This is a genomic window from Thiobaca trueperi, assembly GCF_004342175.1.
Taxonomy (GTDB): Bacteria; Pseudomonadota; Gammaproteobacteria; order Chromatiales; family Chromatiaceae; genus Thiobaca; species Thiobaca trueperi.
On the sequence record NZ_SMAO01000007.1, the window covers coordinates 1 to 114,211 of the forward strand.

Genomic DNA, 114,211 nt, shown 5'->3' on the forward strand with positions numbered 1-114,211 from the left:
TGAGGGCGATCGCGACCACCTGGCGCACGCTCGCCGAGTCGTCCACGATCATGACCGTCTTGCTCATCTCAACCTCCGGGTCAGAAGAATGTGATGTCGGAACTCGCAACTCAGCCTTGTTACTCCGGACCCGGTTTAAGCCAATAGGCGCGGTCCTTGATCAGATTGAGCAGTTGCGAGTAATCGAGTGATTTGTCGAAAAACCAATCGGCTTCGAGCGCCAGCCCCTTGCCTTTCAGGTCCGTGCTGTTCGTGAAAAGCGCCACCCTTGTTTCCGGTCTGGCTATGTGCGGGTGACGCAGCAGATCCAGGCCGTTGCCGTCGGGCAGGGCAGTGTCCAGGATGACAAGATCGGGTACGCAGCCCGCCAGACAGTACCGGGCCTCCGCCAGGGTGCGCGCGTAGAACAGGAGTGAGATGAAAGACATGTCGTGCAGCATGTCGAACACCCGTCTCCAGACGAGCGGACTGTCATCGATGATCAGGATTCGCATACCAAACCCGCAGCATGGATTTCATGTGCGACAGGTTATGCGCTGCGTATTGGCGGGAATATCGGGGGAGTCTGAAGGTTCCTGTCAGGACAGGCTGAATTTGCTGTCAGATTTACCTGACAGTGCGCGCGGGATTATCAGGAGAGCAGTCCGTGCTCCATGGCATGGCGCACCAGTTCGGCGGCGGATCTGACTTCCAGCTTCTGCATGATCCGCATCTTATGCGTGCTCACGGTTTTGGGCGAGAGATGCAGGATTTCCGCAATCTCGTTGAGACGTTCACCCCTGACCAGATGGAGAAAGATCTCGTACTCGCGATCCGAGAGTCGCTGACAGGGCGGCGCGTTGGTCGCGTCCCTGCCCTCGAACACCAGTTTTTCCGCCAGCATCGGGGAGATGGCGTGTCCGCCGCCCGCGACCCTGCGCACGGCATCCAGCAGGACGGCGGGCTCGCAATCTTTGGTGACATAGCCGTTCGCGCCGGCCTTGAGCACCCGTGCCGCCGTCTCCGTCTCGCTGTGCATGCTCAGCACCAGCACCGGCAGATCGGGCCAGAGATCCTTCACCCGTTTGACGAGGTTGACTCCGCTGAGACCCGGCATGCTCATGTCGGTCAGCAGGAGATCGAAGCGTTCGGTGCGCAAACGCTCGATGACATCCGCGCCGTCGGTGGCCTCGCCCGCGACAATGAGATCCGCACCGAGGGCGAGTATCTGGCGAATCCCCTGACGCACCACGGCATGATCGTCAGCAATCAGGATGCGGGTCATGGCGCTGGCTCCGGTGATTCAGTGGCAGGGCGATCCGCAGGCGTGTGCCGCTTCCGGGATGGCTGTCGATATGCGCACTGCCGCCATAGATGAAGACGCGCTCGCGGATGCCCATGAGTCCAAAGGTCTTTTTGCTGCGCACCTGCACGGGGTCGAATCCCTGACCATCATCGCAGACCTCCATCCGCAGTTGATCGTCCAGCCGGGCAATTCGAATATCGACCCGCGTGGCGCGTGCGTGACGCGAGACATTCGTGAGGGACTCCTGGAGGATGCGGAACAGGGTGGTCGCCAGCTCCCCGTCCATTTCCAGCTCATCCTCGGACGGCGCATCCAGAAGGCAGGGCGTCCCGGTTCGCGACTGAAAGTCCTCGGCAAGCCATGTCGCCGCCGAGATCAGACCCAGATCCAAAACGCCGGGGCGCAGGCGCGCGACCATCCGGCGCGTGTCTCCGATAACATGATCGATCAGCTCGCGCATGGTACGCAGACGCTGTGACACCTCGGCGTCCGGCTCCGGAACGTGCATTGCCAGCAGACTTGCCTCCATGCGCAGCGCCGTCAGATACTGGCCCATCTCGTCATGCAGCTCGCGTGCGATGTGGGTCCGCTCGTCTTCGCGCACTCTTTCCTGATGCGCCGCCAGGGTGCGCAGCATGCCGCGCGAGCGACACAGCTCCTGCTTCTGCTCCTCCAGGTCGTTTCTGGCGTCTTCCAGCTCGCGAATTTGCCGGTAGGAGCGGATGGCGACAGACAGACAGGTGAAGAGCCCCGACCGCGTCAGTTCCGATTTGGTCTTGTAGTCGTTGATGTCGTAGACGCGGGTGGTCTCGATCTGAGGCACCATTCCAGCCTGTCCCGTCCGCAGAATGATGCGAATGACCCTGTCCAGAAGCTCTTCACGGATTCGTTTGACCAGACACAGCCCGGCGTCCCCGGACTCCATGACGACATCCAGCAGAACGACAGCGACGTCTCGCTCGACCGCCAGGATGTCGTAGGCCTCGTGGGCCGAGTAGGCGTGCAGACAGTGCAGCGGGCGGCCTTCGATCAGCAGACCGCGCAGGGCCAGCACGGTCGCGTCGTGCACATCGTTTTCATCGTCGACGATGAGCAGGCGCCAGGTCTCCGGATCGCCCTGGCGCACCTGACTGTCTCCGGGATGCAATCCCGGTATCCGGCATGCGGCGTCCTGTCTGCTGGAATACTTGATCATCTGTTCTGCCCGGCCAGCCAGGTCTCCAATTGGCCTGCGGGCATTGGACGAGCGAAGAGAAAGCCCTGGCCTTCCTGGCAGCCAAGCTGGATGAGGTGTCGTCGCTGTTCCTCGCTTTCCACGCCCTCGGCAAGGGTGATCAGATTGAGCTGACGTCCCAGGGCAATGACCAGACCCGCGATACCGCTGTGGTCGCCGTGTTCATCGATCTCTTTGATGAAGCCGCGGTCGATCTTGAGCCGGTCGATCTCCAGTTGCTTGAGGATGCTCAGAGAGGAATAGCCGGTGCCGAAGTCATCCAGGGCCACGGAGATGCCCATGCGGCGAATCTCTGCGATCTTGGCGCGGGTCGCATCAAGGTGGCCGATCGCAACCGATTCGGTCAGTTCCAGCTCGATCAACTGCACATTCACCTGGCAGTGCTCAAGCGTGCGTTCAAGCATGGGAACGAACCCCGGCTCACGAAACTGGGTGTGTGAGACATTGATCGCCATTCGGAAACCGGGATGGCCCAGATCGATCAGACGCTTGAGCTGGCGGCATGCCGTGCGCAGGACCCATTCGCCGATGGGGATCATCAGACCGGACTGTTCGGCCAGGGGAATAAACTGATCCGGTGGGATCGAGCGCCCGTCTTCCGTCTCCCAGCGCAGCAGGGCTTCCGCCCCCAGCGCCCGGCCGCTGATCAGATCGACCTGTGGCTGGTAGGCGAGGTAAAGATGTTCGGCGGAAAAGGCAGCGCGCAGGTCCGTCAGCATGTGGATCCGTTCGCGCGCCGCCGCGCTCAGGCTGGCGGAGAAACAGGTCGCGCGACCCCGATTGAGAACCTTGGCCTGCTTCAGGGCGATGCTCGCATCCTTCAGCACCTCCGCTCCCGCCTGCGAGCCATCGCTGAGATCGATCAGGCTGGCGGTTGCCGAGAGGCGGATCATTTCATTCTGCACCGCGAAGGGCATGGAGAATGCCTGCTCAATGCTGTCCTCGGTCAGCGTCACCGACGGACCAAGCACGGCGAAGGTATCGCTGCCGAGACGCGCCAGGAAGGCAGGTGGCCCAAAGGTGTCCTCCAGCCGGTCAGCCACGGCGCGCAGCACCAGATCGCCGAAATGATAGTCGAGCACGCTGTTGATCTCGGCAAAATCGTCCAGATCGATCAGGGCGAGCCGGCTGCCCCGTCCGTTGACGCGCTCGGCGATGATCTGAAGGAAGCCATTGCGATTCGGCAGGCCCAGCAGGGAATCGCGATAGGCGAAAGCATACAGGCGCTGCTGTAGCAGAATGTTCTCGAAGCCGACCGCGACATTGGCGCAGAAGGCCCGGAGCAGATGGTGATCGACCCGGCCCGGGGGCCTGGAAATGTTGACGAAGGCGGCGATGCCGTCGGTCTCCCCGACACCGAAGTGGAAGCAGGCGCCGCTCGCAAACACATGCTCATGACGGTCGAGGCACTGCTGCATGAGCGCGCGCAAACCGGCATCGGGCAGATCGTCCAGCGGACGCCGGATCAGCTCGCGATAGCGCCCGATGGCGCCGATGATGCGGGTCGGTTCGCTGCTGCGGTTCGCGGCGGCGCAGACCAGGCCATCGGGTGCGATTCCCAGGATCGCCGACAGTTGCGAGATGACCCACTCCGCATAGCGTTGCAAGGCGCACATATTGCTGCAATCGCCGCTGGCGGAAACAACCAGATCGAGCCCCTGACGGGTCATTTTCAAATGATGAATCTGCCGGTAGGAGCGGATCGCCACGGCGAGGGTGGTAAAGAGACGTGTCCGGGTCAGCGCGGATTTGGTCTTGTAATCGTTGATGTCGTAGGCGCGGATGGTCTCGATCTCTGGCGCGTAGCCGGGCTGGCCGGTGTGCAGGACGATGCGGACCTCGTCATTGCCAAGCTCATCGCGAATGCGCCTGACCAGTCGCAGACCGGCGTCGTCCGACTCCATCACCACGTCGAGCAGGACGACGGCGACGTCGGGCTGGCTGGCGAGAATCGCGTAGGCCTCCTGCGCCGAGTGTGCGTGAGAGAGCCGCAGCTGCTTCCCCTCGACGGACAGGTGGCGCAGCGCCATCTCGGTGGCCTCGTGGACGTCCGCCTCATCATCGACGATCAGGATATGCCACGGCTCGGCAGCCATTGGTCGATCCTCAACATCATCCTCGGCAAAGGTGATGAGGTCGTCATCCGCGAAAACTGGCTGATGCATAGGATTTCCCGTTTTCTTATTTGTGCGTCCGCTTTGTCTCCCAAAACGCGCCAGCTCATACGATCGCCGATGCTGCCAGGGCCGATTCAAACCAAACACATTGCATACCGCACCGGGTGCGGTTTAGCGGCATTGATGATGTTGGGAGTAGACGAATTGTCAACGTAAAACCGGCGGGTGGCAAGCGGTCAGGATGGCGTACCTGGCTTGTTTCCGGTGAGCAGGGTGGCTGTCGTGGCGGACGCCGCATTGAGGTTCCCGCACATCTCGCGTGAACCCAGTCCATTGATGAGAGACCAGGCATCCAGGATCTCGGATGCGACCTCGCGCACCTTGCGGCGCTCTCGGCGTGAGCGCTCCCGGATTGCCGCGAACGCCTCCTGGTGGTCGATGCGGTGTCGCTCCATGAGAATGCCGATCGCGACGTTGACCACGCGACCGGTGCCGACCGCCTGGGTCAGGCGATCCTTCTGCTCCGACAGATCCTGAATGTCCCGCGCCCGTTCCAGTGCGGTCCTGATGGTGGGAAGCGCACGGGTGACGTCGATGGGCTTGATCAGATACCCGAGCGCACCCTGACGCACGGCTTCAGCCACGGATTCCTGGTCGTCGTAGGCGGACAGAAAAATGACCGGGATGCCGACCTCGCGTATCAGCGCCGCCGTCTCGATGCCCGACAGGCCGGGCATCCGCAGGTCCAGAATCGCCAGATCGGGCGGAGTCGTCCGCGCTGTGGTCAGCGCCTCGGCCCCGGAGCCGGCCAGTTGCACCGTGAAGCCGGCATCCCGCAGTCCCCGTCCGAAGGTCGCCAGGACGACCTCGTCATCGTCCACCAGCAGGAGCGTTGCTGTCTTCATCGTCTTGTTCTCCGCATCGGTTGATGGCGGTTGCTCGCGTTCTGACCACCAGCAGCGGCGGCTGCACGGTCAGGTTAGCGGTCACGTGGCCGTCGGTTTGCGCGATGCCGAGGGTCGCGCCCTGGCGCGGGAGCATGTCGCGCACCAGCCCCAATCCGGTGCCAAGCCCGTATCCCGTCGCGAAATCGAATCCACGCGGGAGCACACCGGGATTGGTCATCGTCACCTGGATCGAGTCCGTCTCTTCCCGGTATGTGACCTGCACGGATTCGCCGCTCGCTCCAAGCGTGCGCCATTTAAGCGCATTTTGCAGCAGCTCGTTGATGACAAGCGCAAGTGTGACGGCCTTTTCGCGTGCGATGAAGAGGTCCGTGTCGGCACGATCCTGGATGGACAGCCGCACCGGAACCGAGCCCAATGCCCTGGCATTGCACACGATGGCTTCGAGTATCTCCAGCAGACACACGTCGGAGCCCGCTTCACGGCTTTGCAGTCCATAGACGGCGGCGATGGATTTCACCTGGTTCATGGCCTTGTCGATGAGGTCGCCGCCGTTTCCCGCCTGCCCCCGGTTCTGCGACAGCAGACCCAGGAGTCCCTGCAGGTGGTTCTTGATCCGGTGGTGAACCTCCCGGATCAGCACATCTTTCTGCTCCTGAAGGCGAGTCAGGCGGGCCTGCTCGGCCCAGTGCCGGTCACTGATGTCGTGAATCACATGGATGCTGCCGCGCGGATCGCCCCGGTCGTCATACAACCTCGACGAGGTGATGCGAAAGAAGCCGCTCAAAGGCCCGCCATCGATTTCGGTCACATAGACCCGGTCATCCTGGGGACACTCCGAGCGGTCATGCCGGGGCCAGATGTCGTCGTATGCCTTGAGGTGCAGTCGATACAGAAGATCGTCGCTCCATACGCCAAGGCTCTCGGTGTAAGCGCGATTGGTTTTGATGATCCGGCCTTCGTTATCCATGATCACGATGGCGTCCGGTACGGTGTCGAAGGTCTTCGACCATTCTTCATTGGCCCGCCGCAGATTGTCCTCCATCTGACGCCGTTCGGTCAGATCGATGGCGGTGCCAAAGACCTTGACCGGTCTGCCCTGGCGATCACGCATCAGGCTTCCCCGGAAGGCCAGGCTTCTGTCGCCCCCGTACAGAGACATCACACGCAGGACTTCATCGAATTCGGCAAGGTCGTCCGCCTCTACCCTGCGTCTGATCGCCTGCGCGATCACGCGGTCATCGGGATGCATGCGGTCAATCCATTGATCGATGTTCATCGTGGTTTCTGCGGTGTCGTAACCCAGACTCCTGTGCAGGACCGAGTGGGTGAAGAGCTGTACCTGGCCCGTTCGCAGATCCCATTCCCAGACGCCCACCTTTCCGGCGTCGGTGGCGAGGGTATAGCGTCGCTCGCGCTCCATGAGCTGGCGCTGGACTTCCGCCTTCTCCGCCGCCGCGCCGATGACGCCGGCCGCCGAGCGCAGCGCGGCGATCTCGGCGAGCGACCAGTCGCGCTCCTCTGCGCAGTCGTCGAGTCCAAGGAAGCCGAGAAACTCGCCATTGGCAAACAGGGGAACGATGAGAGCGGAACGAATACCCAGGGACTCAAGCAATCTTCGCTCGGCTGCCGAACAGGTCGTTTGTCTGGCGACGACGGGCTCGCCGCGACTCAGGGCGCCATACCAATGGAGCAGTCCGTGGGCTTGCCAATCGAAGCCCTGCTCGCGGACATTCGCGATCTGCGGCTCCGCTTCCTTGGCACACCACTCGAACCTCAGGCTGCATTGAGGCCGGCCATCGTCATCGATATGGCTCTCGAACAGATAGGCACGGCTGACCCGTGCCGCCGCGCCAAGCTGTCCAAGCGCCTCATCCATCGCCTCGGTCCATTGGCTGCATTTGAGAAAGAGCAGCGACAGATTCGCCACAGCCGTCAGGATTGCATCGCGGCGGGCAAGCTCTCGCTCGATGGTCTTCTGCTGGGTGATGTCGTTCCAGACGGCGAGGATATGCTCTCGCCCCTGAAGATTGAGCAGACGCAGGGTCACCAGGCTATCGATCAGGCTGCCATCCCGCCGTCGGGGTCTGAGTTCCAGGGTGAGGGTGCCGCATTTCCTCAGTTCGACCAGTTTCTGCTGGAAGCGTGGCTCGAAGACCGCAGCGGGTAGCGCATGAATATCCGGCAGCCGCAGATGCGAGAACTCGTCCGCGCTGTAGCCAAGCAGGGTGTGTGAGGTCCGGTTGAACTGGACGAAACGCAGCGTTTCCACGTCGATCAGATCGATGCCGACGCCGGCCTGATCGAAGATGGCCGCCAGCAGTGCCTCACGCTCTTCAAGCGTGCGTTGTTGGGCCTTGCGTTCGCTGATGTCGCGGTCGATACAGACAATGATGGGACGCCCGTCGATGCGTGCGCCCCGGATGCTCACCTCGACATCGTACATGGATCCGTCTTTGCGCCGGTTGCGCGTCTCCAGGGTTGTGTTGGTCGTCACGGGATCGGGAAAGACGGCGCGGATGTCGGCCTCGTTCATCTCCGCATTGATGTCCCAGGGCTGCATGCCGAGCATTTCTTGCGGTGTGTAACCCAGCATCTCCGCGAAACGCGCATTCACTTCGATGATGCCGACTTCCGGGTCGAAGATCGCGACCCCATCCCTGACGAGATTGAAGATGGCGCGATAGAGTTCTTTTCGCTCCTGCAACACATCATCGACGATGGTGCCGGGCAGTCCTTCCAGATGCTGGGGCTGTTCGCTGGCCTCGATCCGGGGCAGACCGCGCTCCAGCGCCTGGGCGATCTGGCGTGTCAGCGTGTCCGGCATGGGGTTGGATTCGCTCATCGGTCTGGCGGGTATCTGCCTGCTGAACCTGAGCGGCTCATCGATCGGCGCGAACCCGGTATCGATGCTTTAAAAACGCCTTTTTCCTGCCATGAAGCCAAGCAATCCCAATGCCGAGCCGAATAACCAAACGGCTGCCGGTATGGGGACGATGGCTGGCAGGTTTCCGGCGAATGCGGCATTGTGGAACTCAATGTTGCCGCTAAACGATTGAGCAATCAACTGACCATTGAATTGACCGTAACCGCCTGTCACATCGGCGAAGGGGGCTAAGACGGTGCCAAATGGATCTTTGGATCCAGCCAGATTCAATGCGGTAGCGTCGCTGAAATTATAAATAACATGCGTCGCATCGACGCCTGTCAAAGACACCTGGCCATTTTGGAAGATCTGTCCGGAACCGGTGACGTTGATCAAAACGGTCGAGCCCGCAGTGGCGTTGATATTGACGGTGTTGGTGCCGGTCAGATCATCGCCGTTGATGGAGAAAACATTCAAATCGGTATTGGTGCCATTCAGGTTGAGACTGCCGGAATAGACACTGGTTGAACCGTTGGCGGCCAATGCCCCCAAACTGGTTGACAGATTTTGATATTGGCTTTGCGCAGCGGAGAAATCCACCAGCGTCTGCGGCAAAACACCGCCTCTTGCTGTAAAGCTGGTTAAGTTCGCGCTGCCGCCAGTGTAAATCGTGCCGTTTTGACCATCGCCGACCCCGCCATTCGTGGCGGTCACATTGCCGCCAGCCACCAGTCGGGCGGAAGAGCCGGAAATTGTTGATGCAACGGAATAGCTTTGCAGGCTCACATCACCGCCCGCCGCCAGATTGCCTTCGGTATCGCTGTTTGAGCTGGTGAAGTTGCCGAAAACAAAGACATTATAATCGGCGGCTGGCCCGATCAATGCTGCGTGCGCGCAGGTGACGGTTGATCCAAGTAATAAGGATGTCAGAAGAGTTGTCGTTAAACGCATGTTGCCACCTTTAGTGGTTGTTGAGTCAGGACCGGAATATAACATCGCCCGACCAGGTCTGTATGACGCCCGTTCAAACCGGATTCCCATCGAAGAGATCGGGCGTCTTTTCGGTCTGAAGCGTCTTCGGCGCCGCCAGTCCGAAATGCAGATAGGCCGATTGAGTCGCCATGCGTCCGCGCGGGGTGCGCATCAGATAGCCCTGCTGGATCAGATAGGGCTCCAGCACGTCCTCAATGGTGCCGCGCTCCTCGCCGATGGCGGCGGCCAGACTCTCCACCCCCACCGGCCCGCCGTCGAATTTCTCGATGACCGCCTCCAGCAGACGCCGGTCCATGTGATCGAAGCCCTGCGCGTCCACTTTCAGCATGGTCAGCGCCCGGTCGGCGACCTCGGCGCTGATGCGTCCGTCGGCACGCACCTGGGCATAATCGCGCACCCGTCGCAGCAGGCGGTTGGCAATGCGTGGCGTGCCGCGCGCGCGCCGGGCGATTTCGGCGGCGCCCTCGGGATCGGTCTCGATGCCGAGGATCTGGGCCGAGCGTTTGACGATGCTGGTCAGGTCTTCAGCCGAGTAATATTCGAGCCGCTGCACGATGCCGAAACGGTCGCGCAAGGGCGAGGTCAGCAGACCGGCGCGCGTGGTCGCCCCGACCAGGGTGAAGGGCGGCAGATCGAGCTTGATGGAGCGCGCCGCCGGTCCTTCGCCGATCATGATGTCGAGCTGATAGTCCTCCATCGCCGGATAGAGCACCTCTTCGACGACCGCGCTCAGACGATGAATCTCATCGACGAAAAGCACGTCGCCCGCGTCCAGATTGGTCAGCAGCGCCGCCAGATCGCCCGGTTTCTCCAGCACGGGGCCGGAGGTCTGGCGCAGATTGACCTGCATCTCATGGGCGATGATATGCGAGAGCGTGGTCTTGCCGAGTCCGGGCGGGCCAAAGATCAGCACATGATCCAGCGCCTCCTTGCGTGCCCGCGCCGCGCCGATGAAGATCTCCATCTGTTCGCGCACCGCCGGCTGACCCACATAGTCGGCGAGCTTGCGCGGACGGATGGCGCGATCCAGCGCCTGGTCGTCGGTCGCGGCCTCGGGGTTGATGAGACGATCAGGGCTGTTCATGTCGAGCCTGCTTGCGAACGGGGGAATGGACAGGATTAACAGGATTTTTCAAGATTAAAAAGATTAAAAACAAAGATTTGAAAAATCCTGTCCATCTTTGGAAATCCTGTTAATCCTGTCTATTTTCAGGATTTCGAGCCTGCTGTCGGCAACTGCCGATACTCCGAGCAGCGTCGGGGCGTCGGGATGCCCTTGCCCGGATTGAGCAAACCGAGCGGATCGAAGGCCGCCTTCACTGCATGAAACTGCCGGAGTTCATCGGGCGTGAACTGGACGCACATCTGGTTGATCTTCTCGATGCCCACGCCGTGCTCGCCGGTGATGGTGCCGCCGACCGCGACGCAGAGTTCAAGGATGCGTCCGCCCAGTTCCTCGGTGCGCTCCAGCTCGTCGGGCTGGTTGGAATCGAAGAGGATCAGCGGATGCAGGTTGCCGTCGCCAGCATGGAAGACATTGGCGACCCGGAGGCCATATTCTTCCGACAGCTCGGCGGTGCGGCGCAGGACTTCAGGCAGGGCGCGGCGCGGGATGGTGCCGTCCATGCAGTAATAATCGGGCGAGATGCGCCCGACCGCCGGGAAGGCCGATTTACGACCCTGCCAGAAACGCAGCCGCTCGGCGTCGTTCTGCGAGGTGCGGACCTCGGTTGCGCCGCTCGCCAGCAAGAGGTTGCGTACCTGCATCACCTGTTCCGAGACCTCCTGATTGGTGCCGTCCAGCTCACAGATGAGCAGCGCGGCGGCGTCGGTCGGATAGCCGGCATGCACGAAATCCTCCGCTGCCTGGATCGCCGGGCCGTCCATCATCTCCAGTCCGGCCGGGATGATGCCCGCCGCGATGATCGCGCCGACCGCCCGTCCCGCCTGCTCGACATCCGCATAGGCCGCCAGCAGCGCCTGGGCGCGTTCGGGGATCGGCAGCAGTTTGACCGTCACTTCCACCACCACGCCGAGCATGCCCTCGGAGCCGATGAAGAGCGCCAGCAGGTCATAACCCGCTGAATCCAGCGCCGCCGAGCCGAGTTCGATCAGCTCGCCTTCGGGGCTCACGAAGGTCAGTGCCAGCACGTTATGGACCGTCAGCCCGTACTTGAGACAGTGCACCCCGCCCGAGTTTTCGGCCACATTGCCGCCGATGGTGCAGGCGATCTGGCTCGACGGATCGGGCGCGTAATAGAGTCCGTGGGGGAGGGCGGCTTCGGTGATCGCCAGATTGCGCACCCCCGGCTGGACGCGGGCGATCCGGGCCAGCGGATCCAGTTCCAGAATGCGGTTGAAGCGCGCCAGACTCAGCAGGATGCCTTCGTTCAGGGGCAGCGCGCCGCCTGATAGGCCGGTCCCCGCACCACGCGCCACCACAGGCACCCGGCGTTCATGACAGAGACGCAGAATGCGCTGTACCTCGTTCACCGTGCGCGGCAGCACCACCAGCAGCGGCAGACGCCGATAGGCCGAGAGCCCGTCGCATTCATAGGGCTGGACCTCCTCGGTGCGCTCCAGCACCGCGTCTTCGGGCAGAAAGCCACGCAGTGCGGTGACCAGATCGGCCCGGATCGCGGTCAGTTGCGGGTCGTCGAACGGGATCTGGTTGGGCTGGATGAGGCTCATTAAACGGCGTCCAGAGTGATTGGCGGAATAGACAGGATTAACAGGATTTTCCAGGATGGACAGGATTTCTAAATGACTGTTTTTAAATCCTGAGTCATCCTGCTAATCCTGTCCATTGACGACATCTTGGGCGGACTCAAGCCAGTCCAGATCGGTCAATTCAGCCGCGCGCGCTTCATCATAGCCCAGTGCCCGGTAATCCAGGATGCCGTCCGGTGCATGACAGTCGCGGCACGCGCGCCCGGCGCGCTGGATGCCGTGGTTGAGCATGAGTGTGCCCATCTGGCGCATCCAGCGCGGTTCGACCTGGCGCAACCGACCATCGACCAGCGGGTATTCGGCCCGCCAGCCGCCGCTGACGCCGAAATAGGACATGAACTCGTCCATCATGTAACGCTTGAAGGGTGGCTGATACATGCGTACCAGGATGGGATCCTTGAGCGCCTGGATCACCGAGGCATGGCTGTCGCCGGTCTCGTAATAACGGGTGTAATCGAAGGGCAGGATCATGGCACCGAATGGACCCTGATTGCCCATGTCCTCGTACATCATGGCGTTGAAGAGCTTGAAGGGATAGATCCGGCTCTCGCCTGCGTCCATGGCGGCACGCAGGTTGTCGCGGATCATGGCGCGGCGGCGTTCGAGCAGTTCAGGCGCAAGCTGCGACAGCGGATCGGTCGCGGCCCGGACATAGTCGTCCACATCGATCTCGGGATAGGTGCGCTGGAGTTCGACCGCCCTGGCACGGACGGCGGCGACGATCTCCGGGTCCTCGATCCGCACCAGTTGGCGCATCAGCGGATCGTAGTCGCTCCTGCCATTGGGATTGCTGCCGAGCGCGTTGGCGAGAAAGGTGCCGTTGCCGTTGAACCAGAGGAAGGTGAAGCCCTTGCCGGGCTCGCCCGAGCGGTAGATGTCGGTGGGCTCGAAGACGCCTTCCTCCGGATTCCAGGTCGGATGCACCCAGTCACGCAGCACGACGTTATTCGGCTGCAATTCACGGATATGGCAGGTCTCGCAGGCGATGCGGGCGATGTGTCCGTTGAGCAGCGCCTTGTGCTCGGATTGGTTGTGCGGCGCTTTGGAGTGGCAGGTCTCGCAGGCGACATCCTTGCCCGGCAGGTCGTTGGCGACCAGATCGACACCGAAGCGTCCGCGCGGGATCTTGTGACCCTCGGGCACATGGCAGTCGGTGCACTGGATATTGGCCGCAGCGTGAACATCGTCGGCCGGGCTGAAGGGGGTGCCGCGTTTGGCGCCCGCGTGCAGCAGACGCGGGTTGTGCTCGCCGGGCGACTGCGCGGCGACATTGTGCAGATAGACATCCCCGCCCAGATTGTGCTGATGACAGTTCAGACAGTTCCGGTTCGTGACCCGCCCGACACTGAGCGCGGCGCGCAGACTGCGGTCCTGATTCCAGCGCAGACCCACGGCATCGCGGAGCACATACCGCTGATTCATGTCGTATTCGGCGGCGTGACAGATCAGACAGTCGATGCCGGCTTTGGCGGCGTCCGGCACGTCGCCGACCGGCATCATCTTTTCGGTCGCCGGATAATAGTTGCCGCCGATGTGGCACTGACCGCAGCCCTCGCTACGGGTCACGGGTTCGCCGTGGGCCGCTTCGGGCCGGCTCTCGATCAGCGCCGCCCAGCCGGTCCAGGTGAAGCTGCCGGGGATGCCGCAGGCGCGGTTGATCTTGCCAAGCGGGATGCGCCGCTGACCGCTCGCGTTGACCTGTCGTCCATCGTAGCCAAAGGTCGAAAAGCCGGCGTCATCGCTCTGGAACTTGAAATGAACCGAGTTGACGAGGTCGTCGAGCGTATCGACCCGCGACACGCGCCCGTCGCCATGGGTGACGCGGATGGTCGCATGACACTGAAGACAGGTTTGGGGGCCGTCGTAACGGCGGATGCCAGCGTCGCGAAAATATTTGATATGCGTGGGTTCATGCCCGCGCACGAAAGAGGGCGTCTCCATCAGCATCGCGATCTTGATCTGACGCGCAAAGTCATCCTGATCGGTGCGCACGGTCGCGGCAGCGGCGCGCTGACGGGCCGCTTCGCTCAGATCGCGCGCCAGTGACTCGAATTCGGCCTGAGTCAGCGTCTGACTGTTGGGGTAGGTCAGGGTGGCGCTGACCTCGCCGACATAGCGCTTGAACAGGAAGGGATAGACGACCTGGGCGATCAGGACCAGGGTCAGCAGCAAGCCGAGACCGATGATGACTGGTCGCCGCGTCCTGATGAATGAAACGCTCGGGGTCGGTGTCGTCATGCGTCGTCACCCCGCTCCCGGTGCCAGCCGGTGAGCATGGCGCGCAGATTGGTCAGCAGCGTCTCGCCGGTGGTGATGATGTAGAGATGGACCAGCAGGAAGAGCGCCAGCAGATAGCTGGTCAGCACATGGAGCAGGGCGACGATCCACACCGCGCCGACCCCGAACAGCGTCTCGGGCAATTCGACCGAAAAGAGAAAGGACCAGCCGCTGAGGATGAGCAGCGGCATCAGCAGATACATGGCGCCCAGATAGCTGAGTTGCTGAAGCGGATTGAACTTCGCGTCCGCCGTGACCCGGAAGGGGTGGGGCGCATCGCGGAAGATGCCGCTGAGATAATAGTGTGCCTGCGCCAGCGTCCGTCCGGTCAGACCCGACCAGCGCACCCGATAGTGACGGCCATTGGCGGTGCGGAGATTGCCGATGACGAAGCCGATCCAGCCGAGCGTCAGCAGGATGCCGGCTGCGTTGTGCAGCGGCACCGCCGTCTCGAAGTCGAGCAGCCAGACGGTTCCGGCATAGTGCATGCTCACGCCCGAGACGATGAGTGCGAGGAAGAGCGCCGCATTGAGCCAGTGCCAGAGGCGCAGCCAGCGTGGATAGAGATAGAGTGCGGTCATGGTTTTGGGTGTTTTCCGGGAAGGTTTCTACCAGAGTCAAGGCTCCAAATGGACAGGATGAACAGGATTTCCCAGGATTTACAGGAGACAAGACATTGTGTTCTTGGTAGTCCCCTGTTGGGCATGTTTTTCGACAGGATTGACAGGATGTCCAAAGTGACTGTTTTACATCCTGTCAATCTTGAAAAATCCTGTGAATCCTGTCCATTGACGACCTCTCCGTGGGTAGATTGTTTTCTGGAAATCACCTGGCCCTCCGGCGATAGGTGAGATAGCGGCCCATGCCATGTGCGATGAGCGCCAGCAGGGTGAGCACCAGGATGCCGAGACTCAGTGCATCGAGCGCCGGATTGCGGCTCATGCCGACCACATAGGACTCATTGAACAGCGCTCGCGCCAGCAGTCCGCGCGGCGCCTGATCCGCCTCGGGCCGATACTGCTGGAGCCGCGTCAGCAGATCCGAATCTCTGGCATGGCAGGTGATGCAGTGACGGGCGCTGTCTGCGGCGCTCAGGATGCGGTGCGACAGCCGGCCATCTGGCGTTTCCGGTGCTGGCGTATGGCAGTCGAGACAGCGCACTGCCGCCCAGTGCATCTCGCGTTTCGGCAGCCAGACATGACTGTCGCGCAACGCATCCACGACCTTGCCGTGACAGGTCAGACAGATGGCATTGCCATCCTGAACGACCTCGACCATCGGCTTGCCCGGACGCGAGACCGCGAAGGCATGCGGGTCATGACAGGTATGACAACTGAAACGCCCGGCGCCCTTTGCGCCAGGGGCGACATGCACGCTCTGATCGTATTCGGCCTCAATCGCCTGGAAGTGATAGGTCGCGGCGTCAGGGTCGTCATCCTCATGACAGCCGACACAGCTCAAGGATTCGGGTCGCTCGCCGGCTGGATGCGGATAGCGGCGATAAGCGCGCCGATGGCACTCGGTGCAGGCCATCTCACCATGAACCGAAGTGGCGAACTGTCCCGGATTGACCGCGAGATCGACGATGTCTCCGGTCTGTCGGTCCCGATAGGCGAGCGTCGCCATCGCATGGCAGCGCAGACAGGCGCGGTTGTCGGGTGCGGCGGCGACGGCTGCGCCCGCCGCAGGAGTAAGCGCAATGGCCGTGATCGCAAACAGCAGCATGGCGGTCAGGAAACAGACATCGATCAGGCGGGTGGCACGGAACATGGGCAGGTGTAGAGACATGAGGTACTGGGGGTGTGGCCCGATTCACAGGATCAGTGTAGACGCAGTTTAAAATTTCATATTATTGAATATCTTAAACCGCGCCAGCTCCAGCCTTCATCAATTCCGCCAAGGCTGACCCAATCCCCAAACATCACATACCGCAGTGGGCGCGGTTTAACTCGATTCTGCCTTTGAATGGAGCGGATGAACAGGGTTTTCAGTCGGGGTGCAAATGGACGGCCAGCCAGAGACAGGGAGGCTGACGCGATGTCTGCATCACCCGATGCGGCGTGTGCGCAGGGATCAGGCGGTAATCGCCCGCCCTGAGCAGAATCTCTTCACCCCCGATCCACAGCCGCGCCTCGCCCTGGAGCAGACAGATCCACTCGTCCTGGGGCTGGTCATAGAGCGTCGGATCGGGCCGGTCGCTGCTGAGGATGCGCTCGATCTGGAGATTGCGCCAGCGCAGCAGATCCTCGAAGCATTCGCCCGTTTCAAGCGCAGGCAGGTTTGCAAAGAGGTTGCCGACGGTGTTGTGAGTTGGTTCAGTCATGTTAAATCGCGCCCAGAGCGATAGACGATGTTTGTGGATTCTCTGGTCACGAAGCGCCAGCTTCGTGACCTCAGCGATGAAGCTCTGCTTCACGAGACCGCTGCTTCGAGCCCTCGCCGGGATCGATCTGAGCGCGCATCCTCGGATTCGCGAAGCGGAGCTTCGCGCAAAGAGGTTGCCGACGGTGTGGTCGGTCTATCAACCTTTGCCGGATGACCGAGATCATGCCAGCATAACCGCCCATTGCCAGCCATGCCGAGCGCCCTTGATCAAACCATGACCCCCGAATCGCCCATCACCACCATTGCCCATGTCATTCAACTCTCGGTCGCGCCAGTGTTTCTACTGACTGGCATCGGCGCCATGCTGGGGGTCATGACCAGCCGTCTGGCCCGCATCGTTGACCGCGCCAGGGTATTGGAAGGTCCGAAGACCAACGATTCCACCAGCCAGGAAAAAGCTGCGGAAGAGCTCGTCAGGCTGTCGCGTCGGGCCAGGCTGATCAGTGCTTCGATCGGTCTCTGCACCCTGACCGCGCTGCTGGTGTCAGCGGTGATCGCCATCCTCTTTCTGGGCGCTTTCCTGACCTTCGATGCCGCCGTGCTGGTCGCCATGCTGTTCGTGGCGGCGATGCTGGCCTTCATCGTCGCGCTCCTGTTTTTCCTGCGCGAGGTGTTTATTGCCATCTCCGGCCTGCGCTTCGGCTACCGTTAAACGGCGCCCAGTGCCGCATGCAAGGCTGGTGCACGGTTTTTGCCCTCTCCGCTACCAATAGACGCTGTAGCTGGCGCAGTTTAAATCTTGAATTTAAAAGAAATCTAAACCGCGTCCCGCCAGTGTGCGCGATGGCCACATGATCGATACAAACCACAGAGCAATGAGTTTCACACTGGACGCAGTTTAGATGCTGAGTTATCTCCACGGCTTTCATGCCGGCAATCATGCCGATGTCTTCAAGCACGCGGTCCTGACCCTGCTGCTGGATGAACTTCTCATCAAGCCCAAGCCGCTGGCGTATCTGGACACCCACGCCGGTGCAGGCATCTACGATCTGCGCGCGGATCAGGCCAGCCAAACCGGCGAGGCAGCAGAGGGGATCGAACGTCTGTGGGCGCAGCGGGAGACATTTCCCGAACTGGCGACCTATTTCGACGCCATTACCGCGCTGAATCCCGCAGGCGGATGTGCGTGCTATCCGGGCTCACCCGAGCTTGCACGGCACGCACTGCGCGCGGATGACCGCCTGATCCTGATGGAGCTGCATCAGACTGAGGCGCAACGTCTGCGTCAGGCGCTGGGCGGCGATGCGCGAACGCACATCCATCGGCGCGACGGCTTCGAGGGTCTGCCCGCGCTCCTGCCACCTAAACCGCCGCGCGGACTGGTCCTGATCGACCCGCCCTATGAGATCAAGACCGATTACAGCCGGGTCGCCGAGATGCTCGCCACCGCCCTGGCGCGCTGGCCGAACGGGGTCTATGCCATCTGGTATCCGCGTCTGGGCGTGCGCGACCGCGCCGGGCGTCTGCTGCAACGGCTGCTCAAGACGGTCCCGGAACTGCTGCTGGCTGAACTGACGGTGCGTCCGCAGTCGGACGATTTCGGCATGCACGGTTCCGGCATGGCGCTGATCAATCCGCCCTGGCAGTTTGAGGATCGATTGACTCAGCTATTGCCGCGACTGGCTGCGACGCTGGCGAGCGGGACGCTGCCGGATCAGTCGTCCGGCTGGCGTCTCGAATGGCTGGGGCGGGCGGCTTAACCGACCTTGACGAGACTTCAAAAGAAGCGCACGGCGTGCGTTACGCTATCTGTTCGCCAGTGCGTCGAATATGCTGATGCAGTTTGCGGTCGAATGTGAAGACCTCTTGCCCTTCGATTACGTGATAGGCCCACAGCAAGGTATCTACAAAGTCGAGGGTGCTGGTGCTGTAGCATTCAAGCGCCTTGAGAAAGATTGCGGGTTTGTCCAGGCTCACAAGTTTCTCATCCAGCAAACGACTGAGCTGTTGCTGAATGTCTTGCCGCTCGACTGCATACACTTTTTGCAGAACATAGATCACTTCGCACGCCGCTTCCATCGGCAATGTCACCGTCTGTCGTTCAAGGATCTCGGCGGCCTTGGGCGAGAGTTCCGCGTGGTCGTCCAGAACATAGCGCAACACGATATTGGCATCAACGAGGCTCATGTTTTTCGCTCGCTGTCACCGGCCAGGCGTCTGGTTCCTGGGCGATCAAATCAGGCTGGGCATACTGTTTCAGGCAACCACGCAAGCTGTGACTGCTCTTGACCGGTTGAATGCTTTGCGGCGCGGGCAGGACGATAATTTCGACCTCTCGTCCCCAAAAAAGCTCGGGCAATTGGATGTGAACGGTGCCATTTTCGACGGTTTGAATCTGACGGATCGCTTCCATTGTTGATACCTAGTGTGTTGTTTTGATTGACCATTTTGCATTGCAGGTGTGTTTTATGAGTAAGGTTTTTTCCAGGTCGTGATGAATTCTTCCGGAGTCATATCACATCAGTCTGGTCGGTCAGGTTAGCTCAAAGGGCGTAACCCGACATGAACGGCACGTTAAAACCGCTGCGTTTCAGGAAGAAAACGGGGCGCGGCAACGCTAACGAAGATCCCCCATGGATGACCCTGCCAGCTCCATGTTCCCTGTGGTGCGGCGGCCGTCTCCTGCCCCCGACACAGACAGATCCCGCCAACGGCGAGCAGCGATTCGTCCGCGAAGATCAAGGGCACATAGGGCCTCAGCCAGACGGGGATGCCGGCCTCCTGAAACAGCTTTTTCAGCGGACGCGCATGACCGGCGGCGCTGGTGCGGCAGCTCAACCCGGTCTGGCCGAAACGCACCACGAGCCTTTTCGGTTCGCTCTTCCCATCGACTGCCGGATGCCAGACCAGACGGCCCAGCCCGTGTGGCAATTCAAGCGTCGCGATCGCGTCGCCGACCGACCACTGGATCTCGGTCGCGGGCGACGGTGGACAGGGTAACGGTGCGAGGACGAACAGCGCGTCGCGATAACGCCGCACCTCGCAGCCTGCCCAGGCAACCAGCGGGTTGGCGTCCGCGCGTGCGGGCAGGACTTCATCCAGAATGCGGTCGAGGTGCCGGGCATCCGGCGCGGCGAATCCGGCCTGTCTGATCCAGAGCCGCAGCGCCGCTTTCTGGAGTGCGCGATCAAGGCGCGACAGGGCGGGGATGTCGAGCGTTCCGGGACGTTCGCCGCGCAGACCGGCCAGCGTCTCGGCGGCCAGACGTTCGCTCAGTTCCGCTGCTTCGGCGCAATGGCTGGCGCTGCGCGCGAGGACGGTCGAGACCGCCGGCCAGCGTTCGCGCAGCAGCGGCAGGATACGATGACGCAGATAGTTGCGATCCAGTGCCGTTTCGCCGTTGCTGGGGTCTTCGCTCCAGTCGAGTCCCTGAGCGCGGGCATAGACCGCCAGCGCATCGCGCGTGACATCGAGCAGGGGACGCAGCAGATGACCCGCTCCCAGCGGTGCGGCGAAGGGCATCGCCGCCAGACCCTGCACGCCGCTCCCGCGCAGCAGCGCCAGCAGCAGGGTTTCGGCCTGATCGTCCCGGTTGTGGGCGGTCAGCAGCAGATCGCCCGGCCCCAGCAGATCGACGAAGGCCCGATAGCGCGCCGCACGGGCGACGGCCTCGATGCTTGCACCGGGCGGCGGTTGCAGGTTTAGACGACGGATGAGGAGCGGGATCGCGAGCGCCTCGCAACGCGACGCACAGCGCGCGGCCCAGAGGCCGGAATCCGGGTGCAGACCGTGATCGATATGGACGGCATGCAGCGCACCGGGGAGCTGCGTGCGGATGGCTGCCGCAGCGGACAGGAGCACGCTCGAATCGAGACCGCCGCTGAAGGCGATCCAGCAGCGTGGGGCAGAAGCAAAGGCGGCAAGCCTTGCCGCAAGCTGACCCGGATCGAAGCCGGACATATCGCGCTCCTTCCGGGTCCGAACGATCAAATTGAGACAGGATTAACAGGATGATTCAAGATGAACAGGATTCCAAACAGGTCATAAAAACATCCTGTCAATCCTGAAAAATCCTGTTAATCCTGTCCATTCAGGCCCGGATCATTGACACCGCACGATTTCGGAAATCGCCTTATTCCTTGAACCGCCCGTAACTCAGGATGCGCTTGTAGCGTGTGGCGACCAGATCATCCAGATCGACATCGGCGAGCGCATCGAGCCGTTCCAGCAGCACGCTCTTGAGCGTCTTGGCCATGGCGTCGGGATGGCGATGGGCACCGCCCGGCGGCTCCTTGATGACCTGATCGACCAGACCCTGTTCGAGCAGCTTCTCGGAGGTGATGGCCATCGCCTCGGCGGCAAGCTGGGCCTTGTCGGCGCTCTTCCAGAGGATGGAGGCGCAGCCCTCGGGCGAGATCACCGAGTAGGTGCTGAACTGCAACATCCCCAGCCAGTCGCCGACCCCGATCGCCAGCGCGCCGCCAGAGCCGCCTTCGCCGACCACGGTGCAGAGGATGGGGGTGCGCAGACGCGACATCTCGCGCAGATTGCGGGCGATGGCCTCGCTCTGGCCGCGTTCTTCCGCGCCCACGCCGGGATAGGCGCCGGGGGTGTCGATGAAGGTCAGGATCGGTAGCCCGAAGCGCTCGGCCATTTCCATCAGACGCAGCGCCTTGCGATAGCCCTCGGGGCGCGGCATGCCGAAGTTGCGCAGGATCTTTTCCTTGGTGTCGCGGCCTTTCTGATGGCCGATGACCATCACCGGACGGCCATCAATGCGCGCGACCCCGCCGACGATGGCACGGTCGTCGGCAAAGGCGCGGTCGCCGTGGAGTTCGTGGAATTCGTCGAAGATGCGGCGCACATAGTCGAGCAGATAGGGCCGCAGCGGATGGCGCGACAACTGCGAGATCTGCCAGGGATTGAGCGAGGAAAAGATCGACTCGGTCATCGCCATGCATTTGGTATGGAGCCGCTCGATCTCTTCCTGGATGTTGAGTTCGTTATCGTGACCGACCAGACGCAGCTCTTCGATCTTCGCCTCAAGCTCCGCGATGGGTTGTTCAAAATCGAGAAAGTTCAGGTCCATAGCACCCAGAGTCGTGATTGTCTGTTAAGAAAGATGGCGGGCGGTCAGCGCGTCCCGTCCCGCTCCAGCAACGCCTTGAGGCGTGCGATCTCGGCCTCCGCGCGCTCGGCGCGCTGCTGCGCGTCTGCCGCCGCCTGCCAGGCCGCTTCGGCATAGGTCGGCAGCAGGGTTCCGTCCGGCAGCGCCCAGCGCAGCCAGGTGCCGTCGAGACTCTGATACTCGCCCTGCCAGAGCACCAGCGTCAAACCCAGCAGTGGACTGTGCAGACGGCCCTGACCATCGGGCTCAATGGGCTGATAGAGGCCATCGGTCAGACGAAAACCCGCCCGGTCGTCCTGATTGAAGGGGTCGAACCAGAAATATTCGGGTACCCGCATCAGATCCTGATAGATCGTCTTTTTCTCGCCCTTGTCCGCCGCCGCCGTGGTGGGCGAGAGCAGTTCGATCACCACGTCCGGCGCCTTGCCCTGCTCCCACACCACCCAGCTTTTGCGCTCGCCGCGCGGCACGCCCAGCACCACAAAGACATCCGGCCCACGGAAATGCCGGCCCCGCGTCTGCTCCAGGCTGAAATAGACGAACATGTTGCCGTTCGTATAACCCTCGCCCCGCTCCTGCAACCAGCGGTCCAGGGCATCGATCAGGATGTCCATCTGCCATTTGTGGCGTTGCGTCTCCATCGGCTCTCCGTCATCGCAGGGGAGTTCATCCTGGGTCGGCGGTGTCGGCGGCATCCATTCCGGCGGATAACCCTGCGGCCAGGGATCATCAGGCAGCAGTGATTGGGCCAGGGGCATGAGATCTCTCCTCGCAATCTGACCAGCCTTGGCGGGTGGCTCAATCTAACGCAGCCGATGCCCCGAGTACAGTTTGACCCGAGCGGAGCAGGCGTTCCAGCCAGCTTTCGACCTGTGTCCAGGCGCCGTTGAGTGCTTCGCGGAACTGATCGAAGGTGCCGTGCAGATCGACCAGGGATTCCGTCTGGATCCGCTCCAGCCACATATCCGCTGGCGGCGCCAGCCACCAGAGCGCCAGGACGGCCATGAACATGACGAAGCTGCTCCAGGGACTGGCGAGACTGAATAGCTTGAGCGCCGTGCCGAATGAGCGTTTGATTTTGCGATTGAAGAGATCGACGCTGTAAAACTCATCCAGACACAGATGGGTGAGATAGCCGATGCCCACCATCAGACCCGCGAGCCAGGATAGTTCCGGCGACTGCCGCCACAGCCAGTAGGCGATATTGGTCACCGCCAGCGCCACCGCCGCGATTGCCAGCCAGGAATGCCAGATCCCGCGATGCACGGTCAGACGCGAAAAGATCTCGAAAAAGCCATAGCGCACGCTGAGAAAGACGCCGCCCCAGATCAGCGCGAGTTCCAGCGGCAGGAAGCGGCCGGTCAGCGGCAGCGTCATGATGAAGGCCAGCACCGCGCCGAGCGCGCTGAAGAGCGCATTGCTCGGTCGGGAGGTCTTGAGGTCGATATCCGGCAGCAGACTGCCGACGACACCGAGCGTGAAATAAGGCAGCGCCTGCCCCGCCTGGACCAGCCCCGCCGTATGCAGGCCAAGCGTGGTGACGGCGCTTACCAGGATGCCGACATTGAGATGCGTCTGAAAATTGGCCATGCCGGGTTGATCGATCCGAAGCGGTTCGCGCGCCGCCGTCGGCGCGGAAAGGTCGCAAGGTTACAGGATTGGCGCGACGAAGCGCAGATCGCATGAACAATGCCAGCGGAATTCTCTGGTCTCTGGTCACGAAGCTCCCGCTTCGTGACCTCAGCGATGAAGCTCTGCTTCACGAGTCCGCCTGCGCCTGGATCGATCTGGGTGCTCTCCACGGATTCGCGAAGCGGAGCTTCGTCTCGCGGGTGACGAAGCCGGAGCTTCGTCACCAGGTTCGCATCGTCACCCGGTCGAACTGGCAACTTCTTCTGACACGAAATGCACGGATAATAGCCACCCTCAATCGTCACCCACAGGTCTTCGCGTCATGTCCCGGACATCCTTGAACATTGCACTCATCCAGCAGTCCGACCAGGGCAGCGCCGCCGCCAATCTCGATGACTGCGAGGCCGCCATCCGCGCCGCCTCGATTCGCGGGTGCAATCTGGTGCTGCTGCAAGAGCTGCACAACGGTCCCTATTTCTGCCAGACCGAAGACCCCGCGCTCTTCGATCTGGCCGAGCCGATCCCCGGCCCCACCACTGAGCGTCTGAGCGGGCTGGCGCGCGAACTGGAACTGGTCATCGTCGGCTCGCTGTTCGAGCGCCGCGCGCCGGGGCTCTATCACAACACCGCCGTGGTGCTGGACAGCGACGGCTCGCTCGCCGGGATCTATCGCAAGATGCACATCCCCGACGATCCCGGCTATTACGAGAAGTTCTATTTCACCCCCGGTGATCTGGGTTTCAACCCGGTCGATACCGCCGTCGGGCGTCTTGGCGTGCTGGTGTGCTGGGATCAATGGTTCCCGGAAGCCGCCCGCCTGATGGCGCTGGCCGGCGCGCAACTGCTGCTCTATCCCACCGCCATCGGCTGGGATCCCAAGGACACCCCGGACGAACAGGCCCGTCAGCTCGACGCCTGGATCACCATCCAGCGCAGCCACGCCATCGCCAACGGACTGACCATCGCCGCCTGCAACCGTGTCGGCTTCGAGCCGGACCCGAGCGGCATCACCTCCGGCGCGCGCTTCTGGGGTAACTCGTTCATCTGCGGCCCGCAGGGTGAGATCCTGGCCCGCGCCGATGATCAATCGCCCAAGCTGCTGGTGGCCGAGGTCGATCTCGCCCGCACCGAACAGGTCCGCCGCGTCTGGCCCTTTCTGCGCGACCGGCGGATCGATGCCTATGGCGATCTGGGGCGGCGCTATCGGGATTGAGCACGCCGCGCTGCAAATATCCCGGGAAACAGGTCACAATAGTCTCTTTTGCGCCGTGCCCGAGGCTTGCAGCCATGAGTGAAACCATGAACAACGTCCCCCGCCGTCCGGTGGTCCTGATCATCCTGGACGGCGTCGGGGTGAATCCGGCCAAGGCCAACAACGCCGTCGCACTGGCCCGCACGCCGAATCTGGATCGCTATTTTTCGCATCAGCCGCATACATCCATCCAGGCGTCCGGGCTGGCGGTCGGTCTGCCGGACGGACAGATGGGCAACTCGGAGGTTGGGCACATGTCGCTCGGCTCGGGCTGCGTGGTGCGTCAGGATCTGGTGCTGATCGATCAGGCGATCAGTGATCGCGGCTTTTTTACAAATTCCGTGCTGGTGGACGCCGCCAAAGCTGCCGCCGCGCAGGGCAGACCGATTCATCTCATGGGTCTGGTGTCGGATGGCGGCGTGCACAGTCATGTCGAGCATCTCGCCGCGCTCATCCGGCTCTGTCAGGAGCAGGGCGCGCGGCCCATGGTTCATTTCTTTGCCGATGGGCGCGACACGCCGCCGCGTTCGGCGCTGAGTTATCTCAAGTGTTTCGATCAGGCGCTGGACGCCGCAGGCGGTCAGGTTGCGACGGTCTCCGGGCGCTATTACGCGATGGACCGCGACAACCGCTGGGAGCGCACCGAACTGGCGTGGCGGGCGATGGTGGATGGCGAGGGTCGCCGCGCCGCCAGCGCACGCGAGGCCATCGAAGCGGCCTATGCGGTGGGCGAGGATGACGAGTTCATCCGTCCGACCATCATCGATGGGGCCGATCTGATCCGTGACGGCGACCAGGTCATCCATATCAATTTCCGCAAGGATCGCCCGCGCCAACTGGTCTCGGCCTTCTTCCAGCCGGATTTCGACCATTTCGACCGGCGCGGCGTCAACGGGGTCAAAGTGACCTGCATGATGGAATACGATCAGTGGTACGGTCTGCCGTTCGCCTTCGATCACGACATGCCCAAGACCTCGCTCGGACAGATCCTGAGCGACGGCGGTCTGACCCAGTTCCATTGCGCCGAGACCGAGAAATACGCCCATGTCACCTTTTTCTTCAATGGGGGACGTGACGAGCCCTTCCCCGGCGAGGAACGGGCGCTGATTCCATCCCCCAAGGTCGCGACCTACGACCTGCAACCCGAGATGAGCGCGCCAGCGGTGGCCGATGCGGTGATCGAGGCCATCCAGCGCCGTACCTTTCCCTTCATCGTGGTCAATTTCGCCAATGGCGACATGGTCGGGCACACCGCCGTGCGCGAGGCGGTGATCGCCGCCGTCGAGGCGCTGGACCGCGAGGCCGGGCGGGTGATCGAGGCGGCGGTTGCGGCGGGCTATTCGGTGATCCTGACCGCCGATCATGGCAACTGCGACGAGCTGGTCGATCCGGTCACTGGCGAGCCCCACACCCAGCACAGCCTTTATCCGGTGCCCTGCCTGGTCATCGACGAAACACCCTGGAGGCTCTCCATCGGCGGCGGGATCGCGGACATTGCACCCACCGTGCTGCATCTGATGGGTCTGCCGATTCCGGATGTCATGGATGGCCGTTCGCTGCTGCTCGGCCCGGCGACGGTCTGAGCGACATGCAGGTTTATCTTGATCTGCTGCGCGATGTGATCGACACCGGCATCGACAAGGGCGACCGCACCGGCGTTGGCACGCGCTCGGTCTTCGGGCGGCAGGTCCGTTTCGATCTGCGCGCCGGCTTCCCGCTGCTGACGACCAAGCGGGTGCACATCAAAAGCGTGGTGGCGGAACTGCTGTGGTTCCTGTCCGGTTCGACCGACAACCGGGTGCTGCAAGGGCAGGGCGTCGGCATCTGGGACGAATGGGCCGCCGAAGACGGCGCGCTCGGTCCCATCTATGGCGCCCAATGGCGAAGCTGGACCTGTCCCGATGGTCGGGTGATCGATCAGCTTGCCGAGCTGATTGCGACCATCCGTGCCCGTCCCGATTCGCGTCGGCTGCTGGTCACGGCCTGGAACCCGGCGGACCTGCCGGACGAGTCGGTCAGTCCGCAGGCGAACGTGCGCGCCGGGCGCATGGCGCTCGCCCCCTGTCACTGTCTCTTTCAGTTCTACGTGAGCGATGGCCGGCTGTCCTGTCAGCTCTATCAGCGCAGCGCCGATCTCTTTCTCGGCGTGCCCTTCAACATCGCCAGCTATGCGCTGCTGACGCATCTGATCGCGCAGCAATGCGACCTGGAAGTGGGCGAGTTCGTCCACACCTTCGGCGATCTGCACCTGTACCGCAATCATCTGACGGATGACATCGTCTTTGCGCAGCTTGGACGCGAACCGCGCCCCTTGCCGACCCTGCGTCTGGCGCGCCGACCCACGAGCCTCTTCGACTATCACGCCGAGGACATCCTGATCGATGGCTATGACCCGCACCCGGCCATTCGCGCGCCGATTGCGGTTTGATTCAATTCCTGCAACCTGTTGACCACCGGATCTCTCATGGACCTATTGCTGACCGCGTTCTTCGATTACGGACTCTTTCTTGCCAAGACGCTGACCCTTTTGCTCGGAATCGCTGCGCTCATCGTTCTGATCCTGCGTATTCGTCAGGGTGGCGATCGCGGGGAGCAGCTTGAAGTCACCGATCTCAACCAGCGCTACCGCGAGCTGACCGATGCGCTCAAGGAATTCTCGCTGCCGAAAAAGGCTTACAAAACCTATGTCAAGGCCGAGCGCAAGCGCGACAAGGAGCGCGACAAGGCCGAAGAGTCCGCGCGCAAGCGTCTCTTCGTCATCGAGTTCAATGGCGACATCCGCGCCAGCGAAGTGGCGGCGCTGCGGGTGCTGGTGACGGCGCTGCTGCTGGAGGCGGGCGAGGGCGACGAGGTGCTGGTGCGGCTCGACAACGCGGGCGGCATGGTCAGCGAGCATGGGCTCGCCGCCTCACAACTGGCGCGTCTGCGGGCGAAGGGCATTCCGCTGACGGTTGCGGTCGATAAGGTCGCCGCCAGCGGCGGTTATCTCATGGCCTGCGTCGCCGATCGCATCATCGCCGCGCCCTTCGCGGTGCTGGGGTCGATTGGCGTGCTTGCCGAACTGCCCAATTTCCACCGTCTGCTCAACCGTTACGGGGTCGATTTCGAGCTGCACACGGCGGGCGAATACAAACGCACCCTGACCCTCTTCGGCGAGAACACCGACGAGGGCCGGCAGAAACTGCGCGAACAGCTGGAAGAGACCCATCGTCTGTTCAAGAGCTTCGTCGCCGAATACCGCCCCGCGCTCGATCTGGAGCGGGTCGCCACCGGCGAATACTGGCATGGACAGCGCGCTGTGGAACTGGGTCTGGTGGACGCCATTCAGACCAGCGATGACTATCTGCTGGCCGCGAGCAGCGAAAAGGATCTGCTGAAACTCAAATACCGCGCCCACAAAAAACCCATCGAACGGCTGCTGTCGAGCATCCAGGCGATGCTGGAGCGGGCGTTTGCGACCTGGCGGGGTTAGGCTTGATGTGTGGACTCTGGCGTTGGAGTCCACGGAAAGAGGTGATGTCCGTGCTGGTTTTTTTAGGTTACTGGCTGGGCGGTTGTTCCGGTTGCTGAAGTGTTTGCTCGTTTACCGAAATGACGCATGAGAGAGGGTGTCAGTATGTGCTGCTGTAACGCATTGATGGAAATATTTTTCAGGCGGCAAGAGATGTGGTTATCAGTCTTGGATGTCATGGGTGACGCTTAATGTTGCTGATTTAGGCGTCAATTTGAGGTCTAATTTGGTAGTTAGCCGCGCGAATGCTTTGCGTATTTTTATTTAAAAAGAACATATTATGACCGATGATGATCTTAAAAAGATACTTCTAGATGGTGATCTCGAAGAGTTTGTTGATTCGATTGTTCTTTCTAAGGAATCAACTCATTTTCCAACTGAAAAAGTATGCATGGTAGCCGAAGTACTAAAAGCAAAATTTGCCATCGAGATAATGCCAGCTCAGATATATGTTGTCGGTTCAGCGAAAATTGGCTTTGGGATTTTTCAGAAACGAACGCGGGAGGGAAGCATCTTACCTGCATTTCGGCCTTTCCGTGCAGAGTCTGATATTGATCTGGCAGTAGTTTGTCCAAAATTATTTGAACTTATTTGGGATGAACTTTCCACATACGCAAACAAAATGCCATCAATTCCGTGGGATTCGGGTCGGCTTGGTGATTACATGGTATATGGCTGGCTCCGTCCAGATCATTTTCCAAGGCATGTGCGTCTACGACGATGCGACGATTGGTGGGACGTTTTCCACGGATTATCCGCAGATAGTCGTTTGGGGCGTCGATCCATTCGGGCTGCGCTATATCATTCCTTTGAGCATTTAAGAAGATATCAATTACGTGGGATCAATCAATGCAGGCTCTCACTGGAGGCTAGACGGTGAAAACTTCTCCAACTAATAAAAAGGTTCGTGAGCTGATCAGTATGGTTAAAGAGTCTAAGTTGTTACCTAGACCTGAGTTCCAACGTAGGCTTGTATGGTCACGTGACGACAAAAACCATTTTCTTGATAGCGTGTTACGGGGATATCCATTTCCCGAAATATACTTTGCAGATGGTGATGTTAATTTAGAAACTGGCGAAGGAACTCAACTTTTAGTTGATGGATTGCAGCGGGTAAGCACGCTAATTCAATATTTTGATGGTGACGACAATCTTAAACTAACCTCTGCCCCTACTTACCGCGCGCTTAATGAAGACGAAAAGAAAGCATTTTTGCAATATGATGTTGCGGTGCGCGATCTCGGCGGGATATCAAAAGAAGAAATAATTGAGGTTTTTAAAAGGCTTAACGCCACAAAGTATTCTTTGCTCGACATAGAGATAAATAACGCTGTTTATGCTGGCGCATTAAAGACATTTTGCGAGCAGATAGCAGAAAAAGATTTCTTTCGTGCACACAATATTTTCAATGCATCAGACTACAAAAGAATGGGCGATCTGCGGTATGTCCTTTCACTTGTTGGGACAATGGTACAGGGCTATTTTAATCGTGATGATGCGTTTGAAAATCTTTTGGATCGTTATAACGATGAATTTCCTATGCATGCCGAAATATCTGGGAGACTTCAAAACATATTCGATTTTATTGAGGAATGCGGATTCGACCCAAAAACTAGAGCCTGGAAAAAAGCCGATCTCTTCACGCTGTTAATAGAGCTCGATCAGGTTCTACACATTCGAAATGAAAGATTACAGCCCAGCAAAGTATTAGAAGAATTAACCTCCTTCTATGACGGCGTTGATAGTTCAGGGGTCAATCAGGGTTCAGTGAGTTCTATTTACTACAAGGCCGCACTTCAAGCATCTAACGATAAAATAAACCGGGTCCGTCGTGGAGCGATTATTGGAGGCATTCTACTCGAACTTAGCGAAAGCGAAATAAGAGAAAAATTAAGAGTAGAGGGCTTGGCATAGCAAGGTAGAATTGGCAGAAGAACCACGCGATAACCTCGGCGATTGCCAATGAAGGTTATTGGCCATGAAACTCATCATTCACAACAATAAACGAGAAATGATGGGTTTCGCTTCGCTCTACCCATCCTACTCCTATAGCAACCTACTGATTTAAAATCAGAAAACTGGTTAAAGAGCGGACGGCATACGAATATGAGCCTTGATCGAATGTAATCGAACAATTACATTGTGCAGATGTTGACGATCAAGCAACTACCCGAGTTCGCTGCGTGGCTATCTGGTCTGCGGGATGCCGCAACCCGGCTACGTTTGGCCAAGCGGTTGGACAAGGCAGCGCGCGGTCTGTTGGGCGACGTGAAGCCGGTCGGAGAAGGCGTGCATGAGATGCGCGAGGACTTCGGTCCTGGCTGGCGCATGTATTACGTCCAGCACGGCGCGACATTGATCGTGATGGTCGGCGGCGGGGACAAATCCACGCAGAAAGCTGACATTGCCAAGGCTATCAGGCTGGCCGCAACGCTGGAGGATTGAACCATGACTCGGAAGATCAAGATTGCCGACCTGCCGGAGTTCGATATCACCGAACATCTGGACAGCGAGGAAGCCATTGCTGCCTACCTGACGGCCGTGATCGAGGAAAACGATCCGTCGGAGCTGGCACACGCGCTTGGCATGGTGGCGCGGGCGCGTGGCATGACACAGGTGGCGCAGGACGCAGGGCTGGCCCGCGAGGCGCTATATAAGGCGCTGCGGCCGGGCGCGCAGCCGCGCTTCGACACGGTGCAGCGTGTGTGTGCGGCATTGGGCGTCAAATTGAGCGTGACGGCCGCTCACACCACGCCTGACACCCTGGCGAGGTAGGGCCGTTGGGGTGAGCGGAAGCGAACCCCAACGAAACCTCGAAGCAGTGAATGTTGGGGTTCGTTCCTCACCCCAACGAATCTGGAATCCACCAGAAGCTGTGCGACGGGTCTGATCTGTCACTATCGACCCTTCTGGGACAACCTCGCCGTCCAGGCTCTGGACGGTCAGTGTCAAAGGTGGCAGCACAGCTTTCGTTAACCCCGATCGTGCTTAACCCGCAGTGATGAGTTTTTGGGCTCGCTCAACTTGATTGGGAAACAAATCCCCTGGTACATGTGCTTTCCCAAGGGCTTTTGAAACCATGGCCCTCGCGCACTGAGAGTGTTCGCCATGGCAGTAGTGTTTCTTGTAGCTTTCTGCCATCGATGGCATGTTGGCCATTCTGCCATTGAAAAAAGGACAGCCGCTTAACGATTGACAATCCGCCATGTCACGCTCCTGATCATCGAATTTGCAATATCCAGCATGGAAACGTGCGTCTGATTCGGCATGCCGGCAACAGATTCCGGCCGTCTGAGTGTAGGATAAAACGAAACGCTTCACCGGTTACCGATGAAGGGCACCGAGCAGTTCCGGTGCCGGTTCTGTTTCACGGGTGATTTCGGCGAACCAACTTAAAGAGCGGATAGGGGTACGAATATGAGCGTCGTTTGGAACGCAACCACGTATGACGGCGAGCGACGCCGGCTCGTTCATTGCTTCGATGAGTTTTACGGCACAGCCGCTGAGTTGGTCGCGCGTTTCTGCCCGAATGAACCGGCCATTCTCGATCTTGGCGCTGGTACGGGCATTCTGTCGGCGGCGATTGTCGAACGGGTTCCAACTGCCAGACTCCATTTGCTCGATGCATCCGCCGAGATGCTGCACCAGGCCGCGCGCCGTCTCGCCAACTGGCAGCCGCACATCACCGTTCAGTCGTTAAGCGAAGCACTGCCGGGTGGCCCATTCGATGCCATTGTGTCGGCCCTGGCCATCCATCATCTCGACGATGCGGATAAACGCGCACTCTACGGACGCATTTTTGCCGCGCTGTCTCCGGGCGGTCTGTTCATCAACGCCGAACAGGTAGCCGGTCGCAGCGCCCGTGTGCAGAATCTCATTGAAGCCGTGCATATTGATCGTGCGCGCGCACTCGGCAGCTCCGAAGACGAGATTGAAGGCGCCATCCAGCGTATGCGTTACGACAGGTGCGCAACCGTTTCCGATCAGGTTGACTGGCTGAGCGACATTGGCTTTGAGGATGCCGAATGTCTGTTCCGTTCTTTCCGTTTTGCGGTGTTTGCCGGATGGAAGCCGGGTTTGTTGGCATCTTAAACCGCGTCCAGTGCGATATGCGTAATTTTCAATTTGTGTTTAGCTTTGGGGAAGTCAACGACATCAGTGGAGACGCGGTTTAAAATTTTATATTTTTTAATATCTTAAACCGCGCCCCTCTAACGCTCGTCGATGCTGCCAAGGCCGCCCCAATCCCCAAACATCACATGCCGCACCGGGCGCGGTTTAGTCATCGCGAGAGTCCCGAAATGTCTGTCAAGCCCCAACCTCAACCGCAGCAGAATCATCTTCTGGCAGCCCTGTCGCCTGAGGTTCAAGAGCGTTTATTCCCGTATCTGGAACTCGTGCCGCTGCCGTTGCGCGCGATCATGTATGAAGCCAGGCGCCCGATGCGCCATGTCTACTTTCCAACTGACTCCATCGTCTCGCTGCAATACGTGATGGAGAACGGGGCATCGACCGCGATCCTGGTGGTGGGTAACGAGGGATTGTTGGGTATCACCCTGTTCATGGGCGGGGAGAGCACGCCAAGCCGGTCGCTGGTACAGAGCGCCGGTTACGCCTATCGCCTCCCCAGGCCGCGGGTGAAAGAAGAGTTCAAGCGCCACGGCCAGTTGCTGGTGCTCATGCTGCGCTACACGCAGGCCCTGATCACGCAAATCGCCCAGACTGCGGTCTGTAACCGGCACCATTCGATCGACCAACAGCTTTGCCGCTGGCTTCTGCTTTCCATGGATCGCCTGTCGCACAATCACCTGACCATGACGCAGGAATTCATCAGTAACATGCTTGGCGTTCGCCGCGAGGGGGTCACCCAGGCCGCGCATAAGTTGCAGCAGCTTGGGGTGATTTCATATTCGCGCGGATTGATCAAGGTGCTGGACCGGCCAAGGCTCGAAACGCTGAGTTGCGAGTGCTACGAGGTGGTCAAGAAGGAAACAGAACTGCTGCTACCTTACCTGCCGCAGCGCAGCGTGATCACGAATGCCGACTCGATTCCGACTGCGAGGCTTCCAATGCAGCCTGCGTAGCGAGGTAATGCTCAATGGCTTCCCAGCCGGTTGCGGAACAGCCAGCCGGCCGTCCCCAGGGTGGCGGCGGCGATCAGGGCCAGCGGCCAGAGCTGGTGGTACAGCCGGTCAAAGCCCGCCCCCTCCAGAAAAACACCGCGCAGGATGATCAGGTAATAGCGCAGCGGGTCCACCAGCGTCAGGAGCTGGACGGCCGGGGTCATGTTGTCGATGGGGGTGGCGAAGCCGGACAGCACCACTGCCGGCACCAGAAACAGAAAGGCGCCCAGCAGCGCCTGCTGCAGGGTCAGGGCCAGCGACGAGATCATCAGCCCGACACCGACCGCCGCCAGCACGAAGAACAGAATCCCCAGGTACAGCACCCACAGCTCGCCCTGAAAGGGCACGCCGAACCAGTAGACCGCCAGCAGCGCCACCAGACTCGCCTCGAAGACCCCGATCAACAGCCCCGGCATGGCCTTGCCGATCAGAATCTCCGCCGGGTGCAGCGGCGTGACCAGGAGCTGATCGAAGGTTCCCTGTTCGCGCTCGCGCGCCACTGACAGTGACGTCACCATCATGGTGACGACCATGGTGAGCAGCCCCACCAGACCGGTGACGAAGAACCAGCGGCTCTCCAGGTTGGGGTTGTACCAGGCGCGGCTGACCAGATTCACCGGTGCGCCCTGGAGTCCGTGGGCGGCGATCCAGTCCGCATTGAACCGGCTGACGATCTGATTCACGTCATTGAGCGCAATCTGGGCGCTGTTGGAGTTGCGCCCGTCGATCAGCACCTGGAGCTGACCGGTGCGCCCGGCGGTCAGGTCGGCGGTAAAGTCCGGTCCCACCTGCAACACCAGCAGCACGTCGCGATCATCGATGAGCGCGGCGATCTCATCCTGACGGCTGATCTGACCGGCCAGGACAAAGGTTGGCGACCCCTGGAAACGGGCCAGCAGTTCCCGTGAGGCGTGGCCATGGTCGCGATCATAGACCGCATAGTGCACGGCATTGAGATCGAAAGACGCCGCATAGCCGAAGACCAGCAGTTGGATCAGCGGCGGGACGATGATCACCATCCGGCTGCGCTTGTCCTTGAAGAGCGCCAGGAACTCCTTGATGGTCAGGGCCAGAAGATGAGCGAACATAGCGTTACCCGATGAATACCCTTACTCGATGCGTTTGCGCAGCAGTCGGCGGCTGAGACCCAGAAAGAAGGTCGCCATCAGGGCCAGCGCGGCGGCATTGGGCAGGATGACGGCCCAGACATCGCCGGCCAGAAACAGGGTCTGGACGATGGTGACGAAATAACGGGCCGCCACGATATGAGTAATGACGCCGACCACCGCTGGCATGCTGCCGATATCGAACAGGAACCCGGAGAGCAGAAAGGCCGGCAGAAAGGCAGCCAGGATGGCGATCATGCCGGCCACGAACTGATTCCGGGTGACAATCGAGATCAGGAGCCCCATCCCCAGGGCCGCCAGCAGAAAGAGGGTCGCGCAGACCGCCAGCACCCACAGCGAACCGCGCAGCGGCACCCCGAACTGGAACACCGCCATGGCGACCGACAGCACCATCCCGCCCATGCCCAGCACGAAATAGGGCAGGATCTTGCCGATCAGGATCTCGTTGACCGTCACTGGCGTCACCAGCAGCGCCTCCAGGGTGCCACGTTCCCACTCGCGGGCGAAGACCATCGCGGTCAGCAGGGCGCCGACCAGGGTCATGTTCACCACCAGCAGACCGGGAACCAGATAGTTGCGGCTGCGCAGTTCCGGGTTGAACCAGATCCGCGCCTGCACGGCGACCGGCGTGGCGATGGCGATCTGGCGGGCCGTGAGTTCCCGTTGCAGCCAGACCGCCCAGACGCCCTGGACATAGCCCTCCAGCAGACGCGCAGAGTTGGCGTCCACGCCATTGACCAGCACCTGAATCGGCGCCTCGCGATCAGCCTTCAGCCGCTGGGCGAAGTCCGCCGACAGCACCACCAGACCCGTGACCTCCCGTGCCCGCAGCGCCTCCCGCCCGGCCTGACGGGTGCGGTAGACCCGTGGCGCGAAGTAGGTCGAATGCTGGAAGGCGCCCACGAAGGAGGCCGCTTCCGCCCCCGGCTGCATGACGACGAAGCCGACAGGAACCCCTTTTGAATCCAGCGAGACCCCGTAGCCAAAGAGCAGCAGCAGCACCGCTGGCAGCACGAAGGCGATGGCGATACTCGATGGATCGCGCAGGATCTGGAGCGATTCCTTGCGCAACAGGCCGAGCAGACGGCGATTGGGTTGCATCGTTTTCATTATTCAGGTTGATCCCGTGCCTGAATCAGCGCAATAAAAGCCGTCTCCATGGTCATCTCGGACTCCGGTTCTCCGTCCGGGCGCGGGGCCTGGGCCTTGATCTCGCTCGGGGTGCCGATGGCCAGGATCTCACCGGCAGCCATGATCGCCAGACGGTCGCAATATTCCGCCTCTTCCATGAAGTGAGTCGTCACCAGCACCGTCACGCCGCCCTCCGCCAGGGCATTGATGCGTGTCCAGAACTCGCGGCGGGCCAGCGGATCCACGCCGGAGGTGGGTTCGTCCAGAAAGAGGATGTCCGGTTCGTGCATCAGTGCGGCGGCCATGGCGAGACGCTGTTGATAACCCAGCGGCAGGGCGCCGCTCTCCATTCCGGCCAGATCCTGGAGATCGAAGGCGTCCAGCGCCCAGTCCAGGCGTGCGGCGGCGCGTGCGCCGGTCAGCCCGTAGGCGCGGGCGAAGAAGCTCAGGTTCTGGCGGGCCGAGAGATTGGCATAGAGCGAAAATCGCTGGGACATGTAACCGATGCGTCCGCGCGCCCGGGCGGCGGCATGGCGCAGATCGACCCCCGCCACCCGCACCTCGCCGCTGCTGGGTGGCAGCAGCCCGCAGAGCATGCGGAAGGTCGTGGTCTTGCCGGCCCCATTGGCCCCGAGCAGACCAAAGACCTCGCCCGGACGAACGGCAAAGCTCACCCGCTGCACCGCCAGGAACTGACCGAAGCGCCGGCTCAGATCCCGAACCAGAATGGCGTCGCCGCGAAAGGACGGCGTGACCCGCACCTGAGGGATCGGAATCTCGCGCCGCTCGCCCTGGAGCAGGGTGACGAAACCATCCTCGAAGCGGGGCGGCACGGCGTCGCCGCGCACCGGCTCGCCGAGGGTTTGCGACAGCGCCGTGCAATCCGGGCGCTGACCGGGCGCCATCACCACCCGCACCGATTCACCCTGGAGGACGGCATCCAGCACCCCCGGCTGACGGGCCAGGGTCGCTTGCAGCCGTCGTCGCCTGGTCGGCGCGCCAGTCACCCGGAAGGTGCGCCCGGTCAGCGGCGCGCTGAACTGGCCGGGTGGACCATGCGCCACGACTTGCCCCTGATGCAGCAGAATCACCTCGGCGCAGCGTTCGGCCTCGTCCAGATAGGCGGTGGAGAGCAGGACGCTCATCGCCTGCTCGGACACCAGGCGGTAGACGATGGCCCAGAGTTCACGCCGCGACACCGGATCCACCCCCACCGTCGGCTCATCGAGCAGCAGCAGGCGGGGCGGGTTCACCAGGGTGCAGGCCAGCCCGAGCTTCTGTTTCATCCCCCCGGAGAGCCGTCCGGCCAGCCGGTCGCGGAAGGGCGCGAGCCCCGTCATCGCCATGAGTTCGTCATAGCGGGCGGGGCGCGCCGCGCAGGGCACGCCCTGGAGATCGGCATAGAGATCCAGGTTTTCATTCACGCTCAGGTCTTCGTAGAGCCCGAAGCGCTGGGGCATGTAGCCGATGCTGGACTGCACCGCCAGTGGGTCGCGGGCGACATCCAGACCAAGCACGGTGGCGGACCCGGCGTCCGGGACCAGGAGTCCGGCAGCCAGACGCATGAAGGTGGTCTTGCCGGCCCCGTCCGGCCCGATCAATCCGGTCACCACGCCAGGCGTCAGGGTCAGCGTCAGATCGCTCAGGGCCGTGATGGCCCGCCCGTCCGCGCGGAAGGTTTTGCACAGACCGCGCGCGCTCAAGGGTGAGGCTGACATGGCGGATGGGGTCATGTTTTTTTAGACAGGATTAACAGGAGTAAAAACCCAGCAGATGTTCCGAGACCGCCGCTGTTCGTTGTCGTTGTCGTTGTCGTCGTCGGCTTGCGAATTTTCGATTACGATAACGACAACGACAACGACAACGATTAGCCCTCGGGATTTCTATCGAAAGCAGTGGACCGGCTGACTCAGCCGCCGATCCCGGCATCCGACGCAGGCGGCGCGCAACCGGGCGGTACCAGCGGCGCGGCGCGCAGATCCAGTTCGACTGTCACCGGCATCCCCTGACGCAGTTCGCCGTCTGGATTGCAGACATAAACCCGCGCCTGATAGACCAGATCGACCCGCAGCTCGGTGGTCTGGACCTGTTTGGGCGTGAACTCGGCGCTCGGGGCGATGTAGCCGACCCAGCCCGGATAACCCTTGCCGGCAAAGCTGTCGCTGTAGACCATCGCCGGCTGGCCCGGTTTGACCCGCCCCAGATCGGGTTCGGCCAGATAGACCCGTGCCCACAGCGGATCGGCGAGTGCGATGGTCAGGACCGGACGCTGGGCGGAGGCCATGTCGCCCGGTTCCAGGATGCGGTTCTGCACGATGCCCGCCGTCGGCGTGATCAGGGTCGCATGCTGGAGATTCAACTGCGCCTGCGCCAGATCGGCCTGCAAGGCGGCGAGCTGGGCCGCCGCCGCCGCGATGTCCTCGGCCTGACTGCCCGCCAGCCCCAGATCCAGGCCGGCCTGAGCGGCCTTGACGCCCGCCTCGGCGGCCTGAGCGGCGGCGACCGCATCCTCGACATCCTGGGGCGAGATCAGGTTGCGGGTCTGCATCTCGCGGGTGCGCCCGGCATGGCGGGCGGCATTGGCAGCCGTGGCGCGGGCCGCCTCCAGATCCGCCCGGAGCTTGGCGAGCGCCTCGGGGCGGGTGCCGGCGATGCGCTTGTCCAGCTCGGCCTGCTGGGCGTCCACCCGCGCGCTCGCCATGTTGCGGGCCAGGATCAGATGTCGGTCATCGAGCCGTGCCAGCACCTGTCCGGGCGCCACCCGCGCGCCCTCGACCACCAGCAGTTCCGCGATCCGCCCGCTGACCTCGAAGGCCAGATTCACCAATCGCACATCGATATCCCCGTACAGGGTCAGCCGCGCCGAGTCGGCATCCGGATCGAGCCGATCCTGATAGAGCAGCCAGCCACCGCCGCCCAGGGCGAGCAGCAAGAATGGGATCAGGATCAGGGGCTTTTTCATCGTGTTGTTCCCGGCGCCTGACTTGGCATCAAGTTGCTGGCGCAATACAGTTGGTCAGGCGCTGGCTGTGGGTCTTCGGCGCCGGTGGTCTTCCGATCATGGCGGGTCTGATGCAATCCGTGGCGGATTTTAACCGCCAGAGGGCTTGGATGCTCAACTGCAAAGAGTCTTTATGCTTCTTTTTCTGCTTGTTGGGCGGCTGGCGCTGGCGGACGCCGTTCTGGCAGAAACAGTCGATTCCGGTCCTGATTTCTTTTACATTATTGTGTGTGCGACACGCGGTTTCCGTGTTCGCTCAATCATGTCAGCGATTGGGCGCTTGTTCTGGTTGTTGATGTGTTTGCCCGCTCACCGAAACGACGCATAAAATAGGGGGCTGTCAGCATATGCTGATGCAACGTATTGATGGAAAGATTTTTCAGGCCACAAAGAAACGTGGCTGCCGATCTTTAGCGTAGTGATTGAGCGTTGAAGCCGCACGCCGCTTAGCTTTGATCATTAGGCGTCCTCAACACACTCTCTCAGCAGGAACAAACATATGCCATATAAACCATATTGGAAGTCTGAGTTTCAGAATTGTTTAACCTCCGTAGCGGGCAAGGGCAACTTGCTACGCTGGGAAGAAATCTCCGACTCTCTGAGCACTAACGAACATCGGGTTTGGGAGTACGTTTATAGATTTCGCCTGAAGAATCCTGCCGTTTCAATCATCATTTATTCGTCGGTTTATAAAGAAACGGATCGTTCTAGAGACATAAACAGCGATGCAGTGCGAATTGTGTTTGAGTGGCATACAGAAAACGGCGACCTATATTCCAAGGTGGCAAAAAAATACCGAGTTGATTCTCTATTTGAAAATCTAGGGGGTGAGCTCATTTCCGCATCCAAGGATTGCTTCGATCTAAAAAAATATTCTTGGGTTTCCTCACTAATAGAAACAGATGATTGAGGTATTTCAGCTGAACGGTATACACCTAACCCAGCGCCCCTGAGCTTTAACGTTAGGCGCTTGGAAGCAGTGGAGCACTTGCAGAAAAATTATCATTTGTCTGAGCCCAATGAAATCAATCACTAGGGAGGCGCCTGAGATGACAAAAGACCAATTAGCGACGATCAAATGCGAAATTCGATTAAATTTTCACTACGTCAATTACCCCGAAAACATTTCCGCTGGCCTATGGCGAGATGGAGCGGGAAAAATCCACTTCATGGACGATATGGGACTAGATCACTTAAAAGCGTCCATACGAAAAGTTGAGCGTGATATTGCTCGCCTTTATAGGTCAGACAGGGAACAGGAAGTAATCGACGCGCTTATTCCTCTGGCAGAGCAGAAACTTTCCGAACTGAAAGACGAATTTAAACTGAAAGCCAATGCCTGACTTGGCGCTCAGCCTCTCTCCTTTCAGTCGCTGGACGCTGCGCGATAAAGCCGCGCAGCGCCGTTTAGCTCTGCGTTATATTTCAATGCTTCACCCATGAACCGCAAACACCTTGGCATCGTTATCTTTGAAGAGATCGAAATTCTCGATTTCTGTGGCCCTTTTGAGGTCTTTTCCGTCACTCGCCTTGATGAAAACCGGCGTCGCGAAGAACCGTCACCGTTTGACGTTTCGCTGATTGCGCAATTCCGTCAGCCGGTCACCACCACGGGAGGCATGAAGGTCATTCCCGATTTCACCTTTGATGACTGCCCGGCTCTCGATATGTTGATCATTCCCGGAGGCTGGGGCACACGTCAGGAAATGCGCAATGAAGCCATGCTATCGTTTGTGCGTTCCCGCGCTCCAGATGTTGAAACATTGGCCTCCGTGTGCACGGGCGCACTTATTCTCGGCAGTGCTGGGCTGCTCGATGGTCTTTGCGCCACCACGCACTGGCGTTCTCTGCAAATGATGCAGGAGCTTTTTCCCAGGGTCACAGTCGATACAGGGTCTCGCGTCGTCAAGGCCGGCAAGGTCATGACTTCGGCAGGCATTTCTGCGGGAATCGATATGGCGTTGCGGATTGTTGCCGAGTCTTGCGGGGAAGACATTGCCCGCTCAACGGCTCGTTACATGGAATATCCGTTTCCAGAAAACAATGAGCGTTAAAACCAGCCGCAACCCGGTGTCCGCGCCGACCGCCATCCTCGTTGCCGGCCCTGCCCGCAGCGGCAAGAGCGAGTGGGCCGAGCGTCTGGCCTATGAGTCGGGTCGGCCAGTCGTCTATGTCGCGACCGCCAGGGAGGATCCGCATGACGCCGACTGGAGCGCCCGCATCGAGGCCCACCGTCTGCGTCGCCCGGCGCAGTGGTCAACCCTGTGCGCGCCGACCGAACTGGAGACGGCCCTGATCGAGCACGGCGGCGCGGATCGGTGTCTGCTGGTCGATTCGCTCGGCACCTGGGTCGCCAATCTGATCGAACTCGACGATCGGTCCTGGCGCGAGCGGGCCGGGCGTCTGCTTGAGGTCGTCGATGCTTGCCCGGCGCTGCTCATTCTGGTGGCTGAGGAAACCGGCTGGGGCGTGATCCCGGCCTATCCGGTCGGGCGGACCTTCCGCGACCGGCTCGGCGACCTGATCCGCCGGCTCGGCCCGCGCTGCGGCTCAAGCTATCTGGTGACTGGCGGTTACGCGCTTGATCTCGCGCAAATTGGCGTGCCGGTGGTTTGATTTTCCGTCTGCCTGCCGCCGCTCTACCATCGGGCTCGCTTTGTCCTGGGCGCGGGCCTCGTCATCGCGGAGCCGTGCCCCGCCAAAAGTCATCAGCGCCAATCTCTCTTATTCCATCTGGAATTAGGCTGCTTCCATAGGGTCGGGTAGATCGAGCAGGAAGCAGCGCTGTTCGTAGGCTTCGACCAGCGTAACCAGGATGCCGAGACGCTCACCCTCGGGCGTGTCGAGTTCGGCTGTCATCAGACTCTCGATATCGCGAAGTGCTTCGCGATATCGAGAGTCGGTTTTGATGGGCTTGATGTCCATGGTTTATGGGGATCTCTCCGGCTGCTACTCCATCCTGTGAATCCTGTCTATGCCCGCAACGAGACAAGGCTTGGCCGCCAGGGCGGGCCTGGAATCCGCAGGCGGACATGACAGGCATAGGGCGCCTCGAAGAGAAAAAAACCATCCTCTGACATCCGCAGCACCTCGCTTGCCAGGACGCGAATGACCCCGCCGTGGGTGACGAGCAGGGCATGCGGATCGGTGGCGCAGAGCAGGTCGCGCCAGCCGTCCAGCACGCGGGCGCGAAACGCGGCGAAGGTCTCGGCGCCCGGCGGGGTGTAATTGACCGGATCGGCCCAGAAGCGGTCAAGCAGCTCGCCCGGAATCTCGTCCGCCGCCAGACCTTCCCAGACACCGAAACCGCGCTCGCGGAAGACCGCCCGTTCCTCGAAGGGAAGCCCCAGCTCGCCGGCCAGCTCGCGCGCGAAATCGGCGCAGCGTCGCGAGGGCGAGCTGATGATGCGGGTCCAGCCGGGCCGGTCTGACGTGGCGCGGCGCATCTGCTCCCAGCCGAGCGGGCTCAGCGGATCGTCCTGCTCGCCGCGAAAACGGGCGCCGCCCTGGACCTCGCCATGACGCAGCAGATCCAGGAAACATTCGCTCATGGTCTCAGGCCTCGCTCACCCCGGCCTCGGCGAAGGTCGCCATCCGCTGGTGGACGGCACAGGCGAGCCGCAGCAGCGGAACCAGGGTCTCCCCGCCGGTCGCCTCGCCGAGCCGCAGCCCCAGATCGAGATAGGGATCGGCATTCAAGGCCGCCATCATGTGCCGGTGTCCTGGCTCGGCGGAGCTGTGCGAGAAGAGCATCCAGTCGCGCACACCCGGATTGAGTCGCACGGCGGCGAGCGCGGCTGAACTGATGATGAAACCATCCACCAGAATCGGCAGCCCTCGTTGAGCGGCGGTGATGAAGGCGCCGACGCTGGCAGCAAGATCGAAGCCGCCGAGCCGACGCAGCAGCTCAAGCGGGGTGCGCGCGGGCGTGACATGGAGCGCCAGCGCCCTGGCAACCACTTCCGCCTTGCGCGAGACGCCGCCGGCATCGAGTCCGGTCCCAGGGCCGGTGAGCGCCGAGGGTTCCAGATCCAGCAGGGCGCAGGCAAGCGCGGTGGCGGGTGTGGTGTTGCCGATACCCATCTCACCGCAGATGAGGAGTCTGGCCCCATTGTCGAGCGCACGCTCGACCGCCGCGCGCCCGAGATCGAGCGCCGCCCTGAGCTGCGCTTCGGTCATCGCCGGTTCGCGCGCGATGTTGCCGGAGCCCGCGCCGAGACGTTCCGAGCGGACGCCATCGATTGGCCCCGGATCGGTCACGACCCCGAGATCGAAGATCTCCATCCGGGCGCCAATCGCCTCCGCCATGACCGAAACGGCCGCGCCGCCACGGGCGATGTTATGGAGCATCTGGAAACTGACCGCCTGCGGATAGAGCGACACGCCCTCCGCCGCCACCCCGTGATCCGAAACGAACTGGAGGATCTGGACCGGATCGGGGGAGGGTGTCGCCGTCCCCTGCATCCCGCACAGCCGGATCGCCATTTCCTCCAGCCGTCCCAGCGAGCCCCTGGGCTTGGTGAGCTGATCCTGGCGACGCTGCGCCGTCTCGGTTGCTACTGCATCGATCAAGTGGCAGGGATCCTGAATCCAGCCAAGGCTATCAGCCATCATGACGCTCCAAAGGTTAAAAACGGTCGTTGTCGTTGTCGTTGTCGTAATCGACTAACGACAACGACAACGATCAGATTCGGTGTTCAGCTTATTTCTAACACGTTACTAAAAGGCCAGCACCAGACCAAGGATGACCGCGAATGCACTGCACAGCACAATCAAACGCAGCGCGCGGACGAGGTCAGCGGCCCCGAGATCGGCGGGCCAGTCCGGGTCGCCCATGAAGGTCTCGTTGATTAAACGCCCCTCGCGCCAGACCGGGCCGATCAGCCGGACCCGCAGCGCGCCCGCGCAGGCGGCTTCGCTCCAGCCGGAATTGGGGCTCGGCAGCATCCCGTGATAGCGCCACGCCGAGCGGATGGCGAGCCAGGGATGCAGACGCAGCACAGCCGCTGCGGCGGCGATCAAGAGCACTGACAGCCGCGCCGGCAGCCAGTGCGCCAGATCGTCGCTGCGTGCGCCCGCCCAGCCGAAACGGGCATAACGCGCGTTGCGGTAGCCGACCATCGAATCCAGCGTCGAGACCGCCTTGACCAGGATCAGCCCCGGAAGACCAAAGAGACAGAGCGCCCAGACGGGCGTCAGCACGGCGTCGGTCAGATTCTCGGACAGGCTTTCGATGGTGGCGCGGACGATCCCATCGCGTTTGAGCGGTTCGGTATCCCGTCCCACCAGCATGATCATGTGACCGCGCGCGGCGGGCAGGTCATCAAGGTCTTTCAGAACCCGCCAGCCCTGTTCCGCCAGTCCGCGCAGACACAGCAGGCTGTAGGCGATATAGAGATCCCAGAGGAAGGCGAGCCAGGGATGGAGCAGATCGAGCCCGGCGCGAACCCCGAACCAGAGACCCAGCGCGCCCCCGACCACCAGGATCCAGTGCAGCACGCCGCCCAGCCGCCCGTTGAGCCCGACGGCAAAGAAAAAACGCTCGCCGGCCAGACTCAGGGCGCCGATCAGTCGGATCGGATGCCAGCGATAGACCGGATCGCCCAGGGTGACATCGAGCAGACAGGCGGCGAGGATGAGGATCAGGTGTTCGTTCATGTTTCAATCCACGCCCGGTTCAGCGGGGCGGGGCAGCTAATCCGTCCCGCATCGTTCGGATATTTGTTCATGACCATTTGCGCTCGAAGCCCTTGACGACGGCCAGCGCCGCCAGCCGACCGGGCGGCAGATCCTGACGCGCTTGCAGCAGGGCGCGAAACGGATCGAAACGCTCGGGCGTCACGGCGACCTCCGCTGCGAGCAGTGCCGCCTGATTCAGGATCGCCTCGCGGGCGACCTCCGCATGCAGCACGCCGGTCAGTTGCAGATCCAGGATTTCGGCCAGACCATAGGCCGCCGCCGTGCTCAGGGGGTCATGGATGATGGCGGGCAGGTTCTGCTCGAAGCAGGTGGCATCGACGGCAGCGAGTTCGGTGCGCGCCAGCTCGCACAGTGTCGTTTCGTCGCAGCCGTGACGACCCAGGGCCGCGCAGAGCGTGCGCCGCAGCTCGGCGCAGACGCCGTTCTGGAGCAGGAGACAGCGCGTCACCGCCTCATGGGTTGCCCGTCCCAGCAGTTCGCCGAGGCTGTTGTGACTGCCCGCCCACTGTCGCTCCCATTCGCCCTGGCGCGCCAGCGGCGCGGCAATGGCGAGCTGATCGGTCCCGGTGCCGGTCGCCAGACGCGCCGATTGCAGACTGGGCATGCGCAGATCCAGCACGGCGGTGCTCTTGCCCTCGGTGATCAGGGTTGTGGCCCGCACCAGACAGGCCGGGGTGCAGGGCTGGTTGATGAAGACCAGGGTGACGATGGTTCCCGCACCCGACTCGGGCGGCGGGATGGTGGCGGAGACCGGATCGGCCTGAGCGGCACGTTCCAGGGGCCGGCTGCCATCCCGGTGCTCGTGCCAGCCAGCCGGATCGCCGGCGCGGGTCGCGTTGCCGAGCACGCCAGCGGTCGCCACCACGGCCACCGACAGATCGGCGTGTTCCGCCCGCGCCAGCACCGCGCACTGCATATTGGCGGCGGTCGCCATGAGTGCGGTCGATGCAGGCGGAAGCTGGCCGGCGGCGCAGGCCGCCCGATGCCAGGCGTCGCGCCCCTGATCCGGATCGTCGGCAATCCGCACCACATGGGCAACGCCTTCGCTGCTCTGGTGATTGGCGATGTGGGTCAGATCCTCGCGCAGCCCGCCGTTGATCCGGCAGGTACTGAGCACGCGATGAGGCCGCTTCAGTTCGGCTGCCAGATAACGTCCCTGCCGGCGCAGACGATAGCGGTCGGTTTCCTCAAGCAGCATCCGCGCCCCGGTCAGCGTCGGCTGGACCGTCCTCCCGCGCCGGACGGAAACGGCGCGGAAAGGCGGGGTCATAGAGCTTCGATGGCTGGCTACTCGTGCGGGCGCGTGCGCCCAGGGCCGGGCTGACCAGGATCAATGCCTGACGCTCGACCCCGGCCTCGCGACAGCGGGCGGCGATGTCCTCCAGGGTGCCGCGCAGGACCAGTTCCTCGCCGGGCCAGGTCGCCTTGTGCACGACCACGACCGGAGCTGTCTGCGCCCAGCCGGCCTCGGCGAGATGTGCGGCCACGGACTCGATGCGCTCGATGGACAGAAAGATGCACAGGGTGCAGCCGTGCGCCGCCAGGGCGGTCAGGGACTCGCCCTCCGGCATCTGGGTGCGCTCGGACAGCCGGGTGAAGATGACGGTCTGGGTGATCTCGGGCAGGGTCAGACACTCGCCCGCCGCTGCGGCGGAGGCCATGGCGGATGAGACCCCGGAGACGATCCCGACCGGAATACCGGCCTCGTCGAGCGGGCGCGCCAGTTCGGCGAGGACGCCGTAGAGGGTCGGGTCGCCGGTCTGGAGCCGCACCACGGTTTCATGACGCTGCGCGCGCTCCAGCAGCCAGGCCGTGACCTGTTCCAGATCCATCGACTTGGAGTCGGCGATCTCGCACCCCTCGGGCGCCCATTGCAGCACGGTTTCGGCCACCAGCGAGCCGGTGAAGAGGATGGCCCCGGCCTCGGACAGCAGCCGCGCACCGCGCACCGTGATCATATCCGGCGCACCGGGGCCGGCGCCGACGAACCAGACCTTACCCACGGGTCATCCTCCCTATCGGTGTGCGGGGTTCTGGGAGTGATCGGGTTCGGGACAGTTGCATGTCGGTGGTCCTCGTTTCTGGCAGGGGCAGCGGAATCGGACATTCTTCTGGTCCGCTCCAGCATTTGTCAAACCGGTCTTCAGGCGGTTTTCGGGATCGTTCAGACCAAATTGAATCCGTTCGTGGTGAGCTTGTTTCGGAGTGCGTCAGAATCGTTCCGGACGGGGCGAATGCCCCTTCCGGCATTAGGTCGGTGAGGGTTAGGCGGAGCATGGCGCCTCAATGCTTGCACTGATCTGATAAAATGCCATCATTTGACGCATGAACAGCAAGCACCGCAAAACCCTTGAAGCGATCTTCTCCGAACCCGTCAACGGGAATTTGGAATGGTCGCGGATCGAAGCGTTGCTGATCGCGCTTGGCTGCCGCGCGATCGAAGGAAACGGCTCATCTGTCACTTTCGAAAAAGACGGACGTAAAGCCAACGTCCATCGGCCGCACCCGCAGAAAGAGGCACTGAAATACCGCGTCAAGCAGGTGCGTGAATACCTCCAACAGCTTGAGATCACCCCATGAGCGCAATCAACGTGATGAGCTATCGCGGCTATCAGGCCAGCATGACCTTTGATCCGGACGATAAGATCATCGTCGGGCGCGTGATCGATATTGACGACATCATCGGCTTCCATGGCGAATCGATCAGCGAATTCGAGAACGCCTTTCATGAGGCCATTGACGACTATCTGGACGCCTGCGCAAAGCTCGACCAGGAGCCCGACAAGCCCGCCTCTGGCCGGTTGATGCTGCGCGTCGATCCGGCCATTCACGCCGCCGCGATCAAGGCTGCCAAGCGCGAGCGCACCAGCCTCAACCAATGGGCGGCCAAGGTGCTGGCACAGGCCGCTCACGCGCAACGCTCCGGGGTGGAGGCGGGGTGAGTTTTCTCGTACCCTGGCTCCGAGCGCGAGTCATGACCGATGGCAAAGACTTCTGAGTGATCAATGTGCCGGGGGCGTTTATGAAACATCTGCGTTTGGCCATGCTTTTCGTCCTGTGCGGCGGCTTGCTTCTGAGCAACGCCGGAGCCCGTGACATTCGGGATGAGATCTCCTGGCGTTCAGCCGCCAGCCTTTACGAACAGCGCTTTTGTCAGCGTCAGCTTCAAGGCGAGCTTTGGTCGCGCACGGAACTCTTTTTCGGGTTATCCCGATCCTCTGGTCCAGACATCACCGAAGCCGAATTCCAGCATTTCGTTGATACCGAAATCACCCCGCATTTCCCCAATGGCCTGACACTGATTGATGCGCGCGGTCAGTACCTGGATGCCAGCCAAACGATCATTCAGGAAGGGGCGAAAGTGCTCATCCTGCTCTATCCCTTTGAACGGGACAGCAACCAGGCGATCAACTCGATTCGTGAACGCTACAAAGCACGCTTTCAACAGGAATCCGTGATGCGGGTTGATGACACCGCGTGCGTGTCTTTCTAAACCAGCGCCTTGGGGTGGGTTCACGCACCCCAACCATTTTCAGATCGGACATTCCTCTGGTCCGCTCGGATGTGTGTCAAACCGGCCTTTAACGCTGAATTCACCTCACCCGGACGGTTCGATGCCCGCCAGCACACGGCACGCTGTGCGCCGCGCCGCCTCAATGAAGCCCACCAGATAAGGCCGCTGCCGATCGATCCCGCGCGTGCCCGCATAAAGCATCGACCACAATCCCGTCTCGCCCAGCGAGGCCACGGCGATCTGGCCCTCGGCCAGCGGCGCGGCCAGCACCCAGCCCGGTAGCGCCGCGACCCCGCGTCCGCTCTTCACCAACTGCACCATCATCAGCGACAGCTCGGATGTCCGTGTCCCCGCCGGCTCGATACCGGCCGGTTCGAGAAAGCGTCGAAAGACATCGAGCCGCGAACGCTCGACCGGGTAACAGATCAGGGTTTCGTCGCGCAGATCGGCAGGTTCCAGATAGCGGCGTCCGGCCAGCGGATGGTCGCGCGCCATGACGAGCAGGATCTCGAAGCGAAAGAGCGGCGCGAAGCCGAGCGCCGGGTCATCGGTCGGATCGGAGGTCACGACGAGATCGATCTGTCCCTCGGCCAGGGCCGGCAGGGCCGAAAAGCTCTTGCTGGTGATCAGGTCCAGCTCGACCTCGGGCCAGTCGCGCCGATAGGCGTCCATCGCCGGCAGCAGCCAGTCGTAGCAACTGTGACACTCCACCGCGATGTGCAGCCGCCCCCCGATGCCCTCGCGCAGACGGCGCAGATCCGCCTCCGCGCGCCGGATCTCAGGCAGCACGCACTCGGCCAGCGCAAGCAGACGCTGACCGGCAGGGGTGAGGCGCAGCGGGCGGCTCTTGCGCACGAACAGCGGCTGACCGAGCAGATCCTCAAGTGCCTTGATCTGGTGCGAGAGTGCGGACTGGGTCAGAGACAGCCGCTCGGCGGCGCCGGTCAGCGAGCCCGTTTCCTGGAGTTCGAGGATGGTTCGCAGGTGTTTCAGCTCCAGCATCATGAAATTAATTCATCGAAACGCGAAATATCATCAATTTACCTCAGATCTGAAGCGCCGGATACTGTGACCATCGCGCAGCCAGCCACCAGTCGTCAGACTTCGGAAAACTCGCGGCTCGGCTTGTTCCGAGCGACCGGGAGCAATTCGGCTGAATATATTTTCATATTATTTAACACCTTAAACCGCGCCAGCTCTGACAGTCGTCGGTGCTGCCAAGGTTGACCCAATCCAAAAACATCGCATACCGCGCTGGGCGCGGTTTAAACGGAGACTTCCATGACCATCGCACACAACCTCGGCTTTCCCCGTATCGGCGTCGCGCGCGAGCTGAAATGGGCGCTGGAGTCCTACTGGAAAGGCGAGAGCGACCGCGACGCCCTGCTGGCGACGGCCAGGACGCTGCGCGGGCGTCACTGGACGATCCAGCGGGAGGCCGGTCTCGATCAGGTGCCGGTCGGCGATTTCTCGTTTTACGATCAGATGCTGGACCACAGCGCCATGCTCGGTGTCGTGCCGGAACGCTTCGGGCCGGTCGCGGACAGCGTCGATCTGGATACCTATTTCCGCATGGCGCGTGGACGCGCCCCGACGGGCGAGCCCGCCGCCGCCTGTGAGATGACCAAATGGTTCGATACCAACTATCACTACATCGTCCCCGAGCTGCGCGCGGATCAGGTCTTCCGGCTTGCCTCCGGGAAGCTCTTCGATGAGGTGGACGAGGCCAGGGCACTGGGTCTGACGCCGCGCCCGGTGCTGATCGGCCCGCTCACCTATCTGTGGATGGCCAAGACGCGCGGCGGCGACTTCGACCGGCTCAGTCTGCTGGAACGCCTGCTGCCGGTCTATGGCGAGATCCTCGCGCGGCTGAAGGCGCAGGGTGTGGACTGGGTGCAGATCGATGAGCCCATTCTGGTGCTGGACCTGCCAACCGACTGGCGTCTGGCCTTCGAGTCGGCCTACAGCCAACTGACGGGCAACCGCCCGAAACTGCTGCTGACGACCTATTTCGGCGCCCTCGGGGACAATCTGCATCGCGCCTGTCACCTGCCGGTGGACGGTCTGCATCTCGATCTGGTGCGCGCCCCCGAGCAGCTTGAGCGGGTCATCGACTGGCTGCCGGGCACCAAGGTGCTGTCGGTCGGCATCATCGACGGGCGCAACGTCTGGCGCGCCGATCTCTCCGGCATTCTGGACCGGCTCGAACCCCTGCATGCCCGGCTCGGCGAGCGGCTGTGGATTGCGCCCTCCTGTTCGCTGCTGCATGTCCCCGTCGATCTGCAACAGGAGGACGGGCTGGATGCGGAGATCCGCGCCTGGATGGCCTTCGCGACCCAGAAGATCGGTGAAGTCTGCGTCATCAAAGAGGCGCTGGAACAGGGCCGCGAGGCCGTCGCCGAGACCCTGCGCGCGAGCGATGCCGCCGTCACGTCGCGGCGCGGTTCCGCCCGGCTCCAGCGTCCCGATGTGCGCGGGCGCGCTGCGGCGGTCGATGACGCCCAGGCCCGGCGTCAAAGTCCCTATGCCGCGCGTGCCGAGGTCCAGCAGGCGCGCTTCGGTCTGCCGCCGTATCCCACCACCACCATCGGTTCCTTTCCGCAGACCCCGGAGATCCGCGCCGCCCGCCGCGACCACAAGTCCGGTCAACTCGACGACAGCGGCTATGCCGCCGCCATGCGCGAGCAGATCGCCATCGCGGTGCAGGCGCAGGAGTCTTACGGGATCGATGTCCTGGTCCACGGCGAGCCCGAGCGCAACGACATGGTCGAATATTTCGGCGAACAGCTCGACGGCTTCGTCTTCACCCGCAACGGATGGGTGCAGTCCTACGGCTCGCGCTGCGTCAAGCCGCCGGTGATCTTCGGCGACGTCGCCCGCCCGGCGCCCATGACGGTGGACTGGACACGCTATGCCCAGTCGCTCACCGAGCGTCCGATGAAAGGGATGCTGACCGGCCCCGTGACCATCCTGCAATGGTCCTTCGTGCGCGACGATCAGCCGCGCGCCGAGACCTGCCTACAGATCGCGCTGGCGCTCCGCGACGAGGTCCGGGATCTGGAGCAGGCCGGAATCGGCATCATCCAGATCGACGAGCCGGCCTTCCGCGAGGGACTGCCGCTGCGCCGCGCGGACTGGCCGGGCTATCTGGAGTGGGCGGTGCGCTGCTTCCGCATCGCCTCCTGCGGGGTGGAGGACGCGACCCAGATCCACACGCACATGTGTTACTCGGAGTTCAACGACATCATCGCCGCCATCGCGGACCTGGACGCCGATGTCATCACCATCGAGACCGCCCGTTCCGACATGGAACTGCTGGACGCCTTCTCCGACTTCGCCTATCCCAACGAGATCGGCCCCGGCGTCTACGACATCCATTCGCCCAACGTGGCGCAGATCGAGGCCATGATCGGGCTGATGCGCAAGGCCGCCGAGCGCATTCCGCCCGCGCGGCTCTGGGTCAATCCCGACTGCGGACTCAAGACCCGTGGCTGGCCGGAGGTCGAGGCATCGCTGCGCAACATGGTGGAAGCGGCGCGCCTGCTGCGCGGGACGGCGGCCTGACGCGGCGAGCCGTCGGCGGGTGAAAGACTATTACATCGGACTCGGCTGCAACCTGAACCCGGCGCGGGGCACCCGCGCCATGCTGGAGGCGCTGCTCGATCTGGCGCCCGAGATCGGGATCAGCCGCATCGTGGCGACGGCGCCGGTCGGCGTCGTCACCGATGCCCTCTATTACAACGCCGTCGTCCGTTTGAGATCGCCGGAAGAGCCGGCGACGCTCAAGACGCGGCTGATCGCCATCGAGACGCGGCTGGGCCGCAATCGCGACCGCTGCGGGCGGGCCTGCCTGGAACTGCCCGCCGATCTGGACATCCTCTGCTGCCTGACGCCCGGCGCCCATCCTGTGTTGGCGGACCTGCCGCGCGAGCCCTTTTTCCAACCGCTCATCCTCGAACTCTGGGCAGCACTCGGCCTGCGACTCCCCTGTCCACCGTTGCCGCTTGCAACCGGGATCCCGGTACTTGTTCAGGGCCAGTGGTGCGGTTTGCAAACGGTCTTTGCGTTTCGTTTTGCCGTTTTTCGGGCGGCTGGGGCTGCCGGGTGACGTTGTGGCTGAAAGAGTCGATTCCTGTCTTGATTTCCTTTACATTCCGGCTTGGCTCAATCCTGTCAGCGACAGGCTGCCGGCTGGGCGCTTGCTCTGGTTGCCGATGTGCTTGCCCGTTCTCCGAAACGACGCATAAAACAGGGGCTGTCAGCATATGCTGGTGAAACTTATTGATGGAAAGATTTTTCAGGTGACAGAGAGGCGTGGTTGCCAGTCTTTGGTGTCATGATTGACGTTTAAATCGACTGATTTAGGCGTCAGTTTTGAGGTTAAATTGTAGTTATGAGTAAGAAAGACCAAGCATGAGGCAAATATCTGGAACAATGTTGACTCCCGACCTTCGGAAGCACACCTCTTCAAAAGGGGTTGCTTCTGATAGTGGATATGTTGTCAATACATACAGAGAGTTAGTAGAACAAGTCGCAAAGCTATCTTACCTTAACAAAGACTTCCTTCTGTTTTTTCGAGGGCAAGCGAACGATTATAAGAACAAGGCTGGAAAGTCAACATTTTATCCAACTATTTATAGAAGTGACTATCTAACCCAGCAAGAGTTAGATTATCGTTTTGACAAGCTTTATAGCGCCAGCAAAATTCTGGCTGAATTATTCAAAAAGCATAAAATTGAAGGCCAATATGAATTAAGAAGAAAAAAACATATTCAATGGAGTATTTTGCAGCACTACGAAGTAACTGAAACTCCTCTTATAGATGTTACCCAGTCAATCAGGGTGGCTTGCTCGTTCGCACAGTTGAATAACGACCAGAAAACAGCATTCATCTATGTATTTGGTCTTCCATATTATACAAACAGAATTTCAATTAACTCTGAGCATGATCTGATAAATATAAGGCTATTAAGTATTACTCCACCTCAAGCGCTTAGGCCATACTTTCAAGAGGGATTTTTGGTTGGTACAGATGATATTACCAATGAATACGAGCGTAAAGAAGAGCTTGATCTAAATAATCGGCTAATCGCAAAATTTGAAATACCTAACTCAGGTTTATTTTGGGGTAATTCATTTGACCGGATTCCAGAAGACGCTTTATACCCCAAAAATGACGAGATAGAAAATATATGCAAAGATATTGATAGAGATTTAAAAACAGAAATTGCTCCATTAAATATCGGTATATTCCTCAAGCTGTGGGCTGAATTAGAACAGGTTGTCTTAAAACAAGCTAGGCTGTATATACGCGATGCTCACAATGTTAGAAATGCAATTAGTGTATTGCTAAAGTACGAGGAAAGTAAATATAGCCTCTTGAAAGAACTTGACAATTTGAGGATGTTTAGAAATGCCGTTGTGCATAAGCCAACATCAATTAATAATGATGAGCTAAATAAAAATATTCAAGTGTTGGAAAAGCTCAAGCGAGAAATCAATGCATACAACTCATAACAATGCCATAAACTCGGACCACAAAAAGCTACGCTGCGCTCCGTTTTTTGTGTCCGGTTATGGCTGGCGTTCGGCATCAAGGAGAACTTCCCAAGCGGGACGTGGTATTCACCCCGTCCCGAATGTTTGATGTGCCACTGACCATTGTTAGCATCTAAACATTCCGAACAGGCAGATGCCCCGTCCGGCGAGGATTTGCGAAACCGCCTCTTTTCGACCTCTTGTGCGTCAATAACATATTTGTTATCGTCGCCGCATGGACTACTCCATTGAGTACTACAGTGACGCAGTGGCCGAGAAGATCCTCGCGCTCCCGGACACGCTCGCCGCAAGATACCTCGTACTCGCAAGAAGAATAATGGCTGTTGGTCCGAATCTCGGGCCTCCGCACACGGACGCCTTCGGCGATGGCCTGTTCGAACTACGGCTGAAGGGTCAGGAGGGAATTGCCAGAGTCTTCTTCTGCGCACTCGTTGGCCGCAGGGTGATGATTTTGCACTCCTTCATCAAAAAGACCCAGAAAACTCCACAGCGAGAAATTGAGATTGCGCGCAAGCGCATGAAGGAGGTCAGGCATGCGAACTCATGATGAAGTTGTTTCCAAGCTGATGCAGCGTCCCGGCGTCTGTCAGGAAGTCGAGCGCATCGAACGAGAGGAAGGCGTGCTACTTGATATCCTGTTAAAGGCGCGTCAAGAGGCCGGGTTGTCCCAGGCCCAGGTCGCCGAGCGCATGGGGACTCAAGCCCCAGCGGTCGCACGCCTGGAAAGGGCTCTGGCTACGGGGAAACACTCGCCTTCGCTGGCAACACTACGCAAGTACGCACAGGCTTGTGGCAAGAAACTCTCAGTTCACCTCTCGTAGCCGGTGTATCGCGTAAGTCCCCTGACAAGCGGTTCAAGAGCGGTCCCCGTAGACATGGCAGAGATTATCCTGCCATGCTGCGCCAGCGGGGCAGAGCTTGACCTGTCATTAAACCGCGCCCGGTGCGATATGTGCTCGTTCAGGATTGAATCGGCCTTGGCAGAATCGACGACCGTTCAAGCGGGCGCGGTTTAAGATATTAAAAAATATAAATTTTAAACCGCGTCTCCACTGTGGAGATGACATCTCCAAAACCAAACACAAAATGAAAATTACGCATATTGCGCTGGACGCGGTTTAAACGCCACAATCACCGCGCCGAAATGTTTCTGGAGACGCCACAGATGCTCAGCCTGGAATTCCTGATCACCTCGTTCATTGTTGTGCTCATTCCCGGTACCGGGGTTGTCTTCACCATATCGACGGGCCTTGTCCAGGGCCGGAAGGCAAGCGTGTTTGCTGCGCTTGGGTGTACGGCTGGCATCGTTCCTCATCTTCTGGCTACCGTTCTTGGTCTTGCCGCCATCCTGCATACGAGCGCCCTGGCGTTCCAAGTCCTCAAGTACGCTGGCGTGGCCTACCTGTTCTACATCGCCATTGTCACTTGGCGTGACAAATCAGCCTTTGCCATCGACGGCACAACCTCTGCATCGACAGCCATTGGTCTCGCGGTGAAGGCGTTCCTGCTCAACATTCTCAATCCCAAGCTGACGATTTTCTTCCTGGCGTTTCTCCCGCAATTCATTCAGCCAGGAACGACGGAACCGATCTGGCAGCTTCTGATTCTGAGCGCCACCTTCATGGTCATGACGTTCGTGGTCTTCGTGGCTTATGGGTTCCTCGCTCATGCGTTTCGCAAAGCAGTCATCGAGTCATCCCGAGTCCAGGGATGGCTTCGGCGAGGCTTCGCTGCAACGTTCGCCGGTCTCGGCGCAAATCTCGCGTTCACCGAAAAGTAACGCGGGGAAGTGCTAACGAGACAAAGCGCCAGACCTCTCCGCATTGGCGGCGACGACTTCGGACTGACCCGCAACCATCCCTTCAGCGACGGCAATAAGCGCCCGGCATAAAGCCGTCATCAGCCGACAAACGGTCTTGAGCGGCTTTGATGGCCGTGCTTTAGTTCATCGCGCTATCAATAACTCCGTTAAAAAGTCGCCTGACCATTCATTCAAATTCGCCACGCACCCCGTGGCGAATTCAGGTTGAACATGATCCTATTCACAGGAGGACGGCCGTGTTTCCTCAAAACAAGATAGAGCCGCTTCAACTGGCGCTTAAATCATTGGAGCTTTACGAAGGGAAAATTGACGGGATCGTTGGGCCGCTGACATTGGCCGCGATAAAAAAATTCGAGGCGCTTGCGCTTGAGCGGCCTACCCTTGACAAGCCGATGCCGCACGAATCCGCAGAAAAACCCGATGCGCTCAACAGCATCATTGATGGGCAGGGCGCGGATATCGAAGATGCGCTTGTCTTCACATTGAAAAACGAAGGCGGATATGTGGATCATCCGCTGGACAAGGGCGGCCCGACCAACAAAGGAATCACGATCCGCACGCTGTCGAAATATCTTGGAAGAAAGGCGACCAGGGATGACGTAAAAAACCTGAATTATGAAACGATAAAGATCATTTACAGGAAATATTATTGGGATGTGCTGAACCTTGATCATGTGCTGGATCAAGGCATCGCGACCGCACTCTTTGATATGGGTGTTTTGTGCGGTACGGGCACGGCTTCCAGGATTTGTCAGGATATGTTGGGGATCACTCAGAGCAAAAAAATGGACTTGCAGACGCTTGATGCCCTGAATGAGACAACCGATGAGCAATTCATCCCCGCGTTTGCCGACAGGAACATCCGTAGATTTGAAGAGATTGTTGCAAAGAACCCGGATCAGAGGGTTTTTCTGAAGGGCTGGAAAAACAGAGCCAACCGGCTGTTGTCCCTTGTCAATAACGACGACATGGAGGCCGATGTTCCTGCATCCGCGCCGCAAACACCCATTGGCGAAGGTCTCTATGATCTGGCTGATCAAGCGGGCGTGCCGCGCGAAGATATTAAAAAAATGATCGACTGGCAGGCCGCAAACAATCCGGTGTCCAATCCCAGATACTGGGTTGTCTTTAAGATCAGGGAGCATTCAAAGAACAAAAGGATGTATGTTTTTGACCGATTGGACAGGAAGGTCAAGGTCGTTCATGCCGTGCATGGAACAGGCAGCGATCCAGACAATGACGGGGTGGCGACGCTATTTTCAAACGTCCCGGAATCAAAAAAGAGTTCACTGGGGCTTTATAAAACACTGGGAACCTATGTCATGGCAAAACATGGCAGGGCGTTAAGACTTGAAGGGCTTGAATCGACCAACAACAACGCCTTGAAGCGGGGGATCGTGTTTCATGGCGTTCCTTATGCGGGTGATGAGTACGTCAAGCAATATGGTCGATGCGGTCGGTCTTTTGGATGTCCTGCCGTTGAATATGCTGTCGTGCAGGATCTGATCGACAAACTGAAAGGCGGTTCGCTTTTTCTGATCTCATGAACAGCGGAGAAATCCTGGGCAGCGGCTCCGGTGTCCAATCAGTGGCTGGATTTCTCTGTCAGCCGGTCGCAAGGAGAAACCTGTGAACTACATTGCATATAACGGCGGCTACAAGTACCAGTTGAAAGAAACGTACACCGTCGTCATTGACATCAGACCTTCCCAGTCGATCATTACCGATTACATCGATCTGGATATGGCGGGGAATCTCACAATTCGGAAAGGCTATGCGTGGGACGGGCCATCCGGGCCAACGATTGACACCTTGAACTTTATGCGCGGTTCATTGGTGCATGACGCCCTTTATCAGTTGATGAGGGATAGTCACCTGGATCGCGCCGTCCATCGAGACGCCGCTGATCGAACCCTGCAAAACATTTGCAGGGAAGACGGCATGTGGTCTGTGCGCGCCTGGTGGGTCTATCAGGGTGTTCGACTGTTTGCCAACCCCGCGACGGATCCCATGTCAAGCCGGCCAGTCATGAAAGCACCAAAAGGCTGTGAATCGTGAAACCCAATCTCAGGGTTCACCGGACGCTGCGCGATCAAGCCGCGCAGCGCCGTTCGCCTTCACGTCAGGTGATGAGTGGACGGCTGTTGTTCGATCATCCTTCAGTGTCCCGCCGCAGGCGCGTGGCGCGCAGGCTGTGGACACAGCCGCAATAGGTCTGTTGATAGAAACCGTATTCCCGGTTCAGCTCGGCCTTGCGTTCGGTGAGCCCGCCCTTGCGCCAGTCGTGTTCCCAAAAGACGAGTCCCGGCCAGTCAGCCGCCGCTGCCCGACCGGCATCCAGGATCTGGGAACGGTCCTTCCAGCGCGAACTGGCGAGGGTGGTCGTGAAGACGCTGAAGCCGTTGGCGCTGGTGTACCGCGCCGTTTCGGACAGCCGCAGTTCAAAGCAGAGTGCGCAGCGCGGCCCGCGCTCGGGCGCATCGGCCAGGGCGGCAGTCCGGTTCATCCAGCCTTTGGGATCATAGTCGGCATCGACAAAGTCGAGTCCGAGCGCCTGGGCGTGACGCTGACTCTCCGCCTTCCGCCGCTCATATTCGTGTCTGGGATGGATGTTTGGATTGAAATAGAAGACCGTCGGGCGGATGCCGTTGTTCAGCAGGCACTCGACGATGGCGCTCGAACAGGGTGCGCAGCAGCTATGGAGCAGGATCCGGTCGGTATCGCCCGGCGGCACAAGTCGGGTTGGCGCACGCATGGTCTTGAAGTCTCCTCTAAACCTTCAGTGATTCAGCTCAACAACCAACAGCTTTAGCGGCCCTTCTCACTGACCGCCGGAGATGGGCGACGGGACGATTGCATGCCGGATGGGTCTCATCTATCGTTGCGCGCAGCATCCTGACTATTTTTCCTGTCTGTTCCGATCCTTGTCAAAAATCCCCGCCTGCATTCCCGATCACCACGCTGCCCCGGTGACGCCCGCCCGGCCTGACGTGCTGGTCATCGGGGGCGGCACGGCGGCGCTGTGCGCGGCCATCTCGGCGCGTCGCGCCGGGGTCTCGGTGCTGCTCCTGGAACAGGCGCCGAGGTGGCTGCGCGGCGGCAATACCCGGCACTCGCGCAATTTCAGGTTTTGCCACGAGTCGCCGACGCCGCTCGCGACCGGACTCTATCCCGAGGATGAATTCCGCGCGGATCTCTGGCGGGCGACCGGCGGCACGGCCGACCCGGCCCTGGCCCGGCTGCTCATCGAACGCTCGGCAGAGACGACAGACTGGCTCGCAGGCGCTGGCGTGCAGTTCCAGCCAACCGCGAGCGGGGTGCTGCCGCCGTCGCGCAAGACCGCTTTCCTGCTCGGCGGCGGCATGGCGATGCTGAACGCGCTCTATGCCACCGCCGAACGGATCGGGGTGACGATCCGCTATGAATCGGGCGTGCAGGATCTGCGAATCGAGCAGGGGCGATTGATTCAGGCGCAGTGTCGGCAGGGAGCCGAAACCTGGGCGCTCAATCCCCGCGCTGCCATCGTCTGCTGCGGCGGCTCGCAGGCCAACCGCGACTGGCTGCGCGCTCAATGGGGCGAGGTCGCCGATGGCTTCATCAATCGCGGGACGCCCTTTGCCGCTGGCGAGGTGCTGGAATCACTGCTGCACCAGGGCGCCCGGCCGGTCGGCGATTCCCGCAACCTCTATCTGGTGGCGGTGGATGCGCGCTCGCCAGCCGACGACGGCGGCATCGTCACCCGGATCCGCTGCATGCCGGCTGGTATTGTGGTCGATGCGCGGGGACAGCGTATCCACGATGAGGGCGGCGATACCGCCTCCACCCGTTATGCGGTCTGGGGCCAGCGACTGGCGGGCTGTCCCGGTCAGACCGCTTATCTCATTCTCGATGCGCGGGGGATGCGGGAAGCGCCGCCGTCGCTCTATCCGCCGGTTCTGAGCGAGCGTATCCAAGACCTGGCGACGGTGCTGGACATCCCGCCGGACTCACTCACGGCCACACTCGCGCGCTACAACGCCGCCGTCCGCCCGCCCGCTGCGGAGGAAGATCCAACCGGCTGGCACACCGAGGGTCTGATTCCGCCCAAGTCACGTCATGCACGGCCTTTGACTGAGCCGCCGTTTGGTGCCTATCCCATGCGTCCCGGCGTCACCTTCACCTATCACGGGGTCGGGGTCGATGCCGCCACGCGCGTGCGGCTGGGTGACGGCGGCATCGTCGCGAATCTGTTCGCGGCGGGCATGATCATGGCGCCCAATCTCATCGGACGCGGCTACATCTCCGGTCTGGCCCTGACCATCGGCATCGTCTTCGGGCGCATCGCTGGCGAGGAGGCGGCGCGTCATGTCCGTGGATGAGGATCAATCTGAAGCGCGCCGCGTGCTCGGGATCTGCAATGCCTGCGGTTACTGCAACGGTTTCTGCGATCTCTTCGAGGCGGCGAAGCGTCGTCCCGCGCTGGCGGCGGACGATCTGACTCACCTTGCCAATCTCTGTCATGGCTGCCGCAACTGTCTCTATGCCTGCCAGTACGCCCCGCCGCATACCTTTGCGGTCAATGTGCCGCGCACCCTGGCGCGGACGCGCCAGCGGGGCTATGCCGAGCATGTCTGGCCCCGCGCCTGGTCCGGTCTGCTCGTCCATCCCATCCTGACCGCGCTGCTGTTCAGCGGCGGCGCCATCGGGTTGCTGGTCGGGATGGTGTGGATGACGGTGCCGTCGGAGATGCTCTTCGCCAGCCAGGCGGGGGCCGGCGCCTTTTACCGCATCCTGCCCTGGTGGGTCATGATGCTGATCGGCATCCTCCCGCTCGGCTGGTCGATGCTGGCGATCGGCATGGGTCTGCGGCGTCACTGGCGCGCCACCAGACCCGAGGCGCGGGTCTCCGCGCGCCATCTCCGGTCGGCGCTGTATGACCTGTTCAGTCTGCGCAATCTGCGCGGGGGAGGGCCGGGCTGTAATGATCTGGATGATCGACTCTCGCACCGCCGTCGCCGGCTGCATCAGACGCTGCTCGCCGGACTTCTGCTCAGCTTCGCCGCGACCCTGGCCGCCACCCTCTATCACCACGCACTGGGCTGGCAGGCGCCCTATCCGCTGCTGAGCGCGCCGGTCCTGCTCGGCGCCCTCGGCGGGATCGCCATGACAATTGCCGTCGTGGGGCTGGTCTGGCTCAAGTGGCGGGAGGACCGGGCGCCGACCGATTCCGAGGCGCGTGCAGCCGATCTGGGCCTGCTGACCCTGCTGTTCCTGGTCGCCACGACCGGACTGGTCCTGCTCGTCTGGCGCGCGACACCGGCCATGGGTCTGCTGCTCGCGGTCCATCTGGGCAGCGTGCTGGCGTTCTTTTTCCTGCTGCCCTACTGCAAATTCGTGCACGCGGGCTACCGCTTCCTCGCCCTTCTGATCGAGGCGCTGGAGCGGGAGACGTCCCGTTGTCCCTGATCTCAGCAGCGGCTTGGAAACTCTTCTATCTGTCAAGTCAGTCGGTTGGTCATCAGCGACTCTGTTATGCTCCTGAACAGGCCAGCGCCTTGATACGGGTCACATTTTCTATCGCCTCTGTGCAGACAGCATCCCACGGCCACATGGCCGAATCGACGAATGAGGTGCAGGCTATGCTGGTATTCAATCACGCCGCGACGAACAAGATGTCATGAGCAGCACCTCTTCCGACAGTCAGGCCGCACCACCGGGATATCCGCGCAGTGACCTGGCGCTCGATCATCTGCCGGTGGGGGTTGTCTTTCTGAATGTCCAGGGCGAGATCACGAGCGCCAATCCAGCCGCCGAGCGGATTCTCGGACTGTCGCTGGAACAGATGCGTGGTCTCTGCTCTGCCGACCAGTGCTGGCGTGTCGTCCACGAAGACGGCTCATCCTTCCCCGGTGAGCAGCATCCGGTCATGGTCGCCTTGCGCACCGGCCAGCCGGTGCGCGACGTGGTGATGGGGGTGTTCAATCCGCAACGCGCGTCGCAGGTCTGGATCAAGGTCAGCGCGGTGCCGATCCCTGATCCGGCAGGCGGTGCCCTTGAAGGTGTCTGCGCCTTTTTCGAGGACATCTCGGCCCAGAAAGCGGCGCAGCAGCAGGAAGCCGCCTCGGAGGCACGCTTTCGGGCGGCCTTCACGGCGATGTCTGAGGGCATGGCCCTGCATCGGCTGGTCACTGATGCCGACGGTCACCCCGTGGATTACCGGATTCTCGATGTCAATCCGGTTTTTACCGCCCAGACCGGTCTTGCGCGTGAAACGGTGGTCGGTCAGCTCGCCTCGGTCGCTTACGGCAGCGGCTCGGCGCCCTTTCTCGAATGCTACGCCCAGGTTGCGCAGACGGGTCAGCCGCAGGTCTTCGAGCGGTACTTCGAGCCTTTGGCGCGGCACTTCCGGGTCAGCGTTTTCTCGCCGGAGCCGGGACACTTCGGGACCGTCTTCGAGGACATCACTGAGCGCCAGACCGCCGCCGAGGCGTTGCGCGCCAGAGAGCAGGTTCTGGTCAGCATCTTCCGCACCGTTCCCATCGGTCTTGGTCTGCTGCGCGAACGTGTCTTTCTGGAGGTGAACGATGGCTTCTGCGCCATGCTCGGTTATCGGCGCGAGGAGCTCATCGGCCACAGCGCACGTATGGTCTATCCGGATGACGCCGAGTTCGAGCGCGTGGGCCGCGAGAAATACGCCCAGATGCGTGAAACCGGTTACGGCGAGATCGAGACCCGACTCCAGCACCGGGACGGACGGATCATTGAGGTGCTGCTGGTCTCGACCCTGGTGGATCGGGAGGCGGCAACCCCGGAGGTCACCTTTACCGCCACCGATCTGAGCACGCGCAAGGCGGCCGAACGTCGGGTGCGCGAAAGCGAGCAGCGTCTGCGGCTCGCCCAGGATGCCGGGCATATCGGGATCTGGGACTGGGATCTGCTGAACGATGAGGTTTACTGGTCGCCGGAGTGCGAGCGGCTCTATGGCGTGTCTCCCGGCGGCTTGCGATGCGGGGCCGACTGGCGCGCCCTGGTCGAACCGGCGGATCTGGCGGGGATCGATGCCCAATGGGCAGGCGCTATCGCACGACACGAGCCGTTCGAGGTCGAGTACCGCGTGCGCCGCCCCGGCGGCGAGACGCGCTGTCTGGTCAGTCGGGGGCAGGCGCAGTACGACGCTGCCGGCGAGCCGATCCGGCTCTCCGGCGTCAACCTTGACATCACCGAGCGCAAACAGTTCGTCGAGGAGTTGGCCTTCGATGCCCGCCGCGCCGAAATGCTGCGAACCCTGCCCATCCTGGCCGGCACCCTTGATGAGCGGGCCTTCATGCAGGCCGGGCAGGAGATGGCGGAGGATCTGACCGGGAGTCGTATCGCCTTCATCCATTTCGTCAATGACGATGGCAAGACGCTGGAGCTCGTCACCTGGTCGCGCCGGACCCTGGAGTCCTACTGCCATGCGGTCTACGACAGCCATTATCCGGTCAGTCAGGCCGGCATCTGGGCCGATGCACTGCGGTCGCGTAGCCCCGTCGTCTTCAATGACTACACGACCGCCGCCGAGCGGCGCGGCTTGCCGGAAGGACACGCCGAGCTGCAACGACTCATCTCGATTCCGGTGATCGAGCATGGTGCCGTGGTGATGCTTGCCGGGGTCGGCAACAAGCCGAGCGACTACACGGAAAAGGACGTCGAGGCCGTGCAACTGATCGCCAATCAGATCTGGAGCACGGTCCAGCGTCGCCGCACGCAGGCGCGGCTGCGGACCCTGGCGCTGGCCGTCGAGCAGAGTCCGGTCTCCGTCATGATCACCGATACCGAGGCGCGCATCGCCTATGTGAACCGCGCCTTCGAGCAGACGACGGGCTATGACCAGGACGACATCCTGAACCAGAACCCCCGTCTCCTCCAGTCCGGCCTCACCCCCCCGGAGACCTACCGGCAGTTGTGGGACACCCTGTGCCAGGGTCAGTCCTGGCACGGCGAGTTCGTCAACCGGCGCCGCAACGGCGAGGTCTATTGGGAGATCGCAGCGATTGCGCCCATTCATGCCGAGAGCGGCGAGACGACCCACTATGTGGCGGTCAAGGAGGACATCACCGAGAAACGGCGCCTGACTGAAGAGCTGGAGCGCCATCGTCACCATCTCGAAGAACTGGTCACGGCGCGCACCCTGGAGCTGGAGGAGGCGCGTGATCGGGCCGAACTGGCCACTCAGGCCAAGTCGGCCTTTCTCGCCAACACGAGCCACGAGATCCGCACCCCGATCAACGCCATCCTGGGGCTCTGTCATCTGCTGCGCCGCGATGGACTCACGGCGGTCCAGCGGGCGCGACTCGACAAGCTCGATGGAGCGGCCCGTCATCTGCTCATTCTGCTCAACGATATTCTCGACCTGTCCAAGATCGAGGCCGGCAAGCTCCAGTTGATGACGGGCGATTTCGGGCTGGCCGATCTGTTCGAGGAGGTCCGCTCTCTGATCCTCGCCATGGCTGAGGGCAGGGGGCTCAGTGTCACGCTCGATCTCGATGACGCGCCGCGCTGGGTGCATGGGGACGCCACGCGGCTGCGTCAGGCGCTGCTCAATTACGCGGGCAATGCGGTCAAGTTCACGGAGCGGGGCGGGATCGTGCTGCGGGTACGTCTGCTGGGCGAGGACGCCGACGGGGTGAGACTGCGTTTCGAGGTGCAGGACAGCGGCATCGGCATCCCGGCGGAGGTGCTGCCACGGCTGTTCCAGGCATTCGAACAGGCGGATGTCTCGACGACGCGCACGCACGGCGGCACGGGTCTCGGGCTCGCCATCACGCAGCGGCTGGTGCATCTGATGGGCGGCGAGGTTGGCGTGGAGAGCGAACCTGGACGCGGCAGCACCTTCTGGCTCCAGGTGCGTCTCGCCCGCGCCCAGGCACCTGCGTCCCGGACACCGATACCGCCCGCCGATGTGGAGGCCTGGATTCGTGCGCACCATGCCGGCTGTCGGGTGCTGCTGGCGGAGGATCATCCCATCAACCGCGAGGTCGCATCGGATCTGCTCGGTGACCTGGGACTGGTCGTGGACGCCGCCGTGGACGGCGCCGAAGCCCTGGAGAAGGCGCGCAGCGGCGACTACGCACTGGTTCTGATGGATGTGCGGATGCCCAATCTGGATGGACTGGCGGCGACCCGCGCGATCCGTGCGCTGCCGGGGTGGGACCAGCGTCCCATCCTGGCGATGACGGCCAACGTCTTCGCCGAGGATCGTCAGGCCTGTCTGGAGGCCGGCATGAACGACTTTGTCGCCAAGCCGGTGGAGCCGGCGGCCCTCTGCGCGGCGCTGATGAAGTGGCTGCCGCCGCCCTGCGCGGCAGGGGTCGGAGAATCCCCGAGACCACTCAACGCCGCAGCGGCGGCGTCTCAGATCCAGTCTGAACCCGCCCTGATCCGGCTGGCGGCGCTGCCGGGTTTCGATCTGGCCCGGGGGCTCTCCATCGTCAACGGGAAATCGGGCAGGCTGCTCCAACTGGTGCGCCGTCTGGTCGCGACTCATCAGAATGACCCGGCGCGCATCGCCGCGCACCTGAAGGCGGGCGAGTCTGAAGCGGCAGGCCGGCTTGCACATGGCCTGAAGGGGGTCGCGGGCAACCTCGGCGCCATCGGGCTGGCGGCAGCAGCCACCCGTCTCGATACGGCACTGCGCGAGGCTGGGGGGCTGGATGCGCCGCTCGCAGAAACCTTGCTGAAGGAGATAGATCAGGCGTTTCAGGATCTGTCACCGATCCTGGCCGATCTCGGGCCGGAATCCGGTCAGCCCCTTGAACCGCCGACCGACACCGATGCGGCAGCGGCGGTCCTGCGCGAACTCACCAGATTGCTGTCAGATTCCAACCCGGCCGCTCTGGGTCTGTGTCAGGCGCATTCCAGGCTGCTCAGCGCGCTGTTCGGAGATCGCTATGCCCGACTGCATGGCTGTATCGAAGACTTCGACTTCGAGGCCGCACTCGCTATGCTGCGGGCCGAGCGATCAACGCCGGAAGGGTAGCAACGTGTTAAACCGCGTCCAGGGCGATATGCGTAATTTCCAGTTTGTGTTTGGCTTTGGGGATATCAGCAGCCTCAGTGGCGACGCGGTTTAAAGTTTCATCTTTTTGAATATCCTAAACCGCGCCAGCTCATACAGTTGTCGATGCTGTCAAGGTCCGATCCAAACCAAAAACATCACATATCGCACGGGGCGCGGTTTAGAACTGGACGGAACATGAAAACGAGCATTCTCATTCTCGGCGGTATCACCGAGGCTTACACCCTGGCCGAGACGCTCGCGGCGAGGGCGGATCTGCGGGTCGTGAATTCACTCGCGGGACGCACCAGCAATCCCCGTCTGCCGGTGGGCGAGACGCGCATCGGCGGTTTCGGCGGGGTCGCGGGTCTGACGGCCTATCTGCGCGAGCAGTCAATACACGCAGTCATCGACGCCACGCATCCCTTTGCCTCCCGCATGGGCTGGAACGCCTTCGCGGGCTGCTGTGCCACTGCGGTGCCGCTGCTGCGGCTGGAGCGTCCCGGCTGGACCGCCGTGCCGGGGGATTGCTGGGAGCCGGTGTCGGATTGGGAACAGGCCGTGGCGACCCTGCGGGCGGGCGGATCGCGCCGGGTGCTGCTGGCGGTCGGGCGTCAGGAACTGGCACCCTTCGTCGGGCTTGATGACATCTGGTTTCTCATTCGCGCGGTCACGCCACCCGACCCCATGCCACCCTTGAGCGCCTTCCATCTGCTGCTCTCGCGCGGTCCTTTCGATCTGGAGAGTGAGCGGGCGCTGCTCGCTGACCAGATGATCGACACCATCGTCTGCAAGAACAGTGGCGGGGAGGCGACCACCGCCAAGCTGGTCGCCGCGCGCGAGCGGGGGATTCGGGTCATCATGCACGAGCGTCCGCAACGGCCAGCCCTGCCCGCAGCGGCGACGGTTGAGGATGCAGTGAGATGGCTGGACGAGGCGCTGGTCCGCGCGCGAGCGGGTTGAACCGCGTTGCCGCACAGAGTCGATTCGAAGCGATCCGCTCCGAAAAGAAAAAGCATCTATGTGTGTTGCCGTACCGAGCACCTTCAGTTCTGGCTGTAGTGTTTTCAGACAGCGATGGAAACAGCATTCCATGCTCCGCGCATGGCGCTATACGGCCATGGTCTAGATGCCATCTCAGGAGATTCTTATGAATAAAGTGAACAAGGATCAGGTCAAAGGCCGCTATAAAGAAGCGAAGGGCCGAGTGAAGGAGGTCGCCGGTCAGGCTGTGGGGAAGAAGGGTTTGGAACACCGGGGCAAGACCCAGAAGGACGCCGGCAAAGCCCAGGCTGATAGGGGCGATGTGACGGCGGATCGCCCGAAGGGCAGCTAGAAAAACGACTGTCGTTTCACCGGACAACCAAATCCAGACAGATCGGCTGGCCTGCTGCCGAGCAGCAACGAGTGACCAGCTATTCCTAACCAGGCCTTTAGCGCGCCGTAGCGATCCTGGCCCTCTCGGAGATCCAACGATGACACACCAAACCCGAACGCTTCGGTTGGTCCCGGATGAGTTCAATGCAGGGCAGCAGGCACGGATGCAGGGGCGGATGGGGATGGGGCCTGGTCCGGGCAAGTAATCCGGGAAGGATCCAGGTCCGATGGCAGTAGAACCCGAACGCTGATCAAGACGGACAGCGTTCGGGCAGAACCGCCGCGCGAATCGGCTCCAGGCCTGCGATCCATCGCGACCGTCAGACGCACCGCCAAAGATCAACGATTGCCAACTTCACCCTGGGGCTGGTGGCCCTGCATTTGGCCGGCGTGCTGTTTTCCAGCCTGGCACATCGGGAAAACCTGATCGGCTCCATGATCACCGGCTTCAAACGGAAAGCAGACTGAAGAGCCCAGATGTTGCTATCGTTAGAGCCGCGTCCCGCCTGGGGAGTGGCCCTGAGCCAGACCACGCTTTTCCGGTGCGTCCGACTGTTGAGTCGGTTCTTGAGAATCAGACGAAGAGGCGAGCATGAGATCAACCTCGTTCAAAGCCGGCGTCCTGGGGACACTACTGGCCCTGCTGGTTCCGACTGGAGAGGCCTTTGCCAATCCGCCATTCGAACGAACCGAAGCACGTGAGCGGTGCACCAGCTTCGTGGCGACCAAGCAACCCTTCTTTGGGGAAACTCATCTGCATACGGCGTACTCTTTCGACGCCGTCGCACTCGATACGCGCAACACCCCGGCGGATGCCTATTGGTACGCGAAGGGTGGGCGGGTCGGCCTGCCGCCCTGGGCTGACACCCGCACCGCAGAGGACATTCCGCCGCTCAGTCAGCCCACGCTGGTCACCGAGCATCCCTACTGCATGCCCGGCGAGCACTGCCAGTTCATGGCTACCCGCACCATCCAGTTCCCCGAGGGACGCGCCCTCGACTTCGCGGCGATCACCGATCACGCGGAGCAGTTCGGCGAGTCGAACATCTGCACCTTCGAGGCCACTCAAACCTGCACGAGCGACAGCGACTGCAATCCGGTCGTCACCGGGCAAGCGTGTTCCTCGGACAGCCTGTGCCGTCCGAGCGGCTATGACAGCGCCACCTGCATCGCTGCCCGAGATGAATTCTCGCGCATTCGTCAGGGGGCTGTGGCCAGCGTCATGGCCGGATTCGAAAACGTCAGTCAGAATCCGTCACGCCCGCCGTTCTGCGGCCCGGACGGGTCGCTCTGTACGCGCCAGGCCAAGTTGGTCTGGGACCGGATTCGCGCCGACGCGGAGGAGGCTTATGATCGGACCTCCGCCTGTACCTTCACGTCGTTCGTCGCCTATGAGTACACGGCGATGGCAGCCAACGGTCGGTGCGCGGACGCTTTGGCGTTACCCTGTTGGGACGCGGCCCAGAACAACGCCCACCCTGACGTACCCGACAGCTCGGCGCCATCTGCGGATTGTCCAAGCGGCGCGGCCTGCATCATGAACTTCACGGGTAACTCCGGCGCCGACAACCTGCACCGCAACGTGATCTTTCGCAACGATGACGTGCTCGACCAGCCGATCAGCAACGTCGAGCGTCCCCTTGGGTGCGGCTTCGGCGCGGCCTGCACCTCCACACCGGACTGGCCGGTGGCGTCGCCAGCGGTGATGCTCCAGACGTTGAAGGACGCCTGCATCGACAACCCGGCGAAGCCACGCTGCGATGTCCTCACCATCCCGCACAATCCGAATATGAGCCGCGGCAGTCTCTTCATTCTCCCCGACAATACGTCCGACGGGCTGACGGAGGCCAAACTGCGTCACCAACTGGAGCCGCTGGTCGAGATCATGCAGATCAAGGGGCAGTCGGAATGCCGCTACAACGCCAGGACCGGGATGGCATGGACGAATCCGCCCGACGAACTGTGCGATTTCGAGAACCAGGGCTGGGCACGGCTGGGCGGGTCGGCGGACGGCTATCTCACCGACGCGATGCAGACCACCGACAGCATTCCGCCACGCAGTTACGTGCGCAACACGCTCGCGAACGGCATCGCCTATGCCGCCCGGAACGGCGTCAATCCGTTCCAGCTCGGCTTCGTCGGCGCCCTCGACAACCACAACGGCACGCCCGGACAGACGGACGCCCAGCAATATGCGAAGAGCGGCGCGCACGGCATTCAAAGCTTCGCGACCTCCGCCGAGGCACTGAACGAGCGATTCTTTCTCGGCCTGGAGACCAACGCGGGCGGTCTGGCCGTCGTCTGGGCCGAGGAAAATTCGCGCGATGCGATCTTCACCGCCCTCAAGAACCGCGAAACCTATGCCACCAGCGGCACCCGCCCGATCGTGCGTGTCTTCGGCGGCTTCGGGTTGCCGGCGGACATCTGCACGCGGGGCGACTTCGCCGCGCGCGGCTATGCCAACGGTGTGCCCATGGGCGGTACACTGCGTGGCACCTCAGGTGGCCAGGCCCCGCGCTTCGCCATCAGCGCGCTCATGGACCCCGGCTGGTCGGGCCATCCCGGCACGCCATTGCAGCGGGCGCAGATCGTCAAGGGCTGGGTGGACGCCGCCGGTCAAACGCACGAAGCGGTCTATGACGTTGCTGGCGCGGGCGACGTGCAGAACGTCGATGACATGGTCGACCTGCGCACCTGCCAGCCGAAAGGCGTCGGATTGACGGACTTCTGCACCCTGTGGACGGATCCAGGTTTCGATCCCGCCCTGCACGCCTTCTATTACGTCCGCGTCCTCGAAAACCCGAGCTGCCGCTGGAATCAGTATTACTGCAACGCGCGCGGCGTCGATTGCAGCCAGCACATGGGCACCTGTCGCGGCGAAGGTTCGTCGTTCGATGGGCTGGGCTGCGATAGCGAAACCGACTGCGGCGATGCGGTCTGTACCCTGCCGGACAGTTACGAGGAGTACGAATACACCCAGTGCTGTAGCGGCATCGTGCCGCAGACCGTTCAGCAGCGCGCCTGGACCTCGCCGATCTGGTATGTCCCGGCCCGCCGCCGGCCACCGACCCCGTCTCGCGACCTGAGCGCGCGGGCGGGAAGTCAGGCTGCCGCCGAGTGAATGAGCCTCTGAGGTGGCAGTGGCTCCGGCACCCGGTCCTGCATTTCGTCCTCATCGGGGTGATCCTTTACGGAGCGAGCCTGCTGTGGAGTCCATCCGTGCCCGAGCAGCCACCGGCGCAGCGCGAACCGGTCGTCATCTCGGCGGCACGCATCGAGACGATGCAGACGGACTTCGCTCGACGCTGGGGGACGCGGCCCACGCCGGAACAGCTCTCGGCCTTGATCGCGCAAGCGGTCGATGAGGAGCTGCTTTATCGCGAGGCGCGACTGCTCGCGCTCGATTTCGAGGACAGCAGCGTACGACGCCGGCTCGTCGAGAAGATGCGCGCCGTGAGCGATCGTCCCGGGCGCAGCCCCGACGAACTGGTGCGCGAGGCCCATGCGCTCGGACTCGACGACGACATCGTGGTCCGTCGCCTGCTGATGGAGAAGATGCGTCTCGTCCTGGCGCAGGATCCGATGGCGCCCCCGCTGACCGAAACGGACTTGCGTGACTATCTCCACCGACACCGCGACCGCTTCGAGCAGCCGGACGAGCTGACGTTCTCGCACATCTTCTTGAGCAAAAGCGCACATGGCGCGGACCTTGAGGGAGACGCGCAGAGGATGCTGGCACAACTGCGCGCACGATCGACACCCCTGTCTGTCGCCCTCGAATGGTCGGACCCGTTCCTCCTGGGTCAGCAGATCCGCGCCTATTCCCAGAACCGCCTCACGGCCCGATTCGGCAAGTCCTTCGCCGAGCAGGTTTTTACCCTGCAACCTGGGAACTGGTCGCCCCCCATTGCCTCGCCTTACGGCCTGCACCTTGTGTGGGTCGAGGAGAAGACCGCACCTCGTCTGCCCGAGCTCGCGACGGTCTGGCGGCAGGTCGCGGAAGGTGCGCAGAAAGAGCGTGCGGACGCGCAGTTGGCACAGGGTATGGCAGCGTTACGCAAGCGATACGAGATTCGTATCGACGGGCGCACCGATCCGTCCGCGCGCGATGCGGCGCTGACATCGCCACCACGACCATGACCCCGCTGCGCGTACTCCTCGCGCTGACCCTCATGTGGACCTTGGGCGCGGCCTCGACCGTCCTGGCGCATCCGCTCGACCCGGCGCTGCTGGAAATCCGTGAGTCACCGACGGGTACCCTGGACGTATTGTGGCGGTGGCCGGCGTCGCAAACCGCCGGCGGTTCGCTAGAGGCGATCCTCCCGGACGCATGCAAGCCCCTGTCCGCGCCCGAGATCAGCCATTCGGGTCCGCGGGTGACGCGGCGTTGGCGTGCGCAATGCGGTGAGGGCAGCCTGGTGGGCGAACGTATCGGCGTCGCTGGCCTGCGTGAACGACAGACCGATGCCTTGCTGCGTCTTCACCTGGCTGACGGGCGCTTGATTCAGGCGGTGCTGCGCGGCGACGCCCCAGCGGTGACGGTTCCTGATCGCTCCGGTCGCTTCGACGTGCTGCGTGACTATGTCCGGCTCGGCTTCGGACACATCCTGAGTGGTCCCGATCACCTACTGTTCGTGCTCGGGCTCGTACTGCTCGTGCAGGGCTGGCGACGGCTCATCTGGACCGTCACCGCCTTCACCGCCGGGCACAGCGTCACGCTCGCGCTCGCCGTGCTCGGTGTGGTGACCATTCCCTCGCAACCGGTCGAGATCCTGATTGCCTTGACCATCCTTGTCGTCGCCGTTGAGCTGACCAGCGGCGAGCGCGAGACCTGGATCCAGCGGTTTCCGTGGGCCATGGCATTCACGTTCGGACTCCTGCATGGACTCGGTTTCGCGGGCGCACTGACGGAGGTCGGGCTGCCGGGAGACGAGGTGCCCCTGGCGCTGTTCGCCTTCAACGTCGGCATCGAACTCGGCCAGCTTCTTTGTGTCGTGGCAATCCTGGCGGTCAGGATCAGTCTGGTCAGGGCGCCAGTGTGCTGGCCAACCTCCGCCGCGCGATTTCCCGCATACGTCATTGGCTCGCTGGCGGTCTTCTGGGTGATTGAACGCACGGCGGCAATGTTCTGAGCCGCTCTTAAACCGCGCCCGCTCCGACAATCCTTGAGTCTACCGGGGCCGATCTGATCCAAAAAACATCGCATACCGCACGGGGCGCGGTTTAAGAGGATTCCGTCGTCGTGTCGGGATACCAGCGCGGCGTATAGACCCAGACCCCGCCATTCTGGCGCGGAAACTGGCGTGTCTGGGACGAACCGACGATCACCAGGGTGCGCATGTCCACCTGTTCGGGCTGGATCTCGCCGAGCGTGGTGACGAGCACCCGCTCATCCGGTCGCCCGACATCCCGGCCAAGCACGATCGGGGTTGCCGGCACGCGATGGCGCCGCAGGAGATCAAGCGCCTGGGATAACTGCCAGGGACGCGCTTTGGAACTCGGGTTATAGAGCGCGATGACGAAATCGGCGAGCGCGGCATGCTCCAGACGCCGTTCGATCTGCGACCAGGGCTTGAGATTGTCGGAGAGCGACAGGACGCAGAAGTCGTGACCGAGCGGCGCGCCGATCCGGGCGGCAGCGGCCTGGGCGGCGGAGATCCCCGGCAGGATCGCCAGATCCACCCTTTGCCAGGCGGGATCCTCGGACTGGTCGAGCGCCTCCATCACGGCGGTCGCCATGGCGAAAACGCCGGGATCGCCGGACGAGACGACAACGACGTGCCGGCCCTGCGCGGCCAGCGTGAAGGCCAGACGGGCGCGGTCCATCTCGCAGCGGTTGTCCGAATCGAGGATCCGCTGATCCGGACGCAACGGCCCTGCCATCTGGGTGTAAGTGGTGTAGCCCACGATATCCTGGGCGCGATCCAGCTCATCCCTGACATCCGGCGCCATCAGCCCGGCAGCGCCCGGACCCAGCCCGATCACCGCCAGCCGGCCCGGACGAGGTGTGGGCAGGGCGTCGTCGCCGTCTGCGGTCGCTATCTGTCTCACCTCCGGCGCGTCCGTCATCAGCCCTGCCACCGTTCGCCGGGGATCAGGATCATCGAGAAGTAGGGCACGCTCTCAGGCGCGATCTCGGCAAGCGGCAGAGTGCGCTCGCCCTCCATGGTCGCACGCTCGACATAGCGCGCCCGCGTCTCCAGCCCGAGCTTGAAGATGACCCGGCGGACCTTCTCGAAGTTGCTGCCGAGCTTCATGATGGCGGCGGCCTCGACCCCGGACAGCCGTTCGATCAGGGTCTCTTCCGGGAGTGTTCCGGCCAGCACCTGCAAGCGCTGATCGCGATAGACCAGAGGTGTGCGCAGCACCGAGGCGCTGGCGACGACCGAGCAGACGCCCGGCACCACTTCGGTCTCGAAGCGGTCAGCCAGCCGGTCGTGCAGATACATGAAGGAGCCGTAGAAAAAGGGATCGCCCTCGCAGATCGCCGCCACGTCGCGTCCTGCCTCCAGATGGGCCGCGACCTGCTCGGCAGCCTCGTCGTAGAAGGCGCGCATCGCGCCCTCGTAATCGTAGGGCGGTTCGGGTTTCCGGCCCGTGACCGGGTAGACGAGCGGCAGACGGATCTGGTCCGGGCGCAGATGCGGCTGCACGCTGGTCAGCGCATTGCCGCGTTTGTCCCTGCCGATATAGTAGGCCACCACCGGCGCGGCCTGGAGATAGCGCAGCGCCTTGAGGGTGATGAGATCGGGATCGCCCGGACCAACGCCCAGGCCATAGAGTCGTCCCTTATTCATGCCGGTCAGGAATGGCCCCGCCCCAGTGCATTGACGGCCGCTGCCGCCATGGCGCTCCCGCCGCGTCGCCCGCGCAGGGTCACGAAAGGCACGCCCCGGCTGTCGGCGGCGAGCGCCTCCTTGGATTCGGCGGCACCGACGAAACCAACCGGAAAGCCGAGGATCAGGGCCGGTTTGGGCGCGCCCTCGTCGAGCATCTCCAGCAGACGGAAGAGGGCCGTGGGCGCATTGCCGACGACCACCAGCGCGCCGCTCAGATGCGGACGCCATAGCTCCAGTGCCGCCGCCGAGCGCGTGTTGCCGAGTGCGAGCGCCAGCTCGGTGACGGACGGATCCTGAAGGGTGCAGATGACCGGATTGTCAGCCGGCAGGCGGGCGCGGGTGATGCCCTCCGCCACCATGCGGCTGTCGCAGAGGATTGGCGCACCCGCTTCCAGTGCCGCGCGGCCAGCCGCACCCGCACCGGGTGAGAAGAGCAGATCCTCGATCACCTCGGGCATGCCGCAGGCATGGATCACACGAACCGCAAGCGCCTCCAGATCCTCCGGAATCCCATCCAGAGCCGCCTCGGCGCGGATGATGGCAAAGGATTGACGATAGATGTCGTGTGCATCACGGGTATAGTCGATCATGGAAGGTCTCGGTGGCGCAGCGAGCCGGAACGAACCGGTTCAGGGCGCGGGTCGGGGATCTGCCCAGGCCGGAAGCGCGGGGAAATCGGAGAAAGGGTGTGCGCGAACAAGCCGGGCAGTATAATTTCGACTCAATTTAAAATCCACCACGCCCTAAAATCCACCACGCCCGGACTCTTCGGTGATGCCTCCCAACCCCCAGATACCCGCCGGATGGTCAGCGCGCGCCCACCCTCCAGCCCTTGACGCCAATCAGATGGACGGGCGCCATCAGCCGGCGTGGCGCGCATGACCGCCTGGCTCACCATCGTCGGCATCGGTGAGGACGGGCTGGCGGGTCTCGGCGATGAGGCCCGTCGCGCCGTCGCCGAGGCCCAGGTTCTCTTTGGCGGCGAGCGTCATCTCGCCCTGGTCCCGGAACGGGCCGGCCAGCAGCGATTGTCCTGGCCGAGTCCTTTCAGCGCCGCCTACGAGACGCTGCTTGCCCACCGTGGTCGCCCCGTCTGCGCCCTGGCGAGCGGCGATCCCATGCTGTTTGGCATCGGCGGCAGTCTGGCGGAGCGACTGCCCCCCGATGAGATGCGTATCCTGTCCGCGCCCTCATCGGTCTCGCTGGCGTCCGCCCGGATGGGCTGGTCACTCCAGGATACCCGGCTCGTCCCGGCCCACGGTCGGCCACTGGAGCGCGTCAATCTCTATCTGGCGCACGGGGTACGCATCCTGGTGCTCTCAGCCGACGGTCAGACGCCGGGCCAGCTCGCCGCCCTGCTCGCTGTGCGCGGATTCGGTGACAGCCGGCTGACCGTCTTCGAGCGACTCGGCGGACCGGCGGAACGGCGGCTGGATGGACTGGCGGCGCAGTGGACGCACGGTCCCTGTGCGGCGCTGAATCTGGTTGCGGTCGAGTGTCGCGCTAGTCTGGACGCGCAGCCCCTGTCGCGCCGCTGCGGACTGCCGGATGACGCCTATGCACACGACGGACAGTTGACCAAACGCGACATCCGGGCGGCGACCCTCGCCCGGCTGGCGCCGCTGCCCGGAGAACTCCTGTGGGATGTTGGCGCCGGCTGCGGCTCAATCGGCATCGAATGGATGCGCGCCGAGAGCCGCTGCCGCGCCATCGCCATCGAGTCGGACGCCTCCCGGCGCACGCTCATCGAACGCAACCGCGCCGCGCTTGGCGTGCCCAATCTGATCCTGGTGGCCGGGCGCGCCCCGGAGGCGCTGGCAGGACTGGAGCCGCCAGACGCCATCTTCATCGGTGGCGGTCTGACTGTGGCAGGTGTGGCTGAAGGTTGCTGGGATGCGCTCAAGCCCGGTGGACGTCTGGTCGCCAACGCGGTCACGGTGCAGAGCGAATCCTTCCTGGTTGGATTGCGCGCGCGGATCGGCGGCGAGCTGACCCGGATCTCGGTCGCCCAGGCCGCACCGCTCGGGCGCTTCGACGGCTGGCGCACGGCGATGCCGGTAACCCTGTTGACGGCGGTCAAGCCGTGTCAGAGCACCCGAGCCACTGAGCCCGAATCATCCCCTGCGACTTCATAACATGGTCGTGTCGTCAAGGTTCGAAATGGAACCTTGAGGCGCGCACCCGGAAGCGCCACGCTAGGGATCCAGACCAAGATTGCACAAGGATGTGCTTTTTCGCTGGCTGTATCGGCCTGGAAAATGGCGATCCATCGGTTGCTACCGATCCGCGCTGAATATCTTCACTCCCTGACTATCCTGACCTCTACTGCCGCTGTGCGGCGAACCTGGCCCGCGCCGACGAGATTCGGACGCTGGCGACAGGGGGGACGTGATCGCTCTCGTCCGTCTGGCACTCAGGATCCATGACGCACTTCCCGCCAATACCGAGTGGGCACGTCTCCACGTTGCGTATCGCAAACGCGCTCGGGATGATCCCGTGGCTAACCTGAAGCGCTCACAGATCCATCTGCGCGCGGCACTCTCGGTATGCAGGCGTGATCGCTTCCCCACGGATTGGTTGCGCTCCCAGCATAGTCTGGCCCTGACCGAGACGCGGGCCGGCAACTGGCCGCAGGTCGAACGCATCGCCCGCGAGGTCATGCGATTCCTGGAAGGGGCCATCGCCGGGCTCGTCAACTGGTACGAGATGCGTCGCCTGATTGGTGCCGCCAGTGCCACCAAGAACCTTGGTGTTCTCGCTATCGCCCAGCAGGGAAATGTGGCAGAGGCGTTCACGTTTCTGATCCAGGGGCGGGGGCTTGTGCACCGGGCACTGCTCCGGAGCGGCGCACTCGCCGCAGGCGATGCCAAATCAAGACTGCCGCCCCTGGAGGAAGCCGTCGTCGCGTTCTGCGTCCCTCCTCTGGACGGGCGGGATCTGCTGGTGTTCGTCGCCTGTACCGACGACGCGGCGCAACCCGTGCGGCTGGTCCGCTTGACCGGACTCGACCACGCCACCCTGGAGTCACTCTTCGAGTGCAGGGCGGGCCGCGAATCGAGTTGGCTCGACGGCTATCAGATGCTGCTTGAGCAGGGGGATTCCACTGCATTCTCCCGTGCCATGGAGCAGGTCGCCCAGACTCTGGACGGGTATCTCGCTCCGTTGTGGCAGGTCCTGGATACCTTGCCGCCATCGGTGCGGCGCCTGCGCATCGCCCTCTCGGGGGTCTTGTCGCTGTTTCCCCCAGCGATGGTGCGCGGTGGCGAGCGGGAGGTCTTGAATCGCTTCGATCTGGCGAGCGCCGTGGGGAGCCTGTCGAACACCTCAGCCTTCGCCGCGCGGAATGCCGGCCATCGACGGTTGCTCACGGTAGCGGATCCGACCGGGGATCTGCCCCACAGCCGGGCCGAGGGGCGCATGCTGGACGCCCTGTTCGAGAGCGAATCGAGTCTGCTGGGCAGGCGAGCCACCAAGCAGCGCGTGCTGGACGCCATCTCCATGGCCGGGCCGCTGGATTATCTGCACTTTGCCTGTCACGGTCGCTTTCGGTGGTGCCATCCGGAGGCATCCGGTCTGTTGATGGCGGGAGGCGAGGTCTTGCAACTGTCGGAGATCCTGGGCCGCATTCGGCTCGGGTCCGATACGCTCGTCGTCCTGTCCGCCTGCGAGACCGGGATCGCCGAGTACCGCGAGCTGCCCGACGAGACCTATGGGCTGGCCCTTGCATTTCTCGGCGCTGGCGCAAGCGCGGTTATCTGCTCCCTGTGGCCGGTTTCGGATCGATCCACCCGACTCCTGATGCTCAAGCTTTACGAATACCTGCATGCTGGAGCATCGGCACCGTCCGCCCTGCGCTTGGCCCAGACGTGGCTGAGGAATGTGGCAGGGGACGATCTCGAGTTGCTGGTCCAGCAGTTGGATCCGAGGGTCCGGGCAGCCGGCAGGCTGGGTGCCCCGGATCCGATGCGCATCAAATGGGTGTCGGACGACCCTCCAGGCGGATCACCTGGAGAGCGCCCTTTTGCGCATCCCTTTCACTGGGCCGGCTTCGTGTGCGTCGTCTGATCCCTGCGGTGAGCGGCCCGGCTCAGGGCTTCGACAGCACCAGCAGGTTGACGCCTCCCAGGTAATGGCGCTGGTGACATTCCAGAACCTCGAAGCCCGTGTCGCGCGACTGCCCGATCAGCAAATCCATCTCCACGAAGGCGGCCCCGGGATTTCGGGCGAACTCGAGATTGAGACGCTCGAATTCGGGAAAGTCGGGGTGGGCCAGCAGTTCTCTGGACGATTCCCGGAGCAGCCGGTCCATGTCCAGCTGTGGATTGGGCGTCGCCAGGACGAAGCGTCCCCCGGGGCGCATGACGTCACGGATATGGGCCAGGACGTCGAGCGGACGCGGCCACGCATAGTAGCTGTGAATGGAGACGGCGCTGTCGTATTGCCCGCGTACTGCCTCAATAGCGCCCTGCTCGATGCCGAAGCGCTCGCGATTCAGCCGCGTGATCGTCCAGCGGGCCATCCTGACCATGTCCGGGGCGAGATCCACGCCGGTGTAAGAGTTCACCGCCGGATCGTCGGCCAGGAAGGGAGCGATCCGGGCTGTACCGCAACCGCAGTCCAGGACGTCTCCGCCGAGCTGCGCCGCCACCTCGCGATAGAGGGACAATTGGAAGGAGGTCGTCACAGAGGCATGGGAGCGGGCGTAGCCGTTCCACAGCGTGCTCGGATAGGCGTCGGCGCTCATCAGTTGTCCTCCCTGCGGATCTGGACGGTCGGCGCGTCGCCGGGCCGGCTTGCCCCGCTCCAGGAGAAGAAGCGCGGCTTCGTCCGGTCGAGCCACCACTCCATGCACACGTAGGGATGGTTTCCGCCGAAGGTCAGATCGCGGAAGGAGATGGCGACCCGTGCGTCCATCAGCCGCTGGTACAGCGTGACCTTGTTGTCCGGGACGAACATCAGGTAGAGCTGAATGCCCCAGGTCGCGCCGAGCTCGAAATAGGCCCGGTAAAAGGCATTGAGTAAGCCCCGACCCTCGTCGTCGATCATGAACCGGCCCAGCTCCGCGAACTGGATGCCGTCGCGCCGATAGCCGTCCACCAGCGGATCCACCAGGGCGGCCTCGGGGATACCCAGGGCGCCGTCGAAGGCGATCCGCGCGGTCGCGCAGACCCGTCCCTCGGGGGAGCGGGAGAAGATGACGCAGGATTGGGCGTCGTAAGGGTCGTTGCGCAGGGTGTTCACGTCCGGAAATTTGCGCGAGTAGACGCGCTGACGCAGATCCCAGATTCCGTCCCGGATGCGACGCTGCTCGATACCCTCGGACCCAGGCTCCAGGGCGAGCTCGGTGCGGCCTCGGGTCCAGAGAATTTCGCACAGGCTCCCCTGGGCGTCGCTCCAGGGCGGGGCGATGCGCGCGGCTGCCGGCAGCCTGTCGAGGACTGCCGCTGGGCTCTGAATTGTCATGCTTTGACCTCCGCTCGAAGAAGAAAACAGATGGTCAAGACGTCCTGACTGCTAATGCGCGGAGATCAGGTTATCCCTGGGTGCGGGTGTTGTGGGAACGGTTAAGGCGCTTTTAAGACGGTTAAGCGGTTGTTCGGCAAGGCCACCCGCGTGGCTGGTCGTCCGCTCCGCTATATGCAACTTCATTCAAACATATCAAACACGATACTGCTTGATCTGCCTGCTAGAACTCGGATAGACTGGGGCCGTATCCCACTTCAGGAGCGCCCTCATGCCCACGCTCTCGCCCTATTTCGCTCGTAACAGCCTCAAGAACCTGGGCCTTTCGGACGCCGTCCGCCAACACGCCGAGCGCCTGCTGGACCTGGCCGGGGACGACGATCGCATTCAGGTCGCCCGCATCCACGAGACCATGTTCCCCCTGAGCACCCCTGCGAGTGCGAACGCCGCCCTGAATCGCTTGCTGCGTACCATCAACGACGCCGCCGAGACCCAGGGCCTGGCCCTGCGCGCCGAGATCACCGCAGACAAAAAGGCCGGCCCGGCCAACCGCTTCGTCTGGTTCGACGGCCCCCTCCCGGCTCCGGCCCCCGCCTATACCGGGGAGCTGAACGCCATCCCCGCCGGGCAGTTGGTGACGGATCAAAGGGGTCTTCCCCAGGAATCCCTGCCAGTCGTCGTCCTCATGACCTTCAACCTCCGCGAGGCCACCGCCGTCATCGCCCGCTTCCACCCGCAGGGGACTCCCCCCACCGAGGTCCGCAATGGCATGACCTACAATCGCCTGGGGATCCACGGCGGGATGCAGATCATCCAGCGGGTCAGCCGGCAGGGGGAGGGCGAGGCCCAGAATGCCGCCCGAGACGCCATCACGGACTGGGCGCCCAAGGCCATCATCGGGGTCGGCATCGCCTTCGGGGTCAATCCTGCCGAGCAGGCCATCGGCGACGTGCTGGTCTCCGAGGCTATCCGGGGCTACGAGTTGGGCCGCATGAACGCGGACGGCACCTTCGACCTGCGCGACGACAAGCCACCCGCATCCCAGGTCCTCCTGAATCGCTTCAACCACCTGCGCCAGAGCTGCCAGGCGGACCCCAACGCCTGCCTCAATTGGCCGACGGTGCGCTTCGGCACCCTGCTCTCCGGCAACAAGTTGGTCGATAACCTGGATTACCGCACCAGCCTCCTCAAGCTGGAGAAGGAGGCCATCGGCGGCGAAATGGAGGCGGTGGGTATTCAGCTCGCCGCCGGGCGCTTCAATCTGGACTGGATCATCGTCAAGGCGATCTGTGACTGGGGCGATGGCCACAAGGGCACGAAGAACAAGGAGAAAGACCAGAAGTTCGCTGCCCAAAACGCCGCCCTGGTTGTCCACAGGGCACTTGCCCTCGGCAGCCTCTACGAGGGCCGGCAACCGCCGACACCTGGCATCAGCCCCCCCTCCGGGGGCGGTCGCCCCGCTCCGGGTCTGCCACCCGGGGCCAGACTCATGGGCCTGCGCGACCACGACGCCATCGGCACCAAGCTCCTGATCCCCGACGCACAGGGCCTCCTGTCCACCATGGATAAGGACGCCGAGGTCATGCACCGGGGCGGAGATCAGCCGGGCGTCGATGTGATGGAGTATCTGATGCAATGGGTGGACGCCCCCGATGCACCACCCCTCTTCACCCTGCTCGGCGAGTACGGCATGGGAAAGACCGTCACCTGTCAGCGCCTTGCAAAGATCCTGGATGAGCGCCGCAGGGCCGATCCAACGCGGCCCCTGCCGCTGTACTTCGACCTGCGCCATGTCACCGGCCTGGAGCAGCGGGTGCCAAAACTCAAGGAGATTGTCGAGGAGTGCATGGCGCGGGGTTGGGACGACCAGGGTCCCGGCGAAGGCTATTTGCTGGCAGATGTCCAGCGATGGATCGCGCAGGGGGCATTGGCCATCTTCGACGGCCTCGATGAGGTGCTCAACAGGCTCACCGAGGCGGACGGACAGGTCTTCACCCGGGAGCTGCTGCGCCTTACCCGAGACCGCCACCGGGCGGATGGGCTTGCGGGTCGATTCAAGGCCCTGATCTCCACGCGCACCCAATATTTCCGTACTCTGCGCGACCAGCAAAATCACTTCACCGGCCAGGAACGCGGCGAGTATCGGGCAGATGCCTACCGCGCACTCGTCCTGCTCCCGCTGTCGGAGGAACAGGTCGAGCGCTATCTCGCCGCCGCACTCCCAGGCATTGACCCGGTGACGCTGCTGGACACCGTCCGGTCCGTCCATAACCTCACGGAGCTCACCCAGCGGCCTTACACCCTGAGGCTGGTCTCGGAGTTCATACCGGAGATCGAGCAGGACCGCCTGGCCGGGAAAAGGATCTATGGCGTCACCCTGTACCGCCGGATGGTTCAGCGCTGGCTGGAGCGCGATAGCGGCAAGCATCACATCCGCCCGGAACACAAGCTGATCCTCGCACGCCACCTCGCCGCCTTCCTCTGGCAAAGCGGAGACGGACGGCTCCCCGCCGAGCGCATCGAGCGCTGGTTTCACGCCTGGCTGGAGTCCGAACCGGACCTGCACCGCCGTTACAGCCGCCTTCATCCAGACCAGCTCGAGGAGGATCTGCGTAACGCCACCTTCCTCGCCCGCCAGGACGACCCGAGCGGCAGCAGCTTCCGATTCGCCCATACATCCCTCCTGGAGTTCTTTCTCGCCGACTATCTGCTCCAGGCCCTGCGCGACCAGGCCCCCGATCGCTGGGCGATCAAGCGTCCCAGCCAGGAGACCCTGGACTTTCTGGGCCAGTGCCTGGCGGAGGCTGCCGACCCGATCCTGATCCAAACCCTTCAGGGCTGGCGGACCCCCTACCGTCCCCAGACCAGCGAGCTGCTCCTGGCCTATGCCCTGCGCGCCCACGACCGGGGGTGGCCTGTGCCTGTGCTTCGGGGTATTGCCTTGAACGGGGCGCGACTGGACGCGCTGAGCTGCCGCTCGACACTCGGCTCACCCCTGCTGGACCTGAGCGAGGCCGACTTCAGCGGGGCGAGTCTGCGCCGGGCGGTGTTCGAACGGGTGCAGCTCAGCGGGGCCAGCTTTCGCGACACCCAACTGGCCCAGGCCAACTTCCTGGACTGCGACGCGATCCGGACGGACTGGAGCGGCGCTGAGTCCACCGCCGCCATTTGGCGCAACACCCGCCTCCAAAGCAGCCTGTGGCACGGCGCCTGCGGTTACAGGCCCCAGTTCTTGGCATGCGATGAACCACCAACCGCATCGCCGAACACGGCCCCACCCGGGTTCGTCCGGCCCCAGGGTGCGCCTCCCTCCGATCGGCTCGGCCCCGTCGAGGCCCCCTGCTCCACGCTGTGCATGCTGACCGGCCACCAGAGCTGGGTGATGGGCTGCGCCTTCTCGCCCGACGGTCGGCGGCTCGTCTCGGCGGGAGCTGACGGGGCCGTGCGGCTCTGGGATGCAGCCAGTGGCGAGGCGCTGCTGACCCTCTCCGGCCACCAGGACTGGGTGACGGCCTGCGCCTTCTCGCCCGACGGTCGGTGGCTCGTCTCGGCGGGAGCTGACAGGACCGTGCGGCTCTGGGATGCAGCCAGTGGCGAGGCGCTGCTGACCCTCTCCGGCCACCAGGGCAGGGTGTGGGGCTGCGCCTTCTCACCCGACGGTCGGCGGCTCGTCTCGGTGAGTGATGACGGGGCCGTGCGGCTCTGGGATGCGGCCAGCGGCGCGGCGCTGCTGACCCTCTCCGGCCACCAGGGCGAGGTGATGGGCGGCGCCTTCTCGCCCGACGGTCGGCGGCTCGCCTCGGCGGGTGAAGACGCGACCGTGCGGCTCTGGGATGCGGCCAGCGGCGAGGCGCTGCTGACCCTCTCCGGCCACCAGGGCGGGGTGTGGGCCTGCGCCTTCTCGCCCGACGGTCGGCGGCTCGTCTCGGCGGGTGAAGACGGGACCGTGCGGCTCTGGGATGCAGCCAGCGGCGAGGCGCTGCTGATCCTCTCCGGCCAACAGGGCTGGGTGACGGCCTGCGTCTTCTCGCCCGACGGTCGGCGGCTCGTCTCGGCGGGTGATGACGCGACCGTGCGGCTCTGGGATGCGGCCAGCGGCGAGGCGCTGCTGACCCTCTCCGGCCACCAGGGGTGGGTGTGGGCCTGCGCCTTCTCGCCCGACGGTCGGCGGCTCGTCTCGGCGGGAGCTGACGCGACCGTGCGGCTCTGGGATACAGCCAGCGGCGCGGCGCTGCTGACCCTCTCCGGCCACCAGGGCTCGGTGACGGCCTGCGCCTTCTCGCCCGACGGTCGGCGGCTCGTCTCGGCGGGTGAAGACGGGACCGTGCGGCTCTGGGATGCGGCCAGCGGCGAGGCGCTGCTGACCCTCTCCGGCCACCAGGGCTGGGTGACGGCCTGCGCCTTCTCGCCCGACGGTCGGCGGCTCGTCTCGGCGGGTGATGACGGGGCCGTGCGGCTCTGGGATGCGTCCAGCGGCGAGGCGCTGCTGACCCTCTCCGGCCACCAGGGCGCGGTGATGGGCGGCGCCTTCTCGCCCGACGGTCGGCGGCTCGTCTCGGTGAGTGATGACGGGGCCGTGCGGCTCTGGGATGCGGCCAGTGGCGAGGCGCTGCTGAGCCTCTCCGGCCACCAGGGCTGGGTGTGGGCCTGCGCCTTCTCGCCCGACGGTCGGCGGCTCGTCTCGGCGGGAGCTGACGGGGCCGTGCGGCTCTGGGATGCGGCCAGCGGCGCGCCACGACGAATCCACGCCGTCTCCGGTCGCGGATATGAGGGCCATGCCGTCTGGGAACCCTGCGAGAACCGCCTGATCGAGGCCTGTGGCGACGCCTGGCGCTGGCTCGCCTGGGTGCGCCCCGACCCCGACGGTTGGCCCGAGCGCCTGCCTCTGGAGACCTTCGGCCCCATGCCCGAGCCCCATCGTCTGCGCCGGGTCTGATCTGTTGGGTCCACCGAAGATGTTCAATGTTTCTATGACTTGGCCCTCTTTCCCGGCCGGGGCGACTCCGGTATTTTTGAGCCTCTTAAACCGCGCCCAGCACGGTATGCGATCTTTGCGGATCGGGTCGGCCCTGGCAGACTCAAGGATTATCGGAGCTGGCGCGGTTTAAGATATTAAAAAATATAAAATTTTAAACCGCGTCTCCACTGAGGTCGATGACATCTCCAAAGCTAAACACAAACTGAAAATTACGCATATCGCGCTGGACGCGGTTTAGTCCCTATTGCGTGCGGAAGTGGGCCTCAATGGCAGCTCGACGAAATCGCTGTGTGACGCTCGATGCCGGGAAAGTACGCTCCTATGCACGCAAGTTAGGGATTGATTCGCCGCAGCAACTGGAGATTCTCTACCGCAAGCGGATCCGCGTGCCCGAGACCATGAGCGTCGGCGTCGTGCGCAAGGCATGGAACGGGGAGTGCGTGGATAAGGGACCGGCCCGCAAGCTCGCCGACTGTCTCGGCTTGAACGATTTCCTGCCGCTGTTGCACACCGATCCGGAGGTCAGCCCCTGGGGCCGGTTGATGGCCGACGACTCCCTGCGGGCCCGCTTCCTGCAGTTCGTTCCGAAGGCGGAAACCGATCTGCGTCTGGTGCGTCTGGAGAGCGGATCCCGCGAAGATGGCTTGCCCAGGGTTGCGTTGAATGCCGCGTGGTTCCTGTTCTGCTCCGGAAGGCGCGACCAGGAGGTGTTCCTGCTTATTCGCAGTCACGACCGGTTCGTGCAACTGGCGCCTGTTGAAGGGGAGCATTTCGTCAATCGCCTCGAAGGGGCCGGTCTGCGTTATCCCACTCAAGGAAGCCTGGAGTTCGAGTCTGCTGACGGTAAGGGTTGGCGGCAGTTCGTGGCCGTGCGCGCAAATCGTATTCCCATGCCCTCACGGGGACCGCTCACCGGCTATGACCTCACCTTGAGCGAGCTGGATCAGCTTGCGTTGCGATTGCTGGCGCCGGTTCAAGGGCGCCTGGATCTCGCCGTGGATAGCTTCGAGTTTGTGCTCGACAGTTGATCGGCATTTCCCCATCTGTCTGCACTTCACGGTCTAAGAGTCCAACGCATGCAACTGATCGTCGATTACGTCAGCGAGCTCTGTGCCGCCGAAGGCATGGATCAATGCTTCGAGGCATTGGAGCGGGCCGTCATCCGCCTCGGATTCGACGGCATCGCCTATAGCTCGTATCTCCTGCGTCTGAATGGAGAGGGAGGTGCCTCTCCCGTGATCCTGCGCTCGGAAGGCTTCGATGTGGCCTTCCTGACGCATTATGCGGAAGCCGGATTCGCTGATCAGGACTTCACCATCAAACGTATCCTGCAAGGCGACTTGAGCCCCATGGACTGGTGGCATGAAGCGGAGCGGGGGACATTGGAGCAGGAGGAGAAGGCGGTCATCGAAGTCGCCCGTCACGACTATGGTCTATGCAATGGGATCTCCATCCCGACCCTCAGCGACCGGGATGAGATTGCAGGCGCCAGTCTGGTGAGTCGCGACAGGGGGCCGGAATTCGGAAGGCTGCTCGACGAGCGGCTTGAGGTGCTGCGCAATCTCGTTCGTCTGTTCCATGACCGTCTCCACGCCGACCCCGTCTGCCGCAAGACCATGATGCTCGCGCGACTCTCGGATCTTTCCGAGAAGGAGCGAAAGACCCTTGAATTTCTGACCACCGGACGCCCGTTGAAGAGCATCGACGGCAAAGACGTCACACCCGCTTACGCCAACAAGCTGCTGAACGATCTGTCCCACCGGCTGGGGGCGAGTAACCGTCAACAGTTGCGCTATGTCCTCGGCCTTTACCGCATCCATGAGCTGTGGGATTCATGATCGCGATATTGGCGCGGCGTTAAAGGAACAGCGCCGCCGCCGCCTCTGGCGCAGAGTGAAAATAAAGGTGCAGGTAAGTCGCCCGCAGTGCGCCCTGATGGTAGAAGGGCTCGCCGGGCTGGCCGTCGCGCTGACGTTTCCCGTGGGCCAGGGGAACAAGCGTTGTCTCCATCGTCGAGTGATGGAAGCTGTGTCCGCGCAGACAGCCATCAGAGGTGTCGAGCGACTGCATGCCAAGCCCGGCGAGACGTTGCCGCATCTGGCCCCGTCCCGGCAGCAGACCGGCCATTTCACCCGTGTTGCCTTCCTTGTCGGTCAGCCGTTCGAGCAGATAGAGCATGCCGCCGCATTCGGCATAGAGCGGACGCCCGGCGGCCAAATGGTCGCGCAGCGCGCGCTTCATGCCCTGATTGGCGGACAGGGTGTGCAGATGCAGCTCCGGATAGCCGCCGGGGAGATAGATGGCGTCGGCGCTCACGCCCGCATCGGCGAGCGGGGAGAAAAAACTCAGCTCGGCGCCCAGCGACTGAAGCAGACGCAGATTGTCGGCATAGAGAAAGGAGAAGGCGGCATCGCGGGCGACCGCGATATGCCGTCCGGCGAGTCGCTGTGGCGTGGCCAGTGGCGTCGGCGGGGGGAGGAAGGCGACCGGGTCTGGCAGTCCGGCCAGTGCGGTCCCGGCGATGCGCTCGGCGGCGGCATCGAGACGTGCATCGAGATCGGCGATCTCGCTGGCCTGGACCAGCCCCAGATGCCGGCTCGGCAAGGTCGCCTCGGCCAGTCGCGGGATAGCGCCCAGATAGGGAAGCGACGCCGGAATGCCGGCCTGGATCATCTCGGCGTGTCGGGCGCTGGCGACCTGATTCGCCACCACACCGGCGAAGCGCAGTCCCGGACGGTAGCTCGCCAGACCCAGCGCCAGCGCGCCGAAGGTCTGCCCCATGCCGCGCGCATCGATCAGGGCGGCGACCGGAATCCCGAAGGTCTCCGCCAGATCCGCCCCGGATGGGGTGCCGTCGAACAGACCCATCGCCCCCTCGATCAGGATCAGATCGGCCTCGCCGGCCGCCTCGTAGAGTTTGTGCCGACAGCCGGGCTCGCCCACCATCCAGAGATCGAGCGGCCCGACCTCGTTCCCGCTGGCGCGGCTCAGGATCATGGGGTCGAGAAAATCCGGCCCTGTCTTGAAGACCCGGACACGCCGGCCAAGCCGGCGGTGATGGCGCGCCAGGGCCGCCACCAGCGTGGTCTTGCCCTGTCCCGAGGAGCAGGCGGTCAGGAAGAGGGCAGGGCAGTGGCGTGGCGCCGGATCTGACATGGCAATCGGCCGATCAACAATGGACAGGATTAACAGGATTTTTCAGGATGGACAGGATTTTTAAATGCTCAGGTCTCAGTGTCCTTCCGCCGACGCAGCAGGTAAATATCCATCAGCCAGCCCTTTTGGTCCCGGATCTCCGACTTGGTTTTCAGCAGGTCATCGGTGATCTCGTCCAGTGGGCCGGCGGCCAGGATCTCATCCTGACAGCCGAGATAACCGCCCCAGTACAGATCCATGTTCTGTCCTCTGAAGCGCTGGAAGGAGGCGTTGTAGTCGAGCATCACCACGGCGTTGTCGATCTCGGCGGGATCGCAGGTCTCGACATGGCGTCCGGTGGTGATGGTGATGCTTTCGCCGACCCGGTTGAGCGGGATTCGGTGCTTGGCGGTCAGCACCTGAACCGAGGTGATGCCGGGGATGATCTCGAAGTCGAGCGCGCCGTGCGAGCGGGTGACCAGATCGGCCACCAGGCTGACAGTCTGATCGTAGAGCGATGGATCGCCCCAGAGCAGCAGACCGGCGCTTTGACCTTCCCGCAGTTCGTCCGCGATCAGACGCTCAAAAAGCACGCGCTTCTCGTCGTGCCAGCGCAGCACATCGTCGCTGTACTCGCCTGATGTCCGCCGGGTGGGACTTGTGGCGGTGACGATGCGGTAGGCGTCCTCGCCCAGATAGTGGTTCAGCACCTCACGCCGCATCTGCACGAGCTCGTCCTTCCCGCGACCTTCCTTTTCCAGAAAGAAAAAGACATCGACCTGTCTGAGGGCGTTGATCGCCTGGACCGTGAGATATTCCGGGCCGCCTGGCCCCATGCCGATCAAATAGATTTTCTTCATCAAACCCTGTCTGGTCTAAACCGCGTCCGGAGTGAAATGCGTGGTTTTTGTTTTTTTCAATGCTGTGGATGCCATTGGCCTCGGTGGAGACGCGGTTTAGAAATTTTTATTTTTAATCTCTTAAACCGCGCCGGCTCCGACAATCCCTGAATCTGACCGAGCTGATCCGACCCACACACAGCACATACCGCGCTGGGCGCGGTTTAACGAATCCAGTCGATGAGATTCATCAGCGGATTTTCGCCTGATTCGGGACCGAGCACACGTCCGCGAACGCTTTGCCCGGCCTCGATGACCGATTGCGGATCGCCGGTGAGCAGCGGATGCCAGTCCGGCAGGGCACTGCCCTCGGCGAGCCGCCGGTAGGCGCAGGTTTCGGGCAGCCAAGTGGGTTTTTCCAGGACATCCAGGGCCAGGGTCACGCAGTCTGGCATCTGCCGGGCGCGGTTGTCATAGTCGCGGCAGCGGCAGGTGTCCAGATCCAGCAGGGCGCAGGCAATGCGCGAGTAGACGATGCGACCGCTGTCTTCGTCCTCGAATTTCTCCAGACAGCATTTGGCGCAGCCATCGCAGAGCGCGTCCCATTGGCTGGCCGTCATGGCCTGGAGCGGTGTGGTCTCCCAGAAGCGTTCAGTCATTACATCAACCCAAGCTGCAACAGGGCTTCGTCGCTCATGTTGCTCTGACTCCAGGGTGGGTTCCAGACCAGTTCCACCCGCACATCGCCCACGCCTTCGACACTGGCGACGGCATTCCTGACCATGATCGGCATCATGCCGGCGACCGGACAGGCCGGTGCGGTCAGGGTCATGTCGATGGCCACGTCGCCGTTCGGGGCGATCCCGATGCGGTAGATCAGGCCCAGGTCATAGATATTGATCGGGATCTCGGGGTCATGGACATTGCGCAGCGCGGCGATGATGGGCTCGCGCAGTTCCTCGGCATCCATCTGTTCCACGGCGACATCCTGATCCAGGACCGCTGTTTCTTCCCCTTCTTCATGCTTCCCGAAACCGGCAAAGCGGGCCAGTCTGTTCATATCGACCTCGACCTCTCGACAACGCTGCTAATGGTCAGAACGGCAACCTTGAGATTCGGCATGGTTCAACTGAGTGGAGCGGATTCCAGACGCTGACCGACCTGCTCGGAGACCTGTTCGCGCAATGCCTCCGAACTCAGTGTCTCGATGATCTCGCCGGCAAAGCCCAGACAGAGCATGCGGCGCGCCACCGGCGCCGGGATGCCGCGCGAGCGCAGATAAAACAACCGCTCCGGCTCGATCTGACCGACGGTGGTGCCATGACTGCATTTGACATCGTCGGCGTGGATCTCAAGCTGGGGCTTGGTATCCACCTCGGCGCTCGCGGACAGCATCAGGTTGCGGTTGGACATGGCGGCGTCGGTTTTCTGCGCATCCCTGGCGACCAGCACACGACCGTCGAAGACGGCCCGTCCCTTGCCGTAGAGAATGCCCTTGAAGTTTTCGCGGCTGGTGCAGCGGGGAACCCCATGCTCGACATCGAGATGGTAATCCATGAGCTGCCGGTCGCCAGCCAGATAGAGCCCCTGGAGGTCGCATTCGGCCTGTTCGCCGCGAAAGCGGGTCAGCAGTTCGGTGCGTGACCAGGTGGCACCCAGACCGATGTTGACGCCCTGATAACGGCTGCCGGCGTCCTGGGCGAGATAGAGCGTGGTGAGATGGAAGGCGTTGCGGCTTTCCATCTGGATACGCTCATGTTTGAGGACGGCATCGCGCCCCAGTGAGAGTTCCAGGACCGCATTGGTGCAGTAAAGGGCGTCGTCGAGACTCAGATACCGCTCGATCAGCGTGGCCTGAGCGCCGTCTTCCAGCAGGATCAGATGACGCGGCTGGGCGACACGCGGCGCGTCCTGTCCGACGGACAGATGGATCAGCTCGATGGGGCGTTCCAGACAGACCGCACGGTCAAGCAGCAGCACCAAACCGTCGTCGAGGCTGGCGGTATTCAGGGCGGCAAACAGCGACTGCTCTGTGCCAGCGACCCGGTTCAACCGCTCACGCAGCGCATCGGGATCCTGAGCGAGCAGATCGCGCAGACCGCCGACCCGGACACCTTTGGGCAGATCGCCCGGCGCGGATCCGGCAGGCGTATAACGACCGTTGACCAGCAGGATGCGATGACTGTCGAGCCCCGGAATCAGGATTCGTTGCAGCGCGTCCGGCTGAAGCGCCGCAAGGGGGGCATCGCCCCGCACGAAGCCCTGCTCAAGCAGCGCCTTGAGACTGGTGTAACGCCAGCCTTCCTGCCTGGAAGTCGGCACCTCCAGCTCACCCAGACGCGCCAGGGCGTCATGGCGCCGGGCAGTCAGCCAGTCAGGTCCGGCAGCGTCAGGACGCCCGCCATCAGCCGCCAGCCAGCCAGCGAAGTTGGCTGCTGCGCCGGTCATGCCGCCTGCTCCGCCGCATCGATCCAGCCGTAGCCTTTTTCTTCCAGTTCGAGCGCCAGTTCCTTGCCGCCGGAGCGGATGATGCGCCCCTGTGCCAGGACATGGACATAATCCGGCTGGATGTAATCGAGCAGACGCTGATAGTGGGTGACGACGATCATGGATCGCTCGGGCGAGCGCAGTGCGTTCACCCCGTCGGCGACCACCCGCAGCGCGTCGATGTCGAGCCCGGAATCGGTCTCGTCGAGGATGGCGAGTTTCGGCTCCAGCAGGGCCATCTGGAAGATCTCGTTACGCTTCTTCTCGCCGCCCGAAAAACCGGCATTGACCGCGCGTTTCAGGAGCGAATCATCCAGATGCAGGATTTTCAGCTTGTCCTTGATGAGCCGCAGGAAAGAGACGGCATCCAGCTCGGGCTCGCCGCGTGCCTTGCGGATGCTGTTGAGCGCGGCCTTGAGGAAATAGGTGTTGTTGACGCCCGGCAGCTCGACCGGGTACTGAAAGGCGAGAAAGAGCCCGAGCTGGGCGCGCGCTTCGGGTTCGAGTGAAAGCAGATCCTGGCCGTGAAAGGTTGCTGTCCCGGCCGTGACCGCATAGCCCTCGCGTCCGGACAGGACGTGCGACAGGGTGCTCTTGCCGGCGCCGTTCGGACCCATGATGGCATGGATCTCCCCCGGCCCGATCTCCAGATCCAGTCCCTTGAGGATCTCTTTCTCACCCACGTTGGCCCGCAGGCCCTTGACAGACAACATCTTTGCTACTCCTGTGAACTGCGTCTTGCGGCTTGGGCGACACCCATGCCAAATCGAACCTTGTCGCAATCCATGAGCGTTGTCACCGACGCGGTTCAAACGATTGATTTAAAAGTTTTCATTTAAACCGCGTCCGGCTGAGGCTGGCTGGAGCAGGGAGGTTTGGTCCACCACGGCATCCGCCCGATTACCAAGAACGCGGTTTAAATTAACCGACCGCTCCCTCCAGGCTGATGCTCAGGAGCTTCTGCGCCTCGACCGCGAATTCCATCGGCAGCTCGTTGAAGACCTCCTTGCAGAAGCCATTGACGATCATGGACACGGCATCTTCCTCGGTCAGTCCGCGCGAGCGGCAGTAGAAAAGCTGGTCGTCGCTGATCTTCGAGGTGGTCGCCTCGTGCTCCATGTTGGCCGAGGGATGCTTGACCTCGATATAGGGGAAGGTGTTGGCGGTGCAACGGTCGCCGATCAGGAGCGAATCGCACTGGGTGTGATTGCGCGCCCCTTCCGCGCGCGGGCCGATCCGCACCAGCCCCCGATAGGTCTGCTGGCCTTCGTTCGCCGAAATGCCCTTGGAAACGATGGTCGAGCGGGTGTTTTTGCCGATATGGATCATCTTGGTGCCGGTATCGGCCTGCTGGCGACCTTTGGTCACGGCGACCGAATAGAACTCACCGACCGAGCCTTCGCCGCGCAGGAGACAACTGGGATATTTCCAGGTGATGGCCGAACCGGTCTCGACCTGGGTCCAGGAGATCTTGGAGCGGGCGCCGCGACAGTCGCCGCGCTTGGTCACGAAGTTGTAGATCCCGCCCTTGCCCTGGGCGTCGCCCGGATACCAGTTCTGCACGGTCGAGTATTTGATCTCGGCGTCGTCCATGGCGATCAGTTCGACGACAGCGGCATGAAGCTGATTCTCGTCGCGCTGGGGGGCGGTGCAGCCTTCCAGATAGCTCACATAACTGCCGGCCTCGGCGACGATCAGGGTGCGCTCGAACTGGCCGGTATTGCGGGCGTTGATGCGGAAATAGGTGCTCAATTCCATCGGGCAGCGCACACCCTTGGGGACATAGACGAAGGTGCCGTCGCTGAAGACCGCCGCATTGAGGCCAGCATAGAAATTATCGGTGTGCGGTACGACCGACCCCAGGTGCAGTTTGATGAGATCGGGATAATCATGCACCGCCTCCGAGATTGAACAGAAGATGACGCCGGCCTCGGCGAGCGTTGCGCGAAAAGTCGTCGCCACCGAGACGCTGTCGAAGACCGCATCGACCGCGATTCCGGCCAGCGCCTTCTGTTCCTCCAGCGGGATGCCGAGCTTCTGGTAGGTTTCGAGCAGCACCGGATCGATCTCGTCCAGGCTCTTGGGCATGTCCTCGGGCCGCTTGGGCGCGGAGAAATAGGAGATCGACTGGAAATCGATCTTCGGGTAGTGGACGGCGGCCCACTCGGGTTCGGTCATGGTCAGCCAGTGCCGATACGCCTTCAGACGCCACTCGGTCATGAATTCCGGTTCGCCCTTGCGCGCGGAAATGGCGCGCACGACGCCCTCGTCCAGACCGGGCGGAAAGGTATCGGACTCGATCTCGGTCGTGAAACCATGTTCATATTCGGATCCGACGATGTCATCGACGGCTAGGGCTGAGGTCATCGCTCCTGGCTCCGTTTTTCTGAGTTTGTTCGTAGGTTTTTAAGTATAGGCCCGCGCCCACATGAATCAACAGCCCGGGCGCCGCTCGACCGGGACGGCGTCATGGGTTGCGATTTGTGGGAAAAACCGGCCGGAAGGCGACATGCCATTGATTTAAAGATACTTAATATTCCAGAAATGGCTTCGATCGATTGCATGTGCTCGCAAAACTTATTTTATAGTGGAATGGCCGCCAGCACCCCATCTTAAGACATCGATTCTTCCTGACCTTCAACCCGACGATCACGCCGAATCCGCTCCTGGATTTGGCTCTTGGAGCACACCATGACCCGCAATCCCTTTCTGCCCAAGTTCTCGGATCTGCCTGCCGAAATCGCCATCTTTCCCTTTGCCGGAGCGGTCCTGATGCCGGGCGTGCAACTGCCGCTGAATATCTTCGAGCCGCGTTATCTCAATCTTGTCATGGATTCGCTGGCGTCCGATCATCTGGTGGGCCTGATCCAGCCAACCAGCGAAACCATGACCGACGACATCCCCGCGCTCCACCGGATCGGGTGCGCCGGGCGCATCACCTCCTATAGCGAGACCAGCGACGGTCGGATCGTGCTGGTGCTGACAGGTGTCTGTCGCTTTCAGGTCTCCAGCGAGATCGACGGGCGCCAGGGGTATCGGCGCGTGGTGGTGAACTGGGAGCGGTTCGCGGCCGATTGTCATGACGATCCAGGGACCATTGCGGATCGCAAAGGCTTTCTGACCTCGCTCAAGTCCTACTGCACCCTGCGCGGGGTGGAAGTGCCCTGGGACGACATCGAAAAGATGCCCGATGGCGAGCTGGTCAATCTCCTGTGCGCCCATCTGCCGCTCAGTCCTGAGGACAAACAGGCGCTCATCGAAACCGTCACCACGGCGGAGCGGGCGACCCTGATGCGCGGACTGCTGGACATGGCCTCGGTCTCCAGCATGCATGTTGCCGAGCATCGTCACTGACTCAGTCTTGCCAGCAACGCCAGGAGCGTCTGCCGATCCAGCGGTTTGACCAGATGCTCGTCGAATCCGGCTGCCAGCGAGCGCACCCGCGCCTCTTCATGTCCCAGACCGGTGACCGCCACCAGCCATAACCGCTCGGGTTCGGGAACCCGTTCGCGCAACCGCCGCGCCAGTTCCAGTCCGTCCATGCCCGGCATGCCGATATCGAGCAGAGCCACGCGCGGGCACTGGCGCTCAACGATTTCCAGCGCCTCCAGCCCGGACGCGGCGGTCTCGACCGTATAGCCGAGCAATTCCAGCAGCATCGCCAGCGCCTCGGCCACATCGGCGTTGTCATCGACCACCAGGATGCGCGGCGTATTGCCGGCGACTGTTTGGGCCGGCGTGTTTGCATCAGCCGTCGGCACCGGCGCCGTGAAGGTCTGCGCCAGCACCGGCAGATAGACCCGCAGCTCCGTTCCCTGTCCGGGTCCGGCGCTGAAGGCGTCCAGCCGTCCGCCATGCAGTTCGGCGAGACGGCGGGCGATGGCCAGCCCCAGACCCAGACCGCCGCTGGAGGCATCCGGCGGCCGTTCGCCCTGCGAGAAGAGACCAAAGAGCGCCTCGATGCGCTCCGGGGCCATGCCTTGTCCGTTATCGCGCACCCGGATCAGCACCTCGGTGGCTTCGCCGCCTGTCATCAGATCGGTCTCGACGCGAACCTCCCCGCCTTCCGGGGTGTAATTGGCGGCATTGACCAGGAGATTGAGCAGAATCTGCGACAGTCGCACCGGGTCGCCCTCAACCAGGACGTTGGGCAGGCTGGCGGTCCACAGGAGTCGATGCCGACGTGCGCGCATGAGTGCGCGCACGCCATCCACGGCCTGCCGCACCACCTCGGTGATCTGCACCGGGCGCCGTTCCAGATCGAGCCGTCCGCGCACGATCCGCGATACATCCAGCAGGTCGTCCAACAGGTGCGCCATGTGGGCCGTCTGCCGGTCCAGGACATCGACCGCCCAGAGGATGCGCGGGTCGCGACCGAGCCCGACCGTGCGCACGATGTCCAGGGCATTGCGAATCGGCGCCATCGGATTGCGCAATTCGTGGCCGAGCATGGCGAGGAATTCGTCCTTGCGCCGGTCGGCGGTGAGCAGCGCCTGCTCCGCCGCCTTTTTCCTGCGGATGTCGCGGGCCACGGTCGCCAGTCGGGTGCGACCGGTGCCCGGATCGTCGAGACGCAGCACGTCCCAGTGAATCAGGATGGGCTCGCCGGTGCGGAAATGACGAAAACGGAATTCGCCGGCCCAGCGACCGTTTTCCATCACGTCCGGCAGCACGGTTTCATTGAACAATGCCAAGTCATCGGGGAACAGATAGTCCTGCACCCGATGTGCGCGAACCGCCAGATCGCTTTCCAGGCCGACCAGCGACTGTCCGGCCGGATTCAGATAGATGCCATGCCCGTTCAGGGCGGAGATGCCGATGAAATCGGTGGAACACTCGACGACGGCAGCCAGATCGCGCGCCTGGGTTTCGGCCAGCCGGCGATCCGTGATGTCGATGATGGCCGCCAGCGCCAGGCGGGGCCGGCTCTGCTCGCCGCGGATGAAGGTCGCGTTGGCGAGCACCCAGACCGCCTGTCCGTCGCGCCGGAGATAGCGTTTTTCGGTGAAATAATCGGCGTCCCGGCTGGCCATGGCGCGCTCATAGTTCGTCTGATCGCGCTCCCGATCCTCCGGGTGAGTCAATTCATAGAAGCTCATGCCGAGCAGTTCGTCGGCATCGTATCCCAGCAGGCGGCAGAGACGTTCGTTGACCCGCAGCAGACGACGGGGCAGGGGATCGATCAGCACCATGCCGACGGTCGCCAGCTCAAACAGCATGCGCAACTGGGTCTCGCTCTCGCGCAGCGCCTGTTCGACCCGCCTGGATTCGGTGACATCCCGGTGGCTGACGCAGTGTCCGGCGAAACCGCCATCGATCACGCAGAGCGTCAGATTGAGGGTCACGCCGGTCGGCCCGCGCATGGGTGCCAGGGTCACATCGAAACATCGCTCGCCATGTGGATCGGGCAGGGTGAGACAGTGGCGTTCGGCGCAACCGGTCGCGAAAACCCGGCGTGCGCAACTGATCAGCCCGACATGACTGAGGAGCGCATCCAGCCTTTGCACGAGCGATGGCGCGTCCGAATCCCGGTTGTCGCCGTCAGGATAAATCCAGGTGGGCTGCAATTCAGCGTCGAGAACACAGAGCGCGAGGGGCGGTCCCTTGTTTATCCGGGACGGATCAGAGGGAACGGGAGGCGGCACAGGCGGTTCGGGGTACAAGAGCGGGATTGAGTGGTGTTGATGGGCGGTGCAGGGACAATACCTGTGGGACGGGGGAGGGTTCAACCTTGAAATCAGGCTATCGCAGGTCTACTTGACATCAATCTCACTGGCTGAACAAGAACGAGGAGTTTTTCATGGCAGTCATTCTGACCGAGGCGGCCGCACGTCATGTGGCCACTATGCTCGCCAAGCGTGGCCGTGGCGTTGGTCTGCGCGTGGCAACCAAAAAGAGCGGCTGCAATGGCTTTGCCTACGCAGTCGATTACGCCGACAGCGTTGAGCACAGCGACCGGATTTTCGAGAGTCACGGCGTCAAGGTCGTGGTCGATGGCGAGAATCTTGAGCGTCTCGACGGGATGGAAATCGACTTCGTCAAATCGAGTCTGCTCAACGAGGGCTTTGAATTCCGCAATCCCCATGTCAAGAATCGCTGCGGCTGCGGTGAATCCTTCAGCGTCTAAACCGCGTCCAGTCCGGCGCTTCCTGGACTGTTTCGGCCTGCGGTCGCTGAATGAGCTGCCGCCGCTGGCCGGGATTCGCGATCCCGAGGCGATGTCAGGCGGCGCACTGACATTGCCGGATACAGGGACCGATTCAAGGTGATTTCAGCTTGAAATGGATCGGGATGCGCACCCAGGCCGCGAGCGGCTGTCCGTTCCGGTGCGCGGGCTTGAAGCGCCAGCGTTTGACCCCCCGGATGGCGGCCTGATCGAGACTGGTCACACCCGATGAACCATCGAGCCGGACCTCGCCCGGCTGCCCGCCCGCACCCACCAGCACCCGCAGATGCACCGTGCCTTCCTGGCGCAGGCGGCGTGCCGTGCCCGGATAGTCGGGTGGCGGGTTGTTGAGATAGGCGACCGGCGAACTGGCGGCGGCGCCGGCGGACCCTTTGCCAGCCGTCCGCTCTGTGCCGTTCTCCCGGCGGGCGGATGGGGCGTTGTTCGCCGCCCCCTGATCGGTCCTGGCAAGACGGCGGGTCGTCTGCGCTGATGGCGCAGGACGCGGCGGCGACGCTGGTTGCGGCTTGGTCTGGGGTTTGGCTGCCTGTTTGGGCTTCGGCTTGGGCTGGGGTTTCAGCTCCGGCGCGACGACGGGTTTCGGCGCCGGTTCGGGAACCGCAACCGGGGGCGCTGGCTCGGGTGGCGCTGGGGCCACCGGCTCGGGCACTGGCGGCGGGGTCGCAACAGGCGCCGAAGCCGGCTCCGGCTCAGGATCCGCCACAGACGCAAGACCGTCCGTCGTCGCAGCGGACTCGGCCAGCGAGGGGAGGGAGACCAGACTGACCTCGATCAGGGTGCTCGGCGAGGAAAATTCAGGCGACGGTGACCAGATCGCGAGTCCGGCCAGCAACGCGCCTTCGGCCATCACTGCGATGGAGGCGGCCAGCCACAGCGGTACTGATGGCAGTGGCGCGACCACGCGTGTCACGTCCCGGATTCCCGCGTGGCGATGCCGATGCGGGTGATGCCGGCGTGACGGCAGGCATCCATGACGGCAACCAGATCGCCAAGCGCCGCCGACTCGGCCCCGGCAATCACCACGCGCGTCTCATGGCCCTGCGCAAGCAGCCGCTCACTGAGCTGCGCCAGACTCAGATCCTGCTGATCGACCCGGATCAGGCCCGCCGCGTCCAGACTGATCATCACCTGAGGCGACTCCAGGCGCTCGGCACTGGCGCTGGCCGGCAGCCGCCCGCCGATGCCGTTGGCGGGGATCATGTCGAGCGTGACCATGATGAAAAACACCAGCAGAAAGAACATGATGTCGATCATGGGGACGATTTCGATACGGGCCTTGCGGCGCTGGAGATAACGCATCAGCGTGCTCCGGCGCTGTCGGCTTGCGGGGAGAGCGCCGTCTGTGGCGGTCCGAAGCGGTTGACCAGCATCGCCTTGAGCGTTTCGAGCTGATGCACCGCGAGGCGGACCCGCTCGTTGAGTCCGTTGAAGAACACCAGGCCGATGACGGCGATCAGCAGTCCGGCGGCGGTCGCCACCAGCGCCTCGGCGACACCGCCGGTGACGGCATTGTGCGAGGCGCCGGGTTCGGTCAGGACATGGAAGGCGTGGAACATGCCGATGATGGTCCCGAGCAACCCGAGCAGGGGGGCCAGCGTCACGGTGGTATCCAGCACCCAGAGTCGCCGGTCCAGCAGCGGCACCAGACGCAGGATCACCTCGTCGAGCCGGCTGGCCAGCATCTGTGCACTGGCGGGCGGTAGCGCCAGCGTGGTCTCCAGCAGGACGGCGTGGATGTAGCGGGCCTGGGTTTCGCGGATTCGCGCGAGTCCGGCCCGGTCATGATCGGCCAGGGGGATCAGGGCTTGCGACAGCGTCTCGCCATGGCGGGTGATGTTGCGCAGCACCCAGGTTCGCTCGACGATCACCGTCAGCGTCACAGTCAGGAGCACGACCATCAGGTAGAGGATGCCGCCAGACTGGTTGGCCAGTTCCAGCCAATAGGGAAGATTCGTCACAGGTTGGTTCCTTCGGAAGGTCGTCGGAATTGGTGACGCGCGCGGATGAACCTCTTCGGCAGCATCGTCGCGGCAGTCGCGACTGTAAAAAAACGGGTGGCCGGAGCCACCCGACAACTCATTTGCATGAGAACGGAGTCAGGCATGCCGACCCCTTGCCGCAAGCGGCGCGGGGTGCATCGAATCAGAAGAATCCCAGGGCGTTGGGGCTGTAGCTGACCAGCAGGTTCTTGGTCTGCTGATAGTGGTCGAGCATCATCTTGTGGGTCTCGCGCCCGATGCCCGACTGCTTGTAGCCGCCAAAGGCAGCGTGCGCCGGATAGAGGTGATAGCAGTTGGTCCAGACGCGACCGGCCTGGATATTGCGCCCCATGACGATGGCGCGCCGTCCGTCGCGGCTCCAGACACCGGCGCCCAATCCATAGAGCGAGTCGTTGGCAATCGCCAGTGCCTCCTGCTCGTCCTTGAAGGTGGTCACCGATACCACCGGCCCGAAGATCTCCTCCTGGAAGATGCGCATCCGGTTGTGGCCGCGGAAAATGGTCGGCTTGACGTAGTAGCCGCTGGCGAAGTCACCATCCATGATATTGCGCTCACCGCCGATCAGGCACTGCGCCCCTTCCTGCTTGCCGATGTCGATGTAGGACAGGATCTTTTCGAGCTGCTCGCCTGATGCCTGGGCGCCCAGCATGGTGTCGGTATCGAGCGGGTTGCCCTGGCGGACCTTGCTGACGCGCTCGACGGCGCGGGCGATGAACTCGTCGGCGATTGATTCCTGGATCAGTGCGCGCGAGGGGCAGGTGCAGACCTCGCCCTGGTTGAGCGCGAACATGGCAAAGCCTTCCAGCGCCTTGTCGAAGAAGGCGTCGTCCTGATCCATGACATCGGCGAAGAAGATGTTCGGCGACTTGCCGCCCAGTTCCAGCGTCACCGGGATGATGTTCTCGGCGGCGTACTGCATGATCAGCCGTCCGGTGCTGGTCTCGCCGGTGAAGGCGACCTTGGCGATGCGCTTGTTGGTCGCCAGCGGCTTGCCGGCCTCCACGCCGAAGCCGTTGACGATGTTGAGCACACCGGGGGGCAGCAGATCCTGGATCAGCTCGGCCACCACCAGAATGCCGACCGGCGTCTGTTCGGCGGGCTTGAGCACCACGCAGTTGCCAGCGGCCAGCGCCGGGGCCAGTTTCCAGGTCGCCATCAGGATGGGGAAGTTCCAGGGGATGATCTGGCCGACCACCCCCAGCGGCTCATGGAAGTGATAGGCCACGGTGTCCTTGTCGATCTCGCAGATCGAGCCTTCCTGAGCGCGGATGCAGCCGGCGAAATAGCGGAAGTGATCGATGGCGAGCGGGATGTCCGCCGCCATGGTCTCGCGGATCGGCTTGCCGTTATCGACGGTCTCGGCGTAGGCGATGGCCTCCAGGTTCTGCTCCATGCGGTCGGCGATCTTGAGCAGGATGTTGGAGCGTTCGGCCGGGGAGGCGTGGCCCCAGGCGGTCTTGGCCTTGTGAGCGGCATCCAGGGCCAGTTCGATGTCCTCGGCGGTGGAGCGCGCCGCCTGACAGAAGACCTTTCCAGTCACCGGGCTGATGTTGTCGAAGTACTGACCCTTGACTGGCGGCACCCATTGACCGCCGATGAGGTTGTCGTATCTGGCCTTGAACTGGACCTTGGCGTCAGGTTGGCCGGGTAGTGCGTAAATCATCTTCAGTCCTCCGGGTTTCTTGTTTATTTGAGTTGGTTTCCAGCGTGGTTCGGCAGTCTTCCTGGTGCCTTAGCGCACAGGCCATGCCAGATCGCCAGAAACCGTTTAACGCCTGTTTAAACCCTTTTTATTCAATCAACTGCGTGACGGGGGCTGACCTTTTTGGCGGACGCCTGAGCGGTTTTGCCGTTGTCTGCACTGTTCCGTTTCGGCACACCTGTCCCGGCTCGGGTCAGTCGCTCCCCGTCGCCGTTCATTTTTCCAGGTAGTGCCCGACGCCGATCAGCGACCCGCCGACCCGGCGCACATAGGATCGCTTGTGCTCGACGGCATTGGTGACCGGGTTGAGCCAGACATAGTCGACCGTTGCATCGTCGGCCGTGCGGGTCTTTTCCACCATTTCCGCAATGAGCGCATGGCCTGCCGCGTCCTTGAGACTGAGCGCATCGGTGCCGACCATGACCGGCTTCATGCCCATCGCCTCGAATTTGCCGCTCTCCAGCCCGACCGCAAAGACATAGAGGTCGTCGCGCACGAACTGTCCGTGGCGGTCATTGAACACAGCGGCGGCCTTCTCGATACCCTCCTGGCGGACAAGGTCCACCGCCTCATCCAGCATGGCGCGTGCGGCGTCCGCCGTGGCGCGCGGCGCCGAGTAGCCGACGCCCACGACATAGTCGCCGACCCTGCGGACATAGCTGACCTTGGGCTCCACGCTGTTGGTCGCCCGGTTGAGCCACATGTAGCGCACGGTCAGCTCAGGCGACTTCTGGACGCCTTCGATCATCTCGCGGAACAGCGGGTTGCCGGCGGCATCCTTGGTGTCCAGGACGTTCATCCCGACCAGTGCTTCCGGGGCCGCGCCACTCGCGTGATAGACACCCTTGAGGTCGAGCACGAAGACATAGAGATCCTTGTGGACGAAGGTGCCTTTCCGGTCATTGAAGGCGGCGAAGGCGCGCTCAGGCCCATTGGTCTCCAGGTAGGCGACGGCCTTGTCGAACATGGCGCGCGCCTCGCGCGGCGTGGCGCGAATGCGTTCCGACGCCATGACGTCGTGAACCAGGCCGACGACGCAGAGCGCCAGCAGCAGCCAGGCGCGAGAGTGGATGAGGATGCCTTTATTCATTCGGTGTGCTCCATCGTTTGGTCGTGGTTTGGTCGGGGCTGGCGAACAGCATGGACAGAATCGGGTCTTGGTGCCGTCGGTCCCCATGGCCTGAAGCGAGCGGGGCGCGCATGCAAGCCGCCCCTGGATGACTCTGGACGCGATGCCAGCAAATCACGCGCCAGTTGCCTCCGGCAGTGGCGTCACGCGCGCCGGCCTGAGGTTCCGGGAGCAGGCCGGGTCTTGCCCGGCGCGGGTGGCGCAATGGCGCCGGATGAGGATCACGCTGCCTGTTCCGAAAAACAGCGATTGCTCAAAATCGGAACAGCTCATGGCTGTGCGAGCAGGCGCTCGCCCCTCGTCCTCGGATCGAAACTCACTCCCGCATGGCTGGTGAGTGCGGTTTGCCCGAACCCCCCGATGCTGGCTGGCCTGTGTTTTGCAAATGCCCTCACGCCGGCCGTGACACGGTCAACCGGAAAGCACTCGACAACAACAGAGGAGGCCAGGAGCCAACCATGAGCACCCTGAAAAAACTGCCATTCACATCCAGCGCGCTCGCCGTGGCGCTCGCGGCGACCCTGTCGCAACAACAAGTCATGGCCGCGACCGGCGTGACCTGGGAGGACATCCTCAAGGACGATCAGACCACGAACGATGTTTTGAGCTACGGCCTGGGTCTCAAGGCGCAGCGTCACAGTCCGCTCAACCAGATCAACACCAGCAACGTGTCCGCCCTGGTGCCGGCCTGGAGTTTCTCCTTCGGCGGCGAGAAGCAGCGCGGCCAGGAAGGACAGGCGTTGGTGCACGACGGTGTCATCTATGCCACCGGTTCCTATTCGCGGATGTTCGCCATCGATGCGCGCACCGGTAAGCGTCTGTGGGAATACAATCACCGCCTTCCGGACGACATCCGTCCCTGCTGCGACGTGGTCAACCGTGGTCCGGCGATCTACGGCGACAAGGTCTTCTTCGGCACCCTGGATGCATCCATGGTTGCCTTGAACAAGGATACGGGCAAGGTCGTCTGGAAGAAGAAGTTCGCCGATCACAAGGTCGGCTACACCATGACCGGCGCACCCTTCATTGTGAAGGATCAGAAGAGCGGCAGGGTACTGCTGGTGCACGGCTCCTCGGGCGACGAGTTCGGCGTGGTCGGCTGGCTGTTCGCGCGCGATCCGGACACCGGTGAGGAGGTCTGGGCACGTCCTATGGTGGAAGGCCACATGGGCCGCCTCAACGGCAAGGACAGCACCACCACCGGCAATGCCAAGGCGCCGAGCTGGCCGAACGACCCCAACTCGCCGACCGGCAAGGTCGAGCCCTGGAGCCATGGTGGCGGGGCACCCTGGCAGACCGCCAGCTTCGATCTGGAACACAACACCATCGTCATCGGCGCTGGCAATCCGGCGCCCTGGAACACCTGGAAACGTACTGCGCCGGGCGACGACCCGCGCAACTGGGACAGCCTCTTTACCTCCGGCCAAGCCTATGTCGATGCCAGTACCGGTGAGCTGAAGGGCTTCTATCAGCACACCCCGAACGACGCCTGGGACTTCTCCGGCAATAACTCGCTGGTGCTCTTCGAATACAAGGATCCGAAGACCGGCAAAGAGGTCAAGGCTACCGCACACGCCGACCGCAACGGCTTCTTCTTCGTCACCGACCGCGACAAGCTCGCGACCGGTGCCGGCTACCCGAACAAGCCGACCGCTTTGATCGGTGCCTGGCCTTTCGTCGAGGGCATCACCTGGGCCTCGGGCTTCGATCTCAAGACCGGCAAGCCGATCGAGAAGGGAAATCGTCCGCCACAGCCAGCGGAGGGTGCCGACAAAGGCGAATCCATCTTCGTTTCGCCGCCCTTCCTCGGCGGCACCAACTGGCATCCCATGTCCTACAGCCCGGAGACCGGTCTCTTCTACATCCCGGCCAACCACTGGGCGATGGATTACTGGACCGAGCACCTGACCTACAAGGCCGGTTCCGCTTACCTGGGGCAGGGGTTCCGCATCAAGAAACTGTTTGACGATCATGTGGGCACCCTGCGCGCCATCGACCCGGTCAGCGGCAAGATCGTCTGGGAACACAAGGAAGTCTTCCCGCTCTGGGCCGGTACCCTGACCACGGCTGGCGGACTCGTCTTCACCGGCACCTCCGACGGTTTCGTCAAGGCATTCGATGCCAAAACCGGCGATGAGCTGTGGAAATTCCAGACCGGCTCGGGCGTAGTCTCGGTGCCCGTCACCTGGGAGATGGACGGCGAGCAGTACATCGGCATCCAGTCCGGTTACGGCGGTGCGGTGCCGCTCTGGGGTGGCGACATGGCCGACCTGACCAAGCAGGTCACGCAGGGCGGCTCCATGTGGGTCTTCAAGCTGCCCAAGCAGGTCGTCAGCGCCAAGTAACCTGAACGCCAATGACCGAACCGCCGGGATCTCGCGCATCTGCGCGGGATTCCGGCCCGTCCCTGGAAGATGCCATGCCGAATCGAACCCTGTTCCGTCTGATACTCGTGCTGGTCCTGCTGATCGGTTCATCCGGCGCGGGCGCGGCGGATACCCCCCCGGATGATCAACCGGAGGACGAGACGCTGGTCATCAACGGCTGTCCCATCTGGCCCTATACCCGCTGTCCCGGTGCCGATCTGCGCCATGCCGATCTGGTCGGCAGGAATCTCGCAGGGGCCGATCTGTCCGGGGCCGATCTCACCCGCGCCGATCTGCGCGGCGCCAACCTGGCTGGCGCCAATCTGGAGGGCGCCAATCTGACCGCCGCCCGGCTGAACAAGGCCAACGCCCCAGGCGCTTCCTTTCGTCGTGCCCGTCTGGTCGCCGCTGACTTCGAGGCAGCGCGACTGATGCGTTCTGATTTCTCCGGTGCCGATCTGACCGGTGCCAGCCTGGAGTTCGCGCGGATGAACTTCGCCTGGTTCGTCGGTGCCAGGCTGATCAGCGCCAACCTTCAGGAGAGCAAATTCAACACCGTCAATTTCACCGACGCGGTGATGGAGGGATGCGTGAAGCGCTTCGCCATCTTCCCGGACGCGACCTTCGACAACTGCCAGGGCTGTCCCACGGACTGGTAAGGCCATAAGCCGGGATTCCATCATGCCAAGCTCAATCGATCCGCAACGTCTTCACGCTTTTCCACGCGCCTGGATGACAGGCGCACGCCTGCTGTTCGCCGCTGGCGCGCTGGCGACGGCGGCACAGGTCCGGTCCGCCGCGCCGGTGGCGGTGTCGCCCACCATCGATACCACCGGGCTGGCCGCGCTGCCAGTGCCCTGGCCGGCGGAGAATCCCTATCGCGGCGATCCGCTGGCGGCCAGAGTGGGCCAGGACGCCTTCAATCAAGCCTGCGCCAGGTGTCATGGTCCGGACGCCGACGGCTCGCGCGCCCCGGCGCCCGATCTGCGCCGCCTGGGCCGAAGCTGCAAGCGGGTGAGCGATGCCGATCTCAAGCGGCGCTGCATCCAGGATGTCGATGCCTACTTTCGCGCCTCGGTCCTCAAGGGCAAGGTCAAGGTCGGCGTGGTGCACATGCCGGCCTGGGACGGCATCCTCAAGCCCGAACTGGTGTGGGCGATCCGGACCTTCGTCGAAACGCCTGCCGTGACCCCGGCTGGCGCGGCGAACGCCATCCCAACGCATACCAGCCGCTGAGGGTGGCTGACTGACTCGCATACAGGAGGAATCGCCTATGCAAAAAATGGCCCTGATCGTCTCCGCCGCCATGCTTCTGGCGCTGCCCCCTATCGGCGGCCTGGCGGACGATTCGCCCCGCGCTGGCATGGCCGACCCACTGGGCTCGCCACGCTGGGAGAACCTGCGACGCGCCTTCTTTGGCGATGCCGAGGTCGTTTTCGACGACCGCGTGAAGGTCAACGCGCCCGCCGTGGCCGATGAACCGCTCAACGTCCCGGTCGCGGTCGATGCCAGCGCCCTGACCGGCGTGGAAGAGGTGCTGGTGCTGGTCGATTTCAACCCCATCGTCAGGGCGCTCCGTTTCGAGCCCGGCGAGGCGCGTGCCAGTCTGGCCTTTCGCCTGAAGCTCAATGAATCCACGCCGATCCGTGCCGCCGTTCGCACCGCCGACGGTGTCTGGCATCTGGGCGGCGCCAGGGTGACGACCAGCGGCGGCGCCTGCACGCAGCCCTCGGCCGGATCGGGTGCCTCCGACTGGCAGCAGGATCTGAATCAGGTCGGCTCCCGTTTATGGCAGCGGCCGGACGGCAGTCTGCGCCTGCGGCTGCGGATCGTGCACCCGATGGATACCGGACTGGCCAAGGGCATCCCGGTTTTTTACATCGAGACGCTGGAGATCACGGCTGGAGACGGGCGGAGTCTGATGCGGATCGAGCCGGCTGAGCCAGTGGCCGAAAATCCCGTGTTCACGCTCGATATTCCGCCCGGCTTGTCTGTCGATAGTCCGCTGCGCATCGCCGGACGCGACAACAACGGCAACCTGATTCACGCGGAGACGATGCCATGAAACGCTTACCGATGCCCACCAGCGGACTGTTGCGACTCATGCTCCTGATGCTGCTGACCCCGTTTTCCTTTGCCGGCGCGGCGGATTTCGACTACCGCCTCGAATCGCGCCGGATTGCCGATGGGGTCTATGTCCTGATCGGGCGGACCGAGGATTTCTCGCCGGACAACGGCGGTAATGTCGTCAACTCCGGTTTTCTGGTGGGTGCGCAGGGCGTGGTGGTCATCGACACCGGGCCTTCCCGACGCTATGGCGAGCAGATGCGCGCCGCCATCGCCCGGATCACGCCTTTGCCCGTGGTGCTGACGATCAATAGCCACAAGCATCCGGATCATTTCCTTGGCAATCAGGCGTTCCCGCCGGAAACGCTGGCCGCCCTGCCGGAGACGATCCGCGCGATCGAGGTTCAGGCGCCTGCCTTCATTGAGAGGATGTACAAACTCAACGGTGCATGGATGGGCGCGACCGAACTGGCCGCGCCGCGCCGCGCACTCGCACCGGGGCGGCTTGAAGCCGGCGGGCGCGAACTCGAACTGATCGCGCTCGACGGCCATACCGAATCGGACCTGGTGGTGCTCGACCGCGCGACCGGCACCCTGTTCGCCGCCGATCTGGTCTTCAATGGCCGCGCGCCGACGACACCCCATGCCAATCTCAAGCACTGGCTGGCGTCGCTCGACCGACTGGAGCAGCAGTCTTTCACTCAGGTCGTGCCGGGGCACGGCCCTGTCGCCCCCGACGCAGCGCCAATCCGCGAGACACGCCGCTATCTGCACTGGCTGGACCAGACCCTGCGTGAAGGCGCCGAGCAGGGACTCGACATGAGCGAGATGCTGGCGCAACCCGTACCGGACACCTTCTCCGGTCTGGCCCTGTCCAGCCAGGAATATCGCCGTTCGGTGACCCGGCTCTATCCGGAAGCCGAGCGCATCGCCCTCGACATGCGGCGCTAATTTGAATTCAGACAGGATTAACAGGATTTAAAACAATCATTTAAGAATCCTGTTAATCCTGTCAAAAACAGGCGCATCGGAGCATGCGCCATCGATCCGACCGCCTCGCCCGCCACCGCTTCAACCCGCATACCCTCCAGCTTGGTATGCCACTGGCGCAGCAGGTCCAGTGGACGGCGGCGGTAATGCTTCTCGGCGGTGGCGCTGGATCTGCGCCACGATTCCCACAGGCATCTCGACCCACTCACAGAGGGTGCCGAACGACCGGCGCAGGCCGTGCAGACTGAGATGAAGGTCTTGACCGGTGAACCGGGAGTGGTCCGCACGGCCAGTTGTGGCGTGTCGGCATCCCACAAAAAGGCTTGCCCCTTCCTCATGTGACAGGCAAAGTTGCGAATCCGTCCAGCGGTCAGTTTTGCTCTCATCTCCGAAGGTTTCCATGTAAGCGCGGGTGTAAGCAAATTATGAAATCTCTGATGCCGCACCGGGCGCAGTTTAGGGGACTGGAGTCGATGACGATGAAGCTGATCAAATTCTTCAAGCTGACGGCCGGACTGGTCGTCGTGAGCGCCCTGACCTTTCTGGGGGTGCGCGCCTACGATGCCTGGCGCAGCGCGCCGCTGGAGGTTTGGCACACCTTTGTGCCGCATGAGCTGGATGCCGATGAACTGGATCGCGCCGACTGGAATCAATACCTCGCGGCGGAAAAGACGATCTTCGATGAGATCGACAAGGAGGTCACCCAGCGTCTGGAGCCGGATGAGCAGGTTCCGGCCAACCGTTATTTCGAGGGCAGCCCCATTTATCCGGGCCATTTCGCTCAGGACTGGAATCGCTCCTATACCCTGACGCCGGAAGGCGAGGCCGTCGGTGCGGTGGTTCTGCTGCACGGACTGACCGATTCGCCCTACAGCCTGCGTCATATCGCCCGGCGTTATCGCGAGCGCGGCTTCATTGCGGTCGCGCCGCGCCTGCCTGGTCACGGTACCGTGCCTGCCGGACTCGCCGAAGTGGAATGGGAAGACTGGGTCGCCGCCACCCGGCTCGCCGTCCGCGAGGCGCGCAAACAGGTTGGACCAGACAAACCCTTGCACATCGTTGGTTTCTCCAACGGCGGGGCGCTGGCGATGAAATATGCGCTGGATGTCATCGACGATCCGGCGCTGCCGCGCGCCGACCGCATCATTCTGATCTCGCCGATGATCGGCATCACCGAGATGGCGCGCTTTGCCGGCTTCGCCGGTCTGCCCGCCATCTTCCCGCCCTTTGCCAAGGCGGCCTGGCTCTCGGTCATGCCGGAATTCAATCCTTTCAAGTACAACTCCTTCCCCGTCAATGGGGCCCGTCAGTCGTCGCTCATCACCCGCGCACTGCAACCGCGACTCGCCGCCTATGCCCGCGAGGGCCGGCTGGAGACCCTGCCGCCGATCCTGACCTTTCAATCGCTCATTGATTTCACGGTCAGCACCCAGGCCATCGTGGATGCGCTCTATGCGCAACTCCCGGCGAACGGCAGCGAGCTGGTGCTGTTCGATCTCAATCGCCAGACCAAATTCGGCCCCCTGCTGCGCAGCAGCACCGAGACCATGCTGGCCCGGATCCTGCCGGCTACGCCGAGACGTTTCCGCACCACCATCATCACCAATGCCGGCAACGGCTCCGCCGAGGTACTGGAGCGCGTCACCGAGGCCGGCGCGACGACGGAGCAGAGCCGCCCACTGGGTCTGATCTATCCCAGCGATGTCTTCTCGCTCTCGCATGTCGCCCTGCCATTCCCCGTCACCGATTCGCTCTATGGCATGGAGCCCGACCGCTCCGAGGATTTTGGCGTCAACCTTGGCGCGCTGGCAGTACGCGGCGAGCGCGGTATTCTCATCGTCAGCCTGGATGCGCTGATTCGCATGTCGTCCAACCCGTTCTTCCCTTATCTGCTGGAGCGGATTGAGGAGGGAATGGCGGGTAAAACGATCTAATACAGCAGTGCAGATGTTCCGAGGCTGTCTCTGATCGTTGTCGTTGTCGTAATCGTCTTCGGTTTGCGGGTCTTCGACAACGACAACGAGAGGTGCTGCACGAGTGCTCATCTGCGGGTGGGACGACCCAGGCGCACAGGTGCGGGGGCTCGCCCCGGCGCAGGGCCGCTCGCCCTAACGCGCCTCCAGCACCAGGATGCTGCGTTCCTGAACCCACAGCGAGACAGCATCCGCATCCAGCGCCGTTTGCTCGGCGGGCGCCACCATGTCGGCGGGCGAGACGCGGGCGGTATCAAGCGCCAGATGCCAGCGCAGAGGGGCGAATGCCGGCAACTGGAAACGGCGGCCCTGATCGCTCATGTTGATCAGGATATGCAGGATATCCTCACCCGGACAGGCCGGGGCCAGCGTCAGGGCCAGCCATTGCGCGAGCGGATCATCCCAGGGCGGGTCGTCCAGCGTCTCGCCATGCCAGGCCACATCGGGCAGGTCGGAACCCGGATGCGGCTGTCCGGACAGAAAATGACGCCGCCGCAGACTGGGATGACGCTTGCGCAGCGCGATCAGACCGCGCGTGAAATGCAGCATCTCGGCATGACGCTCGACCAGCGACCAGTCGAACCAGCCCAGCTCGTTGTCCTGACACCAGACATTGTTGTTGCCGTGCTGGGTGCGCAGGACTTCATCGCCGGCCAGCAGCATGGGGATGCCCTGACTGATGAACAGCAGTGTCAGCAGATTCCGGGCCTGACGCTGGCGCAACGCCAGAATGGCGGGATCGCCGGTCTCGCCCTCAATCCCGCCATTCCAGCTCAGATTGTCGTCGGTGCCGTCGCGATTGCCTTCGCGATTGGCCAGATTGTGCTTGCGATGGTGTGAAACCAGATCCCAGAGGGTGAAACCATCGTGACAGGTCACGAAATTGATGCTGTTCGTCGGCTGACGCAGATTCGCCTGATAGAGATCGCTGCTCCCGGAGAGCCGGGTCGCCACGTCGGCCACCAGTCCCGGATCGCCGCGCACGAAACGGCGGATGGTGTCGCGATAGCGTCCGTTCCATTCCATCCAGCGATAACCGGGAAAGCTGCCGACCTGATAGAGCCCGGCGGCGTCCCAGGCCTCGGCGATGATGCGTGAGGCCGCCAGGGTGTCGGACAGCTCAATCTCCCACAGCACCGGCGGATTCGCCATTGGCCGGCCATCGGCGTCACGGGCCATGGCGCTGGCCAGATCGAAGCGGAAGCCATCGACATGCATCTCGCGCACCCAGTATTCGAGCGCGTCCAGGATGAAATGCGTCACCAGCGGGTGATTGGCGTTGACTGTGTTGCCGCAGCCGGTGAAATCCAGATAGCGGCTTTTATCGAGCGTGTCGAGGCAGTAGAAGGTCTCGTTGCCGAAGCCCTTGAAGGTCAGGCTGGGGCCGATGGCGCCGCCCTCGCTGGTGTGGTTGAAGACCACATCGAGAATGACGCCGATGCGCGCCTTGTGCAGCGCCTTGACCATCTCGCGGAATTCGCGCCGATGCGTGCCGGCCTCTGGTGTGACGCAGTAGCCCGGATGCGGCGAGAAGAAACCGAAACTGCTGTAACCCCAATAATTATGAAGCCCGGAGTCCCAGACCGCATCCGGCACATCCTGCTCATCGAAGGCCATCACCGGCATCAGTTCGACATGGGTGATGCCGAGCGACTGGAGATAGGGGATCTTCTCGATCAACCCGAGAAAGGTGCCCGGATGCTGGACGTTGGCGCTGGGATGACGGGTGAAACCGCCCACATGCAGTTCATAGATGACGGTCTGTTCGGAAGGCAGACGCAGGGTGGTGTCGCCTTCCCAGTCATATTCCTCGGCCAGCACGATGCCGCGCGGCGAATCGTGCGGCTGCACGCCCTCGCGCAGACGGCGCCAGCGTTTCCAGTCGCAGACATTGACTGCGCGAGCCCAGGGATCGACCAGCTCGATCTGCGAATCGAATCGCCAGCCGTGTTCCATCGGCGCATAGGGTCCATCCATGCGCCAGGTGTAATGGGTGCCGGGCGGCAGATCCACCACCATGACATGCCAGGAAAAGAAGGTGTGATTGATCCGGGGATCCAGACGGATGGTCTGAAAAGGCTCGGGACTCGTGGCGCTTTCATAGAGCAGGAGTTCAGCGCCGGTGGCATGGCGGCTGAAGACCGAGAAATTGACCCCGGCATCCTCGACAGTGGCGCCTGGAGGATAGCGACGGCCCGGCAGGACGCGATAGGAACCCTGTGAAACTGGCATGGCGGCGATCTGTCAGTGGCGTGGGATCGAGACTTGAAGATTGAGGCAGGATGAACAGGATTGAAAGCAGGCGGCTAAAGAAATCCTGTGAATATCCTGTGAATCCTGTCGAAAAAGGCTCGGTCACAGGTATCAGTGAGGTTTGATCATAGCACGCCGCCCGATGTTCAGGATTCCCCGCGTGCTTCGTCTTGCACCCACAACCGGACGATCAGCAAGCCGCATGCCGCCGCCGCTGCGCCAATCCCGAAGGTGACGAGCGCACCGGATCCGGTCCACAGCCAGCCGCCGATGAGACTGCCGGCGGCCCCGCCCGCGCCGAAACTCAGGCTGTTGTAGAGCGCCTGTCCCCGTCCCTGAGTACGTCCCGGAAAGGCATGGTGGACCAGATGAATGGCGGCGGCATGGAAGGTGCCAAAGGTCGCCGCATGCAGCATTTGTGCAAAAATCTGTACTGCCAGGATCTCCACGCAGGCGCCAATCATCAGCCAGCGCAAGGCTGCCAGACCCAGGCTCCAGAGCAGCACCCGCCGCGCGCCGAAGCGGTCCAGCAGACGATGCATCACCAGAAACACCAGCACCTCGGCGATGACGCCCAGCGCCCAGAGGTTACCGATGGCGGCGCTGGAATAGCCTGCGGACTCCAGATGGATCGAATAAAAGGCGTAATAGATCCCGTGACTGAGCTGCATCAGAAAGCAGGCGCCGAAGAAGGCCAGGATCTCCGGTCGCCGCAGCAGACGGCGCAGCGAGGGCGCCGGTCCCGCGCGCGGCGCGGGTGCGCTGTCAGGGATCATCAGCGCACTGAGCCAGAGGCCGACGCAGAGCAGCAGCACCCAGATCGGGATGACGGCGAGCCCATCCTGCTCCAGACGCCAGCCCAGCGCCGCGACGACCAGGATAAAGCCGACCGAGCCCCAGATCCGCACCAGCGCATAGCGGCTCGGTCGCTGACCGAGATGATTGAAGGTGACGGACTCGACCTGCGGCAGCGAGGTATTCCAGAAAAAACTGAAGAGCAGCATGGCCGCCGCCATGCTCCAGAAGCCATCGGCGGCGAAGACGGTCAGAAAGGCCAGCGTCGCAAGCAGTGCACCGAGCCGGACCATCGGCATGCGGTGTCCGCTGCGATCAACGATGTGACCCCAGATCATCGGGGCCAGAATCTTGGTGCCGGAGAGGATGGCCATGAGCTGGCCGATCGCCAGCGCATCGAAGCCCTTGCCTTGGAGATAGAGCCCCCAGAAGGGCACCAGTGCGCCCAGCGAGGCAAAGTAAAAGAGGTAATAGCCGGAGAGGCGCCAGTAAGGCATTTCGATTTAGACAGGATTAACAGGATTCTTCAGGATTAAAAAATTAAAAACAATTACTTAAATAATCCTGTCCATCCTGGAAAATCCTGTTAATCCTGTCTATTTCTAAGCGACCGATGGCGGAATCGGCCTCGTCGGCGGCACCACGTCGGCATTCTGCGCACGCTGTCGCAGGACGTGATCCATCAGCACCAGCGCCAGCATGGCCTCGGCAATCGGCGTGGCGCGGATGCCGACGCAGGGATCATGACGCCCGGTGGTGATGACCTCGGTTGCCGCGCCGCTGGTGTCGATGGTGCGTCCCGGCAGCCGGATGCTGGAGGTCGGCTTGAGCGCGAGTCGCGCCACGATGTCCTGACCCGATGAGATGCCGCCAAGGATGCCGCCCGCATGATTGGACAGAAAACCATCGGGAGTCAGCTCGTCGCGATGTTCCGTGCCCTTTTGCTCGATACAGGCAAAGCCGGCGCCGATCTCGACCCCTTTGACGGCATTGATGCTCATGAGCGCATGGGCGATGTCGGCATCGAGCCGGTCGAAGATCGGCTCGCCCAGTCCGGTCGGCATCCCGGAGGCGACCACGGTCACCGCCGCACCGATTGAATTGCCCTCGCGGCGCAGATCGTCCATGTAGGTTTCGAGATCGGGGACCGTCTCGGCGCAGGGCCAGAAAAAGGGATTGCGCTCAATCTGATCCCAGTTGAATCCGCGCGGACGAATGGGGCCAAGCTGAGAGAGATAGCCACGGATCAGGATGCCATAACGCTCGGCCAGGTATTTCTTGGCGATGGCCCCGGCGGCGACCCGCACCGCCGTTTCGCGCGCCGAGGAGCGTCCGCCGCCGCGATAGTCGCGCACGCCGTATTTCTGGTCGTAGGTGTAGTCCGCGTGACCGGGACGATAGCGGCTGGCGATCTCGGCATAATCCTTTGACCGCTGATCCTCGTTGCGAATCAAGAGCCCAATCGGTGCCCCGGTGGTACGCCCCTCGAAGAGACCGGAGAGGATTTCGACCGCGTCGGATTCGCGCCGCTGCGTGGTATGACGCGACTGCCCCGGCTTGCGCCGGTCGAGATCGCGTTGCAGGTCGTCAGCCGTGAGTGCAAGGCCGGGCGGACAGCCATCGACGATGCCGCCGATGGCCGGGCCGTGGCTCTCGCCAAAGCCGGTGACGACGAAGAGTTTGCCGAAGCTGCTGCCTGACATGACTCAGTAGGCCGGTGGCGGCACGACATCGGCCGGATTGAGCCAGGCATTGCCCTTTTCCAGCACGTCGCGCGTGAGGGTGCTGGTGGCCTGATGCAGTTTGACGCCGTTGATGATGTAGCCGTAACGCGCGTCCATGTAATCGAACTCGGCCTGGAACAGATTGCGCTGGGCGTTGAGCACATCGACCTGGGTGCGGGTGCCGACTTCCAGACCGGCCTGAGTGGATTCCAGCGCCGAGCGCGCCGAGACGATGGCAGCCTGACGGGCCTTGACATCCTCAATGCTGGTCAGAATGCCACGGAAGGCGTCCTTGACCTGCTGATCGACCTGACGCCGGACCTGATCGAGCCGATCCTGCGCGGCGCGGAATTGAAAGCCGGCCTGACGGGTGCGCGAGGTCACGGCGCCGCCCTGGAAGATGGGCACATTGACCGACAGACCGACAAATCCCGTATCGGTATCCGTGCCGAATTCGGCACCGGTGCGGGAGATGTCATAGCCGGCCTGCATGTTGACACTGGGATAGTGACCGGAACGCTCGATCTCGATGGTCTTCTGCGCCGCGCTGGCCGCCTCGCTGGCGGCGATGATGCCGAAATTGCTGCGAATCGCAGTCGTGGCCCAGGTGTCGATGTCATTGGGCTCGGGTGGCGCCAGGGGGAGTTTGTCGCCCAAACG

General features: G+C 62.5%; 102 protein-coding genes and 1 pseudogene (1 of these 103 cut by a window edge). 49 read left to right on the plus strand and 54 right to left on the minus strand.

What is annotated here, in order from left to right:
• Window positions 1-119 precede the first annotated feature (119 nt).
• The 13 genes from EDC35_RS13185 to EDC35_RS13245 form a co-directional block, all read right to left on the minus strand.
• A complete protein-coding gene (locus EDC35_RS13185; protein WP_132977732.1) occupies window positions 120-494 on the minus strand; it encodes a response regulator in 375 nt (124 codons plus the stop codon).
• Window positions 495-631: 137 nt separating this feature from the next.
• Complete coding sequence (locus EDC35_RS13190; RefSeq protein WP_132977733.1) at window positions 632-1,264, minus strand: response regulator; 633 nt, start codon at window positions 1,262-1,264, stop codon at window positions 632-634.
• Window positions 1,242-2,432: a sensor histidine kinase gene (locus EDC35_RS13195; protein WP_132977734.1), complete on the minus strand. Its 1,191-nt coding sequence runs from the start codon at window positions 2,430-2,432 to the stop codon at window positions 1,242-1,244. The genes EDC35_RS13190 and EDC35_RS13195 overlap by 23 nt, the downstream gene beginning before the upstream one ends.
• Window positions 2,433-2,476: 44 nt before the next feature.
• Complete coding sequence (locus tag EDC35_RS13200; protein ID WP_132977735.1) at window positions 2,477-4,684, minus strand: two-component system response regulator; 2,208 nt, start codon at window positions 4,682-4,684, stop codon at window positions 2,477-2,479.
• 188 nt (window positions 4,685-4,872) lie between these two features.
• Window positions 4,873-5,541: an ANTAR domain-containing response regulator gene (locus EDC35_RS13205; RefSeq protein WP_132977736.1), complete on the minus strand. Its 669-nt coding sequence runs from the start codon at window positions 5,539-5,541 to the stop codon at window positions 4,873-4,875.
• Window positions 5,507-8,386, minus strand: a complete 2,880-nt coding sequence (locus EDC35_RS13210) for a PAS domain S-box protein (RefSeq protein WP_132977737.1) — start codon at window positions 8,384-8,386, stop codon at window positions 5,507-5,509. The genes EDC35_RS13205 and EDC35_RS13210 overlap by 35 nt, the downstream gene beginning before the upstream one ends.
• A 69-nt stretch (window positions 8,387-8,455) precedes the next feature.
• Window positions 8,456-9,358, minus strand: a complete 903-nt coding sequence (locus tag EDC35_RS13215; RefSeq protein ID WP_165903434.1) for a choice-of-anchor A family protein — start codon at window positions 9,356-9,358, stop codon at window positions 8,456-8,458.
• Window positions 9,359-9,431: 73 nt separating this feature from the next.
• Complete coding sequence (gene ruvB / locus EDC35_RS13220) at window positions 9,432-10,484, minus strand: Holliday junction branch migration DNA helicase RuvB (RefSeq protein WP_132977739.1); 1,053 nt, start codon at window positions 10,482-10,484, stop codon at window positions 9,432-9,434.
• 125 nt (window positions 10,485-10,609) lie between these two features.
• On the minus strand, window positions 10,610-12,091 hold the full coding sequence (locus tag EDC35_RS13225; RefSeq protein ID WP_132977740.1) for an FAD-linked oxidase C-terminal domain-containing protein: 1,482 nt from the start codon (window positions 12,089-12,091) through the stop codon (window positions 10,610-10,612).
• Window positions 12,092-12,193: 102 nt separating this feature from the next.
• Entirely contained in the window at window positions 12,194-14,368 is a 2,175-nt protein-coding gene (locus tag EDC35_RS13230) for a nitrite reductase (protein ID WP_132977741.1), read from the minus strand.
• The gene (locus EDC35_RS13235; RefSeq protein WP_132977742.1) at window positions 14,365-14,988 is read right to left on the minus strand and encodes a cytochrome b/b6 domain-containing protein; all 624 of its coding nucleotides are present in this window, start codon (window positions 14,986-14,988) and stop codon (window positions 14,365-14,367) included. Before EDC35_RS13235 ends, EDC35_RS13230 begins: the two co-directional genes overlap by 4 nt.
• Window positions 14,989-15,232: 244 nt before the next feature.
• Window positions 15,233-16,195, minus strand: a complete 963-nt coding sequence (locus tag EDC35_RS13240; RefSeq protein ID WP_243651660.1) for a cytochrome c3 family protein — start codon at window positions 16,193-16,195, stop codon at window positions 15,233-15,235.
• A gap of 199 nt (window positions 16,196-16,394) precedes the next feature.
• The gene (locus EDC35_RS13245) at window positions 16,395-16,730 is read right to left on the minus strand and encodes a cupin domain-containing protein (protein ID WP_132977743.1); all 336 of its coding nucleotides are present in this window, start codon (window positions 16,728-16,730) and stop codon (window positions 16,395-16,397) included.
• Window positions 16,731-17,006: 276 nt separating this feature from the next.
• On the opposite strand from EDC35_RS13245, the gene EDC35_RS13250 reads away from it, so the two are divergent.
• The gene (locus tag EDC35_RS13250; protein ID WP_132977744.1) at window positions 17,007-17,444 is read left to right on the plus strand and encodes a DUF2721 domain-containing protein; all 438 of its coding nucleotides are present in this window, start codon (window positions 17,007-17,009) and stop codon (window positions 17,442-17,444) included.
• Window positions 17,445-17,634: 190 nt separating this feature from the next.
• Window positions 17,635-18,492: a 23S rRNA (adenine(2030)-N(6))-methyltransferase RlmJ gene (locus EDC35_RS13255; RefSeq protein WP_132977745.1), complete on the plus strand. Its 858-nt coding sequence runs from the start codon at window positions 17,635-17,637 to the stop codon at window positions 18,490-18,492.
• 40 nt (window positions 18,493-18,532) lie between these two features.
• Here the strand turns inward: EDC35_RS13255 and EDC35_RS13260 are convergent, their stop codons facing one another.
• The 6 genes from EDC35_RS13260 to EDC35_RS13285 all read right to left on the minus strand — a co-directional run bounded on the left by EDC35_RS13260 (window position 18,533) and on the right by EDC35_RS13285 (window position 23,450).
• Complete coding sequence (locus tag EDC35_RS13260) at window positions 18,533-18,919, minus strand: PIN domain-containing protein (RefSeq protein WP_132977746.1); 387 nt, start codon at window positions 18,917-18,919, stop codon at window positions 18,533-18,535.
• A complete protein-coding gene (locus EDC35_RS13265; protein ID WP_132977747.1) occupies window positions 18,906-19,145 on the minus strand; it encodes a hypothetical protein in 240 nt (79 codons plus the stop codon). The genes EDC35_RS13260 and EDC35_RS13265 overlap by 14 nt, the downstream gene beginning before the upstream one ends.
• Window positions 19,146-19,306: 161 nt before the next feature.
• Window positions 19,307-20,692 (minus strand): tRNA lysidine(34) synthetase TilS, encoded by a 1,386-nt coding sequence (tilS, locus tag EDC35_RS13270; RefSeq protein WP_132977748.1) that lies wholly within the window; start codon window positions 20,690-20,692, stop codon window positions 19,307-19,309.
• 172 nt (window positions 20,693-20,864) lie between these two features.
• Window positions 20,865-21,821, minus strand: coding sequence for an acetyl-CoA carboxylase carboxyl transferase subunit alpha (locus EDC35_RS13275; RefSeq protein ID WP_132977749.1), 957 nt, complete (start codon window positions 21,819-21,821; stop codon window positions 20,865-20,867).
• A gap of 44 nt (window positions 21,822-21,865) precedes the next feature.
• Window positions 21,866-22,618, minus strand: a complete 753-nt coding sequence (locus EDC35_RS13280) for a Uma2 family endonuclease (RefSeq protein WP_132977750.1) — start codon at window positions 22,616-22,618, stop codon at window positions 21,866-21,868.
• Window positions 22,619-22,658: 40 nt separating this feature from the next.
• Complete coding sequence (locus EDC35_RS13285) at window positions 22,659-23,450, minus strand: metal-dependent hydrolase (RefSeq protein ID WP_132977751.1); 792 nt, start codon at window positions 23,448-23,450, stop codon at window positions 22,659-22,661.
• 364 nt (window positions 23,451-23,814) lie between these two features.
• Here EDC35_RS13285 and EDC35_RS13290 point away from each other — a divergent pair, with 364 nt between their 5' ends.
• The 10 genes from EDC35_RS13290 to EDC35_RS13340 all read left to right on the plus strand — a co-directional run bounded on the left by EDC35_RS13290 (window position 23,815) and on the right by EDC35_RS13340 (window position 33,339).
• A complete protein-coding gene (locus EDC35_RS13290) occupies window positions 23,815-24,705 on the plus strand; it encodes a carbon-nitrogen hydrolase (RefSeq protein ID WP_132977752.1) in 891 nt (296 codons plus the stop codon).
• Between the two features lie 74 nt (window positions 24,706-24,779).
• Window positions 24,780-26,327, plus strand: a complete 1,548-nt coding sequence (gene gpmI / locus EDC35_RS13295) for a 2,3-bisphosphoglycerate-independent phosphoglycerate mutase (protein WP_132977753.1) — start codon at window positions 24,780-24,782, stop codon at window positions 26,325-26,327.
• Between the two features lie 5 nt (window positions 26,328-26,332).
• A complete protein-coding gene (locus EDC35_RS13300; RefSeq protein WP_132977754.1) occupies window positions 26,333-27,172 on the plus strand; it encodes a thymidylate synthase in 840 nt (279 codons plus the stop codon).
• Window positions 27,173-27,208: 36 nt separating this feature from the next.
• Complete coding sequence (gene sohB / locus EDC35_RS13305; RefSeq protein WP_132977755.1) at window positions 27,209-28,216, plus strand: protease SohB; 1,008 nt, start codon at window positions 27,209-27,211, stop codon at window positions 28,214-28,216.
• Window positions 28,217-28,535: 319 nt separating this feature from the next.
• Window positions 28,536-29,135, plus strand: a complete 600-nt coding sequence (locus EDC35_RS13310) for a hypothetical protein (RefSeq protein WP_132977756.1) — start codon at window positions 28,536-28,538, stop codon at window positions 29,133-29,135.
• Window positions 29,132-30,169 (plus strand): DUF262 domain-containing protein, encoded by a 1,038-nt coding sequence (locus EDC35_RS13315; protein WP_132977757.1) that lies wholly within the window; start codon window positions 29,132-29,134, stop codon window positions 30,167-30,169. Before EDC35_RS13310 ends, EDC35_RS13315 begins: the two co-directional genes overlap by 4 nt.
• Window positions 30,170-30,403: 234 nt before the next feature.
• On the plus strand, window positions 30,404-30,700 hold the full coding sequence (locus tag EDC35_RS13320) for a type II toxin-antitoxin system RelE/ParE family toxin (RefSeq protein ID WP_132977758.1): 297 nt from the start codon (window positions 30,404-30,406) through the stop codon (window positions 30,698-30,700).
• A 3-nt stretch (window positions 30,701-30,703) separates the two neighbouring features.
• On the plus strand, window positions 30,704-31,030 hold the full coding sequence (locus EDC35_RS13325; RefSeq protein WP_132977759.1) for an addiction module antidote protein: 327 nt from the start codon (window positions 30,704-30,706) through the stop codon (window positions 31,028-31,030).
• Window positions 31,031-31,672: 642 nt separating this feature from the next.
• Window positions 31,673-32,347 carry a class I SAM-dependent methyltransferase gene (locus EDC35_RS13335; RefSeq protein ID WP_132977761.1) on the plus strand — a complete coding sequence of 225 codons (675 nt, stop codon included), beginning with the start codon at window positions 31,673-31,675 and terminating at the stop codon, window positions 32,345-32,347.
• A 209-nt stretch (window positions 32,348-32,556) separates the two neighbouring features.
• Complete coding sequence (locus tag EDC35_RS13340) at window positions 32,557-33,339, plus strand: Crp/Fnr family transcriptional regulator (protein ID WP_132977762.1); 783 nt, start codon at window positions 32,557-32,559, stop codon at window positions 33,337-33,339.
• A gap of 11 nt (window positions 33,340-33,350) precedes the next feature.
• On the opposite strand, the gene EDC35_RS13345 is transcribed toward EDC35_RS13340, so the two are convergent.
• The 4 genes from EDC35_RS13345 to EDC35_RS13360 form a co-directional block, all read right to left on the minus strand.
• Complete coding sequence (locus EDC35_RS13345) at window positions 33,351-34,466, minus strand: ABC transporter permease (protein ID WP_132977763.1); 1,116 nt, start codon at window positions 34,464-34,466, stop codon at window positions 33,351-33,353.
• A gap of 21 nt (window positions 34,467-34,487) precedes the next feature.
• Complete coding sequence (locus EDC35_RS13350) at window positions 34,488-35,615, minus strand: ABC transporter permease (protein ID WP_207896220.1); 1,128 nt, start codon at window positions 35,613-35,615, stop codon at window positions 34,488-34,490.
• Window positions 35,615-37,354, minus strand: a complete 1,740-nt coding sequence (locus EDC35_RS13355) for an ATP-binding cassette domain-containing protein (protein ID WP_132977764.1) — start codon at window positions 37,352-37,354, stop codon at window positions 35,615-35,617. Before EDC35_RS13355 ends, EDC35_RS13350 begins: the two co-directional genes overlap by 1 nt.
• Before the next feature lie 191 nt (window positions 37,355-37,545).
• Window positions 37,546-38,598, minus strand: coding sequence for an HlyD family secretion protein (locus EDC35_RS13360; RefSeq protein ID WP_132977765.1), 1,053 nt, complete (start codon window positions 38,596-38,598; stop codon window positions 37,546-37,548).
• 538 nt (window positions 38,599-39,136) lie between these two features.
• Between EDC35_RS13360 and EDC35_RS13365 the strand changes: the two genes are divergently transcribed.
• The 4 genes from EDC35_RS13365 (at window position 39,137) to cobU (ending at window position 41,253) form a co-directional block, all read left to right on the plus strand.
• Window positions 39,137-39,547, plus strand: coding sequence for a hypothetical protein (locus EDC35_RS13365; protein WP_132977766.1), 411 nt, complete (start codon window positions 39,137-39,139; stop codon window positions 39,545-39,547).
• Between the two features lie 139 nt (window positions 39,548-39,686).
• The gene (locus EDC35_RS13370) at window positions 39,687-39,980 is read left to right on the plus strand and encodes a hypothetical protein (protein ID WP_132977767.1); all 294 of its coding nucleotides are present in this window, start codon (window positions 39,687-39,689) and stop codon (window positions 39,978-39,980) included.
• A 96-nt stretch (window positions 39,981-40,076) separates the two neighbouring features.
• Window positions 40,077-40,691: a DJ-1/PfpI family protein gene (locus tag EDC35_RS13375; RefSeq protein WP_132977768.1), complete on the plus strand. Its 615-nt coding sequence runs from the start codon at window positions 40,077-40,079 to the stop codon at window positions 40,689-40,691.
• Window positions 40,681-41,253, plus strand: coding sequence for a bifunctional adenosylcobinamide kinase/adenosylcobinamide-phosphate guanylyltransferase (gene cobU, locus EDC35_RS13380; protein WP_132977769.1), 573 nt, complete (start codon window positions 40,681-40,683; stop codon window positions 41,251-41,253). The genes EDC35_RS13375 and cobU overlap by 11 nt, the downstream gene beginning before the upstream one ends.
• A gap of 123 nt (window positions 41,254-41,376) precedes the next feature.
• Here cobU and EDC35_RS13385 read toward each other — a convergent pair whose 3' ends face one another.
• The 6 genes from EDC35_RS13385 to cobM all read right to left on the minus strand — a co-directional run bounded on the left by EDC35_RS13385 (window position 41,377) and on the right by cobM (window position 46,340).
• The gene (locus EDC35_RS13385) at window positions 41,377-41,562 is read right to left on the minus strand and encodes a transcriptional regulator (protein WP_207896222.1); all 186 of its coding nucleotides are present in this window, start codon (window positions 41,560-41,562) and stop codon (window positions 41,377-41,379) included.
• Between the two features lie 47 nt (window positions 41,563-41,609).
• On the minus strand, window positions 41,610-42,188 hold the full coding sequence (locus EDC35_RS13390; RefSeq protein ID WP_132977770.1) for a histidine phosphatase family protein: 579 nt from the start codon (window positions 42,186-42,188) through the stop codon (window positions 41,610-41,612).
• A gap of 4 nt (window positions 42,189-42,192) precedes the next feature.
• Window positions 42,193-43,248 (minus strand): nicotinate-nucleotide--dimethylbenzimidazole phosphoribosyltransferase, encoded by a 1,056-nt coding sequence (cobT, locus tag EDC35_RS13395; RefSeq protein WP_132977899.1) that lies wholly within the window; start codon window positions 43,246-43,248, stop codon window positions 42,193-42,195.
• A gap of 108 nt (window positions 43,249-43,356) precedes the next feature.
• The gene (gene cbiB, locus EDC35_RS13400) at window positions 43,357-44,295 is read right to left on the minus strand and encodes an adenosylcobinamide-phosphate synthase CbiB (RefSeq protein ID WP_132977771.1); all 939 of its coding nucleotides are present in this window, start codon (window positions 44,293-44,295) and stop codon (window positions 43,357-43,359) included.
• Window positions 44,296-44,362: 67 nt separating this feature from the next.
• The gene (locus EDC35_RS13405) at window positions 44,363-45,535 is read right to left on the minus strand and encodes an adenosylcobinamide amidohydrolase (protein ID WP_132977772.1); all 1,173 of its coding nucleotides are present in this window, start codon (window positions 45,533-45,535) and stop codon (window positions 44,363-44,365) included.
• Window positions 45,525-46,340: a precorrin-4 C(11)-methyltransferase gene (gene cobM / locus EDC35_RS13410; RefSeq protein ID WP_132977773.1), complete on the minus strand. Its 816-nt coding sequence runs from the start codon at window positions 46,338-46,340 to the stop codon at window positions 45,525-45,527. The genes EDC35_RS13405 and cobM overlap by 11 nt, the downstream gene beginning before the upstream one ends.
• A 322-nt stretch (window positions 46,341-46,662) precedes the next feature.
• On the opposite strand from cobM, the gene EDC35_RS13415 reads away from it, so the two are divergent.
• The 3 genes from EDC35_RS13415 (at window position 46,663) to EDC35_RS13425 (ending at window position 47,830) form a co-directional block, all read left to right on the plus strand.
• Window positions 46,663-46,917, plus strand: coding sequence for a type II toxin-antitoxin system HicA family toxin (locus EDC35_RS13415; protein ID WP_132977774.1), 255 nt, complete (start codon window positions 46,663-46,665; stop codon window positions 46,915-46,917).
• On the plus strand, window positions 46,914-47,279 hold the full coding sequence (locus tag EDC35_RS13420; protein WP_243651662.1) for a type II toxin-antitoxin system HicB family antitoxin: 366 nt from the start codon (window positions 46,914-46,916) through the stop codon (window positions 47,277-47,279). The genes EDC35_RS13415 and EDC35_RS13420 overlap by 4 nt, the downstream gene beginning before the upstream one ends.
• Before the next feature lie 80 nt (window positions 47,280-47,359).
• Window positions 47,360-47,830: a DUF3574 domain-containing protein gene (locus EDC35_RS13425; RefSeq protein ID WP_132977775.1), complete on the plus strand. Its 471-nt coding sequence runs from the start codon at window positions 47,360-47,362 to the stop codon at window positions 47,828-47,830.
• A 105-nt stretch (window positions 47,831-47,935) separates the two neighbouring features.
• Here EDC35_RS13425 and EDC35_RS13430 read toward each other — a convergent pair whose 3' ends face one another.
• Window positions 47,936-48,856: a LysR family transcriptional regulator gene (locus EDC35_RS13430; RefSeq protein WP_279387999.1), complete on the minus strand. Its 921-nt coding sequence runs from the start codon at window positions 48,854-48,856 to the stop codon at window positions 47,936-47,938.
• A gap of 276 nt (window positions 48,857-49,132) precedes the next feature.
• On the opposite strand from EDC35_RS13430, the gene metE reads away from it, so the two are divergent.
• The 8 genes from metE to EDC35_RS13470 all read left to right on the plus strand — a co-directional run bounded on the left by metE (window position 49,133) and on the right by EDC35_RS13470 (window position 57,290).
• Window positions 49,133-51,415 (plus strand): 5-methyltetrahydropteroyltriglutamate--homocysteine S-methyltransferase, encoded by a 2,283-nt coding sequence (gene metE, locus EDC35_RS13435; protein WP_132977776.1) that lies wholly within the window; start codon window positions 49,133-49,135, stop codon window positions 51,413-51,415.
• A 19-nt stretch (window positions 51,416-51,434) separates the two neighbouring features.
• Entirely contained in the window at window positions 51,435-51,959 is a 525-nt protein-coding gene (locus EDC35_RS13440; protein ID WP_165903435.1) for a 2-amino-4-hydroxy-6-hydroxymethyldihydropteridine diphosphokinase, read from the plus strand.
• 305 nt (window positions 51,960-52,264) lie between these two features.
• The gene (locus EDC35_RS13445) at window positions 52,265-53,368 is read left to right on the plus strand and encodes an FRG domain-containing protein (protein WP_132977778.1); all 1,104 of its coding nucleotides are present in this window, start codon (window positions 52,265-52,267) and stop codon (window positions 53,366-53,368) included.
• 256 nt (window positions 53,369-53,624) lie between these two features.
• Complete coding sequence (locus EDC35_RS13450) at window positions 53,625-53,957, plus strand: type II toxin-antitoxin system RelE/ParE family toxin (RefSeq protein WP_132977779.1); 333 nt, start codon at window positions 53,625-53,627, stop codon at window positions 53,955-53,957.
• Window positions 53,944-54,231 (plus strand): helix-turn-helix domain-containing protein, encoded by a 288-nt coding sequence (locus tag EDC35_RS13455; protein WP_132977780.1) that lies wholly within the window; start codon window positions 53,944-53,946, stop codon window positions 54,229-54,231. Before EDC35_RS13450 ends, EDC35_RS13455 begins: the two co-directional genes overlap by 14 nt.
• Window positions 54,232-54,575: 344 nt before the next feature.
• On the plus strand, window positions 54,576-55,190 hold the full coding sequence (locus tag EDC35_RS13460; protein ID WP_132977781.1) for a LysE family translocator: 615 nt from the start codon (window positions 54,576-54,578) through the stop codon (window positions 55,188-55,190).
• A gap of 278 nt (window positions 55,191-55,468) precedes the next feature.
• The gene (locus EDC35_RS13465; protein WP_132977782.1) at window positions 55,469-56,779 is read left to right on the plus strand and encodes a murein L,D-transpeptidase catalytic domain-containing protein; all 1,311 of its coding nucleotides are present in this window, start codon (window positions 55,469-55,471) and stop codon (window positions 56,777-56,779) included.
• Window positions 56,780-56,861: 82 nt separating this feature from the next.
• The gene (locus tag EDC35_RS13470; protein ID WP_132977783.1) at window positions 56,862-57,290 is read left to right on the plus strand and encodes a hypothetical protein; all 429 of its coding nucleotides are present in this window, start codon (window positions 56,862-56,864) and stop codon (window positions 57,288-57,290) included.
• 94 nt (window positions 57,291-57,384) lie between these two features.
• On the opposite strand, the gene EDC35_RS13475 is transcribed toward EDC35_RS13470, so the two are convergent.
• Window positions 57,385-57,987 (minus strand): epoxyqueuosine reductase QueH, encoded by a 603-nt coding sequence (locus EDC35_RS13475; RefSeq protein WP_132977784.1) that lies wholly within the window; start codon window positions 57,985-57,987, stop codon window positions 57,385-57,387.
• Window positions 57,988-58,156: 169 nt separating this feature from the next.
• Here EDC35_RS13475 and tcuA point away from each other — a divergent pair, with 169 nt between their 5' ends.
• The 9 genes and pseudogenes from tcuA to EDC35_RS13520 all read left to right on the plus strand — a co-directional run bounded on the left by tcuA (window position 58,157) and on the right by EDC35_RS13520 (window position 71,756).
• Entirely contained in the window at window positions 58,157-59,590 is a 1,434-nt protein-coding gene (gene tcuA / locus EDC35_RS13480) for an FAD-dependent tricarballylate dehydrogenase TcuA (protein WP_243651663.1), read from the plus strand.
• Window positions 59,577-60,677, plus strand: a complete 1,101-nt coding sequence (gene tcuB / locus EDC35_RS13485; protein WP_132977786.1) for a tricarballylate utilization 4Fe-4S protein TcuB — start codon at window positions 59,577-59,579, stop codon at window positions 60,675-60,677. The genes tcuA and tcuB overlap by 14 nt, the downstream gene beginning before the upstream one ends.
• A gap of 211 nt (window positions 60,678-60,888) precedes the next feature.
• Window positions 60,889-65,229, plus strand: a complete 4,341-nt coding sequence (locus tag EDC35_RS13490) for a PAS domain S-box protein (RefSeq protein WP_132977787.1) — start codon at window positions 60,889-60,891, stop codon at window positions 65,227-65,229.
• A 216-nt stretch (window positions 65,230-65,445) separates the two neighbouring features.
• Window positions 65,446-66,210 (plus strand): cobalt-precorrin-6A reductase, encoded by a 765-nt coding sequence (locus EDC35_RS13495; RefSeq protein ID WP_132977788.1) that lies wholly within the window; start codon window positions 65,446-65,448, stop codon window positions 66,208-66,210.
• A gap of 196 nt (window positions 66,211-66,406) precedes the next feature.
• Window positions 66,407-66,583 carry a CsbD family protein gene (locus EDC35_RS13500; RefSeq protein ID WP_132977902.1) on the plus strand — a complete coding sequence of 59 codons (177 nt, stop codon included), beginning with the start codon at window positions 66,407-66,409 and terminating at the stop codon, window positions 66,581-66,583.
• A gap of 389 nt (window positions 66,584-66,972) precedes the next feature.
• Window positions 66,973-67,092: pseudogene (locus EDC35_RS18865) on the plus strand (cytochrome b/b6 domain-containing protein); the annotation flags it as partial.
• Between the two features lie 124 nt (window positions 67,093-67,216).
• Window positions 67,217-69,745 (plus strand): DUF3604 domain-containing protein, encoded by a 2,529-nt coding sequence (locus tag EDC35_RS13510; RefSeq protein ID WP_132977789.1) that lies wholly within the window; start codon window positions 67,217-67,219, stop codon window positions 69,743-69,745.
• The gene (locus tag EDC35_RS13515; RefSeq protein ID WP_132977790.1) at window positions 69,742-70,764 is read left to right on the plus strand and encodes a peptidylprolyl isomerase; all 1,023 of its coding nucleotides are present in this window, start codon (window positions 69,742-69,744) and stop codon (window positions 70,762-70,764) included. The genes EDC35_RS13510 and EDC35_RS13515 overlap by 4 nt, the downstream gene beginning before the upstream one ends.
• Complete coding sequence (locus EDC35_RS13520) at window positions 70,761-71,756, plus strand: HupE/UreJ family protein (protein WP_132977791.1); 996 nt, start codon at window positions 70,761-70,763, stop codon at window positions 71,754-71,756. Before EDC35_RS13515 ends, EDC35_RS13520 begins: the two co-directional genes overlap by 4 nt.
• A 91-nt stretch (window positions 71,757-71,847) precedes the next feature.
• Here EDC35_RS13520 and cobJ read toward each other — a convergent pair whose 3' ends face one another.
• The 3 genes from cobJ to EDC35_RS13535 are packed head-to-tail and all read right to left on the minus strand — an operon-like array spanning window position 71,848 to window position 74,053.
• Complete coding sequence (gene cobJ / locus EDC35_RS13525) at window positions 71,848-72,693, minus strand: precorrin-3B C(17)-methyltransferase (RefSeq protein ID WP_207896224.1); 846 nt, start codon at window positions 72,691-72,693, stop codon at window positions 71,848-71,850.
• Window positions 72,693-73,421, minus strand: a complete 729-nt coding sequence (locus tag EDC35_RS13530; RefSeq protein ID WP_132977792.1) for a precorrin-2 C(20)-methyltransferase — start codon at window positions 73,419-73,421, stop codon at window positions 72,693-72,695. Before EDC35_RS13530 ends, cobJ begins: the two co-directional genes overlap by 1 nt.
• A 5-nt stretch (window positions 73,422-73,426) precedes the next feature.
• Window positions 73,427-74,053: a precorrin-8X methylmutase gene (locus EDC35_RS13535; RefSeq protein WP_132977793.1), complete on the minus strand. Its 627-nt coding sequence runs from the start codon at window positions 74,051-74,053 to the stop codon at window positions 73,427-73,429.
• A gap of 288 nt (window positions 74,054-74,341) precedes the next feature.
• Here EDC35_RS13535 and cbiE point away from each other — a divergent pair, with 288 nt between their 5' ends.
• Both cbiE and EDC35_RS13545 read left to right on the plus strand, forming a co-directional pair.
• Entirely contained in the window at window positions 74,342-75,598 is a 1,257-nt protein-coding gene (cbiE, locus tag EDC35_RS13540; RefSeq protein ID WP_132977794.1) for a precorrin-6y C5,15-methyltransferase (decarboxylating) subunit CbiE, read from the plus strand.
• Between the two features lie 361 nt (window positions 75,599-75,959).
• The gene (locus tag EDC35_RS13545) at window positions 75,960-77,528 is read left to right on the plus strand and encodes a CHAT domain-containing protein (protein WP_132977795.1); all 1,569 of its coding nucleotides are present in this window, start codon (window positions 75,960-75,962) and stop codon (window positions 77,526-77,528) included.
• A 22-nt stretch (window positions 77,529-77,550) separates the two neighbouring features.
• Here EDC35_RS13545 and EDC35_RS13550 read toward each other — a convergent pair whose 3' ends face one another.
• Both EDC35_RS13550 and EDC35_RS13555 read right to left on the minus strand, forming a co-directional pair.
• Window positions 77,551-78,207: a class I SAM-dependent methyltransferase gene (locus EDC35_RS13550; RefSeq protein ID WP_132977796.1), complete on the minus strand. Its 657-nt coding sequence runs from the start codon at window positions 78,205-78,207 to the stop codon at window positions 77,551-77,553.
• Complete coding sequence (locus EDC35_RS13555) at window positions 78,207-78,926, minus strand: N-acyl amino acid synthase FeeM domain-containing protein (RefSeq protein WP_132977797.1); 720 nt, start codon at window positions 78,924-78,926, stop codon at window positions 78,207-78,209. The genes EDC35_RS13550 and EDC35_RS13555 overlap by 1 nt, the downstream gene beginning before the upstream one ends.
• Before the next feature lie 271 nt (window positions 78,927-79,197).
• Between EDC35_RS13555 and EDC35_RS13560 the strand changes: the two genes are divergently transcribed.
• The 3 genes from EDC35_RS13560 (at window position 79,198) to EDC35_RS13570 (ending at window position 85,742) form a co-directional block, all read left to right on the plus strand.
• Window positions 79,198-83,862 carry a WD40 domain-containing protein gene (locus tag EDC35_RS13560; protein WP_132977798.1) on the plus strand — a complete coding sequence of 1,555 codons (4,665 nt, stop codon included), beginning with the start codon at window positions 79,198-79,200 and terminating at the stop codon, window positions 83,860-83,862.
• 332 nt (window positions 83,863-84,194) lie between these two features.
• Window positions 84,195-84,932, plus strand: coding sequence for a hypothetical protein (locus EDC35_RS13565; protein WP_132977799.1), 738 nt, complete (start codon window positions 84,195-84,197; stop codon window positions 84,930-84,932).
• Window positions 84,933-84,980: 48 nt separating this feature from the next.
• Window positions 84,981-85,742, plus strand: coding sequence for an autoinducer binding domain-containing protein (locus tag EDC35_RS13570; protein ID WP_132977800.1), 762 nt, complete (start codon window positions 84,981-84,983; stop codon window positions 85,740-85,742).
• 19 nt (window positions 85,743-85,761) lie between these two features.
• On the opposite strand, the gene EDC35_RS13575 is transcribed toward EDC35_RS13570, so the two are convergent.
• The 7 genes from EDC35_RS13575 to sufB form a co-directional block, all read right to left on the minus strand.
• Window positions 85,762-87,060, minus strand: coding sequence for a cobyrinic acid a,c-diamide synthase CobB (locus EDC35_RS13575; protein ID WP_132977801.1), 1,299 nt, complete (start codon window positions 87,058-87,060; stop codon window positions 85,762-85,764).
• Between the two features lie 68 nt (window positions 87,061-87,128).
• On the minus strand, window positions 87,129-87,899 hold the full coding sequence (gene cobF, locus EDC35_RS13580) for a precorrin-6A synthase (deacetylating) (protein ID WP_132977802.1): 771 nt from the start codon (window positions 87,897-87,899) through the stop codon (window positions 87,129-87,131).
• A 203-nt stretch (window positions 87,900-88,102) separates the two neighbouring features.
• On the minus strand, window positions 88,103-88,537 hold the full coding sequence (locus EDC35_RS13585; protein WP_132977803.1) for a YcgN family cysteine cluster protein: 435 nt from the start codon (window positions 88,535-88,537) through the stop codon (window positions 88,103-88,105).
• Window positions 88,537-88,938 (minus strand): DUF59 domain-containing protein, encoded by a 402-nt coding sequence (locus tag EDC35_RS13590; protein ID WP_132977804.1) that lies wholly within the window; start codon window positions 88,936-88,938, stop codon window positions 88,537-88,539. Before EDC35_RS13590 ends, EDC35_RS13585 begins: the two co-directional genes overlap by 1 nt.
• 65 nt (window positions 88,939-89,003) lie before the next feature.
• The gene (gene sufD, locus EDC35_RS13595; RefSeq protein ID WP_132977805.1) at window positions 89,004-90,326 is read right to left on the minus strand and encodes a Fe-S cluster assembly protein SufD; all 1,323 of its coding nucleotides are present in this window, start codon (window positions 90,324-90,326) and stop codon (window positions 89,004-89,006) included.
• The gene (gene sufC, locus EDC35_RS13600) at window positions 90,323-91,078 is read right to left on the minus strand and encodes a Fe-S cluster assembly ATPase SufC (RefSeq protein ID WP_132977806.1); all 756 of its coding nucleotides are present in this window, start codon (window positions 91,076-91,078) and stop codon (window positions 90,323-90,325) included. Before sufC ends, sufD begins: the two co-directional genes overlap by 4 nt.
• A 208-nt stretch (window positions 91,079-91,286) precedes the next feature.
• Window positions 91,287-92,732, minus strand: a complete 1,446-nt coding sequence (gene sufB / locus EDC35_RS13605) for a Fe-S cluster assembly protein SufB (protein WP_132977807.1) — start codon at window positions 92,730-92,732, stop codon at window positions 91,287-91,289.
• A 324-nt stretch (window positions 92,733-93,056) separates the two neighbouring features.
• Here sufB and EDC35_RS13610 point away from each other — a divergent pair, with 324 nt between their 5' ends.
• Complete coding sequence (locus EDC35_RS13610) at window positions 93,057-93,719, plus strand: LON peptidase substrate-binding domain-containing protein (protein ID WP_132977808.1); 663 nt, start codon at window positions 93,057-93,059, stop codon at window positions 93,717-93,719.
• Here EDC35_RS13610 and EDC35_RS13615 read toward each other — a convergent pair.
• Entirely contained in the window at window positions 93,713-95,872 is a 2,160-nt protein-coding gene (locus tag EDC35_RS13615; RefSeq protein ID WP_243651664.1) for a PAS domain-containing hybrid sensor histidine kinase/response regulator, read from the minus strand. The two genes, EDC35_RS13610 and EDC35_RS13615, sit on opposite strands and share 7 nt — an antisense overlap.
• A 293-nt stretch (window positions 95,873-96,165) precedes the next feature.
• Here EDC35_RS13615 and EDC35_RS13620 point away from each other — a divergent pair, with 293 nt between their 5' ends.
• Complete coding sequence (locus EDC35_RS13620; RefSeq protein WP_132977809.1) at window positions 96,166-96,492, plus strand: HesB/IscA family protein; 327 nt, start codon at window positions 96,166-96,168, stop codon at window positions 96,490-96,492.
• Between the two features lie 133 nt (window positions 96,493-96,625).
• Here the strand turns inward: EDC35_RS13620 and EDC35_RS13630 are convergent, their stop codons facing one another.
• From EDC35_RS13630 to EDC35_RS13650, 5 genes are all read right to left on the minus strand, one after another.
• The gene (locus tag EDC35_RS13630; protein WP_243651666.1) at window positions 96,626-97,462 is read right to left on the minus strand and encodes an energy transducer TonB; all 837 of its coding nucleotides are present in this window, start codon (window positions 97,460-97,462) and stop codon (window positions 96,626-96,628) included.
• Entirely contained in the window at window positions 97,459-97,851 is a 393-nt protein-coding gene (locus EDC35_RS13635) for an ExbD/TolR family protein (RefSeq protein ID WP_132977810.1), read from the minus strand. The genes EDC35_RS13630 and EDC35_RS13635 overlap by 4 nt, the downstream gene beginning before the upstream one ends.
• Complete coding sequence (locus EDC35_RS13640) at window positions 97,851-98,510, minus strand: MotA/TolQ/ExbB proton channel family protein (RefSeq protein ID WP_243651668.1); 660 nt, start codon at window positions 98,508-98,510, stop codon at window positions 97,851-97,853. Before EDC35_RS13640 ends, EDC35_RS13635 begins: the two co-directional genes overlap by 1 nt.
• 184 nt (window positions 98,511-98,694) lie before the next feature.
• Window positions 98,695-100,215 carry an aldehyde dehydrogenase gene (gene adh, locus EDC35_RS13645; RefSeq protein WP_132977811.1) on the minus strand — a complete coding sequence of 507 codons (1,521 nt, stop codon included), beginning with the start codon at window positions 100,213-100,215 and terminating at the stop codon, window positions 98,695-98,697.
• 253 nt (window positions 100,216-100,468) lie between these two features.
• Window positions 100,469-101,344: a cache domain-containing protein gene (locus EDC35_RS13650; RefSeq protein WP_207896230.1), complete on the minus strand. Its 876-nt coding sequence runs from the start codon at window positions 101,342-101,344 to the stop codon at window positions 100,469-100,471.
• A 497-nt stretch (window positions 101,345-101,841) separates the two neighbouring features.
• Between EDC35_RS13650 and EDC35_RS13655 the strand changes: the two genes are divergently transcribed.
• From EDC35_RS13655 to EDC35_RS13675, 5 genes are all read left to right on the plus strand, one after another.
• Window positions 101,842-103,728 (plus strand): methanol/ethanol family PQQ-dependent dehydrogenase, encoded by a 1,887-nt coding sequence (locus EDC35_RS13655; protein WP_132977812.1) that lies wholly within the window; start codon window positions 101,842-101,844, stop codon window positions 103,726-103,728.
• 74 nt (window positions 103,729-103,802) lie between these two features.
• Window positions 103,803-104,408: a pentapeptide repeat-containing protein gene (locus EDC35_RS13660; RefSeq protein WP_132977813.1), complete on the plus strand. Its 606-nt coding sequence runs from the start codon at window positions 103,803-103,805 to the stop codon at window positions 104,406-104,408.
• Between the two features lie 22 nt (window positions 104,409-104,430).
• Window positions 104,431-104,985 carry a c-type cytochrome gene (locus tag EDC35_RS13665; protein WP_207896232.1) on the plus strand — a complete coding sequence of 185 codons (555 nt, stop codon included), beginning with the start codon at window positions 104,431-104,433 and terminating at the stop codon, window positions 104,983-104,985.
• Between the two features lie 37 nt (window positions 104,986-105,022).
• Window positions 105,023-105,814 carry a quinoprotein dehydrogenase-associated SoxYZ-like carrier gene (locus EDC35_RS13670; RefSeq protein WP_207896234.1) on the plus strand — a complete coding sequence of 264 codons (792 nt, stop codon included), beginning with the start codon at window positions 105,023-105,025 and terminating at the stop codon, window positions 105,812-105,814.
• Complete coding sequence (locus EDC35_RS13675; protein ID WP_207896236.1) at window positions 105,811-106,767, plus strand: quinoprotein relay system zinc metallohydrolase 1; 957 nt, start codon at window positions 105,811-105,813, stop codon at window positions 106,765-106,767. Before EDC35_RS13670 ends, EDC35_RS13675 begins: the two co-directional genes overlap by 4 nt.
• 17 nt (window positions 106,768-106,784) lie before the next feature.
• Here EDC35_RS13675 and EDC35_RS18870 read toward each other — a convergent pair whose 3' ends face one another.
• Window positions 106,785-107,192 (minus strand): hypothetical protein, encoded by a 408-nt coding sequence (locus EDC35_RS18870; protein ID WP_481557209.1) that lies wholly within the window; start codon window positions 107,190-107,192, stop codon window positions 106,785-106,787.
• Between the two features lie 93 nt (window positions 107,193-107,285).
• On the opposite strand from EDC35_RS18870, the gene EDC35_RS13685 reads away from it, so the two are divergent.
• Window positions 107,286-108,740, plus strand: a complete 1,455-nt coding sequence (locus EDC35_RS13685) for an alpha/beta hydrolase (protein WP_207896238.1) — start codon at window positions 107,286-107,288, stop codon at window positions 108,738-108,740.
• Window positions 108,741-108,914: 174 nt separating this feature from the next.
• Here EDC35_RS13685 and glgX read toward each other — a convergent pair whose 3' ends face one another.
• The 4 genes from glgX to EDC35_RS13705 all read right to left on the minus strand — a co-directional run.
• Complete coding sequence (gene glgX / locus EDC35_RS13690; RefSeq protein ID WP_132977815.1) at window positions 108,915-111,011, minus strand: glycogen debranching protein GlgX; 2,097 nt, start codon at window positions 111,009-111,011, stop codon at window positions 108,915-108,917.
• Between the two features lie 167 nt (window positions 111,012-111,178).
• Window positions 111,179-112,324 carry an MFS transporter gene (locus EDC35_RS13695; RefSeq protein ID WP_132977816.1) on the minus strand — a complete coding sequence of 382 codons (1,146 nt, stop codon included), beginning with the start codon at window positions 112,322-112,324 and terminating at the stop codon, window positions 111,179-111,181.
• Between the two features lie 105 nt (window positions 112,325-112,429).
• On the minus strand, window positions 112,430-113,530 hold the full coding sequence (gene aroC, locus EDC35_RS13700; RefSeq protein WP_132977817.1) for a chorismate synthase: 1,101 nt from the start codon (window positions 113,528-113,530) through the stop codon (window positions 112,430-112,432).
• A 3-nt stretch (window positions 113,531-113,533) separates the two neighbouring features.
• Window positions 113,534-114,211, minus strand: partial view of a TolC family outer membrane protein gene (locus tag EDC35_RS13705; protein WP_132977818.1) — the 3' portion only. It continues 675 nt past the right edge of the window; only the last 678 of its 1,353 coding nucleotides appear in the window; its start codon lies beyond the right edge, outside the window — the gene reads right to left on this strand; its stop codon occupies window positions 113,534-113,536.

What these genes read in the sequence shown, in the direction of transcription:
- EDC35_RS13310 (WP_132977756.1), top strand. Translation starts at nt 28,536, where the DNA reads ATGACCGATGATGATCTTAAAAAGATACTTCTAGATGGTGATCTCGAA.
- metE (WP_132977776.1), top strand. Translation starts at nt 49,133, where the DNA reads ATGACCATCGCACACAACCTCGGCTTTCCCCGTATCGGCGTCGCGCGC.
- EDC35_RS13670 (WP_207896234.1), top strand. Translation starts at nt 105,023, where the DNA reads ATGCAAAAAATGGCCCTGATCGTCTCCGCCGCCATGCTTCTGGCGCTG.
- EDC35_RS13290 (WP_132977752.1), top strand. Translation starts at nt 23,815, where the DNA reads ATGTCCCGGACATCCTTGAACATTGCACTCATCCAGCAGTCCGACCAG.
- EDC35_RS13335 (WP_132977761.1), top strand. Translation starts at nt 31,673, where the DNA reads ATGAGCGTCGTTTGGAACGCAACCACGTATGACGGCGAGCGACGCCGG.
- EDC35_RS13255 (WP_132977745.1), top strand. Translation starts at nt 17,635, where the DNA reads ATGCTGAGTTATCTCCACGGCTTTCATGCCGGCAATCATGCCGATGTC.
- EDC35_RS13275 (WP_132977749.1), bottom strand. Translation starts at nt 21,821, where the DNA reads ATGGACCTGAACTTTCTCGATTTTGAACAACCCATCGCGGAGCTTGAG.
- EDC35_RS13555 (WP_132977797.1), bottom strand. Translation starts at nt 78,926, where the DNA reads ATGACAATTCAGAGCCCAGCGGCAGTCCTCGACAGGCTGCCGGCAGCC.
- EDC35_RS13455 (WP_132977780.1), top strand. Translation starts at nt 53,944, where the DNA reads ATGCGAACTCATGATGAAGTTGTTTCCAAGCTGATGCAGCGTCCCGGC.
- EDC35_RS13230 (WP_132977741.1), bottom strand. Translation starts at nt 14,368, where the DNA reads ATGACGACACCGACCCCGAGCGTTTCATTCATCAGGACGCGGCGACCA.
- glgX (WP_132977815.1), bottom strand. Translation starts at nt 111,011, where the DNA reads ATGCCAGTTTCACAGGGTTCCTATCGCGTCCTGCCGGGCCGTCGCTAT.
- EDC35_RS13585 (WP_132977803.1), bottom strand. Translation starts at nt 88,537, where the DNA reads ATGACTGAACGCTTCTGGGAGACCACACCGCTCCAGGCCATGACGGCC.
- EDC35_RS13635 (WP_132977810.1), bottom strand. Translation starts at nt 97,851, where the DNA reads ATGCGTTATCTCCAGCGCCGCAAGGCCCGTATCGAAATCGTCCCCATG.
- EDC35_RS13460 (WP_132977781.1), top strand. Translation starts at nt 54,576, where the DNA reads ATGCTCAGCCTGGAATTCCTGATCACCTCGTTCATTGTTGTGCTCATT.
- EDC35_RS13415 (WP_132977774.1), top strand. Translation starts at nt 46,663, where the DNA reads ATGAACAGCAAGCACCGCAAAACCCTTGAAGCGATCTTCTCCGAACCC.
- sohB (WP_132977755.1), top strand. Translation starts at nt 27,209, where the DNA reads ATGGACCTATTGCTGACCGCGTTCTTCGATTACGGACTCTTTCTTGCC.
- EDC35_RS13240 (WP_243651660.1), bottom strand. Translation starts at nt 16,195, where the DNA reads ATGTCTCTACACCTGCCCATGTTCCGTGCCACCCGCCTGATCGATGTC.
- EDC35_RS13535 (WP_132977793.1), bottom strand. Translation starts at nt 74,053, where the DNA reads ATGATCGACTATACCCGTGATGCACACGACATCTATCGTCAATCCTTT.
- EDC35_RS13610 (WP_132977808.1), top strand. Translation starts at nt 93,057, where the DNA reads ATGACCCGCAATCCCTTTCTGCCCAAGTTCTCGGATCTGCCTGCCGAA.
- cobF (WP_132977802.1), bottom strand. Translation starts at nt 87,899, where the DNA reads ATGAAGAAAATCTATTTGATCGGCATGGGGCCAGGCGGCCCGGAATAT.
- sufB (WP_132977807.1), bottom strand. Translation starts at nt 92,732, where the DNA reads ATGACCTCAGCCCTAGCCGTCGATGACATCGTCGGATCCGAATATGAA.
- cobJ (WP_207896224.1), bottom strand. Translation starts at nt 72,693, where the DNA reads ATGACGGACGCGCCGGAGGTGAGACAGATAGCGACCGCAGACGGCGAC.
- EDC35_RS13655 (WP_132977812.1), top strand. Translation starts at nt 101,842, where the DNA reads ATGAGCACCCTGAAAAAACTGCCATTCACATCCAGCGCGCTCGCCGTG.
- EDC35_RS13420 (WP_243651662.1), top strand. Translation starts at nt 46,914, where the DNA reads ATGAGCGCAATCAACGTGATGAGCTATCGCGGCTATCAGGCCAGCATG.
- EDC35_RS13215 (WP_165903434.1), bottom strand. Translation starts at nt 9,358, where the DNA reads ATGCGTTTAACGACAACTCTTCTGACATCCTTATTACTTGGATCAACC.
- aroC (WP_132977817.1), bottom strand. Translation starts at nt 113,530, where the DNA reads ATGTCAGGCAGCAGCTTCGGCAAACTCTTCGTCGTCACCGGCTTTGGC.
- EDC35_RS13350 (WP_207896220.1), bottom strand. Translation starts at nt 35,615, where the DNA reads ATGAAAACGATGCAACCCAATCGCCGTCTGCTCGGCCTGTTGCGCAAG.
- ruvB (WP_132977739.1), bottom strand. Translation starts at nt 10,484, where the DNA reads ATGAACAGCCCTGATCGTCTCATCAACCCCGAGGCCGCGACCGACGAC.
- EDC35_RS13495 (WP_132977788.1), top strand. Translation starts at nt 65,446, where the DNA reads ATGAAAACGAGCATTCTCATTCTCGGCGGTATCACCGAGGCTTACACC.
- EDC35_RS13185 (WP_132977732.1), bottom strand. Translation starts at nt 494, where the DNA reads ATGCGAATCCTGATCATCGATGACAGTCCGCTCGTCTGGAGACGGGTG.
- EDC35_RS13340 (WP_132977762.1), top strand. Translation starts at nt 32,557, where the DNA reads ATGTCTGTCAAGCCCCAACCTCAACCGCAGCAGAATCATCTTCTGGCA.
- EDC35_RS13370 (WP_132977767.1), top strand. Translation starts at nt 39,687, where the DNA reads ATGACAAAAGACCAATTAGCGACGATCAAATGCGAAATTCGATTAAAT.
- EDC35_RS13445 (WP_132977778.1), top strand. Translation starts at nt 52,265, where the DNA reads ATGAGGCAAATATCTGGAACAATGTTGACTCCCGACCTTCGGAAGCAC.
- EDC35_RS13365 (WP_132977766.1), top strand. Translation starts at nt 39,137, where the DNA reads ATGCCATATAAACCATATTGGAAGTCTGAGTTTCAGAATTGTTTAACC.
- cobU (WP_132977769.1), top strand. Translation starts at nt 40,681, where the DNA reads ATGAGCGTTAAAACCAGCCGCAACCCGGTGTCCGCGCCGACCGCCATC.
- EDC35_RS13225 (WP_132977740.1), bottom strand. Translation starts at nt 12,091, where the DNA reads ATGAGCCTCATCCAGCCCAACCAGATCCCGTTCGACGACCCGCAACTG.
- EDC35_RS13425 (WP_132977775.1), top strand. Translation starts at nt 47,360, where the DNA reads ATGAAACATCTGCGTTTGGCCATGCTTTTCGTCCTGTGCGGCGGCTTG.
- EDC35_RS13575 (WP_132977801.1), bottom strand. Translation starts at nt 87,060, where the DNA reads ATGTCAGATCCGGCGCCACGCCACTGCCCTGCCCTCTTCCTGACCGCC.
- cobT (WP_132977899.1), bottom strand. Translation starts at nt 43,248, where the DNA reads ATGGCTGATAGCCTTGGCTGGATTCAGGATCCCTGCCACTTGATCGAT.
- EDC35_RS13385 (WP_207896222.1), bottom strand. Translation starts at nt 41,562, where the DNA reads ATGGACATCAAGCCCATCAAAACCGACTCTCGATATCGCGAAGCACTT.
- EDC35_RS13265 (WP_132977747.1), bottom strand. Translation starts at nt 19,145, where the DNA reads ATGGAAGCGATCCGTCAGATTCAAACCGTCGAAAATGGCACCGTTCAC.
- EDC35_RS13450 (WP_132977779.1), top strand. Translation starts at nt 53,625, where the DNA reads ATGGACTACTCCATTGAGTACTACAGTGACGCAGTGGCCGAGAAGATC.
- EDC35_RS13405 (WP_132977772.1), bottom strand. Translation starts at nt 45,535, where the DNA reads ATGCTGCTTGAGGAAACCGACCGCTATCGTCTGCGCCGGCAGGGACGT.
- tcuB (WP_132977786.1), top strand. Translation starts at nt 59,577, where the DNA reads ATGTCCGTGGATGAGGATCAATCTGAAGCGCGCCGCGTGCTCGGGATC.
- EDC35_RS13210 (WP_132977737.1), bottom strand. Translation starts at nt 8,386, where the DNA reads ATGAGCGAATCCAACCCCATGCCGGACACGCTGACACGCCAGATCGCC.
- EDC35_RS13650 (WP_207896230.1), bottom strand. Translation starts at nt 101,344, where the DNA reads ATGAATAAAGGCATCCTCATCCACTCTCGCGCCTGGCTGCTGCTGGCG.
- EDC35_RS13510 (WP_132977789.1), top strand. Translation starts at nt 67,217, where the DNA reads ATGAGATCAACCTCGTTCAAAGCCGGCGTCCTGGGGACACTACTGGCC.
- EDC35_RS13560 (WP_132977798.1), top strand. Translation starts at nt 79,198, where the DNA reads ATGCCCACGCTCTCGCCCTATTTCGCTCGTAACAGCCTCAAGAACCTG.
- sufC (WP_132977806.1), bottom strand. Translation starts at nt 91,078, where the DNA reads ATGTTGTCTGTCAAGGGCCTGCGGGCCAACGTGGGTGAGAAAGAGATC.
- EDC35_RS13590 (WP_132977804.1), bottom strand. Translation starts at nt 88,938, where the DNA reads ATGAACAGACTGGCCCGCTTTGCCGGTTTCGGGAAGCATGAAGAAGGG.
- EDC35_RS13685 (WP_207896238.1), top strand. Translation starts at nt 107,286, where the DNA reads ATGAAGCTGATCAAATTCTTCAAGCTGACGGCCGGACTGGTCGTCGTG.
- adh (WP_132977811.1), bottom strand. Translation starts at nt 100,215, where the DNA reads ATGATTTACGCACTACCCGGCCAACCTGACGCCAAGGTCCAGTTCAAG.
- EDC35_RS18870 (WP_481557209.1), bottom strand. Translation starts at nt 107,192, where the DNA reads ATGAGAGCAAAACTGACCGCTGGACGGATTCGCAACTTTGCCTGTCAC.
- EDC35_RS13285 (WP_132977751.1), bottom strand. Translation starts at nt 23,450, where the DNA reads ATGGCCAATTTTCAGACGCATCTCAATGTCGGCATCCTGGTAAGCGCC.
- EDC35_RS13300 (WP_132977754.1), top strand. Translation starts at nt 26,333, where the DNA reads ATGCAGGTTTATCTTGATCTGCTGCGCGATGTGATCGACACCGGCATC.
- EDC35_RS13345 (WP_132977763.1), bottom strand. Translation starts at nt 34,466, where the DNA reads ATGTTCGCTCATCTTCTGGCCCTGACCATCAAGGAGTTCCTGGCGCTC.
- gpmI (WP_132977753.1), top strand. Translation starts at nt 24,780, where the DNA reads ATGAGTGAAACCATGAACAACGTCCCCCGCCGTCCGGTGGTCCTGATC.
- EDC35_RS13235 (WP_132977742.1), bottom strand. Translation starts at nt 14,988, where the DNA reads ATGACCGCACTCTATCTCTATCCACGCTGGCTGCGCCTCTGGCACTGG.
- cbiE (WP_132977794.1), top strand. Translation starts at nt 74,342, where the DNA reads ATGACCGCCTGGCTCACCATCGTCGGCATCGGTGAGGACGGGCTGGCG.
- EDC35_RS13375 (WP_132977768.1), top strand. Translation starts at nt 40,077, where the DNA reads ATGAACCGCAAACACCTTGGCATCGTTATCTTTGAAGAGATCGAAATT.
- EDC35_RS13660 (WP_132977813.1), top strand. Translation starts at nt 103,803, where the DNA reads ATGCCGAATCGAACCCTGTTCCGTCTGATACTCGTGCTGGTCCTGCTG.
- EDC35_RS13475 (WP_132977784.1), bottom strand. Translation starts at nt 57,987, where the DNA reads ATGCGTGCGCCAACCCGACTTGTGCCGCCGGGCGATACCGACCGGATC.
- tilS (WP_132977748.1), bottom strand. Translation starts at nt 20,692, where the DNA reads ATGTCCGGCTTCGATCCGGGTCAGCTTGCGGCAAGGCTTGCCGCCTTT.
- EDC35_RS13665 (WP_207896232.1), top strand. Translation starts at nt 104,431, where the DNA reads ATGCCAAGCTCAATCGATCCGCAACGTCTTCACGCTTTTCCACGCGCC.
- EDC35_RS13355 (WP_132977764.1), bottom strand. Translation starts at nt 37,354, where the DNA reads ATGTCAGCCTCACCCTTGAGCGCGCGCGGTCTGTGCAAAACCTTCCGC.
- EDC35_RS13280 (WP_132977750.1), bottom strand. Translation starts at nt 22,618, where the DNA reads ATGCCCCTGGCCCAATCACTGCTGCCTGATGATCCCTGGCCGCAGGGT.
- EDC35_RS13530 (WP_132977792.1), bottom strand. Translation starts at nt 73,421, where the DNA reads ATGAATAAGGGACGACTCTATGGCCTGGGCGTTGGTCCGGGCGATCCC.
- EDC35_RS13430 (WP_279387999.1), bottom strand. Translation starts at nt 48,856, where the DNA reads ATGATGCTGGAGCTGAAACACCTGCGAACCATCCTCGAACTCCAGGAA.
- EDC35_RS13250 (WP_132977744.1), top strand. Translation starts at nt 17,007, where the DNA reads ATGACCCCCGAATCGCCCATCACCACCATTGCCCATGTCATTCAACTC.
- EDC35_RS13620 (WP_132977809.1), top strand. Translation starts at nt 96,166, where the DNA reads ATGGCAGTCATTCTGACCGAGGCGGCCGCACGTCATGTGGCCACTATG.
- EDC35_RS13205 (WP_132977736.1), bottom strand. Translation starts at nt 5,541, where the DNA reads ATGAAGACAGCAACGCTCCTGCTGGTGGACGATGACGAGGTCGTCCTG.
- EDC35_RS13570 (WP_132977800.1), top strand. Translation starts at nt 84,981, where the DNA reads ATGCAACTGATCGTCGATTACGTCAGCGAGCTCTGTGCCGCCGAAGGC.
- EDC35_RS13200 (WP_132977735.1), bottom strand. Translation starts at nt 4,684, where the DNA reads ATGCATCAGCCAGTTTTCGCGGATGACGACCTCATCACCTTTGCCGAG.
- EDC35_RS13490 (WP_132977787.1), top strand. Translation starts at nt 60,889, where the DNA reads ATGAGCAGCACCTCTTCCGACAGTCAGGCCGCACCACCGGGATATCCG.
- EDC35_RS13260 (WP_132977746.1), bottom strand. Translation starts at nt 18,919, where the DNA reads ATGAGCCTCGTTGATGCCAATATCGTGTTGCGCTATGTTCTGGACGAC.
- EDC35_RS13360 (WP_132977765.1), bottom strand. Translation starts at nt 38,598, where the DNA reads ATGAAAAAGCCCCTGATCCTGATCCCATTCTTGCTGCTCGCCCTGGGC.
- EDC35_RS13190 (WP_132977733.1), bottom strand. Translation starts at nt 1,264, where the DNA reads ATGACCCGCATCCTGATTGCTGACGATCATGCCGTGGTGCGTCAGGGG.
- EDC35_RS13550 (WP_132977796.1), bottom strand. Translation starts at nt 78,207, where the DNA reads ATGAGCGCCGACGCCTATCCGAGCACGCTGTGGAACGGCTACGCCCGC.
- EDC35_RS13245 (WP_132977743.1), bottom strand. Translation starts at nt 16,730, where the DNA reads ATGACTGAACCAACTCACAACACCGTCGGCAACCTCTTTGCAAACCTG.
- EDC35_RS13325 (WP_132977759.1), top strand. Translation starts at nt 30,704, where the DNA reads ATGACTCGGAAGATCAAGATTGCCGACCTGCCGGAGTTCGATATCACC.
- EDC35_RS13675 (WP_207896236.1), top strand. Translation starts at nt 105,811, where the DNA reads ATGAAACGCTTACCGATGCCCACCAGCGGACTGTTGCGACTCATGCTC.
- EDC35_RS13390 (WP_132977770.1), bottom strand. Translation starts at nt 42,188, where the DNA reads ATGAGCGAATGTTTCCTGGATCTGCTGCGTCATGGCGAGGTCCAGGGC.
- EDC35_RS13320 (WP_132977758.1), top strand. Translation starts at nt 30,404, where the DNA reads ATGTTGACGATCAAGCAACTACCCGAGTTCGCTGCGTGGCTATCTGGT.
- cbiB (WP_132977771.1), bottom strand. Translation starts at nt 44,295, where the DNA reads ATGAACGAACACCTGATCCTCATCCTCGCCGCCTGTCTGCTCGATGTC.
- EDC35_RS13695 (WP_132977816.1), bottom strand. Translation starts at nt 112,324, where the DNA reads ATGCCTTACTGGCGCCTCTCCGGCTATTACCTCTTTTACTTTGCCTCG.
- sufD (WP_132977805.1), bottom strand. Translation starts at nt 90,326, where the DNA reads ATGACCGGCGCAGCAGCCAACTTCGCTGGCTGGCTGGCGGCTGATGGC.
- EDC35_RS13520 (WP_132977791.1), top strand. Translation starts at nt 70,761, where the DNA reads ATGACCCCGCTGCGCGTACTCCTCGCGCTGACCCTCATGTGGACCTTG.